This window comes from Enterococcus sp. 9D6_DIV0238 (assembly GCF_002174455.2).
GTDB lineage: Bacteria > Bacillota > Bacilli > Lactobacillales > Enterococcaceae > Enterococcus_L > Enterococcus_L dunnyi.
Genome location: NZ_CP147246.1, coordinates 1,051,200 through 1,166,542, shown reverse-complemented (window position 1 = coordinate 1,166,542; position 115,343 = coordinate 1,051,200). Strand labels below are relative to the sequence as shown.

The window sequence follows — 115,343 nt, the reverse complement described above, 5'->3', positions numbered from 1 at the left end:
CCGGAAATAGTCGTTCCGGCATAACTTAATGGTTTGGTACTAGAAACAACGCCGTCCACACGGCGACAATCAGGAGCAGTAAAGACTTCTTCTGTTGGCATATTTGCCATGAATTTTTCTCCACGGACATTGTCACTGCCTGCGCCTTCCCATAAATGATTTTTAGGAAGTCCAATCACTAAATCTGTGCCAGGGGCTGTATAATGCAGTGCATCAAATTGTTCTTCATTCAATTCGGCTGCTTTTGTTGCTAACTTCACGTCATGTGCGTGCCAAGCTGCTACTGGATCTTCTTCATATACGCGAGTTGTTTTGAATATTTCATTCCAAAGAGCATCGACTTGTTGTTCACTATCTGCTAAATCAGGGAAAACCTTCGCTGCCCATTCTTTACCAGCAGCTGCGACAACACTCCAGCTGACTTTATTTGCTTGTGTTGCTTTTCTTAAATTCATCAAAGCTTTACCTGAGGCTGCTTGGAAAGAAGCGACACGATCAGTATCCACACCGGATAAAGCATCAGGATCAGCAGAAACAACGCTGATTCTGCTAGCACCTTTGTTGACCCAGTCATCGGTTTGGTCGATTTTATATTGTGGGATATTTTCTAAATATTTTTCATCAGCATGCAGTAAAAATTGACGTTGAACCTGATCGTCCGTCCATTGAACGATCACTTCTCCTGCACCTAATTTGTATGCTTCTTCAGTGATCAGTCTAGCTAAGGGTGCTTGATCCACACTGATTTGTAGAACAATGCTTTGTCCTTTTTGAACGTTTACACCTGTTTCAACAATTAAACGAGCATATTTTTTTAGCGTTTCCTCAAAATTCGGTAATGTCATAGTGTAACCTCCTAATTTTCATTCATTTGACTGTGAATATCATAACATGGAGAACGTGCGAACTCAAACGATCGAGCATTGATTTTTGTTTATTTAATTATATAAAAAAGGGCTATAAAGGTAGGTATAATCGAATAAATAAAATAATATAAAATAAAGGACTAGTATTTTGCAGAAAACTTAAATCGTGTTACAATAACTATAGTATTTATATGGAAGCGTTGTAAAGGATAGGTAGAGGGGATTGAAGGATTATGGCAAGAAAAAAAACAATTACTAAAGATCAGATTTTAAATGCTGCATACGAAGTAGTGGCCAACGAAGGCTTTTCAAAATTCACCGCACGTAACATTGCAACCCAAATGAAATGCTCAACACAACCTATTTATTTAGAATTTAAAAATATGGATGATTTAAAAGAAGAACTCTTCGAAAAAATCCATCAATATTTAGCAAACGAAGTATTCCCTGTCGCTCACACAGGAAATACGATTGTCGATCTAGCGTTGAACTATATCCACTTTGCTAAAAATGAAAGTAAATTGTATCGCGCGTTATATTTGGAAGAATATGGCGGCGGGAAGAGAATGCAGGAGTTTTCCTATAATTACTTTTCAACGGCAGTCAAACAAGATCCGGATTACGAAAAACTGAATGATACTGAAATCAATTCTTTGCATATGGGCACATGGATCGTTGCAACAGGGATCGCTGCTTTGATGACATCTGGTATTATCCACCCAAGTGACGAACAAATCGAACGCTTGATGCTAGAAGCTATTGAGCAGATCCTTGAACGAGATACACCGATCGATATTGATAATTAAAAAATAGACTGGAAAAAGCATATACAATGTTTTTCCCAGTCTATTTTCTTGATTATTTAACGGCTTCTGCTAATTTTTTAGCAAAGGCTTCTAAGTTTTGGATGTCTTCTTCTTCTGCAGCTAAATCAACTTTTACGTTGTCTGCGCCTTTAGTTGCACCGATTTTTGTGAATACTGCGTCAAAATCATCTACAGATTTACAAAAATCATCATAGAAAGTATCTCCAGAACCACAAACACCGTATGTTTTTCCAGAAAGATCGATTTCTTGAAGCTCTTCATAGAAGTCAACGATCTCGTCAGGCAACTCGCCGTCTCCATAAGTGTATGTAGCAACAACACAAATATCTGCATCTTCAAAATCTTCAGGGTCCACCTGAGTACATTCGTTGATTTCAACTTCAATATCTAAGTTTTCGAAAGCTTCTGCGACGATATCAGCGATCTCTTCTGTATTTCCAGTCATACTTGCATAAACAATTTTAGCTAAGGTCATTAGAATTTCCTCCTTCAAGTAATACAATCATGATTATAGCAGAAGAAGGAAGGTCGTGTAAATTACAAAATGAGGCATTTCTAAGAAGTAGCTCATTGAATGAATAAACCTTTGATATCAAGTGATTGTTTATGTTTGTTTAGTATAAATATCGTTTGTGCAGGATTTCAAAACGACTTTTCAGTGAAATTTTCACAAATTATGATAAAATACTCTTAGTATAAAGATTATCTAGCTTGGCTAGCCGGTCTCCAGAAATAGGAAGAGACTAAAATATATCGCTGGACAAAAGCGTTACTTGGCTAATTTTTTATCAGAATTGAGCAAGCCTGATACGCTTTTAAATTTTAGGAGGAAGAGATTGAATGATTACACTAAAATCACCAAGAGAAATTGAAATGATGGATGAATCTGGAGAACTATTGGCAGATGTTCACCGTCATCTACGCACATTTATCAAACCAGGGATCACAAGCTGGGATATCGAAGTTTTTGTTCGTGACTTTATTGAAAGTCACGGCGGGATTGCTGCCCAAATCGGCTTTGAAGATTATAAATATGCTACCTGCTGTAGTATCAATGATGAAATTTGCCATGGCTTTCCTCGGAAAAAGCCACTGAAAGATGGAGATTTGATCAAAGTGGATATGTGTATCGACCTTAAAGGGGCTGTTTCTGATTCCTGCTGGGCGTATGTCGTAGGTAATTCGACGCCGGAGCTAGATCATTTAATGGAAGTGACAAGAAAAGCATTGTATTTGGGAATCGAGCAAGCAAAAGTCGGGAACCGCATTGGTGATATCGGTCATGCGATCCAAACATATGTTGAAAGTGAAAACTTATCCGTTGTTAGAGATTTTGTAGGTCACGGTGTTGGACCAACGATTCATGAAAGTCCTGTGATCCCTCATTATGGAGAAGCTGGTAAAGGCTTACGTTTGAAAGAAGGTATGGTCATTACGATCGAGCCAATGGTCAATACTGGAACTTGGCGCATGAAAATGGATCCGAACGGCTGGACAGCTTATACGCTGGATGGCGGTCTTAGCTGTCAATTTGAACATACATTAGCAATTACCAAGGAAGGTCCTAAAATTTTGACTTCTCAAGGTGAAGAATTAACATATTAATGAAAAAGAGTAGAGTAGAGGAGAGTACGCATGAAATTAGTGGACAAAGTAAAAAACAATGAAAACTTAATGCGTTTCATTGAAACGACCCAACGCCGTATGGTTGATTCTGAGATTGGGAATACTTCGGTAGTAGTGGCTTATTATTTACTTTTGTCTCTCTTTCCTCTATTGATAGCGGTAGGAAATATTCTGCCGTATTTACATATTGATCCAAACGATGTGCTTCCTTACATTGCAGAAGCTATACCAGAAACGATTTTCAATGATCTGCAATCTGCGATCAAATCTCTTTTGACTCAAAGATCGGGTAGTTTATTATCTATCTCAGCGTTAACTGCTTTGTGGAGTGCGAGTCAAAGTATCAATGCACTACAAATCGCGATGAATAAGGCTTTTGGTGTAGAGCAGCGGAAAAACTTCATTATTGTCCGTTTGATGTCCCTATTTGTGATCGTTTTATTGTTGACAGCGGTAGTCGGAGTGGTCGGTGTATTAGGTCTTGGAAAAACGATTTTAGATTTTTTACAGCCGATCTTTCATTTTTCAACAGACTTTATTGATACGTTCCAGACGTTGAAATGGCCGATAACAACACTTGTTTTGATGGTCATCATGTGTTTGATTTATCGCGTAGTGCCAAATGCCCGCTTGAATTTTCGGTCGATCATCCCTGGTGCGGTCTTTTCAACGATTGGCTGGATGCTTTTGTCTCAGGTATTTGGATTGTATATTAAATATTTTAGTTCAAAAATTGCCAGTTATCAGATCATCGGAAGCTTTATTATTTTGATGTTGTGGCTGAATTTTGCTGCGACGATCATTATTTTGGGTGGAATCATCAATGCTGTGGTCAAAGAATATACATCTAACGAGCAGATCGAGCATCGTTATGGTGTGATCAATCGATTAATGGATAAAATAAAAGAAAAAATCAAGAAATAGTTTAAATGCATTTGGGTGAGTGACCTTTAAACAGAGAGTCTTCTCTGCCTTGACCGAAACACTTGTTCCAACTTGTAAATGTGAAATGATTCGGTATAATATACGATGTACATTAAGAAAGTAGGTTCCTTCATGTCAATGTTTATTTACGAAATTTTTATCCGTCTTTTTTTGACGTTTATTTTATCCTTGATTGTTACGCCGATCGTTAAGTTATTGGCTTTTAGAATAGGGGCATATGATGCACCCGGGGAAAGAAGAGTAAATACGAAAAATATGCCAACAGCAGGTGGGTTGGGCATTTATTTTGTTTTTTCGTTTTCTTGTCTAGTCTTGTTTCAATCGATCATTCCAACAAATTATATTTGGCCCATCATCTTAGGCGCAGGAATTGTTGTAGCTACAGGGCTGATCGACGATATTTATGAATTATCACCAAAGAAAAAAACAGTGGGTGTTCTTTTAGGTGCTTTGGTGGTTTATTTCTTTGTTAAAGATATTCGTATTGAGATGGTTACCTTACCTTTTTTAGGACAAATTGATTTACGCTGGCTGAGTTTACCATTGACTTTATTTTGGATCTTGGCAATTACGAATGCAATCAACCTGATCGATGGATTAGATGGTCTAGCTTCAGGTGTTTCGATCATAAGCTTGACAACGATTGGGGTTATTGGCTATTTTTTCCTTCATGCGAAAACAGTGTATATTCCAATTGTGATCTTTGTTTTAGTTGCAAGTATTGCAGGGTTTTTCCCATATAATTTTTATCCAGCAAAGATCTTTTTAGGAGATACAGGTGCGCTATTTTTAGGATTTATGATTGCCGTCATGTCTTTGCAGGGATTGAAAAATGCGACATTTATTACAGTGATTACGCCAATGATCATTTTAGGTGTACCGATCACAGACACGGTTTATGCAATTATTCGACGTTTGATGAACAAGCGGCCGATTTCATCTGCAGATAAAATGCACTTGCACCATCGCTTACTTTCTTTAGGATTTACACATAAAGGGGCAGTTATGACTATTTACGGTTTAGCGTTGGTCTTTTCTTTTGTGGCGCTGTTGTTTAGTTATGCTAGTAATTTAGCTTCGATTTTGTTGATCGTGTTCAGTGCGATCGGGTTAGAGCTGTTTATTGAGATGATTGGATTGGTCGGTGAGAATCATCAACCATTGATGTTTATTTTACGTATGTTTGGAAATCGAGAATTTCGCCATCAACAACTTGAAAAGCGGCTAGGCAAACATTCTAAAAAAAAGTAAAAGTGTTTAGAAGAATCTTTGCTGGCATTTTGGGCTATGTTATAATTTAGTCATTAAGTAAAGTAAGAGAGCGGGACAAAACAAATCAAGTTTTGCTCCGCTCTCATAAAATTCAACTAATGTATCAAGAAAATGAGTATCAATGAAAGAATCATCGATTCATTGATGCTATCAAACAAAACGTGAGGATCCACTAGACGTTTACTTTTAACGAGGGGCAAAAATATGAATGATAGAATAACGATCTCCATTGTTACTCACAACAGCCGTCATATTTTTGACGTGCTTGATAATTTAAAGAATGAGCTAGGAATAGAGTCGAAATACGATATACATATATTCGATAATGCATCAGAGCAAAACTACATAGAACGTTTAAAAAGCTACAGTTCGTTTATTTCACTTCATTTATCGGAGGAAAATAGTGGATTTGGTCATGGGCATAATCAGGTATTGAAGCAGGTCGACACTAAGTTTGGCGTGATTTTTAATCCGGATGTTTTGATTACAAAAGCTGTTTTGGATAAGCTGGTTCAGCGACTGGAAACGGAAGAAGAGCTTGCAGCCGTTTGTCCCAAAGTATTGAATACAGATGGGACAACACAATATTTGGTTCGCCAAAAGTTAGACGTTTTTGATTATATGCTTCGTTTTGTTCCATTTCAATTTGTCAAAAAAATGTTCGATAAACGTTTGAGTTATTATGAATGCCGCGATTTGCCTGAAGATAAAACGACCTATATCAAGATGGGTTCAGGCTGTTTGATGCTAGTCGATGTAAATAAGTTTAAAGAAATAGGCGGCTTTGATGAACGATTCTTCATGTATTTTGAAGACAATGATTTGTGTATGAGCTTTGGTAAAGCGGGCTATAAAATTTTATATACCCCTTTTGAAACAGTGATTCATTTATATGAAAAAGGAGCACACAAAAACAAAAAGCTCTTTAAAATCTTTTTACAATCGATGGTTAAATTTTTCAATAAATGGGGTTGGAGGTTTTTCTGATGTCGAATAGCCTGGTCATTGCGATCGTTTTATACCAAACTGAATTTGCACAGACCCCGAGTTATGTCTTGTTAAAAGATGTCCTGCTGACAAAAGAATCAGTCCATTTATTTGTTTATGATAATAGTGCTAAAGCACAAGAAGATGTGTTGTTTCATGAACAGAACGTCCATTACTTCCATGATGAAACCAATCCAGGATTAGCTGTTGCTTACAATGCTGCGAAAGATTATTGTACAGAAATTCAAGCAGACTTGTTATTATTATTGGATCAAGACACAACGATCGAGGCTTCTTATATCGAAACACTTCTTGGGCTAAATATTGCCACAGATATCGGTGCATACGTCCCAATCGTTCAATCACATGGCAGACAAATCTCACCTGTGTTGTCAGAACGATATATCGGTCGAGCCTCTACTTTTCCTGAGGCAGGAATGTATACAGAGAAAATCATGAGTATCAATTCCGGTACAGTTCTTCCTAAGGAAACATTGCAGCTTTTAAATACATTCAACCTAGAATTTCCGCTGGATTTTTTAGATCATTGGTTGTTTTGGCAGCTGCATCGATTGCAGAAAAAGATTTGTGTGCTAGATGAACATGTAGACCACGAGTTGTCTGTATTAGATTATTCAGCTGTAAGTCTTAAACGATATGAATCGATCATTCAGGCGGAATCACTCTTTTACCAAAAATACGATCATGATAAATTTACTGAACATAAAAAGCATTTATTGCTTAGATCCATCAAACAGTTTCTACGGGTAAAAAATCGAGCGATTTGGCGCCGTACATTTTCAGAATATCGTAAATTATCGAAAGGAAAATAAATGATTTCAGTTTGTATTGCTACATATAATGGCGAAAAATATTTGCAGGAACAATTAAATAGTATTTTGGTCCAGCTGTCAGAGGAAGATGAAGTGGTCATTTCTGATGATGGATCGAAAGATGAAACACGCACTATATTAAAAGAATATGCAGAAAGAGATTCGCGGATCAAATTGTTCAAAGGCCCCGGAAAAGGTGTGATCGCTAATTTTGAATTTGCTATTGAGCAAAGCTGTGGAGAGTACATTTTTTTAGCAGATCAGGATGATGTTTGGCTTCCGGAAAAAGTTCAAACAACGATGGCATTTTTCGAGAACCAGCCCAAAATCGATTTGGTCATTAGTGATTTGGTCATTGTTGATGAGCGATTGCATACGATCGAGCCCTCTTATTTTACGTACCGCAAGGTCAGATTGGGCTTTTTTCATAATATAGTGAAAAACAAATATATTGGTGCCGGCATGGCTTTTAGAAGCAGATTGAAAGCGAAGATATTACCGATCCCAGCAGAAGTTCCGATGCATGACATGTGGATCGGTTTGATTGCGGCATATAAGAAAAAAAGTGCTTTGATCACGCAGCCACTGACTTTATATAGAAGACATGATACGAATGCTAGTGAGATCAATACGAAAGCGAGCTTTTATCAACAGCTGAAATGGCGATCAGCTATCAGTTTTGCCTTATTGAAACGCCTTCTGTTCAATATCTAATAAGTCACTATTTTACAGTTTTGTAAAATATCGTTAAAATGAATGACAATTAAAGGTAATAATGCAATAATAACTAGTGATGCGAATGAAAAAGAAATAAAATAAAATAGTAGTAAGGAGTTTTTTCATGAAAGGGATCATCTTAGCTGGAGGAAGTGGGACCAGACTATATCCATTAACGAAAGCCACATCAAAACAACTAATGCCTATCTATGACAAACCAATGATCTATTATCCAATGTCAACATTGATGCTAGCAGGAATCAAAGAAATTTTGATTATTTCAACACCGGATGATACACCGAGATTTGAGAGTCTTTTTGGAGATGGAAAAGATCTAGGGATCCATATCGAGTATGCTGTACAAGAAAGCCCGGATGGACTAGCTCAAGCCTTTATCATCGGAGAAGAATTTATCGGTGATGATAGTGTCTGCTTGGTATTAGGAGATAATATTTATTATGGTGGAGGATTATCCAATATGCTTCAGCGTGCAGCCTCAAAAGAGAGTGGTGCGACTGTCTTTGGTTACCATGTAAATGATCCAGAACGTTTTGGTGTTGTGGAATTTGATGGGGATATGCAGGCTCTTTCAATTGAAGAAAAACCAGAAAAACCTAAATCAAGTTATGCTGTTACTGGGCTGTATTTCTATGATAACGATGTGATCGAAATCGCTAAAAATATCAAGCCTTCTGATCGTGGTGAATTAGAAATCACAGATGTGAATAAGGTGTATTTAGAAAAGAATAAATTATCAGTTGAGGTTATGGGGAGAGGGTATGCTTGGCTAGATACCGGTACTCATGAGTCACTGTTAGAAGCATCTACATTCATCGAAACGATCGAAAAACGTCAAAACTTGAAAGTTGCTTGTTTAGAAGAAATTGCTTATAGAATGGGCTACATTTCAAAAGAAGAATTGATCGAATTGGCACAGCCGTTGAAGAAAAATGGTTATGGACAATATTTATTACGTTTAGCAGAAGCAGAGTAGGGGCGAAAGATAAATGAAAGTTATTGATACTAAATTACAAGACGTAAAGATCATTGAAATGGATGTTTTTGGTGATCATCGTGGATTTTTTACTGAGAGCTACTCAAAGGAAAAATTTTTAGCGCAGGGGTTAGACTTTGATTTCGTTCAGGACAATCATTCTCTTTCAACTGAAGCAGGCGTATTGCGTGGGCTTCATTTCCAAAAAGGAGATGCTGCTCAAACGAAATTGATCCGTGTGGTAACAGGTGCAGTATTGGACGTTATTGTAGATATTCGTAAAGAAAGCCCGACATACGGTCAATGGGAAGGCTATATTTTATCTGAGCATAACCATCGTCAGTTGTTAGTACCAAAGGGCTATGCCCATGGTTTTGTAACGTTGACACCGAATGTCAATTTCCTATACAAATGCGATAATTACTATAATGCAGCAGCAGATGGCGGGATCGCTTTTGATGATCCGGATTTGGCGATCGACTGGCCGATCGATATTCAAAAAGCGATTACGTCTGAAAAAGATAAAAATCACCCGACATTAAAAGAATTTGAAGCTAAAAATCCATTTGTCTATGGTGAAATCTAAAAAAGTTTAGGAGAGATCTTAAAAATGAAAAAGATCATTGTTACTGGTGGAGCAGGCTTTATCGGATCAAACTTTGTTCATTATGTAGTGAACAATCATCCGGAAGTGCATGTCACTGTCTTAGATAAATTAACTTATGCAGGAAACGAAAAGAACTTAGCAGGTTTACCAAAAGATCGTGTTGAACTAGTTGTAGGCGATATCGCTGATGCTGAATTAGTCGATCGATTAGTCAAAGAAACAGATGCAGTCGTTCACTATGCAGCAGAATCGCATAATGATAATTCATTGAACGATCCATTTCCGTTCGTCCAAACGAATATCATTGGAACGTACACATTGATTGAAGCGTGTCGTAAACATGATGTTCGTTATCATCATGTTTCAACTGATGAAGTCTATGGTGATCTGCCGTTACGTGAAGATTTACCGGGACATGGAGAAGGAGCGGGAGAGAAATTTACTGCAGAAACACCTTATAATCCATCAAGCCCATATTCATCAACAAAAGCTGGCTCTGATCTGTTAGTGAAGGCTTGGGGTCGTTCGTTTGGCTTAAAAGCAACGATTTCGAACTGTTCAAATAATTATGGACCGTATCAGCACATCGAAAAATTCATTCCGCGTCAGATCACAAATATTCTAAGCGGGATCACACCGAAATTATACGGAGCAGGAAAAAATGTTCGAGATTGGATTCATACGAATGATCACTCGTCTGCTGTCTGGGCTATCTTGACTAAAGGCCGTATCGGAGAAACTTATTTGATCGGTGCTGATGGTGAAGAGGACAATAAAACAGTGATCGAAATGATCTTAGAATTGATGGGACAGCCTAAAGATGCTTATGAGCATGTGAATGATCGTGCTGGACACGACTTACGCTACGCGATCGATTCAACAAAACTACGTGAAGAATTAGGCTGGTCACCAGAATTTACGAATTTCCGTGACGGTTTAGCAGACACGATTAAGTGGTATACAGAGAATGAAGACTGGTGGAAAGCAGATAAAGATGCTGTAGAAGCCAACTATGCGAAAAGCGGTCAATAAATCGATATCATTTTTATAGATGTCATGCACCTGATTTTAACCAAGTAAGATTAAAATAGTGACTTATTGAGCGTGGGACAAAACTAAGTATTGGTTTTGCTCCACGCTCTAAATACGAAATGACAAAGGCTGTAAAAGAGAGTACTTTTACGCAGATCGTTTTTGAAGGAGGAAATTACGAATGATACTTTTAACTGGTGGAAATGGCCAATTGGGAACAGAATTACGCCATCTATTAGATGAACAGGGACTAGAATATGTATCTACAGATTCTAAAGAAATGGATATCACGGATGCAGAACAAACGATGACGTTCATTACTGATCTAAAACCTGAAGTGATCTATCATTGTGCTGCTTATACAGCAGTAGACAAAGCAGAAGATGAAGGCAAGGAGCTGGATGAAAAGATCAATGTCGATGGGACTCGCAATGTAGCGCTTGCTGCAAAAAAAGTCGGTGCAACCTTGGTATATGTAAGCACAGATTATGTCTTTGACGGTACTAAAAAAGAAGATACCTATAAGACTGACGATCCAACTAATCCTCAAAACGAGTACGGACGTACAAAACTATTAGGAGAACAAATCGTTCAAGAAATTTTGGAAAGCTACTATATTATCCGGACTTCTTGGGTTTTTGGACAGTATGGACATAACTTTGTTTTTACCATGCAGCGTTTAGCCGAAACGAACAAACAATTGACTGTAGTGGATGATCAATTTGGCCGCCCTACGTGGACAAGAACATTAGCAGAATTTATGACATTTGCTATTAAAGAAAAAGTGCCGTATGGTGTGTATCATTTATCAAATGACAACAGCTGCAGCTGGTATGAATTTGCTAAGGAAATTTTAAAAGACAAGGATGTTGACGTTTTACCTGTAGATTCAAGCAAGTTTCCACAAAAAGCGATTCGTCCTAAATATTCTGTGATGGATCTAAATAAAACAAAAAATCTAGGTTTTACTATTCCGACTTGGCAAGAAGCCTTAGCGTCAATGTTAGAACAAGTAAAAAAATAGACTGCACACAGGCGATCAAGTAATAGAAGTGAGTATCTGTTTCTATTACTTCTTCTCTTGTTGTAAAATATAGTGTATTCAATAAAGGTGTAAAAAGAAAGTGTATATTACTGGATGGAGGGTTTATCTTGCGGATTCTTTTGATTATTCCTGCGTATAATGAAGAAGAAACGATTTTGAATACGATCTACTCGGTCGAACGATTCAAAGAAGACCACAAAGATAATTATTCTTATACGATCGATTACGTTGTGATCAATGATGGGTCGACGGACAATACGCAAATGATCTTAAATGAACATCAGATCAATTCCGTTCATTTAGTCATGAATCTTGGAATCGGCGGTGCAGTGCAAACCGGTTACCGTTATGCTGAGGAGAATAAGTATGACATTGCTGTACAATTTGACGGAGATGGACAGCACGACATTCGCAGTTTAGATGCAGTAGTACAGCCGATCATTAAAAAGCAAGCAGACTTTGTGATTGGTTCTCGGTTTTTGCCAAATGAAAAAACGGCTTTTCAAACGACCTTTATGCGTCGTGTAGGAATCAGGATCCTTTCGTTTTTGATTTATCTTTCTTCAGGAAAAAAAATCTACGATGTCACATCAGGGTATCGAGCTGGTAATCAAGAAATCATTGCTTATTTTTCGAAGAAATATCCTACGAGCTATCCTGAACCGGAATCGACGGTTCATTTGTTGAAAAAGAAATTTACGATCAAAGAAGTTGCGGCGGATATGAGAGAACGTTCCGGCGGACAATCTTCGATTCGTGCTTTTACATCAGTCCGTTACATGTTTGAAGTTAGTTTGGCGATTCTTGTATCAAGCTTTATGAGGGAGGGAGATTAATGAGTGGCATTTTACGTGTGGAGATGGTTTTGTTCTCATTGATTTTCTTTATTTATATTATTCGTTCCATCAATAAAAATGTTTTTTTATTAAAAAATGCGATTCGCTGGCTGATCATTTCTGTTGGCTTGGTCGTAGTTGCGGTATTTCCTGAATTACCAGAATGGTTCAGCAGGAAGCTGGGATTTGAAACGACATCGAATTTTTTGTTGATCATGGCGATCTTCGTGTTGCTTTTTATTGAAATCAAGAACTCTGCATTGTTGTCCAAGCAGCAAAATCAAATTAAATTATTGACTCAGGAACTATCGATTTTAAAGGATAAAAAGGAGAAAAAATAATGCTACTATTTTTATTATATGTTGTTTTATCCACTTCAGGTCTGATTTTGGTGAAATTAGGATCGCAAGCAACAGCGATCCACTTTACGAATGCTGTTTTTTCCTTCTCAATGTCGTTAACAACGATCATTGGCTTTTTATGTTACATGTTCAGCTTTGTGCTTTGGATGGTCATTGTGAGTAAATCGGAAGTTTCTTACATCGTCCCATTAGGTGTTGCATGTACGAATATTGCTGTTTTATTAGGTTCAAAGCTAATTTTACACGAGCAAGTGACCTTGGGGACCGTGATCGGTACAGCAGTGATCATTGTGGGGATCGTCATCATTCAATTAGCGAAATAGCTGTGCTCAAAAAAGTACAGGCTGCTTAAATCTTAAGAAAATACTTACATAACTTGAAAAAAGAGTACATATTCTTTAAACTAGTAATGTTATGCAGCTTATTTTTAACGAAGAATATCAAGCAACGGAAATAAGAAAGGAAAAGAGTCAATGATACGAGCGACACTATCGATTTTTAAAAATATCTTTGAGAATAGAAAACTGCTGGTTCAGTTTTCATTTAACGATTTTAAATCAAAATATGCAGGTTCTGCACTGGGGATTGTGTGGGCGTTCATTACACCTCTTGTGACCGTGTTGACATACTGGTTTGTATTTTCACAAATTCGTGCGCGGGGAGCGGACGAATCGTATCCGTTTATCGTTTACTTAGTAACGGGACTAATTCCGTGGTTCTTTTTCTCTGATTCATTATTGTCGGCGACCAATGTGTTTAGAGAGTATAGCTATTTGGTAAAAAAAGTCGTTTTTAATGTACAAATTTTACCAACGTCAAAAATTTTATCTAGTTTGTATACCCATCTATTTTTTATCTTGATCGGTTTCGGAATCACTTCATTGAGTGGTATTTTCCCAACATTGAAAGCTTTGCAGTTAATCTATTATTTGTTCTGTCTGATCATTTTTTTAACAGGCGTGACTTGGTTAACGGCCTCAACACAGCCTTTTTTACCAGATATCATGCAGTTTATCAATGTGGCGATGCAAACGATCATGTGGACCTTGCCGATTCTTTGGTCACCAAGCGGTTGGATTGAAAAGCTTTTAAAAATCAATCCTCTGTACTATGTCGTTCAGGGCTATCGAGATTCCTTTACAAACGGTCCCTGGTTCTGGGAACACTGGCAATACGGCCTGTATTTCTGGGGCTTTACGATCATTCTTTTATTAGCAGGTTCAGTTGTATTTAGACGCCTAAAACCGCATTTTTCAGATGTATTATAATCATTACTGAGACGGAAGATTCGGACAGGTAAGTACAAGGAGAGTAAATCATGGCAGAGTATGCAATCGATATACAAAATATTACAAAAACATATAATATGTACAAAAAGCCGTCAGATCGGTTTAAAGAAGCACTTAATCCGCTTAAAAAGAGCTATCACGACCTTTTTTATGCATTGAAAGATGTAACGATGCAAATCGAAAAAGGAGAAATGATCGGGTTTGTTGGTGAAAATGGTTCAGGTAAATCAACGATTCTGAAAATTATCACAGGCGTGTTGACACCGACTTCTGGAACAATGAAAATCGATGGAAAAATTTCAGCATTGCTAGAATTAGGTTCAGGCTTTAATCCTGAATATTCCGGATATGAAAATATCTTTTTGAACGGGATGGTCCTTGGATTCTCGCGAGAAGAAATGGAAGAACGAGTGGATGACGTGATCCAATTCGCAGATATCGGTGATCATCTGTATCAGCCGGTCAAAACATACTCAAGCGGGATGTTTGTCCGTTTAGCGTTCGCGGTAGCGATCAATGTCGATCCAGATATTTTGATCGTAGATGAGGCGCTTGCTGTTGGTGACTTGGAGTTTCAGCTGAAGTGTATGGAGAAGTTCACTGAAATCAAAAATTCTGGTAAAACGATTTTATTCGTGTCTCATGATGTCAATTCAATTCGCCGTTTTTGTGACCGGACTTTTTGGCTGAAAAATGGTGAGATAGTTGAGTCTGGTGATACGATGGATGTCACGACGAATTACGAAAACTTCTTAAAGAAAAAATCGATCAAAACGGTCGATCGGGAAAAAACGATCCAAAATGAAGAAACGGTTCCAGATATCATCGAGATCGAGAAAGCAACTTTACTGAATAGCGCGTTAGAGCCTTTAGATATCGTTACTCAAGATGAAAAAGTGATATTGAAGATCGAATATACCGTCAAAAACGATACGATCAAGTCACCTGTCTGCGGTGTTGCGATTCGAACTGTAGATAACAATTATGTTTGCGGACTAAATACCTTACTGGATGAAATCAAGATCCCTTGGAAGAAAGGTAAAAATGTTTTTTATTTAGAATATGGCAAAATGTCACTTTTAACGGGAGAATATTATTTTGATATTGCTTTCTTTGAAGAACACGCTACAGTACCTTTGGTTTATAAAACGAAATACCTGAACATGTTTATTAGCGGTCGCTATGCAGGCGAAGGCATTGTCATTTTAGATCATGAATGGAAGGATACTATTAAAGATGAAGTATGATTTTGAGATGGAAGTGGATGAGAGTACCAGTGTTGGTAAAATCGTCGCTCAAATAAAAGAAAATAGTAATGTTTTAGAGTTCGGACCAGGAAATGGCCGAATGACGAAATATTTAATGGAAGAAAAGCATTGTTCAGTTTCGATCGTTGAGCTGGACAAAGAGCTTTTCGACCATGTAAGTGAATTTGCAACTGACGGATTTTACGGCAACATCGACGAAGAGGCTTGGATAAACTATTTTGAAGGACAAACCTTTGACTATATTATCTTCGCGGATGTTCTTGAACATCTGATGGACCCAAAAAGCGCGTTGAAGAAAGTGAAACCTTTCTTGAGCGAGGAAGGTCAAATTCTGATTACCTTCCCTAACTTGGCGCATAATTCTGTCCTGATCGACCTATTCAATAATAAATTAGATTGGCGTGAAACAGGTCTATTGGACGCCACCCACAAGTCTTTCTTTGTTCAAAGCGGCTTTGAAAAAGTCTTTGAAGAGGTAGGCTTATTTATCGTTAAAGAAGACTTTACGATCAATCAAGTCGGTTATAATGAACTTGATTCGACCTATGAAGACTTACCGGTAGAGGCACGAGCGGCTTTTAAAGCTCGTCCATTCGGCGAAGTATATCAGTATTTCTATGCACTTAGTGCAAAAGCGGTAGATAATCCCATTCGAATCATTCCGGAAAACTCAAGCTATAGTAAAAATATCCATTTTTTATATGATTGTGGTGAAGAAGAACAAACAGAGTTTGACATTCAAATAAACAATGTCACAGGTGAAAATAAAACATTCACGATCGATATTCCTAAAAATATTAAACTGTTGAAAATTTTTCCAAGCATGACAGGAGCTGTTGTCGATATTTCAATGACTTCGTCTGATGTGGAAATCAAACCAAGTGCAACGAATGCCGTTTATGTGAAAGAAAATCGCTACTTCTTTTCAGATGATCAAGTACCAGTAATGGAGATCGACGATAAAACGATCGCAGGTAAACCAATGACGCTTAGTTTTGATTACCGATATGAAGGCGAATTTTCTGAGATCGTTCATGAGCTGATCGATTACGCAATTGAAAAAAGAGATGAACAAAATGAATTAAAAAATAAGAAGTCGATGGTGCGTGGAAAACAAATGAGTAAATATAAAAAAGTGTCGATCAGCAAATTTGATTCGTTCGTTTCATTGAACATCGATGATATCGTTCGGCACGTTGAAGAAAAAAAGACGGTCATTCGTGGCTGGGCTTATTCTAGAGAAGATAAACTGCCTGTTACTTTTGAAGTGACGGCTGAATCAGCGATTGAATATGCTGTGACGACAGAATATCGTCGTGATGTGATCGATATGTTTGAATTAAAAGGAGATCAGGATTACGGTTTTGAGATCGAGGTCAAAGATCCGGAAGATCAGCCAACATATATTTTAAATGTTGCTGCCAATAATGGCCGAAAATTACAGTATCGTTTAGAAAAACCGAATATGGTACAACCAGGTGGAAAAGTTCAACGTGCATTACGTTCGATCCAAACAAGAGGATTAGTTGGATCAATGAAATGGTACTTCAAACGTCAAGAACAATTAGAAACACCTGTCGATGCAACGGCTATTTTAGAGGAAATCAAAACATTTACTTATCAGCCAAAAATCTCAGTAGCTGTGCCAGTTTATAATGTAGAAGAAAAATGGTTGGATGCCTGTGTTTCTTCTCTTCAAAACCAATATTATGAAAATTGGGAACTTTGTTTAGCTGATGATGCGTCCCCAAGTGCTTATATCAAACCATTACTAAAAAAATATGCGGATGCAGATGATCGAATCAAAGTGATCTACCGTGAAGAAAATGGCCATATCTCTGAAGCGACCAATTCAGCATTGACGATCGCAACGGGTGAATATATCGGCTTTATGGATAATGATGATGAGCTTGCGCCGCAAGCACTATATGAAGTAGTCAAAGCGCTGAATGAAGATCAAACGATCGATTTCATTTATACTGATGAAGACAAAGTTACTGAAAGCGGCAAACGTTTCAATGCTTTTTACAAATCTAAATGGAACCCTGAATTGATTTTGAATCATAATTATATTACTCATTTTGTGGTAGTCAAACGTTCAGTTTTAGAAAAAACTGGCGGACTAAATACAGAATTTAACGGTGCACAGGATTATGATTTCGTGTTACGTGCAACAGAAAATGCAGAGAATATCGCACATATTCCAGGGATGATGTACCATTGGCGTGCGATCGAATCGTCAACGGCCTTGAATCCTGAAAGTAAAGGATATGCCTATGTTGCTGGTCAAAAAGCCCTGCAAGCGGCGATGGACCGCCGTGGGATCAAAGCCAACGTTGAGATTGCCGAGTTTTATGGCTCATATAAGGTCAATTATACGTATGAAACTGTACCAAAAGTTTCAGTGATCATCACAAATGACACAGCAGATATCAATGATTATCTGAAAAAAATTCTTGAAAAAACAATTTACGAGAATTATGAAATCATCTTACCGGAAGCCTTAAAGTCAAGCGTTCAGTCAACAAGCAATAAACTTGTTTATCATGAAGGGCAAACAAGAGATGCTTTGATCAAAGCAAGCTCAGGTGAATACATTGTTCTTTTAGATGCAGGTCTTGTCCCAACTAAAAGTAACTGGCTGCTTGAAATGATGAATATGGCACAGCAACCGTCTTCAGGTATCGTCATGGGTCGAATCGTCGATTATCGCTATCGAATCGAAAATGTAGGGATGTCGATCGATTTAGAGAAAAAACGTCTACAGTATCCAGAAGAAGGAACGCCAGGTAAGAGCTTAGGTTATTACTACCGAATCGCATTACCTAGAAATATCCAGGCAGCATCAGAAAGATGTATGGTGTTTAGAAAGGCAGATTACCTTGCTGTTTCAGGAATCGATGAAGGATTAGGGAAAGATCTGATGGGAACAGACTTATCCTTGCAATTTGCTAATAAACTAGATAAAACGGTCATTTACTGTTCATATGCTATTTTTAAGGCAGATGAAAAAATCAAGAGTATTGATAAAAAAGGCAACTTCAAAGAGTTAGTGAGCAAATGGTCTGAAGCAGAAATGATGGACAAATATAGAAATCCTAAGCGATTATAGAATCGTATTTCAAGTATAAAGATAACGACAGCTATTATTTATTTTAAGGGCAGCAGCCCAAAAAATAATAGCTGTCAAACCTTTAAATTATAAGGAGAACAAATCATGAGCGATGAGATCAAAGTCATTATTGATAGTATCTATCGAGAGAAACAAACCAATAATTTAACGATCACCGGTTGGGCTTTGGATACGAAAACAAATACCAGTCCGGAAATTTCGGTTATCAATCAAGAGCAGGTCACTTCTTACGATATCAAGCGCGTACTGAGAGAAGATGTAAACCAGATTTATGAAACGGATACGTCTGTTTTAGCTGGATTTGAGATCAAACTAGAAGGCTTATTAAAGAAAGATAAGCTGGAAATTTGTTTTACATCAAATGAAGATAAAACAAAGTATTCTCAATGGATCGATTTAGGAAAGAAACATCCATTGATTCCTGGAACAGAAGACAAGATGGCTCGATTGATGATTAATGTACATAAAGGAATCAGTTATCTAAAAAGAAATGGTCTAAAAGGCACGATCCAGCGTGTGAAGATCGAAAAAATCCGCAGACAGTCCTCGTATCCTAGCTGGTTGGAGCGAAACGAGCAGTTTGATTTTGATCAAATCAAGGAGGAAATCGCAGCTTTTGATTATCAGCCGAAAATTTCGATTGCGATGCCCGTTTACAATGTTGAGGAAAAATGGCTGCGTCGTTGCATTGATTCGATTTTGATTCAAGATTATACGAATTGGGAATTGTGTATGGCAGATGACGCTTCTACTGATCCTAAAGTCAAAGAGCTTTTGACAGAATATCAGGAATCAGATAAACGGATCAAAGTCTTTTTTAGACAAAAAAATGGACATATTTCAGAAGCAACGAATTCTGCTCTTGAGCTTGCAACAGGTGAGTTTGTCGCTCTTTTAGATAACGATGATGAGTTACCTAGAATTGCTTTTTATGAAGTGGTCAAAGCACTGAACGAAAATCCAGAGCTTGATTTGCTCTATAGTGATGAAGACAAGATCGATATGGAAGGCAATCGCTCAGATCCGTCATTTAAACCGGACTGGTCACCGGATCTACTGTTAGGAACAAATTATATTTCTCATTTAGGTGTATACCGCAGAACGATACTCGAAGAAATTGGCGGCTTCAGAAAAGGCTATGAAGGATCTCAGGATTATGATTTAGTCCTTCGTTTTACCGAAAAAACATCAGCTGACCGAATCAAACATATTCCAAAGGTTCTGTACCATTGGCGTATGCTGCCGACATCAACTGCGGTCGATCAGTCCACAAAAGGGTATGCTTTTGAAGCTGGCTTGAAAGCCGTCCAGGATGCCTTGACGCGTCGCGGTATCAAGGGACATGCAAAGCATGGTCGTGCCAATGGCTTGTATGATGTTTATTATGACATTGAAACTCAAGAGCTAGTTTCGATCATTATTCCTACTAAAAATGGGTATAATGACGTCAAACGTTGTGTCACTTCGATCATCGAAAAAACGACCTATAAAAATTATGAGATCATTATTGCAGATAATGGCAGCACAGATGAGAAGATGAAGGAACTTTATGCGTCATTTGAAGAAACGCTTCAAGAACGTTTTCGAATGACGACGATCGACATTCCGTTCAATTTCTCTAAGATCAACAATATTGCTGCTAAAGATGCTAAGGGAAAATATCTATTATTCCTAAATAACGATACAGAAGTGATCAATGCAGACTGGCTGACTTTGATGGTTTCATTTGGACAGTTGGAACGGGTCGGCTGTGTTGGTGCAAAACTGCTATATCCAAACAATACGATCCAGCATGCTGGAGTTATTTTAGGACTTGGTGGAATCGCAGGGCATGGACATTATGGATATCCTCACGGAGATTTAGGTTACTTTGGAAAATTAGCGTTGAATGTTGACTATTTAGCAGTGACGGCAGCTTGCTTATTAATGAAAAAAAGCGATTTTGATGCTGTTTCAGGTTTTGACGAAGATTTTACTGTTGCATTCAATGATGTAGACTTATGTTTAAAAGTCAAAGAGCTTGGCCGTGATAATGTTTGGCTTCATGAAGCGGAACTCTATCATTTTGAATCTCAAACTAGAGGCTATGACGATAAAGGGAAAAAGAAAAAACGATTTGAACAGGAAAAAGCAATGATGGAGCAAAAATGGGCAGGGTTGATCGACAATGATCCGTTTTATAATCCAAACTTGACTAGAGAGATCCCGAATTTTTCTTATCGAAATTAGTGCAATAAAAAGTGAGTTATGACTAGGAAATGGAGTTAGAAAATGGAGATACATCAAGCAAAACATAAGCAAAATAGTACGATCAAACAAGGGATCCAAACTGCACTTGATCAAATCATCAGAGCACGATTCATCATTGCATTGCTCGTATTCATTTTGATGCTGGTTTTCAAAATCCATGGCAGTTCGTTGGCGATGTGGGACCAATATGTTTCAGATTATGCTAAAGATGGTAATAGTGAAAGTGTGATCGTAGGAGAACCAAGGCCCATTCGATCAGATGAATGGATGGTGCAAACCCCTTACAGCTTATCACAAACACAAACAGGATTAAAAAATCACAATGAAGTGATCACAGTAGATGGGCAAGATATGGTCATCGGTTATAATTCACCTGCATTGAATTTAGCTACATTGGCAAAACCGTTTACTTGGGGCTATGTTCTTTTAGGGAAAGAGCGGGGATTGTCTTGGTATTGGGGATTAAAACTGATCGGATTGATGCTGCTGTCTTTTGAAATGGGTTTGATTTTGACTAAGCGTAATAAGTATCTAGCTTTATTGACCAGTGTCTGGCTTCCATTTTCAGCAGCGATTCAATGGTGGTTTGTTTCTCCAGTAGGAGATTTAGTGTTCTTTACTTTTGGATTTTTAGTAGGTATGTATAATTATTTCTATGCTCATGAAAAAAAATGGGTGCGTTTATTGTGTGCTATACTAGCTGCATTATGTGCCTCCGGATTTATTTTAGTCTTGTATCCGGCTCTTCAAGTGCCTTTCGGTTATTTGATCTTATTATTTTTACTTGGCTTTTTCTTCGAATTTCGTAAGAAAGTAAAATTAGATAAATTTGACGCTCTGTTTATCAGTTTAGCTGTAGTGATGACAGGAATCATCGTCGGTGTCTCACTTGTTACATCATGGGATTCGTTGATGCGGGTGATGCATACGATCTATCCGGGGAACCGAGTGAGTCTTGGTGGTGACTTTGCTAAAAAGGATCTATTCAACTTTTTAGTCAATTGGAAAATGTCATTTAAAGATGTCGTTTATGAAAACAACTCTGAATTAAGTAGTTTTTATCACTTCTTCTTTGTTATTTTATTCGTCTCACCTTGGGTATTTTACAAAAAAATCAAAGAAAACTTATACGGCTTTTTGCTATTTGTTTTCTGTTTATTCAATATAGTTTGGATGAGCCTACGTTTTCCAACAATTCTTGCTAAAATCACGATGTATTCTTATGTTCCAGAAGAAAGAGCGAATCTAGCGTTTGGCTTTGCAGCGATTTTATTGAGTATTTGGTTTATTCAATACGCATGGGAACAGAAAAAACTAGCATTTAAATGGCAAGTACCGATCATTGTAATTAATCTAGGTTTGTATTTCTTTTCACTCTATAAGGGAAATCTAGGATTGTATTTAAGCCGGATGGATATTATTTGGACGCTTCTAGTTGCAGGACTATTGATCGTTTTATTATTGAATCAGCGAAAATACCTTTTTTCTTTAGTATTGCTTGCTGCAGTATTAGTTGGAGGGACGACAGTCAATCCAGTCAGCAAAGGGGTTAGTCCTGTTTACGATAAACAAATTGCTCAGAAAGTGATGGCAATCGAAAAAGAAGATCCAGGGCAATTGTGGGCTGGAGAGCGTATGATGCATGCTTTCTTACCTATGCTAGGAGTTCATAATTTTAATGGAACAGCTTTTACACCCAATTTGGATTCATGGAAACCACTTGATCCTAATGGGAAATATGAAAAGGTTTATAATCGTTACTCTCACATTTACGTTGAAATCAGCACAGAAAAACCTCAATTTGAATTACTTCATGCAGATGCATTCAAAGTACGATTGAGCTTGGAAGATTTGATGAAATACAACATTCGTTATCTAGTCACCTACGAAACGATCGATGAATTAGCTACAGAAAAAATCCAAGTGAAACAATTATACGGACCAGATACAAATAATGCGTATATTTATAAAGTGAGTTATTGACCACATACGCTTATTGAAAGGATGTCAAGATGGATAAAATCTTAAATAGAATAAGTAACCTGATTCTATTGGTTACGATTGCTGGTTCTTACTTAATGTGGGTCGTTGGGATCAGCACACCTACAACTGGCTGGATTTATACTAATAGTGTCTATCTATTATCAGCAGCCATTGCATTGGTTCTTTTACTGAGAATAAAATCACTAACGAAAGCAGATTGGATATTGATAATATTAGCTGTAGTGATTTTTGTATTTTATACATTGACGTCTTCTATGAGGCATAGTAATCGGTTTATCAATGCATCGATCCCTTTGATTATTTTACTACTGCTTTGCTTTAAAAAAACGAAGTTCACCAAGATCGATTTAGGTCTGTTGGCTGGTATTTCTGGGACGGCGCTGTTTGTGACGATTTATAGAATGTATGTCGAGTTGCCCAAATTGATCGATCCTGCATTGATTTGGAAAAATGACAATAAGCTAGAAGCGATTTGGATCAATACAAATACGATCGGTATGACGATTTTCTTATCAGTGATGATGTTGACGATCATTATCAAGTCATTTAACATCGGCTATTTTAAATTATTGGTCATTCCAGTATACGCTGCCGGACTTTTAGGTGTTTGGGTATGTCAGTCGAAAGCTTCTCTAGGTGCGTTGATTTTCTTTATTTTAGTCGACAATATCGTTCCTAAGAAACTATTAAAAACTAACTATCTGCTGCTTGCTGGTTTTGCACTATTTTTTGTAGCAGGTCCGTTTATTTTTTATCAGTTTGCTGAGTCGGATGCGATGAATTTATTCACTGGTAGAGAAAATATTTGGGCTGAATTTTTTGAAAAATGGTTTTCCAACACTCAAAATATGCTCATAGGAATGGAACCTTTTACGGCTTCATGGAAATCGCTGGGAACGCATAATAGCTTTATCTATACCTTAAGCAATTATGGCATTATCGGCTATACATTGATTTTTAGCGTGCTGCTTTACTTATTAGCGACTAATGTATTCGCTAAAACCAAACTTTCTGCACTTCAAGTGAGTTTGTTTTTAGCCTTTTTAGCGATTTGTATCCAAGCAACGATGGAGGATACCTTGCTTGCAAACTACTGGTTGCCGATCGTGTACTCCTTTGTTGGACTTGCACTGCAGAAAAGTGAAGAAAAAACAGTAAAGTAACGGAATCGATTCGATAAATCCTCCCTAGAACGTGGGAGAGGTTATTGTTTTTTTTAGCCCCATTGTGGTAACATGAAACGGAAAGTTTTTATCAGTAAAAAATAGGTAAATGTTTATTCAGGAAGGAAGGTAAAAATGACAACTAAAAGTGAATGGAATAATGCAAAGCGAATTGCGATTATTATTATTGACGTGCTTGTCTTTAATTTTTCGGTATTGGTTGGATTTTGGATTAAATTTGGATCTAACATTCCTTCATATAATTTTGTATCCTATGAGAAATCTGCTATCTATATTTCGCTGTTTTTTATCTTTTTAAATATGCTATTAGGTGCGTATGTGTTCTATAATCGAACGATCAATGATATTGTTTTTGTCACCGTGATCGGTCAATTCTTGACGATTTTGTTTATCATGACGATCACATTTGCAGGTCGTTGGTTCACATTTCCGAGATCGGTCCTTGTGTACACATTTATCGTCGGTATTATATTGTTGAGCCTGTGGCGGATTCTGGTTTATTTCTTATATTTAAAAGTCAGCTCGATCAAAAAAGTCGTGATTATAGGAACCGAGGAAAGTGTTGTTTCTGCAGCACAGAACTTTATCAGTCATAAAAATAAAAAGCATCAGGTGACCAAAGTGATCGTTGATCATTATTATGAAAATTTGGTCAAACAGCTTGATGAAATCGATATCGTTTATATTTCTAGCCATATCGATGAGAACGAAAAATTTAAAATCTATAAACTCGTAACAAAAGCGGAAAAGAAGCTATTTTTAAATACCAGCTTTGAAAATCTAATTATGTTAAAACCGAACATGATGAATTTTGAAGATGAAAGTATCATTGAGGTGTCTGATTTTAGAATCAAAGGAGAAGACAACTTCATGAAGCGTCTATTTGATATCATTCTTTCATTTGTGTTGTTAGTTATTGCTTCTCCTTTGATGCTGATTGCAGCGATCTTAGTGAAAGTAACATCTCCTGGTCCTGTGATTTACAAGCAAACAAGAATCACATTGGATCAAAAAGAATTTCCAATTTTAAAATTTAGAACAATGTCTGCAACAGCAGAAGCTAAATCTGGTCCAGTTTTATCAACAAGTAATGATGCTCGTGTAACAGCTGTTGGTAAATACTTACGAGCCTTAAGGATCGACGAGCTGCCTCAATTGATCAATGTGATCAGAGGAGATATGGCGATTGTCGGCCCAAGACCAGAAAGACCTTTTTTCGTGGATCAATTCAATAGTGAGAATCCTCAGTATTACTTACGACACAATGTCAGAGCGGGAATCACTGGATATGCACAGGTGTATGGGAAATATGCATCAGATTATAATAGTAAATTAAATTTTGATCTATTGTATATCAAAAACTATTCATTACTGCTGGATCTGAAAATCTTGTTGCAAACGATCAAGATTTTATTTGATAAAGTTTCTTCTCAAGGTGTAGAAGAGGTTGAACGCAGTACAAAAGATCTGTCATTCTTAAGTGAAAATAAAATTGAGCTATTTAAATGAAGTGAGTGAATAAAATGCAAACTATACCTGTTAGCGTGTTGATGTCTGTCTACAAGAAAGAAAAACCGGAATATTTTACCCAAACGATGGAAAGTACGCTTGCTCAATCCGTTCAGCCGGATGAGATTCTTTTGGTCGAAGATGGACCTCTGACAGATGAATTATATGAGCAGATCCAGCATTACCGTGATCGGTTAGCTGGTCGATTGACTATCATTTCGCTAGAGAAAAATCAAGGTTTGGGCACAGCATTAGCGATTGGTGTGAAGAACTGCCGTAATGACTTGATCGCCCGAATGGATACGGATGATATCATGGCCAATACTCGTTTAGAAATACAATATAATACTTTTTTGAAAAACAGTGAATTAGCTATCATAGGTTCAAACATCATTGAATTTGAAGATACGATCGAAAATGAGCTGGCGAGAAAGAACATGCCTCTAACGAACGAAGAGATTCGCCAGTTTTCCAAAAAAAGAAATCCCTTTAATCATATGACCGTTATGTATAAAAAAGAAGCGGTCATTGCTGTCGGAAATTATCTTCCTTTACAAGGATTTGAAGATTATTACTTGTGGGTCAGATTATTGAAAGCCGGTTATGAAGGTCAGAATTTACCAGAGTTTTTAGTTTACGCACGTACGGGAAATGACATGTATAATCGTCGCGGCGGCCTAAAATACCTGATGCCTGGTCTAAAAGCAAGAAAGAGGATCTATCAAGAAGGACTAGGCAGCTTTACTGATTTCGTTTCAGTATCAGCGATCCATATTGTTATTTGTCTAATGCCTACACAGCTACGGGGGAAATTTTACAAACGAATGCTTAGAAAATAGTATGTCGTTTCTTAATCAGAAAGAACACATCACATAACGATTAGTTATGTGGTGTTTTTTGTTTTCCTTGATACTTGAAGTGCTTTGGCTTGTTTACAGTTGTATTAAGAACACTGGTAAGTTGTTGAAAGTTTTTATCAGATGTGAGAAAATAGACCAGATGTATTCTGAAAACAGGTACTTTGAGGAGTTTAGTATTGAACGATGAATAAGATAGAAGACACAGAGCAAATCAAAAGAATCCAAAGGGTCAATTTAGAAATGGCAAACTACTTTGTCAGCTTCTGCAATGAACACGATTTGTTGTGTTATTTTTGTGGTGGCGGCTGTATCGGAACAGTCAGAAATCAAGGCTTTATACCATGGGATGACGATTTGGATTTTTTTATGCCGCGTAAGGATTATGAGAAATTATCTGACTTATGGCAAGTACATGCGGATGTAGAAAAATATCCATTGATGAAACCATCTAAAACCTTCATTGACCATAATTCCTTTACAACGATCCGAGCAGCGGAAACAACCTTTATCAAACCTTATCAGCAGGATTTGGATATGCCTCACGGTTTGCCGATCGATATTTTTCCACTAGACGGCGCACCAGACGGAGCGGTCAAGAGAAAGATTCAAAAGCTATGGGCATTGATCTATGCGTTGTTTTGCTCACAAGTGATTCCGGAAAAACATGGTGGAGTCATGGCGTTTGGCAGTAAAGTCCTCCTAAAACTGGTTCCTACTAAAAAAGGTCGCTATAGAATCTGGTCATTTGCCAGCAAACAGATGTCAAAATATGATTTTTCTACGTCTGAATATGTGACTGAGCTTTGTGTAGGTCCGCGTTACATGGGGAATTTGTATAAGAGAACAGACTTTGAAAAGGCAGTGTACTTGCCTTTTGAAGATACAACGATGCCGGTACCAATCGGGTATGATCATTATTTGACTCAAGTATTCGGTAATTATATGGAGTTGCCGGATGAAAAAGATCGTATTTCTCATCATGATGCAGTGTACATTGATACAGAGAACACTTATAAAAAATATAAAGGAATCTACTATTGTGTGGATCACTTGAAGGAGGAATAATTGATGATTACAGCTTTGATTATTGCCGGTGGTGTCGGTAAAAGAATGGGACAGGATATTCCAAAACAATTTATTATGGTTGAGGATAAACCGATTATTATTTATACTTTGGAATCTTTCCAAAAGCATCCGATGATCGACCAAATCCTGGTCGTTTGTAAGAAAGGCTGGGAGGATACCCTATCAGCATATGCAAAAGAGTATCATATCGATAAACTGGAGTGGATCATTGAAGGCGGCAACAGCGGTCAGGAATCCATTAGAAATGGTGTAGATTTCTTAAAAGCACACTCTGAAAAAGAGGATACGATTGTGATCCACGACGGGATTCGTCCATTAGTCGATGAGATCGTATTATCTGATGTTATCGTAAAATGTAAAGAATTCGGTAATGCAGTGACTTCACTGCCTTATAACGAACAAATTTTTGTGAAAGAGACAGAAGAAACAACGAAACAATATATTAATAGAGAAACATTGAGAAGAGTGTCTACACCTCAAGCATACCAATTCGATAAGCTTGCTTGGGCTTATGAAAAAGCCTTCAAAGAAGGCATTGGTATCTCAGAATCATCGTATGCTAATACAATGATGGTCGATTTAGGAGAAACTCTTTATTTTGCTGTGGGTTCTGATAAGAATATCAAACTAACGACACAAGATGACCTGCAATTATTCAAAGGCTATCTTCGAATGAAAGAAGAATAGGAGAACACTATGTTTTCAAATAATCTTGATTATCAAAAAGATATCGAAAAAGTTATTCAGGAACAATTGGCATGGAACAAATTAAAAAATAAATCGATTCTGATTATCGGGGCTTCAGGTATGATCGGAACGTTTTTGATCGACTGCTTAATGGCTTTGAATAAGAAACAAGCTCTCAACATCTCAGTTTATGCGATGGGAAGAAATTTAGGAAAGCTGGAGTCAAGGTTTGTCAAATATCTAGGTGATCGCCACTTTCATCTAGTGGCAGGAGATGTTTTAGAACCGTTAGTCTCTGATATTACGTATGATTTCATTATTCATGGTGCAAGTAATACACATCCAAAAGCCTACGTAGAAGATCCGATCAATACGATCATGACGAATATCAAAGGAACAGAACAGGTGCTGAACTATGCAGCGAAGCATTCTGTTGAACGGGTATTGTTTCTTTCCACTGTTGAGATATACGGAGAAAATAGGGGCGACGTAGAGAAATTTGATGAGCAATATTGTGGCTATATAGACAGTAATACGTTAAGGGCTGGTTATCCGGAAGGGAAACGAGCAAGTGAAGCACTGTGCCAAGCATATATTCAGCAGTATGATGTCGATGTAGTGATTCCTAGATTATGTCGCATTTTTGGTCCAACGATGCTGAAAGAAGATTCCAAAGCTTCTTCTCAGTTTATTCGAAACGCTGTGAACGACGAAGATATCGTTTTAAAGAGTGCAGGAACACAGTATTATTCTTATTGTTATGTTGCTGATGCAGCATACGCATTATTGTATTTACTTCTAGAAGGTAAATCTGGCGAAGCGTACAATATTGCCAATAGCCAATTTGACTTAACACTAAAAGAGTTGGCAGAAAAGCTGGCTGCGCTCGTTGGTAGAAAAGTGATCTTTGAAATCCCAGATCAAACAGAAGCTGCGGGTTATTCTAAAGCAACGCAGGCGATTCTAGCTACTGATAAGATAGAACGATTGGGGTGGCAGCCGATTTATTCCTTAGAAGAAGGCTTAGAGCAAGTCATAAGAATTATGAAAACCGAGGAGTGAAAAAGTAGTGCCTGAGATAAGTATTATTGTTCCGGTATATAAAGTAGAGCAATATCTAGATAAGTGTGTAAAATCCATTTTAGCTCAAACATTCCAAGATTTTGAACTGATTTTGGTCGATGACGGTTCGCCGGACAGAAGCGGTGAGATGTGTGATGAATATGCGAAAGCCGATCAACGGATCACTGTTATCCATCAAGAAAATGGCGGCTTAAGCGCAGCAAGAAATACTGGGATCGAAGTAGCTAAAGGTCGTTACCTAGGCTTTGTTGATAGTGATGATTATATCATGGAAGATATGTATGAACTTTTATATAATAATCTAAAAAGAGAAGATGCTGATTTAGCAACAGTTGGTTTTTTGGATGTTTATGCGGGGAAAGAACCTGTGATCAAAGAGAAAAAATATATCGTAACAGATATGGTCGGCGCAGCAAAAATAATGTTTGAAGGAAAGCTAAGTACGATCAGTGCAACAAATAAGCTATATAAAAGAGAAATATTTGATCATGTTCGTTATCCAGTCGGTATGATCACAGAAGATGCAGCAGTTATTTTAGATGTGCTTGAAGAAACTAAAAAAGTAGTCATCGACACTAGTCAAAAATATTGTTACTTTCACCGGGAAAATAGTATTTCCAGTAATCACTTTACACATAAAGACTTGGATATGATCAAAGCATGGGAAGATAATGAAGCACGTGTTGTAGCTAAGTATCCAGAATTAGTCAATGTTGCTCATACTAGGGTTTGCTGGGCTTATTTTACTGTCTTGGATAAAATGATGAATAGTCCTCTAACAAATGAGGATATGGAGACACAAAGACAAATCATCAAATTTTTACGTAGCAATTTTACTTTTGTACTTAAAAATCAATATTTTACTAAATCGAGAAAAATAGCGATGTTCGCTTTAAAAATACATCCATACCTATACAAGCTCTTATCACGTTTTGAGAGTAGAATGGTAAGGAAAATAAACAAGTAGATCTTAATTGAGTTAAGGAGATAGGGTTAATGATAAAAAAAGCTAATGAAGTTCTTGATAAGGTAGAAATACCTTTTATTCTCGTTTGGGAATTTATGTTGATCATACGCATGATCAGTACCTATAGTCTGATTCCATCAAAATTTGACAGTATTATTTTTTCTGTTATTTCATTAGCTGGGGGATTATTATTCATTCGTAACGGGTTTGATTGGATCAAAAGACGTGAGAAGCCAAGTTTCTTATTGCTGATCTTTACCTTGGCGTTGGTCATTACTTCCATCGCAAATGCACCGACAGGTTTAGTTGCTAATTTTAAATTGATTATATGGGAAGTACTTCTTTTCTTTGTGGCTTACGAACTTGGGAAGAAAAACCGTAAAGATTTATTTTCACTAGTAGAAAAAGTTTTAGTGTTTACATGGTTTGTTTTATTAGTTATTTCATTAGGAATGTTTTTTGTACAATTCCAGTATACGATGCCTTTAGATAAATTGTATTATGGGATTCGGATGGGCTTTTTTGAAAATCGCTTGTATGGTGTATTTGTAGATCCGAACTATGCTGCAACCATTTCTGTTGTTTCTTTTTGTTTTTCTATACACCTTTTCAAAAAGGCACAGTCAAAGCTATATAGAGGTTTTTTGATTACTAATCTAATCGTATCTTTCTTTTTCGTTGTCCTTTCAGGTTCAAGAACTGCAATGATCGAAAGTATGGCAGTTGTGGTTGTCTGGGTCTTTTTCTATTTTTATTATAATAAAAAGACGATGGCGCTTTTCAAACGTCTCTTGCTTTCAACAGGTCTTGCATTAGTTGCTGTTGTGGTTCTTTCTTTGACGATGACGGTCACTCAAAAAGTTTCAGTTGTTACTGCTGAAGCTGTCAGCAAGGTGATCGTGATCAAGACAAACGATGGAAAAGATGATATTTCTTTGGATCGACCTGACACAGGAGAGGATTCAGATATTTCTAATAGCCGATTTAAGCTATGGAAAAGCGCGGTTGAAATATTTGAGACTAAGCCATTGATTGGGCCATCTCCAAAAGGTTTACTTCACTATGCTCAGAAAAATTTACCAAATACTTGGATTGCAATAAAAGAGCAAACCCCACATAATTTTCTATTTTTCTTATTGGCGACGACAGGACTTTTAGGGACGATTCCATTTACATTGTTTGTTTTATATAACATGATCAAAGCATTAGTTACTCTTTTCAAGATGAATAGAACTAATTATCTTGAATACTTATTTTATAGCTTGATCGTCTTGACGATTTTGATATCTGCATGCTTGATCCCGGATATTGTATTAGTGAATCGATTAGGTGCATTAGTATTCTTCCTTTATATCGGTAGATTGAACTCAAAAAATGAGCAGGAAACGAGTGAATTAGAGCTATGAAAGAATTGAGTATTAATGAAATACAGGAAATTGGTGTCGAGATGCTTGTGTATATCGATCAGATTTGCCGAAAGAATGACATTGAGTATTCTGTTTATTATGGAAGCTTGATTGGAGCAGAAAGACATCAAGGGTATATTCCTTGGGATGATGACCTAGATATTGTGCTGACGCGTCCAAATTATGACCGTCTGATAAAGATTTTAGCGAAAGACGAAACGTATTTGCTGTTAAGTCTAGAGACACGTACTGAATATCGCTATCCATTTGCAAAATTGATCGACAAAAGAACTTGTATGAAAACAAAACAATTTTATCATAGTGAAGATCCAGAACTAGGTGTTTTTGTAGACATTTTTCCAATAGATGGTTTTCCAGCGGATCAAGCTGAAAGAAAAGCTTTTGGAGAGCGTTGCATGTTGTATCTAGATAATATGTTAGCAACGTTGAATGCTTCTTATGCAATCTCCAAAACGAGATGGAAGGCATATGGGAAAAGAGTTTTATACTATCCAAAGTATCGTAAGTTATTGAAGCAGGGAAATTATGCTCATTGGAGAAGTTTACTTATGGATGAAATACACAAGTATCCTTTTGAGGAAGCAGAGATTTGCGGTTATATCGAATTTATTGATGAAGAATGGGGAATTTTCCCGACGGATTGGTTTAAAGAATACGAAGATATTATCTTTGCTGGTAAAACAGTTCGTGCAATCAAAGACCGCAAAAAGTTTTTGACGCTGCGTTATGGAGACTACATGGAATTGCCGCCTGAATCAGAGCGAGTGACCCATCATCCTTATACTTTTTATTGGAAATAAGCAAAACAAAGGAGTCTGAGATCAATGGACTATAGTCGTATGATGATCATTACGCTGGATGAGAAATCGGTTTTATTTTCAACGGATGCACAAAAATTAGGTATCCACGTAGAGAAATATTTTGAACGACGGACATTTATAATCAAACTGCTCAATTATCTAGATAAAAAGTTGAATTTACAATTGGCGTCTTTCTTTTATGGAAACTGGAAAAAAAAGTTGAAAGAGATCGATTTTATTTTGGTGAATTCACACTTTTTTTCTCGTCCATTGATTAAATATTTGAACCGAAAGTATCCTGAAATACGGATTGTTGTCTGGTATAGTAATCCTGTGATTAGAGATACACCTGTTTCTCTTTATTCGGACTTAAATTGTGAACTATGGTCGTTTGATGAAAAAGACTGTGAAAAATATGGGATGCATCCGAATAATCAATTTATTGATCGGACAAAGCTGACTGTTACAAAAACAGATGACAGCTATCATTCAGATGTTTGTTTTATTGGTGTAGATAAGAACCGATTACCGCTTTTATTAGAACTGGAGCAGTACTTTATCAGCAAGCAATTGAAACCGTTGATTTATGTTGTCGATTCATCTAAAAATTCTCGAACAGATTATGCTTATAAAGAAGCATTGCCGTACAGTGAATTGATCAATTATGAGGGCAATACAGGAGCTATTTTAGATATTGTTCAAAGTGATCAGCAAGGGATTTCCCTTAGACCATTAGAAGCATTGTTTCTTAATAAAAAATTGATCACGAATAATCCAAGTGTACAGAACCTGGACTTTTATCGATGGGAAAATATGTTCATTTTGTCTGAAACAAATCTAGAAGAACTAGCTGCTTTCCTTGAAGTTCCTATGGTTCCACTTCCAGAAAGTGTCACACAAAACTATCAATTCAGTGGTTGGTTTGCTAATTTTTTTAAGAGATAAATTAGAACTTTGGATGTGTAATGTAAAATAAGAACGATAGTTGATTTTATTGATCGTTTGGACTAAATGAGAGAAAATAAGAGGAATGTATTATGAATGAAAAAGCTAAGTCAGTCATAAAAAATCTATATTATACAGTTGCAGCTAACTTTGCTACGTTAGGGATCTCTGTCTTACTAAATTTATTTGTTCCAAAATTATTAGGTGTCAGAGAATATAGCTATTGGCAACTGTATGTTTTCTACTCATCTTATGTTGGTTTTTTCCATTTAGGCTGGATCGATGGGATTTATTTGAAGATTGGCGGGGAAGAATACGAAGATCTGGATAAGAGAAATTTAGGCTCTCAATTTTGGTATTTAGCTATATTTGAGGTTATTCTTTCATCTTTAGTGATCGTGTGGGCCTTTTTCTTTTTACCACCAAGCAATAAATCACTTATTTTGATATTAACTGCGGTCGTCTCTTTGATCACTATTTCGAAAACATTTATTCTCTTTATTTTCCAATCAACAAACCGTATCAAAGAATATGCGCAATTATCTAGAACAGATCGGTATTTGTATGTCATGTTCATCGGAGTTTACCTGCTTATGGGCGGGCGGAACTTTTTCTGGTTGATTACGATGGATATCCTGTCTAGACTGATCATGACGATCTGGGGAATGTATCGTATTAGAGATATGCTCAGCTTGAAAATGATTCGCTTAAGAAAAGTCTTACCTGAAATCATCGATAATATCAACATTGGTAGTAAATTGATGATCAGTAGTATTGCAAGTATGTTGATCATCGGAACGATTCGTTTTTTTGTTGAAAAAAAATGGACGATCGAAACATTTGGGAAATTGTCTTTCACATTGAGTATTTCTAATATGTTTTTGACCTTCGTCAATGCAGTTGGCGTTGTTATGTTTCCATTGCTCAGAAGAACGAACCAAGAAAAATTACCGAACCTCTTTGTTACGCTAAGAAATTTATTTGTTCCGATTACGTACGGGATTTTACTATTCTATGTTCCTGCAAAATATATTTTGGCTGCATGGCTGCCTGAATATGCTGAGAGCTTGAAGTTTATGGGGATCTTGTTCCCGATCATTATTTACGAAGGACGAATGTCATTATTGATCAATACCTACCTAAAAGCTTTGAGAAAAGAAAAGACGATTTTGTTCGTTAACTTAACGACATTATCGTTATCGCTTATTTTGTCAGTCATCATTATTTTTGGCTTCGGCAACCTGACTTGGGCGGTGGGTCTTATTTTGATCAGTTTAGCCTTTAGATGTAACTTTGCAGAGTTGTTTTTGTGCAAATCGATGAACATTCCTATAATCAAATCTCTACTTTTAGAGACATCAATGACTGTTTTGTTTATCTTAAGTAACCTGTTTTTCGGCGGTAGTTTTATCAGTACAGCTGTGTATGGAGTATGTTATTTACTTTATCTATTAGTGAATCATAAAAAGATGCTTCAAAGCTTTAATGAGTTCCGTGGATTATTGAAGGGGACATAAAAATGTTATTTATTCTTTTTCAAATGGCAGAGAGCTGATTTAAAAAATCAGTTCTCTGCTATTTTTTATTGCAAAAAAAGAGTGTAAAATTGTATTTTTAGATTGCATAAAATTACTTAAAGTAATAATTACTTTGATGGACAAAAAGAGTTAACTTTGTTACAATTATTTTATTGAAAGATGAGGGGTGGAAAAGTTGAAAAAGAAACTAGGGTATTTATTTGTCGGTATGATAGCTCCTGTTATTTTTATGCCGTCTATGGTCTTTTCGCAGGAACAGACGGGTTCAATGAATACAGTGGAAGAATCACATGCTGTATCAACTAGTGATACAGAGCGAATTATGGAGTCTACAGATACAAGTACAACTCAAATGAGTAGTGTCGAAGAAAGTGGAAGTACTGAAACTCAGGATTCAGTAGAGGGAAGCAGTCAACTAGAAAAAAGCACAGCACCTCTTACAGTCAGCTATTCGATCTATAATGAAAAATCAGGCTGGCAGCCAGAACAAACAAATGGCACACAAGCCATTTTTTCAGCTGGTCGGATAGAAGCGTTAAAGGTAGCACTTACTGGAGGAGAGCCGGAACAAGGCAGCATCCAATATCGTGCACATGTAGCAGAGGTCGGTTGGCAAAACTTTACTGACGCCAATAGTATCAGCGGTGTTTCCGGAAAAAGAATGGAAGCGATTCAAATTCAACTGACTGGGATGCTTAAAGAAACTTATGATGTTTATTACAGAGTGCAGGCCCAAAATTTTGGTTGGCTGGATTGGTCTGTGAACGGTCAAAATTCTGGAACGACTGGTTTTTCTTATGAGATCAAAGGCATTCAGATTCAACTGGTAGAGAAGGGTCAAGCTGCACCTGGGAAAACAACACGTCCTTTTGTTCAGTATAAAAAACCAAATATAAAATACCAAAGCCATATACAGGACATCGGTTGGCAAGGCGTGAAATCTAATGGACAATTGAGTGGAACTACAGGTCAATCTAAACGGATGGAAGCAATGAAACTCACAGTCGACAATCTTCCTGTGTCAGGCGGTATTGAATATCGCAGTCATGTTCAGGATATTGGCTGGCAGGATTATGTTGCGAACAATGCGGTGACTGGAACAGTGAAACAATCTAAGCGGATGGAAGCATTAAGCATTCGTTTGACTGGTGAGTTAGCTCAGCACTTTGATGTTTACTACCGCGTACATGCTAGAAACTTTGGCTGGCTGGATTGGGCAAGTAATGGTCAAAACTCTGGTACAGCGGGATTTAGTTATCAGTTAGAATCGGTTGAAATCCAATTGGTGAAAAAAGGAACGGTCGCACCTGGTTCAGTGACCCGTTATTTTGTACAATATAAACAGCCGAATATTATTTACCAAAGCCATGTGCAAGACAAAGGCTGGCAAACACCAAGCAAAAATGGGCAAACAAATGGCTCGATGGGTCAAAGCAAACGAGTAGAAGCAATCAAAGTAAAAATTGAAAATGCCCCTGTGTCAGGCGGCGTTGAATATAGAACACATGTACAGGACAAAGGTTGGCAAAATTATGTGTCGAATAACCAATTAAGCGGAACGACAGGGGAATCTAAACGAGTAGAAGCTTATGACATTCGCTTGACTGGTGAGTTAGCAAAACATTTCGATGTGTATTATCGGACACATGCTGAGTATTTTGGCTGGTTAGGCTGGAATAAAAATGGAGGAATTAGTGGGACATCTGGTTACCGTTTTCGAATGGAAGCTTTTGATATCGTTCTAGTCAGAAAGATGTTGAATGGTCCGGCAGTTTCAAACAACTACAAAAAGGCACCAGCCGGTATGGGCAACTATTACATGGATGCCCCTAAACGAATCGAGTTAAAAACGAAACATTACTATACAGACCGTTCGTTAAATAGAGGAAATGATATTTCTGCTGGTACAGTCATCGATGTGAAAAAACGAGTGCTTGATAAAAATGGTTACCCGATTTTAGAGACACCTTATGGCTATGTGACAGCACATAAAAACATTGTTGCTGCGACAAGTAAAAACCAAAAGACATTTATGGATGTTCCTTATTATAATCAAATGGCAATGGGCTATCCAAATGGGTGTGAAGAATTTTCGCTTTATATGGCATTAGCTTATCTGGGAGCGACCCGTGGGCAAAATATTCATCAGGTCACAGAAGCAGTACCGAAAGTTCCTTCTTGGGGCAATCCGCATGAAGGCTTCAACGGACATCCAACAGATAAATACGGCTTCCATACGATATACCCGAGAGCATTTACACCTTATGCAAAAAGATATGCACCAAATTCAAGAGATATCAGTGGCGTTGGTACGGCTCAATTCAAAGAAGAGTTGATGAAAGGGAATCCTTTGGTTGTTTGGGGAACCTACCCATATTTAGCAGCACCAATCATTGATGGAACCTATTATGGTTCTTTAAAAGTTGCCAATTTACACGTTTGGTTGATCACTGGATTTGATGGAAATAGTTTCCATGTTACGGATCCGATCTACGGAACAATGTGGGTCAGTGAAGGAACGGTAGCTCTTTCATACAGTCCAAACAAAATGGCTGTTGCGATTGATAAATAGAATAGAGGGGCATTTATGAAAAATAGAAAAGCTTTCTTTTTAATTTCTGCGCTCATCCTATTAGTAGGCATCATTGTTTTTATACAATTGAATAATCAAAAAGAAGCTGAGACCAAAGCTTCTACAACGAAATCAACTCAAGCGGCTGATGTGTATAGTAAATCAAGCGTGATCGATCATTCCGATGAAACAGATGTTTCATATAGCTATGAACAAATTACGATGAGCATGGAAAAATTGGGGAAATATCGCTCAGAAATTGAACAGGCAGGATTTGACAGTACGCAGTTTACAGATCAGGAAGTACAAACTATGGTAGAGAAAATCAAAAAAAGCGGACAGTCTCTTAAGGACTATCTAAAAGAACTAGATATTGAAACAATTGATGATGATGAGATCGAAGCTGCTCGTGAATCACTTAGAGCTGCAGGAATCGATCCAGATAAAATGCATAATAATGAGATCGTTGAATTGCTCAAACAAGCGAAGAAAGAAAAGAAATCAGTCGTAGAAGTAGCAAAAGAAAAACAATAAGCTTTTTAATGAATGATCTCTTAGAGTAGCTATGCATTTCAAGACTAGTGGATGGATCAGTGATCATCCACTAGTCTTTTTTAATTAAAGTAGACCATACTCAAAAAGAATGATAAACTAAGAACGTTAAGAACATCGTATAATTATATTCTATCTAAAAGCTAGGAGTTACAGATAAATGAACAATATATTGATTACAGGTGGTGCTGGATTCATCGGCTCGACCTTAGCAAATTTTTATTCTAAAAATCATCAGGTGATCGTTGTAGACGATTTATCGATGGGAAATAAAAATAATTTAGATCACTCTGATAATATTCGTTTTATTGAAGGTTCTGTTACAGATTTTTCATTGATGGAGGAGCTGTTGAAAACAAACCAATTCGATTACATTTTTCATTTAGCAGCAGTTGCTAGTGTCGCTGATTCTGTTGAACGACCAGTTGAAACACATCAGGTAAATTTTGACAGTGTATTTCAATTATTAGAATTGATCAGAGCCCATCAAGCTGATTTGAAGCGTTTGGTCTTTACTTCCTCAGCAGCAGTTTATGGAGATGAGCCTACTTTACCTAAAGCAGAAGAATCAGTGATCCGTCCATTGACACCCTATGCAATCGATAAGTTTGCAGCGGAGAAATATGTGGTAGATTATTATCATTTATATCAAATCCCAACAAGCGCAGTCCGTTTCTTTAATGTCTATGGCCCAAAACAGAATCCAGAATCACCTTATTCTGGAGTGATATCGATTATTATGGATCGGTACAAAAAGCTTCTAAATAAAGAAGAGACATCATTTACTATGTTTGGTGACGGATCACAATCGAGAGATTTTGTTTTCATTGAGGATGTTGTTCAGGCGTTAGATTTAGTCGCTACATCAAATGCTTCTTTAGGTGAAGTCTATAATGTTGGTACAGGGACAGCAATCAACCTTAATGATTTAGTTGCAACGTTAGATGAGCTTTTAGCTAGCGAGTTGCCTGTTCAAAATCAACCGGAACGTTCTGGAGATATAAAGTACTCTTTAGCAGACATTTCAAAAATAAAAGCGATTGGTTATGAGCCGAAGCATACGATCAAAGCTGGGCTTGAAAAATATGTTTCTTATGAACTAGCTCAAGAAAAAAGCGATTTATAGGAAGAAATCAAGAATAGTAAGTGAATGAAGACAGGTGGCAAAAATGCTCGTCTGTCTTTTTTTATTGTTTGATACTCATTAGTAGGAATGATACAATGAGTGCGACTGGAGGGATCGTTGTGACCAAGATAATCGCTCACCGAGGGAGCAAAGGAACGCATCCGGAAAATACATTAATCGCATTCAAAGAAGCGGTTCGTGTGGGAGCAGATGGTATAGAGCTCGATGTTCATTTATCAAAGGACAAACAGCTAGTCGTGATTCATGATGAAACGGTTGATCGTACAACGAATGGTTCTGGCCTCGTAGTCGATCTAACTCTTGCGGAGCTAAAACAGCTGGATGCTGGTCTATGGTTTAAGCCGTTTCCAGTTGAACAGAAGATTCCAACGCTAGAAGAAGTCTTACAGTTGCTTGAAGAAGAGAAATTTTACGGTTTATTGAATATCGAAATAAAAACGGATCAAATCCAGTACGAAGGAATCGAATCGCAGCTTGTTCAGCTGATGCAAAGCCGATCGTGGATGTTTGATTATATGTATTCAAGTTTTCATTATCCTAGTCTGGAAAAGGTTTGGACGCTTGAAAAAAATCGATCGATCGCGCTGATATTCAAAGCCTCTGAGCATAAAAAAAATCAAGCAGTGAAATCATCATTTATCGAGGGGATCCATCCAAATATTGAATGGGTACTTGAGCATATAGAAGAGTTGAGCGATTTCCCTAAAGCGATTCGACCCTGGACTGTGAATGATAAAGAAAAAATGAAACGATGTATCGAGTCTCGATTGTCAGGAATCCATACAGATTTTCCAGAAATCGCACTGCAGGTGCGTAAAGAAGTACAAGCTAAAGGATGAAGAAATTGAAAAAAGTATTAGTTATAGCAGGCCCAACAGCAGTTGGTAAAACAGCTCTAAGTATTCAATTGGCAAAACAATTGGATGGTGAAATTATCAGTGGAGATTCAATGCAAGTGTATAAAGGCTTGGATATTGGAACGGCTAAAGCAACAAAGGAAGAGCGGGCTGGAGTACCTCATTACTTGATCGATTGCCGTGAGTGGTCAGAAACATATTCGGTTGCTGATTTTCAAAAAGAAGGACGTCGAATGATCGATGAGATCATCAAAAAAGGCAAGTTACCGATCGTTGTGGGAGGAACAGGATTGTATATCCAAGCGTTGCTGTATGATTTTGAATTAGGTGCTAAAGATGAGTCAACTGAAATTCGAGAAAGCTATGAACGATTCGCTAAAGAAAATGGAAATGAAAAATTATGGGCATTGCTTCAGAAAAAAGACCCTAAAGCAGCTGAGAGCATCCATTACAATAATCAAAAAAAAATCATTCGGGCACTCGAAGTATTTGATAAAACAGGATACAGTATCTTGACACCAAGAGAAACACCTAACCCTTTATATGACTATTTTTTAGTGGGCTTAGAAACGGATCGTACATTGTTATATGAGCGTATCAATCAGCGGGTAGAGCTCATGCTTGATTCTGGTCTTTTAAAAGAAGCAGCCCAACTTTATGAGGAACAACCACAGCAATCGATCCAAGGAATTGGTTACAAAGAATTTTTCCCTTATTTTGAGGGAAAGGAAGACTTAGAAGACGCAGTTGCCCAAGTGAAACAAAACTCAAGAAGATATGCGAAAAGGCAGTTGACATGGTTTAAAAATCGTATGAATGCTAATTGGTGGGATTTAGTTCAGCATCCAGAAACACAGGTGGAGCTGGAACAAGCGATAGTTGACTGGCTAGGCTCTTCGGAAGGATAAGAAATGGAAAAAAATATAGAAAAAGTTATATTAGTTGGTGTAGAAACCGAAGAAAATTATACTCGTTTTGAAGGTTCAATGAAAGAATTGAAAAACTTAACAAAAACAGCAGAAGGTGAAGTTGTCTTTTCTTTGATCCAAAAACGTCCCAAAATCGATCAAAAGACGGTCATTGGAAAAGGAAAAATAGAAGAGTTACTTCAGCTGGTTGATGCTTATGAAGCTGATTTGGTTATTTTCAACCATGAATTAACACCGAGACAGAATCAACTGATCGTTGAAGCGCTTGGGGTAAAAGTGATCGATCGTGTACAACTGATTCTTGATATCTTTGCGATGCGGGCCCGTTCAAAAGAAGGAAAGCTGCAGGTTGAGCTTGCTCAACTAAACTACTTATTGCCAAGATTGATCGGGCAAGGAAAACAGTTATCTCGTTTAGGCGGAGGAATCGGAACGAGAGGACCAGGGGAAACAAAGCTAGAATCAGACCGACGACATATCCGTAACAAGATAACAGCAATCAAGCGTGAGCTGAAAGAAGTGACCGCTCATCGTGAAAGAAGTAGGCAAAAGCGTCAATCTTCAGATTTGTTTCAAATTGGTTTGATCGGCTATACGAATGCCGGCAAGTCGACGATTTTGAACTTATTAACGACAGCTGGTACTTACTCGGAAGATCAGTTGTTTGCAACGCTTGATCCATTAACTAAAAAATGGCAGCTTCCACAAGGAATGATCGTGACGATTACTGATACGGTAGGATTCATTCAAGATTTGCCGACGCAGTTGATCGAAGCGTTTCAATCAACGTTAGAAGAAAGCCGTAGTATGGATCTCTTGCTGCACGTTGTTGACGCGAGTGCGGAAGATCGTCTACAGCATGAACAAACAGTCGTTGAGCTGTTAAATGACCTTGATCTAGAGCAGATCCCAGTTTTAACGGTTTATAATAAGAGCGACCAAATCGATCCGAACGATTTTACGCCGACTTTATTTCCTAATGTACTGATTTCTGCTAAAAGTACACGCGGCAAAGAAGATTTAACTCGCGTTGTCAGAGAAAAAATGATGGAGTTACTGCTTCCCTATGAGTTTGATATACGCTCTGACCAAGGACAACAATTAAGTGAAGTGACTCGTCATACATTGTTGCTATCAGAGAATTTTGATGAAGAAAAAAATGTCTATCATGTCAAGGGCTTTGCTAAAAAAGCTTCCAAGTGGCTAAGGGCTGAAGAAGAGTAAAGAGGAAAAAGTTACATACAAAACGATTTCTGTTTTGTATGTAACTTTTTTTGAACTGGTGTAGTTATTTTGGAAGTGAAATGATATACTGATTAAAAGTTTGGGTTAAGGTGGTATAGTATGTTGGTTGATTTTATCAAGAAAAATAAAAAGAATCTATTTTTTTATGGCGGCTTGTTCCTTTTGGTTTTTTTGTACCTCACAAATTTTAAGATCGATGTAAAAACAGATGACGGATGGTTTATGACGGCTCCTAGAGAATATGATTTGTTCAGCTATCTTCAGTGGCGATATGAAGAATGGTCGGCGCGATTATTCCCAGAAACAACACTGTATTTTATTTTCTTAGTCCCTCTGTTTGTGCATCATTTCATTAGTGCTTGTGCTTGGTTTTTATATAGTTATTCATTAGTTCGACTATTCAGTGAAAAGGTCACTCGAGTGAACTTTTTAGTAGCGTTTTTTTCTTTAGGATTTATGAACGTTTTTGTGATGAAGGATGCATTATTTTGGATCACTGGAGCGACCAATTATCTATGGCCGCTGTCTTTAGGTTTATTTGCATTGATTCCTTATGCAGATAACTTTTTTAGAAGAAAACAAACGACTGTTTGGCCTTATTTGTTACCAGCATTTCTGTTTTCTTTATCAAATGAACAATTGATTGCTTGTGTTATTGGGGTTGTCTTGATTTATCATGTAGCAATTTTTCTACGAAAACAAAAAGAGAATTACCTTCTTTTCCTTCCGACTTCATTTTTCATTGGCGGTGCTATTTTCATGCTTTCTGCCCCTGGAAATGACTTACGCTTGCAGCAAGAAGTGAAAATGTGGATGCCAGATTATCATGATTTGTCTATTTTTACAAAGGTTCTCAGAGGGAGCTCATGGTTGTTTGAGGGCTGGCAAACGAAGTTATTATTGCTATTTATTGTTCTGTTTATTGTTTCTGCGCTCATCGATGCTAAGAGGATGTTAATTAAAGTTACAGGAGTTTATACAGCGTTCTTATTATTGTTAGTTCATACATTTCCTGATCGATTTACGAATTTTCAAGCGATTACCAAAATCGATTTACTTTTAGAAATCAAGCAAGGAAACTTGTTTCATGGTAGTGTACTAGGAGCTGTGGCACCATTTGTACTATGGGGATTGTTTTTCCTGTTGGTCATTGTCTGTTCAATTACTGTATCTGAGCAAAAAATTTTTCTAGGGTTAAGTTATTGCGCCGCAGTCTTTTCCTCAATGATCATGTGGTTTTCGCCTACGATGTATGCATCGGGGGCTAGAGTTTTTATGTGTGCCTCTGTTTTCTTGATTATTAATTTATATTTGCTATATCAACAACTTTTGAAAACGAAAGGTAAAGAAGCTGAATGGAAGATATCGGTTTATGCTTGCTTTTTACCAGCTATCAATCTTCTGTTTGTTCTTTTTTTACCATAGTTTTAATAAAGATCGATTTTACTTTGATGCAAGAAAGGTATCCTCAAGGAGCCTTTTTTTATTTTATGTTAGAAAACCTTACATAAATCATTGACAAGAGAAAAAAGTATTGATATTCTATACCTATCTAAGAGAGGGGGGTGGATATGAGAGAGAAGGAACTGAGAAGATCGATGTCGGTTTTTCCAATTGGTACAGTTATGAAGCTGACCGATTTATCAGCACGTCAAATCCGTTATTATGAAGAGCAAGATTTGATTCATCCGGAAAGAAGCGAAGGAAATCGCCGTATGTATTCACTGAATGATATTGATGTTTTGCTTGAAATCAAAGATTACTTGTCTGACGGTCTAAATATGGCAGGGATCAAACGTGTCTATGAAATGAAGCTGGAAGAACAAATACATGCCCAAGAGTCGAACAGACCGTTGACAGATGAGGATGTTCGGAAGATTTTATATGATGAACTTATTTCTCAAGGGGGACTTACTCAACAAAATCCATTCCAATCCAGAGGACCAAAGTTATAATCGCTGTATTTTACAAAAAAATGAAGGACGTGAAGGAAGACAATGACGAAGAAACAAAACACAGTAGAAGATATCAAACGTATCGCCGATGAAGAAAATGTTCGATTTTTACGATTAATGTTCACAGACATTATGGGAACGATCAAAAATGTGGAAGTTCCAGTGAGTCAATTAGACAAAGTGTTAAGCAACAAAATGATGTTTGATGGCTCTTCTATTGAAGGTTTTGTACGGATCGAAGAAAGTGATATGTATTTATATCCAGACTTATCTACATGGATGATTTTTCCGTGGGAGAGCGATCACGGGAAGGTTGCTCGTTTGATCTGTGATATTTATAATCCGAGTGGAGAACCTTTTGCTGGAGATCCTCGTGGAAACTTAAAACGTGCACTTGAAGATATGAAAGAGCTTGGATTTACGTCTTTCAATTTAGGTCCTGAGCCAGAATTTTTCTTATTTAAATTGGATGAAGATGGAAAGATCACGACAGATCTAAATGACCGCGGAGGTTATTTTGATTTTGCTCCCACCGATTTAGGTGAGAATTGCCGTAGAGACATTGTGCTTGAGCTTGAAAGCTTAGGTTTTGAAGTTGAAGCCTCTCATCATGAAGTAGCGCCAGGTCAACATGAAATCGACTTTAAATATGCAGATGTGATCGAAGCGTGTGACAACATCCAAACATTCAAGTTAGTTGTAAAAACAATTGCTCGTAAGCATGGACTGCATGCGACATTTATGCCTAAACCGCTTTATGGAATCAGTGGTTCGGGAATGCATTGTAATATGTCGTTGTTTAAAGGCGAGGAAAATGTCTTTTATGATGAAAATGGACCAATGCAGCTAAGTCAAACCGCGTATCACTTTCTTGGTGGACTGCTGAAACATGCACGTGCGTACACAGCGGTCTGCAATCCGACTGTGAATTCATATAAACGTTTAGTGCCTGGTTATGAAGCGCCTGTGTACGTGGCTTGGAGTGGTCGAAACCGTTCGCCGCTTGTCCGTGTACCAGAATCGCGCGGTTTATCTACTCGTTTAGAATTACGTTCAGTTGACCCTTCTGCAAATCCTTACTTATCGATGGCAGTTCTTTTACAAGCTGGGTTGAACGGAATCAAAAATGAAATCACGCCACCTGATGCTGTGGATCGTAACATCTATGTGATGAATGAAGAAGAGCGTAATGAAGCGCAAATTCATGATCTACCATCAACGTTGCATAATGCCATCAAAGAATTACGTAAAGATGAAGTGATGATCGATGCTTTAGGTAACCACATTTATGCGAATTTTGTTGAAGCTAAGCGAATGGAATGGGCTGCGTTTCGTCAAACAGTCTCTGAATGGGAAAGAGAACAATATTTAGAGTTGTACTAAAAATTATTGATACTGTTTAACAGTTAAAAGGCTGAAATAAAAGCTAATCATTAGCTTTTATTTCAGCCTTATTTTTGTTTATTTTCGAATGAATTCGATCGAATAAACAATTATTTGTTATTTAATATTAATTTTAAGTTTTTTAAAAATTCTTGTTTTTTGATAATTATATAAAATTTATAGTTCTATCAGAAAAATAAAAGGCTTTTTATGATGGAAAATTTGAATAAAAGTCTATTATTTTGATTAAAATGAAGATATTTTTTTGTTTGAAAAAATCTGTTGTGTCATTTGTGGTTATTTATATTTATATGGGCCCTTTTTTTATTTCGGGTATATCGTTATTTTATGTTGAAACGGTGTTATTTTTGTAGTATAGTAACTTCGAACATTTAATAATTTGGATGTAATGGAAATAATTTCGCGAGATATCGTTAATAAAGGGGGAGTTGTTGATGCTGGAAAATGAAGAGGGACTGACTCTTGCAGAAGTTTTGGTCTCAGTTGTCATCTTGGGAACAACTTTTATGCTATTGGCATCAATGCTCATCAGAAATCAGCAATTGATAGAATTGAACGAAAAAAAGAAAGAAGCTCAGTATGTTCGAGATGAGTTAAAAGAATGGATGGGGTATCGTGGTCAAACGCAGGATCTAGCTGGCTTGAATCCTTATGTTTTTAGTATAAGAGATGAACGTCATTTGACGGATCAACAAAAATCAAGAAGGGCATATTTGATTCTTGATAACTCAGGTATTCAAATGAAAGATGATGGTAGCAAGCAGATTCCCTTATATGGTGAAGAAAAGATCGATTATACAGGGAGAGTAGAAGCAGGAAAAGAGAATATAGAAAGAAAAGTAGACTATCACTATTCAGAAAAGGAAGCAGAGCTGCCTGACCGTTGGAAAAATTCTGATGGATCGATCAAAGAAGAAGCACATTATTTGGGTAAGTACATAGGAAATCAGACAAATCATTTTTTTGTTGTCCTTTGCAAAGTGAACTACAAGGAGGGAACAAAGGATCTTCGTAAAGATGGGATCGAGCTGAATCTAGAGATTTATGATGGAAAGACGGGGGCGTTTATGACAGATACTGTTTTTAATTGGGTAGTCGATTATTGATGGGAGATGATACGTGCATGAAAAAGCTTCTCAAAGATGAAAAAGGGCTGAGCTTAGTAGAAATGATTGCGACATTAGCGATTTTTTCGATTGTGATTCTTTTTTTTGGCATGATCATCAACAGTCTTGGCAAAGCCTTTACGATTCAAGGGCAGCAAGTTGAATTCCAACAAATAGCTAATGATATGATCGTACAAATGAATGGAATCATGAATAAAAAAGGTCTTTACGAAAAAGCTGGTTATCTTGGCAAGTTCACTACAAATGGTACAACAGGAAAGAGCTCTTGGCTAGACCAGCAAGTCATTACTGTATTCGATCCTGAACGAGCGGATTTAAAATCGATCGACTGGATAGATGCTGGGAAAAACAAAATAGGGATCACTGATGTTTTAGATGCTGAAAAAAGTGCAGGCAAAACGTATCAATTGAAAAATAAGGACTACAAAATCAAAGTGTTTCAGAAAAAAAATAAGAACGAATCGCTAAAAACACAATTTGAAACACCAAATTACCGTGATACCTTTACGATTCAAACGAGTGTGACGATTCTTTTTTATAAAGACCAGATCGATTTTAGCGATTATCTTGAAGCGGGTGGAGAGGATATCAATCTTTCAGGAGCACAAGGAATCGAGGAAAAAGAGGCTGCTAAGATTTTATATGTAAGAAAAGCAGAGTTGACCTATCGAGATGAGATGAAAGCGAGAGGAGAGATTCCCGGTGAAGGGCGCTGGTAAACAAATAAAACATGATGAAACAGGATATGCGTTGCTTTATACATTAGGAGCGATCATTTTGGTCAGCCTCGTGATGATGGGGATTTTCATCCATGCAAGGAATAACTTTTTGCAAATCAGTGCAGTCGATCAAATCACAAAAATGAAGGATATCAAAGAATATGCGCTGCAGGAAGCTTCGTTTAAAGTAAACCAGTTGATCCAGACCAAAGTTTCCGAAAACACAGAACTTGGAAAAGGTCGGAATAAACAAGAAGATGCGGCAAATTTAAAAAAAACGATGCTGGAAGTTGCAGATGAATTGGAAAATCAGATAAAACAAGAAAACATTGGTAAAAACCAAGATTTTTCTTATGAAGTGCTAATAGATAAAACACCAACTGTTACCGCGACAGATGAAGTATATAAATTTATCTCAGATGATGATACTGGTGAAAATGGCTGGTTGAAAGCTCAAGCTTCTAGCGATACAAAGGGAATCACGAATACTAAAACTACTTTTTCTTTAAAGGTAAAAGTGAAACAGACAGGGAAAAATGGTCAGGAAAAACGAACGGTGGCAAAGGCGGATTATGTTTATGAGTTTCAGTGGGAGAAAAAGCTTCAAATTGATGAAGAACAGCAACTGGACTCATGGCGGTATGTTTATTATGAAGCTCCGTTGACAAGTGGCGATAAATACCTTTCAGCAGATACTTGGATTCGTAAGATGGATCGGATCTATCGTTACCAAAAACAACCGTTGGATTTTCCCTATGATGATTTTGATCATAGAACAGCTTCGACTTTTGGTCGTTCAAACAATTTTCTAGTGGATTATAAGGATCAGCAGCTGCTAGATTTTTTAAATGCAAAACCGATCTCTAACGAAGTTACTTTCGATGGCTCATTCTTCTTGAATCAAGGAGTGCTCTTACGTGGCAAATCGAATGCTCAACTTAGCACAAACAACTTACTGTATCTAGGAAGTGAAACAGATCCCTCTGCTGGGAAAAATCTGATCAAAGAGCTCAATGTTACCGCTGATACAGGCATTTACATTCATATGCCAGTGGAAAGTAATGATGCAGGTCTATACATAGACAATGATCTCCAGGAAATCAAAACACCTAATCTCTTGATCAACCATACAGGGAAAAATGAAAAAACGAATGGATTCTTTTTAGCAAGAGGAACGATTTTATTAGATAAAAGCACAACAAATAGTAATTTTACCGAATACGCTGGAGACTCTAAAAAGAACAATCCACAAGATAAATACTGGTCAGAATTCATGAACGGAGGGCTAGTGATTGCTGGTTCACAGGTACATTTAACGCCTACTGATAACACGATAAAAATAGATGGTGTGTCTGTAAACTCCGGATCAAATGATACAAGAAAAATCCAAGTGAAAAATGGTCATTTTATGCTGACCAGTGCTGCGATGAAAGACGGAGGGGAATCTGATTTTGCTTACGCTGATCAGGGAGATTACACATCTAAGCCACGTCAGCCTGCGTTATTGGAATTGTCTGGAAGCAAAACAGCGCTAACGGTTGAAAATGGAGTGAGTTTCATTGATGCACCTAAGATGAGACGAAGGTCAGACGGACAAAAAAAAGGCTCCTATTATAACGATAAAAAGTGGTGGAATACGATCCGTTTAAGTGATAAAAGCAAGCTGAATCTTGGAACAGTCGGTGTAGAACCGTTCAATTTAGAAATGGAGGAAGATACGGTAGTGGCTATGGAACTGTTGCCGAATTTAGCCCTTTTTGATCCGACCTTTATTGAAAAGGGATTTAATAAAACAAAGCCTACGATCAAAGGAAAACTAATTTTAAAAACAGCCACAGCGGATGACACCGTTGAGCTAAAAAGCATGTTGGAAGGGCTTGAAGATATTCCACTGAACGTAAAATCAGACGAACAAGATGCAGTCAATGGAGAAGTCACCATTGTTTCACCAACTGTGCCTAAGAATCCCAATGCGGATTGGGTCGCACAGCGTGTTTTTGACTATAGTGAACTAAAATAAATGAACTGATCAAGAGGAGGCTAGGGAAATGGAAGAACGAAGAAAACGTAGAAGAAAAGTTCGAACAGCAGAACAAGTTGATCGTCATTCTGCTACATCAGCAAGCGGTCTTGACAAAGCTGAGCTTTTAGTCCTGGCAGTCCAATATAAAATGCTGACAAAAAAGCAAGCCAATGAAGTCTCAGCACAACTATCTCCCAAAATGACAGTAGAACGTCTTTTGATCGAGGGAGATTATTTGAGCGAAGAGCAGTTGATGTCATTGAAAAGTCGACAAACAGGTATTCGTATCATGGACTTGTTTAATGTGGAACGAGATTCTGCTGTGCTTGATTTAGTATCGAAAAAATTTGCTCAAAAAAATCAGTTATTTCCAGTTAAGAAGAAAAAAGGACGCTTAGTAGTGGCCATGGTCAATCCAATGGATTATGACGTGATCAATGAGCTGCGTTTACTGACGGGCTTATCTATTTTACCCTATTTTTCTTTAAGTGCAGATATCGATCAGATGATCACCGACCATTATCCAGAAGATATGATGCTGGAAGAGTGGCTGCAGGATGCTTCAGATGATTTGCCGGGAGAAGCAGCCCAAGTGAATTCGGTTCTAGAGGATGACTCTCCCATTATAAAGCTGGTCAATTCTTTGCTGCAGACTGCTGTTGATAAAAAGGCCAGTGATATCCATTTTGATCCTCAGAAAAAGAGCTTGAATGTTCGGATTCGCGTAGATGGAGAATTGTTGGATCTAAATCAATTACCGAAGAATGTTCAGTCAGCAGTGACTTCTAGAATAAAGATCATGTCTTCTTTAGATATCACTGAAACGAGGCTGCCTCAAGATGGCCGAGCACGTATTCCAAATGGCAGACGGATGGTCGATTTGCGGGTATCCGTTTTACCAACGATCTATGGTGAAAAAATTGTTATTCGGATCATCGATATGTCTTCGGGGCTAAGAGGACTGGATGAGTTTAATTTCGATCCAGACGTTTTAAAAGGCATCAAGCATTTACTGAAACAACCTCACGGGATTTTCTTAGTGACAGGTCCAACTGGATCGGGGAAATCCTCTACATTATACGCAGCATTGAATGAGCTGAATACGCCAAATGTAAATATTATTACTGTGGAAGATCCAGTGGAGTATCAGCTGGACGGTGTGAATCAAGTTTTAGTCAACAGCGATATCGGATTAGACTTTGCGGCGGGCTTACGTTCGATTTTACGTCAAGATCCAAATGTCGTCATGGTTGGAGAAATTCGGGATGGTGAAACAGCAGAAATCGCCATTCGGGCATCGATGACAGGGCACTTAGTTTTAAGTACATTGCATACGAATGATTCGATCGCTACAGTTAGTCGTCTGATCGATATGGGTGTGGACTCTTTTCTAGTAGCGAATGCATTGACAGGTGTTTTGTCTCAGCGGCTTGTGCGGACGCTCTGCTCAAGCTGTAAAGTAGCTGAACCAGCCAGTTTAGAGGAAATCGAATTTTTAGAGAAGCATCATCTGTACACAGATACACTGTACAGCAGTACAGGATGTAAAAAGTGCAACATGACAGGATTTAAAGGCCGTATGGCTATTCAGGAATTATTTATTGTAACGCCGGATGCTCGATTGGTGATTTCTAGAAATGGAGAAGCTAATGAGTTAGAAAAAGTAGCAAAGAAAAACGGTATGAAAAAGCTTTTAGACGATGGCCTGGATAAAGTCGTTAGAGGGTATACAACAATTGCAGAAGTCTTGAAAGCAACATCTAGTGAATAAATGTGTGGCATAAGGAGGAAATGATGAGTCAGGAAGTGGAAATAGAGTTGCCGCTGCATTCAGCGATGAAAAAAGAAAAAGGCGGACGGGGAATAAATCCTAAGTTGAGACCATTTAAAGAGCAGTTCGATGAGTTGTTACGTGAATCTGTTCGTCAGAAAGTATCTGATATTCATTTAACGGTTGGGCTGCCTCCGATTTTTAGATTGAATGGTGAATTGAATGAAGTAGCTTCCGAAGAAGTTTTAACGAATAAAACAATTTCTATGTATGGACGTGTGATGTGTAATTCAGATCAATGGACCGAATTTAAAGAAAATGGCGAAGTCGATTTAGCTTATGAAGTGAAAAATGCCAGTCGTTTTCGTGTCAATATCTTCAAACAAAAAGGGAATGTTTCGATTGCTTTACGGATCATTGCTACCAAGATCCCAGAATTAAGTTCTTTAGGTGTTCCTTCCGTTTTAAAAAGCATGATCCAAAAAAAACAAGGACTATTCTTAGTGACGGGGCCGACGGGTTCGGGAAAATCAACGACTCTTGCTTCAATGATCGACTATCTGAATCGAACGAAGAAAACCCACATCATCACATTAGAAGATCCGATCGAGTATGTTCACAATCATAATATGAGTGTTATCGATCAACGTGAAGTCGGTGTAGATACAGAGTCATTTTCAAACGGATTGAGAGCCTCCTTACGGCAAGATCCAGATATTATTCTCGTTGGTGAGTTGCGTGATTTTGATACGATCTCGATTGCATTGACAGCTGCTGAAACAGGACACTTGGTTTTAGGCACTCTTCATACGACTAGTGCTGCAGCAACCATTGAACGGATCGTTGACGTATTTTCACCTGAACAGCAGTCACAAATTCGGACACAGCTAGCCGGAGCTTTAGTTGGGATCTTGGCTCAACGACTATTGCCCACACGAGCTAACGATGGTCGGGTAGCGGCAACGGAAATGCTTGTAAATAATAAATCGATCGCTAATTTGATCCGTGGAAATAAAACCCATCAAATCGGTAATATGCTGCAGATCGGTAAAAGTGACGGTATGTATACGATGGAAAGTTGTATCAACCGTTTGGTGTCTGCCGGCAAAGTCGATGTTGATGCTGCTGAAGCGTTACTGGGCGAGGAGGAATAGGCAATGGCGATTTTTTCCTACGAAGCACAATCAATGTCTGGTGGTATCAAAAAAGGACGCTTAAGAGCGGAAAGCTCCTATGAAGCGAGTCAGGTATTAAAGAAAAAAGGTCTGCGCTCTACGATTTTAGTGGAGCAGGAAGAAACCTTTGCGACAAAAGAAATTGAGCTATTTAATCGAGTCAGCGTAAAGTTACTGGCGGAATATTTGCAAAAATTTGCGACGCTGATCGATTGTGGTATTTCGATCACAGCTGCTTGTGAAATGTTAGCTGAGCAAGAACAAAATAAAAACTTGAAAAAGATTTTGCTGCAGATTTGTGAAGACATTCGTGGCGGAGATTCTCTTTCTAATTGTTATAGCAAGCATCCAAATGCCTTTCCTTCTATGCTGATCAGTATTGTACGAGCAGCTGAAATGTCGGGAACTTTAGATGCAACACTCGTTCGGATGAGTACTTATTATGAGAAAAAAGCGAAAGCAAGAGGTGGAGTGATCACGGCGATGATTTATCCAATTATTATGTTGGTCCTTTCCTTATGTGTGGGGATTTTTCTGATCGTAAGTATTGTGCCGATGTTTGTGACTGTTTTTGAAAGCTTGGACGCAGAACTACCGGCAATCACCAAAGTAACGATTGGCTTAAGTAATTTTTTGACAAGTAAAGGCTGGTTGCTACTAGTTATGATCGTATCAGGTTTTGTTGGCTTTAAGCTAGCGATGAGAAACAATGAAATAAAGTTCAAATGGCATAGCTTTCTTTTACGGATGCCGATTTTTGGTGAGCTCGTTCAAAAAAGTAATTTGAATGTGATGTTAAGTACATTATCGACCTTATTAGAAAGTTCCGTTTCTATTTCTAAAGCGTTAGAAATGTCAGCGGATGCGGTGGATAACTTATATATCAAACAGTTGATTTTCAGATGTCAGGCAGAGGTTGAACGAGGCGGCTCGATGAGTGGTGTATTCAGCCAAGATAAAATCATTCCGCCGTTAGTTACGCAAATGACGATTGTCGGAGAATCAACAGGTTCTTTAGAAAGCATGTTGAAAAAGCTGAGTAATATGTTTGAAGAAGAAGTAGAAATGCTGGGAGAACGGATCAAGCTGATCATGGAACCGATCACGATCATCATTATTTGTGTGATCGTTGGATTGATCGTTGCAGCCATCATGTTGCCAATGTTCTCGATGTATGACGCTGTTCAAGGCTAATCAAAGGATTACACATAGATAATACCGGTAATCTATGTTGATCATATAAAAAAACAACCGTACATATGGAATGTACACAGAAAGGGGAAACAAAAATGTTAAAAAATGTAATGAAGGATGAGCGAGGACTTTCGTTAGTAGAGTTACTTGCAGTTGTGGTAATCATGGCGATTATTGCTGGGATTGGTGCAGTAGCGATTTCCAATGTTATTCAAAAAAATAGAGAGGATGCAGGAATTTCAAATGTGCAGTCATTAATGAGTTCAGCTAATTTATATCAAATGTCTGAAACAGGAGACGATGCCATTGGTAAAAAGAGCCCTGCAGTAACAGCGGCTGATCTTGAAACTAAAAACTACATTACTCAGATTGGTTTTTTGAAGACAGGAACTGACGTAACATTCCATACAACTAGCAAAGGTAATATATTGATCACTGTAGCAGCGGATACGCTAACTGCGGGGTCAAAAGGAAGTAAAAAACTTGATCATGTGAACGAAAAAGAAGTTGCTGAGCTGACAAGGGATCAACTTTGGAAAGATGGTCTTACAGGAGCAGAAACAGCAGCACCATAATTCAATAGTAATATATATCAAGCAAAGCCAAAGCTTTGCTTGATATATAAAGGAGAATATTATGAACATTACACCATCCACATACGATTACCTATTCTTTTACATATTCATCTTCATTCTAGGGTCTTGTTTGGGATCTTTTTTTCTACTGATCGGTCAACGGCTTCCGCGAGGAGAAGATATCATCAAAAAACGTTCACACTGTGAGAATTGCGATCATTCGTTGACTTTTTTAGAATTGATCCCCATCTTTTCTTATGTTTTTTTACGAGGGAAATGCCGCCATTGCCATCAGAAAATCGGTGCTGTCTATCTTGGGTTTGAGTTGCTTTCAGGAACCCTATTTTCTCTATCTGCCTTTTTATTGCGGACGACGAATGAGACATTAGTTGCGTGGACCTTACTATCATTATTGCTGATCATTACTGTTACAGATATCACAGCTCAGAAAATACCAAACAAAGTGTTGTTGCCCTTTTTTATTCTTGCCATTATTGAACGAGTATTTCTGCAGCAATTGAATCCTTGGTGGTTTCCGATTGCTGGCTTTGTTGCTGGTTTTGGCTGTTTATATCTGCTTGCTCTTTTAAGTAAAGGCGGGATGGCTGGCGGAGACATTAAATTGTTCGCTGTTCTAGGGATATTCATTGGTCCGATCTATGTCATGATCACTTTGGTTTTAGCGAGTGTATTCGCGTTGATCTACGCAATCGGTGAGATGATCGTTCGAAAAAAATTAAGAAGACATATCCCGTTTGGTCCGTTTATCGCTTTAGGAACGTGGGTTGTCTACTCCTATGCAACGGGACAGCTTCAATATCTCTGGTCAATACTTTTCGGTTAGATTTTTAGAAGTAGGATAAATAGCTTGAAATGGAGGGAAAGATCATTTTAAAAAAAGGGTTAAAAACGATTGTCGGCTTAGATATTAAAAAAAATGTGATCCGTTTTGTAATATTAAAAAGTACAAATCCAGTTGTGATCCATAAAAAAGGAGAGCTGGTTTTAAAAGCTAGTATCTTCAAAAATGGAAAATTTGCGAATAAACACTTGTTATATGAAGGGTTGAAACAGCTATTTAAAGAGCATCATATCAAAAATCCTCATGTGATATTTTCAGCGTTCAATCATGAGCTATTGATTCGTAGTATTCCTGACAATGGGATGCGTAATGAAAAAGAGGTCAAACAATTTTTGTTCCTGGAACTAGGTGAATCAATTTCTGTCCCCTTTGAACAGCCGATCTTTGATCTATTGATATTTGAAAAGCAAAATGCTAGACAAAAAAAGCAAGTGAAAAAGAAGGCTGCTAAAAAGAACACCAAGACGGTAAAACGTGATCGAATGGTCGTTGATGGTGAAATTTATTTTGTTGCAACATCAGAGAAAACATTGACTGAAGTCGGTGACGAGATCCAGCGTGCCGGTGGTATTCCAAGTGCTGTAGATCTAAATTCCGTTGCTTATACTAGAGCAATCAATCGAAATATCAAGTGGACAGATGTTTTACTTTTGATCGAGGTAGATTGTGGTGTGGCAACATTTACTATTTTTGAAAACCATATTCCGATTTATAGTCAATATGAAGAGTACAATAGTGCAAACTGGAAGTATATTGCAAATGACGATGACACTTACCAAGCTGAGTTTAATAAGCAGAAAGAAATCGAGGAACTTGGGGAGTTGGCAGACATCACAAAAAATATTTTGTACTACTACACAAGTACGCTATCCAACGGTAAAAAATTAGACAAAATTTACCTAGTAGGAGAAAATCCGCTTTTATTTAAAAATGTACTTTCTTCTATCGAAAAGAGGGTGGAAATTCCTGTGATCGCAGTCAACACAGAAAAAAGATTTAGCATTCCTTCACCTTATTTATTAGCTGCTGGACTTGCGATGAAAGGAGTTTAAGAAGCGATGAATATTAATCTATTGCCTGATAAATTTTATAAAAATCAAGCAACATTACTGATACTCTTTGTTTTTCTTTTATTGCTCTTAGTTGCTGGAGGTGGGTTGACGACGGTGTATCTCGTTTCTCAACAGCAAGTAAAGACGCTGCAGCAGGCCGCTCAAAGTAAACAGGTAGAAAAAGCGAAGCTGACGGGAATGATCTCTAAGCAAAAGAAGGAACAATCAGAAGAGGTACAGACGTATTTGACAGAACTAAAAGGAGCGCAGGTTCAATTTGCTGAAATGGCCAAACGCTTGGATGAAACTGTTATCAAGTATCAACAAGTGATCGAAAACTATCAAATCATTGTTCCGCTCAATGAAGGTATGGAAGAAGAGGAAGCAGCTCAAGCAAATGTCTTGAAAACAGATGATGGACAAGAAGTGATTCAAATTGATTTATCGATCAAAGGTCAAAAATTAGCGAATATTGGTGCATTGACAGAAGCATTAAATAAAATCGATTGGGTACATCAAGCGATTTTCATTTCTTCGTCTGCTGAGGAAGAGGCATCTCAAGAATATAAATCAGTGATTCAGATTCAAGCCTTGAAGGAAAAGTTACCGGCAATCAAACGTGGAGGAGAGCAGGAATGAAAACAATCATTTTTACTAAAAAGCATATTGTAATCACTATTGTTTTGTTTTTTCTTCTAGCGCTCATGATCATAACTGTTTGGTTTACTGGTATTTCAGCCAAACAAGCTGAAGTAGGTAAGATTCAAAAAGATATTCAGGGGTTGGAAAGTGAAGTTGCCGCACTTAGACAAACTAGTCAAACATTATCCGGCAAGAAAAATCTACTTGATTCAGCTATCGTTAAAGAGCTTCCGCGTTTTTCTAAAGGCATCCAAATTCAAGAATACCTAAGCGGACTCGAACAAAAGGTGGCAAAGAATAAAATTCAGCTGAAACAAATCACCGCAGAAGATACCCTATTGTTTTCTTCATCAAGTGATCCAACGAAAAAGGTTTATTCCAGTAAAATCGTTTTGGATTATAGTGCAGCAGGGAAAAATGAGCTCTTTCAATTTATCCAAGCATTAGAAAATGATCAACGATTCATCAAAGTAACAGACTATAGTTACACATTTGGTTCAGAAGAAGGGGAGCAAAGCACATTTGAATCGACGTTATTGTTTAATTTGTATTATCTGAATGTCGAAGAAGAAAAGGAATGATCTAGAACGTTCAAGGAGGACTCGATCTATGAAAAAAGGAGTAAGAAAAAAGAAACGAATATACGGTATTGGAAGTATCATTTTTCTGATGCTTATTTCTTTTTTAGTGTATCAGGGCTATTGGTTTATTCGAGATTTTGGGAAAAATAAATATCATTTAAAGGTTGAAAAATATATCCAGCCGGAACTAAAAGAGCAAATCGGAGTGCTGCTGGAAGTAGAGATAAAAGAGCCAAAGAAAGAAACGATAGTGCTCAAATCAAAACAGGATCAAGTGATTTCACCAGAATCACTGGAAGGGCTGGATATCGAGGGGCTAAAGATACTCTCAGGAGAAAACGCCGCATCTGATGGTGTAAAGATTGAAATTGAGAAGTCTGATAAAACAAGAACCTTTAAACTGCCGATCCCAATTGCTCAAGATAGCCAAGATACCATTGAAATTTATCGAGAAGGTCGCAAAATAAAATCGACGAAAATCAACTATTCTTTGCCAAAAGAAAAGCAAAAAAAGAGCCGAAATACAGCGTTAGCATCTAGAGATAACCTTTATGCAACAACCGGCGCTGTTGCAAAAACGAATACCAACTATGATATGTTTCACTTGCCGTTAATGACACAGCTTCAAAATTTCAATCCAAGTAAAAAAAAGATCGTCTATAATTATCAAGAGTTGATCGATGCGCTAAAGGACTCTTCGATCGATGATATTGAATTTGGCGCAAATATATCCGGTACTGCTGAACTGCCTAAAATCAATCGGTCATTACGAATCGATGGTAAAAACTTTACGTTTTCTTCTACAGCGACTTCCAATGCTAACAGAACCTTTCGATTGGAACGAACAAAAACACCGCGAACATTTGCTTTCGTGAACATGAAAGTTGACATTCGAAATTCAAGCGGACTGATCCAAAGTGATAACTTACTTTCTAATGATAATGAATGGGTAGTGTTGATTGAAAATGTCTCGAATACTTATCGGGGAGAAATTGGTTCTTTTATCAATATTCCGCGAGCTTCTTTGGTCATGAAAGGTATAGTAAATTGGGTGTCAGGAACAAGAACGGATGATGTGATCAATGCTACAGAGATCTTGATCACAGATGGTGCGAAGGTTGATCTCACAGGTGAACGAACGACGATTCGCCTCTATCCTCAAAATAATAGTATCAACACAACATTTGTCGCTGAAAAAGGGTCAGTTTTAAATATCCACAGCAGAAAGCGTCAGGCGATTTATGCGAATGTAGAAGGTAGTCGTAATCGAGTCTATTTTGAAGCACGAGATCAAGAAACTGTCGTCAATGCAACCTCTAATGGGAATGAAACGGGAGCGATCGGTGCAACGATTTCCTTGTGTGGTGCCTCTAATAATAGCTCTGCTACTACAAAATCACTTACACAAGTAACCGCTGGTGCAAAGATCAATGTTCATAGCTTAGGGCTGACTAACAATAAACAAAGAGCGCAGCCGGCGATGATCAATCAAGTCACAGATAGTAATTTTCATGTAGATGGAGAAGGTTCGGAATTAAATTTGATCTCAGAAGGAGAAGGGAACAACATTGGTGCTGTTCTACGTTTTCGTCTGGTCGGCGGCCAAACGTTTCTAATCAAGAATAAAGGGAAGGTAACGATCGATAAAAGATACGGTGAAGCTTCAGGTGTTCGATTATATGGACAGAATAATCAATTTTTAGTGCAAGCTGGAGGGAATTTGTCGATCAATAATCAAGCAGATAAATCTAGCGGCGGACGTCCGACAAATGGCGGTGATCTAGCAGGGAAACAAGGCGTGCAATTTCCTGTAGATGGAAGTGGAAGAACCTCAGTTTTTGCGATGGAAGGAAAAGGCAGTGAGGTCTATATCAAAGCAGATTTAGGTCCAGCACTATGGACACAATATGGAAATTTACGTTTTTTGATTGGAAAGGAAACGATCTTTAGAGCAGAAGGTACTACGAATAGTCAAACGAGCGGAATCGTTCAATCAGCAGGCACAGCCAGCTTTGAGATCGATCAGCCACGTTTTTATGATTTAAGAAACAATCGGTCAAATGGAGGACAAGTATTTTCCAGCGGCACAAATTCAGGAACTTTTGAAGCAAACAAATCCTATCTTTCAGTGTGGGAAATCAAAAATAATGTTGATTTAGATAAAGACCCAGATGCCTATTGGGCGCCGATCTCCTATAAATTGACCGGCTCACATTTTGAAAGAATCGTGAGTACGGATTATCCTAATGAGTTTAATACATCAACTTATAAAGGAGCGAATCGCTATAGTCGGATGAGCGGGAACGGCTCAGCTCCGACAGTGGATGAACTTAGAGTTCCGACGAATGCAGATAAAACAATCTATGGTCATGTGAGTGTCAAAGTAGGCTATGGGGATGAGATGCGTGATGCTTGGGAAGATGAAGTTTGGGTCACGGTGCAGGTGAAAAGGGACGGAAAGATCCTCTCAGAAGAAGTTTTGTCTACGAAAGGAATCAATAATGATTTGCCAGGTGTCAAGCAATGGGACGAAGACGAAGCTAGAGGCGGTATTTTTGTGTTGGACCGCGATGATTTTTTACGTACAGGAGATACCGTTGAAGTGATCGGTGCCCATCGTGGGAGAAAAAATGAGGTCGGTGAAGCCAGTGAAGAAAAAGAGACGATTTTGGTTAAACCGGTCACAACAGTCGATGTAACTCCACCTCAAAAATTAACAGTTACAAAAGATCCATTAGCAGAAAGTTCGAGCAAAATCACGAACGCAACGAAACAAATCAAAGGCACGATCGAGCTGTATGACGAGCGGGAAGAAAAAATAATGGATGAAATTTATCTTTATCCTAAAATCAATGATCAGTTTGCAAAAGAAAGTATCACAAAAATCACCAGTGAAGGGAAACAAAAAGGTGATTCGATCGTTGACTGGACGATAAATTTACCGGGCTATTTACCAGCTGGAAGCCAAATTGAACTATATGCAAAAGACCGCAGTGACATTGGTGAGCTGCAAGACAAAGACAACCTTTTGACTCATACTAAAGAGCCAAATGATTTGTGGGGGAATGTGATGCCGACAGCACGTGGATATGAAAGCTACAAAGGGTATCATGATGCAGTGAAAACCAGTAAGAAGGACGAGCGCTTTAAGCCGGCGACACTTTTGACTGTGGAAGATATTATTCCGGAAGGTTTGGTTATTTTTCCTGATTCCGTAAAATCAAGCACGAAAGTGAAAGATTCTGTAACCAATCAAGAGATCGATATTACTAGAGTTGGCAGTCGTTTGACTTATACGGGGAAAATTAGAAGTGAAGACAATCTGTCAAATTCTAGAAAGGTTGTTCAGAACGTTTTTGCCCAAATAGTGATACCAGAAGATCTAGCTGAGGAGGAACTAAATTTTACCTTCAAGAAAAAGAAAATCTCAGATTCAGAAGATAAAGCAGTAGAAGTCAGTGCAACGTATGATCCGGTAACTAGAATGCTCACGACGGAGACGGATAAAGTCAATCTATCGATAGAAGACGAAATTCTTTTTTCATTTAGCAGCATCGTGACGAGGATTCCAGAAGGTTCTCCATCCTTTAGCTTATCGGTCAAAGCACAAGGTCGCTCTCCAGAGGAAATTCCTTTTGTGCCGGGAGACTTTATTCCTGAAAATCAGCGTGTATTAGCTGCAGAAGTGGTAATGGTCAGTCCGATGCCGGAAAACACGAAGCCGACAGATCCTGATCCTATTATCGAAGACGGTAATGCCTATGTTCGACTTTCAGTGGTGAACAAACGACTGACAGCCTATTACCGCAATGTCAATAAGATCATCATCAAAATAGATGGGGACAAGTATAAAACATATACCCCACAACTAGCGACTGCAGAAAAATCTATTTTATTGGATATTCCGATCGATCAGCACCGTAGAAATATCACAGCAGAATATTATTACCCTGATCCAAATAATGCAGGGAATGTTGTTAAAAAAATTGCCAGCTGGAATAAAGATAAGTGGAATGATGCAGTAAATGATGCGTTGGATAAGAAAACGGACCAATAAATAAGAGAGAAATAAAAAACAACCTTATCGATCGTTGCCTAAAAGGGAGCTATGATAAGGTTGTTTTATGAATCGGAAACTATAAGACCGTCATTTTGATCAGACGAATGGTATACTAATCAGAAAGAAGGGAGATAGATGAAGGTGAAAAAGGAATTATTAACAACTATCACTGACGATCACATCCCTAAAACTCTTTCACTGACTGACAGAACTGTCTATACTCTTACGCTCAAAATCCAATGTAATAAACAAGTCGATCATGGTTGGGATAGGGATGCACTAAATTGCTATGCAGAATATCTAAAAAAAAGAATAGATGAAAAACCGATAGTATTTGAACACTTACTTGAAGAGAGTGAGAAGCAACTTTTTCTTATTGGGTCTCCTTTATACGAACAATTATTTATTCATAGTAACTTATCTAATAAAGAAAAAGTTCATTTGGTTATAAAACAATTGGGTGGTTTTCTGGATGATAATAATGATTTGGCATTTTCTCTGACAGAGTATGCAGTTGATCCAGATCTAGCGCCAGGCTTTTCTTTTTTAGATATTTTTGCAAAAACTGTTCAAAAAGCGTATCCAAATGGATTGGAAATCAAAGACTCAGATAAAAAGATAGACCGATCAACTATCAAAAAAAATTATCCTGATGAGACCATGCTGCATCAATTTCGCCATCGATTAGACAAACACAACGTGTTATATGTAAAAGAATATCGTCAGAAGCATAATCTACCCACCGATGAAGCAGCAATCAAAATGATTCTAAAGGATGGATGGTTTTACGCAGATCCGCAGTATCACAATCGAGCACTTTTAGATATAGATGTGACAGCAGATGATATTCATAGCGGGCAACGAGTCTTAACAAAAAGAGGATTGCTCAAAAAAATCAGAAAGCGCGGCTTCTATCGAAAAATTTTATCTGCTGATTATCATAGTGAATTTATTATTGATGAAGCAGGAGAGTTGATCAGCCAGTGGACGACGAGAACACAAGAAACAGCTTACCAGCAAATGCCGATCGCCAACGGTGAATCTTTCAATTACGGCGAACGCCCTCGGTATGAACCGACCAAAAGCCATAATCGATTAGATGGTATGCCACCTCATTATTTTGATCCAACTCAGCGGATGCAGATCAAAAAGAATTGGATTTCGCCAAAAGATGACTGGTTTTATCAAGTGATTCGCCGCTTAGCTGAAAAAGGTTGTCGATTTAAGAAAAAAGTAAAGTAATCATTTTAAAGGATATTCCCAAATTTTACTTACGCCAAAAGTAGAGTTTGTGAAGTCCTTTTTCTATTTTTAACTAAAAATAGTCAAACCTTTCCATGTGAAAAGTAAGAAATGTGTAAAAGTTTGTGAAAAAGTTCGACAAACCGTTTCAAAATCATTTCGTTTCCGTTATAATAAACAAGAATATGCGTGCAACTATTCTACTTATATAATAGAAGGATGATGACGATCATAATGCGAAAAATGAAGACGATGGATGGAAATACAGCAGCTGCTTACATATCGTATGCTTTTACAGAACTAGCAGCCATTTACCCGATCACACCTAGTTCAACAATGGCTGAATTAGTTGATCAATGGTCAGCAGAAGGCAAAGAAAATATCTTTGGTCAACCAGTCAAAATTGTTGAAATGCAGTCAGAAGCTGGAGCAGCAGGAGTCGTACACGGCTCATTGAAGACAGGTGCTTTGACAACGACATATACAGCTTCACAAGGCTTATTATTGATGATCCCGAATATGTACAAAATCGCTGGAGAATTACTGCCGTCAGTATTTCATGTTGCCAGTCGAGCTGTAACAACGAATGCATTGAATATTTTTGGCGATCATGGGGATGTGATGGCTGCCCGCCAAACTGGATTTGCCATGTTGTGTGAGAGCAGTGTGCAGGAAGTGATGGATTTATCGGCCGTTGCTCATTTGGCTTCAGTCGAATCAAGCGTACCGTTTATTAATTTTTTCGATGGCTTCAGAACAAGTCATGAAATTCAAAAAATCGAAGTGCTGGAATATGATGAGCTGGCGCCTTTATTAAATCAGGAAAAAGTCAAAGAATTCCGCAGTAGAAGCATGAACCCAAATCATCCTTCTGTCAGCGGAACAAATCAAAATCCAGATATCCATTTCCAACAACGTGAAACGATCAACCGTTACTATGAAGAAATTCCAACGATCGTGAAGCAATATATGGATGAAATCAATACTTTAAGAGGAACAGACTATGATTTAGTCACTTATTATGGTGCAGAAGACGCTGAAGAAGTCATTGTATCGATGGGTTCTGCTGCTCAAGCAATCGAACAGACGATCGATTACTTAGCTAAGCAAGGACGAAAAGTCGGCTTTTTAAATATTCATTTATATCGTCCGTTTCCAGTTGAGAACTTTTTAGAAAAAATGCCCAAAACCGTTAAAGCTATTGCAGTGATGGACCGTACGAAAGAACCAGGTGCTGGCGGAGAACCATTATTATTAGATGTTCAAAGTGCAATGTATGAATCAGAGTTACGTCCAATGATCATCGGGGGACGTTACGGATTAGGGTCAAAAGATGTCTTGCCCAACCAAATCGTCGCGATTTATGACGAGCTTAAAAAAGAAAAGAAAGCAGCAAAATCACGCTTTACGATCGGAATCGTTGATGATGTAACATATACTTCTTTGGATTGTGGTGAAGCACTTGATTTAACGAACCCGAAAACATACCAAGCAAAATTCTGGGGCTTTGGTTCAGACGGTACTGTTGGAGCTAATAAATCTGCAATCAAGATCATCGGTGATCATACTGATAAATATGCACAAGGCTTCTTTTACTACGATTCTAAAAAATCCGGCGGGCTGACCGTCTCTCATTTACGTTTTGGTGAAACGCCGATCCGTTCGACTTACTTGATCGAACATGCTGATTTTGTGGCTTGTCATACAGCGGCTTATTTGCATACGTACGATCTTGTCAAAGGATTGAAAAAAGGCGGTACGTTTTTACTAAATACCGTTTGGAATGATGAACAATTAGAACGCTTTTTACCCAACAAGCTAAAAAAATATCTCGCTGAAAATGGAATCAACTTCTATACAATCAATGCGGTTAAATTAGCGAGTGAAGTAGGTTTAGGCGGTCGCATCAATACAGCGATGGAGACAGCTTTTTTCAAGCTTGCTGACATTATGCCGTTTGACGAAGTGCTGCCGATTTTAAAAGAAGAAGCCCACAAAAGTTATGCTAGAAAATCAATGGCTGTCGTTGAAAAAAATGTGCAGGCGATCGAACGTACAGTAGAACTATTGCATAAAGTTGAAGTACCGGAGGCATGGAAAACAGTAGAAGTGAAACCGAAAGTCCGTAAAGCGAATGTGACGGATTATGTTCATGAAATTGTTGAGCCGATCAATCGTCAAGAAGGAAATGAGCTACCAGTTGGAGCATTTATCAAAAATGATATGACTGATGGCCGGATGCCGCTTGGAACAACGGCTGTTGAAAAACGCGGTATTGCGGTTGAAGTTCCAGAATGGATCAGTGATCGTTGCACAATGTGTAATGAATGTGCATTTGTGTGTCCTCATGCAGCGATTCGTCCATTTTTGGCAGATGATGAAGAGATGGACGAAGCGCCAGAAGGATATATCGTAAGAGAAATGCGCGGTAAAGACGGCTTGAAGTACCGAATCCAAGTTTCAGTAGAGGACTGTACTGGTTGTGGTTTGTGTGTAGATGCTTGCCCTGCTAAAGGAAAAGCTTTGGTTATGAAACCATACGAAGAGCAAAAAGAACAAGCGATGAACTGGGCGTTTTCGATGACCTTGAAACAAAAAGAAAATCCTGCTAAACCAAATACAGTGTTAGGGACTCAATTCAATAAACCATTATTAGAATTTTCAGGTGCTTGTTCAGGCTGTGGTGAAACGCCATACGTAAAATTATTAACACAAATGTTTGGCGACCGGATGATGATCGCAAATGCAACAGGCTGTTCTTCCATTTGGGGCGGTGCAGCTCCTGTGTCACCTTATACGACAAATGATGAAGGACAAGGACCTGCTTGGTCTAACTCTTTATTGGAAGATAATGCGGAATTTGGCTATGGAATGCTATTGGCGAATCAAACACGCCGTGAACATTTAGCCTTGAAGATGACAGAAGCGATGCCTTTTGCTTCTCCTGAATTAAAACTGTTGATGGAAGACTGGATCGAACATATGCATACTGGTGAAGGAACTCAGCAGCGTGCAGCGAAACTTAAAGCAGCATTACTGGATGAAAAAACGAATCAGCCTGCTTTAGAAGCAGTGTATGCGGATCATGATCTATTTGTGAAAAATAGTCAGTGGATGATTGGCGGCGACGGCTGGGCCTATGACATTGGTTACGGCGGGATCGATCATGTATTAGCTAGTGGAGCAGATGTAAATATGTTGGTTTTAGATAATGAGGTATATTCCAATACTGGTGGACAAACCTCAAAAGCCACACCGGCATCTGCGATTGCTAAGTTTTCAGCCAGCGGGAAATACGTTTCTAAAAAAGATTTAGGGATGATGGCGATGACCTACGGCAATGTCTATGTGGCGCAAATCGCATCAGGAGCAAACCAAATGCAGACGATCAAAGCGTTTGAAGAAGCTGAACGCTTCCCTGGACCTTCGATCATCATTGCCTACACACCTTGTATCACTCATGGCTTAGCGGGCGGTATGAGCAAGACTTTACAAGAAGCGAAAGAAGCAGTCAACTCTGGCTATTGGTCACTTTATCGTTATAATCCTGAACTTAGAGAAGCTGGAAAAAATCCAATGACGCTAGATTATAAAAAGCCGAATTTTGCTGAAATGAAAGAATTTATGCGTAAACAAGTTCGTTTCTCTTCTTTAGAATCCACTCAGCCGGAATTTGCTGGTAAGCTATTCGATAAGACAGTAGATGATGCGAAGAATCGGTTTTATAATTATGCGCGAATGGCTGGGCAAGAAGAAAAAATCAGGGCAAAACTAGAAAAGACAGATATAGACGTAGTTGCAGAAAAGGCTCCGCGGGTCAAAAAAGAACGTGTTGTTGATCCGGAAGCGGAAGCTAGACGTGCTGCTAGACGAGCAGAACGGGCAGCAAAACGAACTAAATCAGAAGAATAATCAATGGAGCGAGTGCGGAGCAAAACTAAAAATCAGTTTTGTTTCGCACTCTAAACATAATCGACTTTTTCAACCTCATTGCTGCTATTGGTCAAAAGAAGGAGTGAATAGATGAAACCCTTTCAAGTGATGAACGCGGTGTTTGCTTTCTTTCTTGAAGTGTTGTCAGTTTTTATTTTGGGATACTGGGGATTTACATTTCAAGCAGGAAAAATGGTGCAAGTTTTGTTAGGACTAGCAGCTCCTATTTTGGTTTGTTTGATTTGGAGCAGGTGGTGTGCACCGGGTTCTGACAAACGTTTAGAAGGCGCAGCACTATTTTTGCTGAAAAGTTCTATTTTTATTTTAGTTACGTTTTCTTTAGCTAATGTGACTAATCTTTTAGCTGCCAGTATTTTTGCAGGTTTATCAACAAGTCATTTAGTTGTCAGTGCCTATGTAAAAAAATCTGAGCTAACGAAGGACGTAGTTATTTATTAACGTGTTATTTTACATTTCATTTCATAATTTTTTTCTATCTTTTATTCTCCATTCTGTAACCGAATAAAAGAGTGTGGTATACTAATAAAGAAATCTTCAGAGAGAAGTGAGGTTTATGATGTCTTTTCAACTTAGTCGATTAGTCGATTTAAATTATTGGCAGCAATTGATATCATCTGATTTCTTATCCCGTGATTATATTATCAATATTATTGATATCTTAGTTGTATGGTATCTTGTCTATAAGCTGATTATGCTCGTTCGAGGAACCAAAGCTGTTCAGCTGCTTAAAGGAGTCGCTGTCTTTATAGTCATTCGGATACTAAGTGAGATCATTGGACTACATACATTATCATGGTTGATGAATCAAGTAATCATGTATGGTGTGATTGCTGCTGTCGTTATTTTTCAACCAGAAGTCCGGCGTGGGCTGGAGCATTTAGGTCGAAGTTCTTTTTTTAGAGCAACAAAATCTGAGCAGCAAGAAGACGAGAAGATGATCTTGGCTTTTGACAAAGCGATCCAGTATATGTCAAAACGGAAAATCGGTGCGCTGATCACCGTCGAGCGAAATACAGGATTAGACGAATATATCGAAACAGGGATCGATCTAGATGCAGATATCTCAGGAGAATTGCTGATCAACATTTTTATTCCTAATACACCGTTACATGATGGTGCGGTGATTGTAAAGCAGGGCAAAATTGCTGTTGCAAGTGCCTACTTGCCGTTGTCAGAAAGTAATTTGATCCCTAAAGAATTTGGGACACGTCACAGAGCAGCAGTCGGAATCAGCGAAGTCAGCGATGCGGTAACGATCATCGTGTCAGAAGAAACAGGCGATGTTAGCTTGACGTTGAACAATGATCTGATTCCGCGTTTGACTCAGGAAGAATATCTTAAAATTCTTCGAGCAGAATTAGTACCAGAAGAAGGAAACAAAGATAAAAAGAATCTTTTGCAGCACTTTATCGATGGTGTAACGAAAGGGGCGAAAAAGAAATGAAACGACCCTCTCAAAGCAATTGGTTTTCTGCATTACTTGCATTATTATTTGCATTACTACTATTTTTCAATGCAAATGCGTCAAACAATTCCTCTGTTTTAGTCAATACGAATCAAGTATATGATGAAATGCTCTACAATATTCCCGTTCAGCTGGAATACGATCAAGACAAGTACTTTGTTTCGGGGTATGAAGAAACAGTCAATGTTCATTTAAGCAGTGCCAATAGAATCCAGTTAAACCGTGAATCAAATGAAGATACTCGGAATTTTCAAGTAGTTGCCGATTTGACCAAGACCTCACTCGGAACTTCTGAGATCCAGTTGAGAGTCAAAGGATTGAGCACAGCCGTCACTGCGGAGATCGAGCCTAAAACAATCACTGTGACTGTGGAGAAGAAAGTGACTCAATCATTTGATGTACAGGTACAGTTGCCTGAGTCCATCGAAGCAGAAGGGTATACTGTAGAAAAAACGACGATCAGTCCTAAAAAAGTCGATATTACGACAGGTGAAGAAACGGCAAAAGCAATCGAACGAGTGGTTGCTCCATTATCGAATGTGAAGCAATCTGTTGATACGATCAAACAAACGGTGAATGTTCAGGCTCTCGACAATAAAGGACAAGTATTGAGTATTGAAAATCCAGCGCCGCAGGTCAGAGTAGTGGTTGAATTGTCCTTGCCTTCAAAAGAGGTAGGCTTGTCAGTGGCTCCAACAGGATCACCGCCGTCAGGAGTAGCGAATTATACGTTTAGTCTTTCAAAGTTGAAAGCGGAGATCAGAGGATCTAATTCTGTTTTAGATTCGATCGATGCAATTGAAGTTCCTGTAGATATCAGCAATATAAGATCTTCTACTAAGAAGAAAGTCAAGATACCTACAAGTTCAGAGTATATTGTTTCACCGGAGGAAGTAGAAGTAACGATCAATCCGATTTTTACAGACAGCAGTGTCAGCTATTCGGAAACGAATGGCAGTCAAGGGTCAGCGGGAGGATATCAAAGTCAGCAAGTACCTGACTCTACGCCTTCAAGCGGATCTGTCAGTTCGTCTAGTTCTTCATCATCATCCAGTGAGCCAGTCACAGAAACGACAACGAATGATGCACCAAAAGAAAATGATACTACTGAATCAACATGATAAAAGGATTTGTTTGGGCTTGTATCAAAAGAATAAACAGACCTTTATAGAGTAGAAGGAGAGTTAAGATGGGTAAATATTTTGGAACAGATGGTGTTCGAGGAATTGCAAATAAAGAATTGACACCAGAATTAGCGTTTAAATTGGGCCGCTTTGGCGGATATGTACTTAGTCAGCATGAAGATTCTACACGTCGTCCAAGAGTATTGGTTGGTCGCGATACACGTATTTCCGGACAATTATTGGAACAAGCGTTGATTGCTGGATTGTTGTCAGTAGGAATTGAAGTATTCCAATTAGGCGTCATCTCAACACCAGGTGTTGCTTATCTAACAAGACTGCAAAAAGCATCTGCTGGAGTCATGATTTCTGCTTCTCATAATCCTGCTGAGGATAATGGAATCAAATTCTTTGGTTCAGATGGCTTTAAGTTAGTCGATGATCAAGAGTTGGAAATCGAAGCATTACTTGACGCACAAGAAGATACATTGCCTCGACCTTCTGCAGAAGGTCTGGGTTCGTTAGATGAATTTCCAGAAGGCTTATTGAAATATTCACAATTTCTAGTTCAAACGATTCCGGGCGATTTATCAGGAATCACTGTTTGTATCGATGCTGCCAATGGAGCGACTGCAACTTCAGTTAACCGTTTATTTGCAGATTTAGAAACAGAGTTCTTTACTATGGGGACTAGTCCAAATGGCTTGAATATCAATGATGGTGTTGGCTCAACACATCCCGAAAAATTAGCAGAAATGGTTGTTGAAAAAAATGCGGATGTAGGTTTAGCATTTGATGGTGATGGTGACCGCATTATTGCAGTGGATGAGCTTGGGAATATCATTGATGGAGATAAAATCATGTTTATCTGTGCAAAATATTTGGCAGAAAAAAATCGTTTGAAAAAAGATACGATCGTAACCACTGTGATGAGTAATTTAGGCTTCCGTAAAGCTGTTGAGGCTGCCGGAATGAAAGATGTCATCACACAAGTTGGTGACCGCTATGTTGTAGAAGAAATGCGTAAAAACGACTATAATTTTGGCGGCGAACAATCAGGACATATGATCTTCTTAGATTACAATACAACAGGAGATGGAATGCTTTCTGGTATTCAACTATTGAACGTCATGAAACAAACAGGGAAAAAATTATCTGAACTAGCTGCAGAAGTGACTGTTTATCCACAAAAATTAGTAAATATCCGTGTGACAGATAAACATGGCGCAATGGATGTACCTGCAATCAAAGCAATCGTTGAACAGATGGAACAAGAAATGAATGGTGACGGACGTATTTTAGTTCGACCTTCAGGAACTGAACCACTACTACGTGTGATGGCTGAAGCACCAACACAAGAAAAAGTAGATTATTATGTGGATCAGATCGCTGACGTCGTGAAAGCTGAAATCGGTGTAGAATAGTTAGATAGAAACAATAAAAAAAAAGAGACAAAGTGATAACAACTCAAGTTATTATTTTGTCTTTTTTTATGATTTAAAAGCGAATGATTATTTATATTTCAGGAAGATCGTTCGATAATTTCGTTGACAGATTTGGGATAAAAAGGTAGTATTATTTGAGAATTGATAGACTAGTTAGGTCTATTTTTTCAATGCAACAGTTATTTGTGATTTTAGACATGAAAGGGGTAATGAGATGGGAAAATATTTAGTTTTACAAACAGATTTTGGTCTTGGTGATGGTGCAGTTAGTGCGATGTACGGCGTGGCACATATGGTCAGCGATGAAATCACCATTGAAGATTTGACCCACGAGATTCCCCCATATGATATTTGGGCAGCTTCTTATCGGTTGTATCAAACTGTCAAATACTGGCCGAAAGGAACTGTTTTTGTTTCGGTGGTCGATCCAGGTGTCGGCAGCGCCCGCAGAAGTATCGTTGCGAAAACAAGTTCAGGACATTACATCATCACACCGGATAATGGCTCGTTAACACACATTTTACACTATCAAGGAATCGAAGAAATTCGTGCAATCGATGAAGTAACTAGTCGCTTACCGCACTCAGAAGAAAGTCACACATTTCATGGTAGAGATATCTATGCGTATAACGGTGCGCGTCTTGCTAGTAATGAGATCTCTTTTGAAGAATTAGGCAGTGTTGTTGATACAGCTTCGATCACCACGTTGCCATTGATCGAAGCAACACAAAATGAGCATATATTAGAAGGTAGTATCGATGTACTGGACATTCGTTTTGGGTCACTATGGACGAATATTCCATTAGCATTTCTAAAGGAAGCAGCAATCAGTCATGGAGATCAGCTGCAAGTGACGATCTATCATAAAAAGAAAAAAGTGTATCAAAATATTATGAAATTTGCAAAATCATTTGCAGATGTCAATATCGGGGAACCGTTGGTGTATGTCAACTCATTGGTCAATATCGGAGTAGCTGTTAACCAAGATTCATTTTCGAAGTTATATCATATTGGAACTGGGACAGACTGGACGATCCAATTGAGAAAAGCACCAAAGATTATTTTTGAATAGGAGTGAACAAAATGAAAAAAGATTTTTCAGTAAAAACGATCGTAGCAATTGGTATCGGTTCGGCTGTTTTTGTTATTTTGGGACGTTTTGTAGTGATTCCAACAGGTTTTCCAAATACGAACCTTGAGACTGCCTATCCGTTTTTAGCATTGATTTCAGCTATTTTTGGACCAGTAGCAGGTGGGCTGATCGGATTGATCGGACACACATTGAAGGATTTCACAACTTACGGCAGTGCTTGGTGGAGCTGGATCGTTTGCTCAGGGATCATTGGTGTTATCTATGGTTTTGCAGGAAGAAAGATCGATCTACAGCATGGCGAATTCACGAAAAGAGACATTATTCATTTTAATATATATCAAGTAGTTGGAAATGCTGTAGTTTGGGGATTAATCGCTCCGACATTAGATGTTTTGATCTACAGTGAGCCTGCTAGTAAAGTTTATACACAAGGTGTTATTGCAGTAGTCCTAAATATCATTGCTGTTGGAATTATCGGTACATTGTTGATGGCAGCTTATGCTGCAACCCGAACAAAAAAAGGGAGTTTAACAAAAGATTAGTTATGTAGTAAAATAGAAATGAAGGACAAGAAAAAACGGCTATTTTAGCTAATCGTCTTTTCTTGTCTTTTTTACATAGAAAAAAGGAGCGGCATCCATGAAAAAACCACTGATCACGTTTGATAACTTCAGCTTCCAGTATCATAGCCAAGCTGAACCTACATTACATACTATCGATTTAACAATTTATGAGGGAGAAAAAGTCTTGATCTTAGGGCACAGCGGTAGCGGAAAATCGACATTTGCTCAGTGTATCAACGGCTTGATTCCATACAGCTATGAAGGAGAAATTACTGGAAGTGTGAAGATCAATGAGAAAGAATTGACTCAAACCAGTTTATTTGACTTATCATTTGATGTCGGAACTGTCCTTCAAGATACAGATGGTCAATTTATCGGTTTGACTGTGGGCGAAGATGTGGCTTTTGCACTAGAAAATGATGCAGTCTCGCAAGAAACGATGAAACAAGAAGTCAAGAAATGGACAGAAGTGGTTGAAATCAGTGATTTTTTACATCATCGACCACAGGATTTATCCGGCGGACAAAAGCAGCGGGTATCGATGGCAGGGGTTTTGATCAATGAAGCGCCGATCTTATTATTTGATGAGCCTTTGGCAAATCTTGATCCCAAAGCCGGAAAAGAGACGATTGCATTGATCGATGATCTTCATAAAAAAGTCAAGACCACGGTCGTTATCATTGAGCATCGATTAGAAGATGTCCTATATCGTTCAGTAGATCGTGTGATCGTTTTTGATGATGGACGGATCGTCGCTGATTTGCCGGCAGATGAACTCCTGAAAACGAATATCCTTATAGAAAAAGGAATTCGTGAGCCGCTGTATGTAACAGCAATGAAATATGCTGGTGTAGATCTGACCACTGTCGAACATTTATCAGATAATGAGAAGGTTCAAGCTCCTCAATTAAAAGAACAAATGGAAAATTGGATGAAAGAGCAATCACAGGAATCTGAACAAAAGAAAACAGAACCGCTGTTGACGTTAGAAAATATAACGTATCAATATCAAAAAAATGGCCGTTTAGTGCTAGACGATGTTTCGGTGACGATCAATAAAGGGGAAATGTTTAGTATCGTTGGGAAAAATGGTGCTGGGAAATCCACATTGAGTAAAGCTATTTGCGGTTTTATTACACCTCAAACTGGAAAGATGCATTGGCAGAATGAAGACTTTACGCAATTTTCGATCAAAGAACGGGCGGATAAAATTGGTTTTGTCATGCAAAATCCAAATCAGATGATTTCTAAAAAGATGGTTTTTGAAGAAGTTGCATTAGGCTTAGTATTAAAAGGGCTGCCAGAAGCTGAAATCAATCAGCAGGTTGAAAAAGTTTTAAAAATCTGTGGACTATATTCATTTCGAAAATGGCCGATATCAGCACTTAGCTTTGGTCAGAAAAAACGAGTGACGATCGCATCGATTTTAGTTTTAGAACCAGAAATGATCATTTTAGATGAACCAACAGCAGGGCAAGATTTTAAGCATTATACAGAAATGATGAGCTTCTTGAAAAAGCTGAATCACATGGGCATGACTATCGCAATGATTACGCATGATATGCATCTGATGTTAGAATATACCGAACGTACATTGGTGTTGTCTGATGGGAAGATACTTGCAGATACGACCCCTATCAACGTATTGACAAATGTTCAATTAGTAGAGCAGGCCTCGTTGAAAGAGACGAGTTTGTTTACCTTTGCTAAGCATCTAAAGTTAGCTGATCCATTTTTATTTACCAAAAATTTTATGACATATGATCAGGAGGTCCGTTTTACATGAATGAACATCAAATGCTAGGGTATATTCCTGATGATACAGTGGTTCATAAAATAAACGGTACGGCAAAATTGATTTTCTTGATTTTGTTGTCCGTAGCGTGCATGACAACCTATGATACGCGTTTTTTACTTGGGATGACGGTATTTTCACTCATTTTATTCAAATTTTCGCATATCAAATGGCATCAAATTTCCTTTGTCGTTAAGTTTATTTTCGTTTTTTCATTACTCAATATTATTGCGGTGTATCTATTTTCTCCAGAATATGGTGTTGAGCTTTATGGCTCTAAAACATTGATTTGGCAAGGATTTGGACGCTTTACGATCACGCAGGAGCAATTATTTTATGAGTTCAATTTAGTCTTAAAATATTTTTGTACGATTCCGCTTGTTCTGATTTTTCTTTTGACGACAAATCCGAGTGAATTTGCCTCTAGTTTAAATCGAATCGGAGTTAGTTATAAAATCAGTTACGCAGTTGCCTTAGCGATTCGCTACATTCCAGATATCCAGGAAGATTTTATCAATATTTCATTAGCGCAGCAGGCGCGTGGTTTTGAGATGTCTAAAAAAGGCAAATTGAGCCAACGGTTGAAAGGGACAGCACAAATCGTTTTCCCTTTGATCTTATCCAGTTTAGATCGAATTGAAACCATTAGTACAGCGATGGAATTACGCCGCTTTGGTGAAAAGAAAAAAAGAACTTGGTATGCGCAACAACCGTTTCATTTCGCTGATATTGTTGTAATCGGGTTGGCGCTGATCCTGACAGCTTTAAGTTTTGCTTTATTTAAGGTTAATGGGGGAAGATTTTATAACCCTTTTTAATAAAATTGCTAATGGGAGAAAGGACGTATTTTTTTGTCTAATAAGTTCAAAATGAAAGATTGGTTGTTCATTTATTTTTTTGTTGGGAGCTTTGTTTTTTTAAGTAGTGTTTGTTTAAGCCGTCCAGTGTGGGCACAGGAGAGTAGTTTAGAATTTGTTCAAGAAGAGAGTTTAGATGCTACAGACAGTGCTATTTTTGGCGAGGATGCATTGAGTGCGGATACTCCAGTAGATCAATCTGAAAAATTGAACAAGTGTTTAGAAGTGGCGACTGCAAAGAATCGCTGGCTGTACTTGCCTGAAGGTGAGTATATCATCAATAAAACGATTCCTTTGTACAGCAATGTCAGAATTAGTGGTGACCCTGCTGGTACAACAATCCTCAAAAATGAAACGAATACAGAAGTTGGATTTGAATGTCCGAAAAATCAGTACCCGAATCGACAAAATATAGCTATTACAAATTTATTTTTAGATGATATTTCTATTTATACTCAATTAGTAGACCAACTACGTATCGAAAATAATGTTTTTTATCATCCTTCAAGCAAATTTATGGTCAGTGTCAACAAAACTAATGGTGCTAAAATCAACAACAATATTTTTTTGAGAGATCAAAACCATATTGGAGCCGCAAGAGATTGGGGTCGAACAATCTATATAGGCGGTTATGCGACAGCTAGTCGCTATCAATGGACGGAAAATGTCGAGATCAATAATAATCTATTTGGAGTAAAGTTGAATGAGCTGGATGCAGTAAAAGAATTCAGTCCAAAATCGACGAATCAAACGATTCAACGATTACAAAGTGCCATTCTTAAAAAAGAAGTTGTTTTGGCTAACGAACAATATTTTATCGTTACCGGAATCAATTCATTTAATAATTTGAAGAAGACGGCGATCGAGAATAATTTATTTTACTCGTGCCATGATGACTATGGCTTAGATGTCATAGGACAAGACCACGCCATTTATTTAAGAGGAGCACAAGATATTTACTTTGCAAATAACCATTTGAGAGGCTGGCATAATGGTCCCGCTGGAGGAATCAAATTTAAGTCTGGTCGAAACATTACGATCGTCAATAATTATTTAAGAAATACAGGAATGATTTTTTACGCAACAGCAGAATATGGGTTAGGAGAAACTATTTCTGATGGAAAGATCTCTGAGCTTTCTCATATTTTTGTAGCAAATAATATTTTTGACTGGAAAAAATGGGACGGTTATTACTCATATGGTGTAGAGTATCATAGTGAAAATGTAGCAGATCCGCTTATGCATGATTTGGTTTTCATCGATAATGCTTATATTCATTTTAATAATATCCCAGCTAATCGTCGAATCGGCTTCACAAAAGTTATGGGTGATGGTTTTCCAGCGGAAAGTACCTATATCCGAAACACACGAGATGACACTGAGGATCAAGTGTTAGGTGTCCAATACTGGACACCAGAAGATTATGAAAAGATGCCATCGGATTGGCGGGAAATGACGACAGCTGAGGCCTATGATTATTATTTAAGAAAACAATCTGTTCCGATACCGATCCAAGATATTTTGACCGTTGGGACCAGTGAATAAATCATAATTTTGTATATGATTGGTATACATAGATTCCTTTTTCGTAAAGGTTTTTATGTATACCAATTTTCTTTTTATAATTAAAAGTTGACAGGGACATTAGTTTAGATATATTATTAATGCAGTTTCTATTGGAATATATTTAAGGAGGATAGTTAGACCAATATAGGAATAGCGCCAGGCCTGTTGTTTCAGGTGACGAGGAGAGAGCTTATCGAAACATTCGGCGGATAGCTCTAGGGGCTGCACTCTACAAGCTGGAAATAAAAAATAATTGCAAAATTATAACAAAGATTCAGCTAAGCAGAATAGAAACATATAATGATCGATCAAAAATAGTCTAATCATCACAGAAAATGAGACAAACAGGAACTCATTGATGTCCTATCGACTGTTTTTTGATCATGACCTAAGACAAATGAGAAAGTAGGAAATAGACATTATGTGTGGAATTGTGGGAATTGTCGGAAAAGAAAATGCAACGGATATTTTAGTTCAAGGACTAGAGAAGTTAGAATATAGAGGATATGATTCAGCTGGGATTTTTGTCACAGGAGTAAATGAGCAGGATCACCTAGTGAAATCACTTGGTCGAATCGCTGATCTTCGTGCTCGAATCGGCCAGGAAGTTCAAGGCACCGTTGGAATCGGTCATACGCGCTGGGCGACTCATGGTAAGCCAAGTGAGCGGAATGCTCATCCTCATACAGCTGGGGATCATCAATTTATTTTGGTGCATAATGGTGTGATCGAAAATTTTGAAGAAATCAAACAGGAATTTCTTCAAGGAGAACAACTAGCTGGTGAAACAGACACAGAAATCGTTGTCCATTTAATCGCTCATTTTTCGAAAGAAGCGCCAAATACAAAAGAAGCGTTTAAAAAAGCATTGGCTGTTATTAAAGGCTCTTATGCTTTTGCGTTGATCAACAAAAATGATCCAGAGACGATTTATGTCGCAAAGAATAAAAGCCCGCTATTGATCGGTTTAGGAGAAGAATTCAATGTAATCTGCAGTGATGCTATGGCGATGCTTAGTCAAACCAATCGCTTTGTAGAAATCGCTGATGGCGAGTTAGTCACGGTCAAAGCAGATAAAATCGAGATCGAAGATGAAACAGGAACGATCGTTTGTCGTGATTCTTATGAAGCTCAACTGGATTTAAGTGATATTGAAAAAGGAACCTATCCTTATTACATGCTAAAAGAAATCGATGATCAACCGGCTGTTATGCGCAGGATCATTCTGGAGTATACTGATCAAGTTGGCAGAACAACGATCGATCAAACGATCATTGAAAAAATCACAGAAAGCGACCGTGTCTATGTCGTTGCTTGCGGGACTAGTTATCATGCTGGTTGGGTCGGGAAAACGATCATTGAAAAGGTTGCGGGCATCCCAGTAGAAGTTCATTTGTCGAGCGAATTTAGTTATAATATGCCATTGCTTTCAGACAATCCGTTCTTTATCTTTTTAAGTCAAAGTGGGGAAACAGCTGATAGTCGGCAAGTATTGGTTCAAATCAATGATTTAGGTTTTCCATCCTTAACACTCACAAATGTTCCAGGGTCTACGCTGTCTAGGGAGGCTATGTATACCTTACTGCTGCATGCAGGTCCTGAGATCGCTGTTGCATCTACTAAAGCTTATACAGCTCAAATCGCAGTTTTAGCGGTACTAGCTAAAGCGATCGGCGATAAGAAAGCAAGTCCTGTTTCAAAAGCTTTTGATGTTGCGCATGAGCTAAGTGTGATTGCGTCCGTGATGGAAACGATCATCGATGATAAAATTACGATCAGCCAGTTAGTAGAAGACTATTTAGCTGTTACAAGAAATGCTTTTTATATTGGTCGCGGTACGGACTATTATGTTTCAATGGAAGCGGCACTAAAATTAAAAGAAATTTCTTATATTCAGGCAGAAGGCTTTGCTGCGGGTGAATTAAAGCATGGGACGATCGCATTGATCGAAGAAGGAACGCCAGTTTTTGGTGTGATTACAGACGAGAAAACAGCTGCTCATACAAGAGGGAATTTGAAAGAAGTCGAAAGCCGCGGAGCACACAATTTTGTGATTTCTTTAGCTTCGTTAGCTAAGGAGACAGATCAAGTGATTTTACCGGATGTCCATCCATTACTGACTTCTTTAGTCAGCATTGTTCCGACACAATTGATTGCCTATTTTGCTACGTTACAAAGAGGATATGATGTTGATAAACCGCGTAATTTAGCAAAGAGCGTAACTGTGGAATAAAAGGGCTGAGACAAAAACGTTTAGCTCTGAAAAATAAGAAGAAACCAACTTTTGACCATCGCTTATTAAGAAGTAGAGGTTGAGACAGAAGTGTTTAATCACGAGAAATAAGAAAGAATTCACGAAAATTGTTTTCCAAATTTTTGTGAATTCTTTCTTATTTTCTAAGGAATTGCTTCTGTTCTCACTGTTTATCCGAATTACAGGTGTCAGGGATTTGACTCGCAGAGTTTTGCCTCAACGACTTTATTTTAATGGAATCTTTAAATAAAATGTTGTTCCTGCTTCTGTTGTGCTGTGAACACTTAGTTTAAATTGATGACGGTCCGCGATTTCTTTGGCGATAGCTAAACCTAACCCAGTTCCATCAAACTGCTGCTTCGATTGCGAACGATGAAAACGGGTGAAAATCTGTTCCTGTTCTTTTTGAGAAATCACTGGGTCAAAATTATGGATACTAAGCATCAATGAATCTTTTTTGCGTTCGGTGTCGACGGTGATCGTTGTTTGAGCAGGTGCAAACTTAAGAGCGTTTTCTATTAAAATGATCAAGAGCTGGCGAATACGGCCATAGTCTCCTTGAATGATCACGGGTCGATCTAAGATTGTTTTAAGTGTCAAGGTTTGTTCTTTCTCAGCCGCTTTCATTCGTAGGCTGCGTAAGCTGTCTGATAATACATCATTGATCGGTACAGCTTCCATCGTGATCGAGAATTCAGGATTTTCTAAACGGGACAACTCGAGTAAATCGTTGATCAATCGCTCTAAGACAATAGCTTCGTTCAATAATTGCTGATGATACTCGTTTACTTTTTCTGGCTGTGTGACAAGACCATCGGCTAATGATTCAAGTGAGCCGCGAATAACGGTTACAGGTGTGCGTAATTCATGTGAAACAGTAGATAAAAAATCTTTTTGAGCCTGCTCCCTGTTTTCCCGCTGATTTTTAGCAGTTAAGAGGCGTTCTCGTAAGATGTTCAATTTTTCTCCAAGCTGACCGATTTCATCTTTTTCTGAGATTATCAATGGCTTTTGATATGTTTCGATCACTAACTCATCTGTAAAAGCACTCATTTTGTTGATCGGTGCGATGAATTTTTTTGAAAGGATGACAGAAAGCAAGAGACCGATGATCCATGCGATCAAGATACTGGCCAAAAGCAGCATATAGCCTTTTCTTTCTTCTTTATGCACGCTTGATACAGCGGAGTGGAGTAGGACAACGGCCAGCACATTCCCGTTTGTATCTTTGATTGGTTCGCCCACTGTTACAGTTGGTTCTCCAATAAAATTACTAAAAGCATTACTAGTTGCTGTTTTTCCTGCATAGACCTGCTGAATGACTTTTTGTGCATCTTCAGGTAGCGCACTGTATTCTTTTTGATGCATCCCATGCCCCACTGTGATCGTTTGGGCATGTTCATCTACGATCCAAAGATCATCCATGGCCAATTGATCCATGAATTTGATAAAAGAAGCGTAATGCATATCCATTTTCATGGAAGAACCAGATCCCATCATCCCGTGCATAGATGAATTATTGTCATTCTCTACAGAGACTTGCTCAGAAAAATAGTCACTTAAATTGTCTGCGATCACCGCAGCACGGCGAGTCATTTCTTCTGTATGGATCGTAATGGTCTGCTTTGAGAACAAGAAACGAAAGGCAAAACCGATCACAAGAGAAAACAGTAGTAGTGTCAACGAGAAATATAGAATAAGCTTTTTTGTTAGTTTATTTTTCATTTTTTCCCTCGAATTTATAGCCTTGGCCCCAAACTGTTGCAATTTCCCACTGTGGATGGGGCACTTCATCCAGTTTTGCTCTCAAACGTTTGATATGTGTATCGACTGTTCTAGCGTCACCATAATAATCGATGCCCCAAAGGCTATCTAATAAGTTATCCCGTGAGAAAACTTTTTCCCGGTGAGATAAAAGCAGCCAGAGCAGTTCTAATTCTCTTTTGGTCAATAGAATTTCCTTTTGCTCAATAGTGACTTTCTTTTCCTCTAGATAAAGAGCGAGGTTATCATAGGTCAAATAGGCCATCGATTGTTGGTTTTCTTCTGTTCGTTCGATACGTCGTAAAATTGCTCGTATCCTAGCCATGACTTCACTTGGAGAAAATGGTTTGACGATGTAATCATCCGCACCGATATCCAACCCCATGATACGGTGATAGTCCTCTCCTTTGGCAGTGATCATGATGATCGGGACATTAGACGTTTCACGGATTTTTTTACAGACCTCAAATCCATCGAGAACTGGAAGCATCACGTCCAGTAAAATCAGCTCGATCGTATGTTTATAAAAGGCATTTAGTGCTTCTTGTCCATTAGAAACTATCACCGGCGTGAACCCCTCTTTTAAAACATATTCTTTTAACACTTCAGTGATTTGCTGATGATCATCTACGATCAAAATTTTTTTCATAATGTTTCCTCCTGCTTCTTCTTTCTATTATAGTCAATAATCAAGGAATTAGGGGAATTTTTTTCGACACATATTCGACACAATTACTAGTTAGACTGAATAAAAATAGGAGGGATCAAACAATGAAAAAAAGCAGTCTATTATTATTGGGCATGGTGATTTTGGGGACGTTTAATTTTGCAACGACAGTTGAAGCGATTGGACGTTTTGATGAGGACGCTATGTATTCAAATGAGATGAGAGAAAGACATATGTGGGATCAAGAAAATAAAGAGCAAGGAAAGCAGCGAAATACTGAAGGCTCCCATTGGGAAAGGAGTGAGCGAAGAAATCAAATGAGGCAAAAAGCGCATCGATATTCAACTCACCCTTGCTGGTCAGCTGAATAAAAAAAAGATTCCCCCAACGAGATCGATGGAGGGAACACAAATCAAATTACACACAACCATAAAATAGCATACTTTCTCATAATTCTCAAGAATTTAGCATTTCGTATAAAAAAATGAGAGGAAAAGCTCGGCGATTGTGTCTTTTATTATTTAAATTAGATTTTTTTGGAAAAACATATAAAAAAGTGCTTAGTATGAATTTGAGCCCCCAAAATTAGATTTCTCAGATCTAATTTTAGGGGCTCACTTCAATGATCGAGCAGCTAATTATAATACTCGAACAGCAAAATCTGGTGAATAAGAAGCAACGGTTGCGATCTGAACCACATCACCGGGAACCGGTGCATGAATATAGGAACCGTCTCCTGTTGAAATACCAACATGATAAGTTCCGCCGTGACTACCCCAAAAAACTAAGTCTCCTGCTTGGGCTTCAGAAACAGCGATCGTAGTACCTGCTGTTTCTTGGTCAACAGTTGTTCGGCCTAAAGCGTGACCGATTGAAGCAAAGGCAACTTGGACTAGACCAGAACAATCAAATGCATCAGGGCCAGCAGCACCATAAACATATGGTTTACCTAAATGTGTTTTAGCTGCTGCTATGACTGCTGATCGTGTATCGGTTTGCTTACTTTGTTCGGCTTGTTGTTGTTTTGCCTGCTCGATTTTTTTAGAGAGCTGTTTTTCCTGATCAGCTAGATCTGATTGTTCTTCAGTAAGCTCTCTGATCTCTGTTTGCAATTCTTTTTGTTGCTGGTTTAATTCAGCTAGACGTTCTTTTTTTTCATCTAATGGATCATTAGTCTCTTCTTTGGGAGCTGTCACAGAAGCAAAATCCAATGTCAAAGCATCAGTAGTTTTTGCTGTTGCAGATTCAGTAACTGATCCAATTGTTTGGATATCTTGCAATTGTTTAATAGCTGTTTGTGTTTTTTGGATTTTCATTCCTATGTACGATAATTGATCCGCCGCTTCAGTTTTTTGTTCTACAGATTTTAGCTTTACTGCTTTTAATTGTGTCAATTTTTGTGAGGATTCACTAATAAGCTTTTCAGCGGCAGCTTTGTTTTGGTCAGGGGTTTCTGCCTGTGCTTGATCACTAAGAAATAAGCTAGTAGATAGTGCTATGCCTGCAATGAATAATTTGGTCAAGGTAGTGGTTTTTTTCAAAAAAATTCTCCTTTAGCATGATGTTTTCGTATGTAGTTGATGACTCGCCTAATCAAAGGCCACTAGTATTTAAACACACTCTAGAAAAATAGTCTGTAAAAGGGAGGTTAAATGTTTGTTGCTTTTTTTACAAAAAATGCACTTTTATTGCACTTTTTTTCTTTTATGTAATGTAACCGCTCTAAGATGTCAAAAACAAATCTGCTTAAATCATTTGATGGTAGACTGTCACAAAAACAATCAAAGATGGCTGCTTGGTAGTCCGTTTTAGTGGTTCGTTTTTCCTTACTATCTTTTTTCTTTAAATTGATTTAAAATAGTTTAGAAAGAAAAAAGGGTCAAAGCAGGATGAAATGGAGGGATGAGGATGAAAAAAGAAACAGTATTTGATGTTACACATCAGTCGATCCTAGAAACGGCAAAAGAGCTTTTTTTAACGAACGGATACAAAAATACATCCACTCGTGATATTGCTAAAGCTGCGAATATCACACAACCTGCTCTTTACTACCACTTCTCAACCAAGGAGCTTCTGTTTGTTGAGATCAACAAGCAGATCGGCAGCCAGCTAAAAACAGCGATCGAACAAATCATTCAAAAGAATGATTCACTTGAAAATCAATTGATCGATTGCACTAACGCATTGTTGAATGTATACCATCGAGATATTTTTTCTTTTATCCATCAAAGCGCTGCAGAGATGGAGCCGGAGAACAAACAGCAATTGTTTCATATTTTGAATGAGTATTATTTAGAACCACTTCAAAAAGTTTTTGAAACAAGTAAAGAAACGTTGAATAGTCATGTTTCTGCTCAAAAGGCAGCCCAATTTTATCTGATGAGCTTATCGTTATTATTTTCAACAGTCCATCAACTGAGAACAGAGAATGAACGCTCAGAGCAAATCACTGAATTGATGCAGATGGTCTTGCATGGAGTTGTTGCGTAAGGAATAGTATTTTTTTATCATGTGATAAAAAAGTTGTGCTATTCCTTTTTTTATGATAATATTTTTATCAACCGATAAAAAATTGGTTTGTTTTTTTAATTAATTTTTTATCAAGTGATAAAAAAAGAGGTGGATCGGATGTTTTTAGGATTAGAAGAAATGAAGTATTTCAAATTACGTTACACATTGGTTGTCGGAGTCATTGTGCTGGTAGCCTATGTCGCTTTTATGCTATCCGGATTAGCGAATGGATTGGCTCAAGGCGTTAGAAAAGGTGTAGATAATTGGGGAGCTACAAGTATCATTTTATCGGACGATGCAAATAAAAGTTTAAATGCATCCAGTTTAGTAATCGCTGATCTTGACCAGGTAGATGCAAAAATCAAAGAGCCTTTAGGGCAATATGCTGGAGCGTTGAATAAGACAGGGCAAAATAAAGAAGCAGACAAAATCAATATTTCTCTTTTTGGCGTGACTGAGAAAAGTGCGATCAAGCCAGAATTGACTGAAGGCCGCTATTTTGATAAGACTGGGGAAATCATTGTTCCACAAAATTTAGTAGATAAGGGTATCCACTTAGGCGATACCGTAAAAATAGGAAAACTGGACAAACCATTAAAAGTTGTAGGAATAACAAAACAAAATACCTTTAGTATTGTTCCATTGATCTATACATCGATCGATCAATGGCAAGAAATCAAATTTGGCAGAATCATCGAGGGAGATCAGACACCGATCAATGGCATTGTCGTAAAATCAACGCCTACGAGTAAAATCGAGTTACACGCAAGTGATGATCATTTGGCAAAATATAAAATGGAAGATTTTATTGAAAAATTGCCTGGTTATAGTGAACAGAATTTGACTTTGAACGCAATGATCTATTTTCTGTTTGTCATTACTGCAGCCATTATTGGTATTTTTATTTATGTGATGACTCTTCAAAAAACGAGTTTGTTCGGTGTGATGAAAGCACAAGGGATTTCTAATGGTTATATTATTCAATCGATCATTGCTCAAACGTTTATTTTGGGTGTGATCGGCGTAGCAATTGGTGTGATCTTGACGCTATTGACCAATTTGATATTACCTGCAGCAATGCCATTTGAATTAGATACGATGAACTTGCTCATATACAGTGTAGTATTAGTAATTGTCGCTGTGTTTGGCGGCGTCTTTTCGATTCGAACCGTTACGAAAGTTGATCCGATGAAGGCGATAGGAGGATAAAAAAATGGCTGATATTTTAGTGATGAATGATATTAGAAAAACCTTTGGAAAAGGTCATGCTGCAGTAGAAGCATTAAAAGGAGTCAATCTGAATGTTGAGGCAGGGGAATTTGTTAGCATTATTGGACCTTCAGGTTCTGGTAAAAGCACCTTTTTAACGATTGCCGGCGGATTGCAAACACCAAGTACCGGAACCATTCAAATCAATGGCAAAGATTTTACCCATTTAAATGAAAAGAAACGTTCTAGATTGCGCTTTGAAGAGATCGGTTTTATTTTACAAGCATCCAATTTGATTCCATTTTTGACTGTGGAAAAGCAATTTACGCTGGTAGATAAAATTGAAAAGAAAAAGCCTGAAAAAGCTCGTGTCGAAGAGTTATTGGCCTCACTGGACATTGCAGATCTGATGAAAAAATTTCCTAGAGATTTATCCGGCGGGGAACGGCAACGTGTTGCGATCGCCAGAGCACTGTTCAATGAGCCTAGTTTGATTTTAGCTGATGAACCAACTGCAAGTTTGGATACAGAACATGCGTATGAAGTTGTTAAACTTCTAGCGAAAGAAGCACATGAGAAAAAGAAAGCCACGATCATGGTGACTCATGATCCAAGGATGATCGAATGGAGCGACAATGTTTACCGAATTGAAGATGGTGAACTGACAAAAGAATAAGGATTGTTTAAAAGAAGGAAGTAAACGAAATGTTTATTTTCCTTCTTTTTAATTTTAAGTATAATAAAACTTGTTTTTAGGTTATGATGGGGGAGAGAAGTAAAACAGGAGTTGTTTGGAAAAATAGTCAATCAAAAGTTGAAAGCGAGGTAAAATAATGGATAATAGAGTTGAAGTAATGACATTTTCACAGTTGAAAAAACTGGTGGAAGAGCTAGAATCAAATAAAACGGTCACTGATGATACGAAGGTATTTATCGATACGGGCTGGGATAGTGTACAAGAGGTTGAGCCGAATGCACTTCATGTGGAAGAGGTCGTAGAATTCAAAGTTCAGGATGAATTGACAAAGGAATTTTATGTGGGCTATTCTTTGCTTGAAAAAGCTGAACGAATGAATGCTGAAGGAACGGCAGAAACAGCGATCATCATCCGAAATCTATATTAAAATCACCGTTTTTTTCATGTATAAATGTCTTAGAGTACGATATTTGGTTTTAAATGTACATGGTATTTATTTTTTGATATTATTTAGGCATAAAGAAATAGCTACATGAAGAATGAGCACTAGGAAGGTGGTGTTATTTTTGTCGAATAAAATTCCATTTCCAAAAAATTATGAACGATATATTGAGATGGGGCAAGAAGCACTCCAACTCGGAAATAAAGAAGCAGCACTCTCTTATTTTGAAAAAGCATATGCAATTAAACAGGATTTCCCTTTGAATCTGGTTTTGGCAAATACGTATTTGGACACAGAGAACTATGAGAAAGCCTTGTATGTGGTTTCGGAAATGCGTGAGTCCTATTTTGAATATCTGGACTATCTAGAGATCTATATTCATGTGCTGACGAAGAATCAGCTATTCCTTCAAGCGCATAGTATCATCAATGAGCGGATTTTGATGGAACAAAGCGGTGAGATGAGAAAACTTATTTCTCTGAAAAAGAAGGTTAAGCATGTTGAGTTGAAGTATCAGCAATTTGAATCCGTAAAGATCTCGGAAGTAAAAAAAGAACTAAATCAGTTGAATTTATATGATTATTATGAGCAGTTGTCTGTAATCAAAAAATCACTGAATTTACCTCAGGATGATTTTATTAGGCTTGGGAAAAACTTATTACTTGATGGACGGGTACATATTTTAGTTCGGTCATGGATTTTAGAGGAACTTGTCAAACTGCATGTCAAAGAAGAAGTAAAATTTTTGTGGAGAGATGATCAAACTTATACAGTTATTCCTGCAACGGTAGGAACGCCACTGGATTGTGCAGCATATCAGAGAATCTTGCTCTTTTTAGAAAAAGAATTGATCAATGTTGCTCCAATTTTACTAGTAGATATCACTGAAGAAATTCGTTTGCACTTTACATTATTATACCCGCTGGCAGATCAAATCATCAAAAATCCCAGATTGTGGGCGATAAGCTATATCATCTCTTACAATCAATCGATGGGTCAAAAATATCACATAGAAGAAAAAGAAGAAATCAAAAAGATTCAAAAAATACAACATGAAATTCGTTTAGATCTAGAAACGATGGTTCAGTGATAAAATATCGAGGTCGGACACTTCTGCTTCCACCTTTTATTCATTTTTTAAAGGACTGGGTCGTAACTCGTAGAGTTATGTCCCAGCCCTTTTTTGGTAAAAAGCACCTATTTTTTTGAAGTTAATTTTAAGTAGATCAGTAATAAAAATGAAAGAAGAAAGTGGAAAAAAATTCCACCTTGAATAAAGGTAATCACTAAATACACTGATTCTGTATCAAAAATGGTGCTTTGAGTAAAATAACGCTGAATAATAAATTCTGTGAACACTAAAAAAAGAGAAAGAACGAATAACCGTGTGTGAAGCCTCCCCAATATAACCCCTACCCTAACAAATATATTTTGAAGATTTATCATAACATAAAAATAAACGGACGTTTTATCAAATTTTGGCTATATTCATCAGAAATATGAGAAAAAAATGGGAAAAATAGTGTAGAATTATTTATAGGGGATAAAAAAAACATCATCTTCATGATGATGCTTAGGTACAGTCATATTCTAAAAGATGAAAAGAAGAGACGCCATCTAAGAATAAACTGTGCTATAATGCTATTTGTAGCAGAAAATCTTGGTTGAGCAGACGCGCCCTGAGGGAATCGAACCCCCGTCTCAAGAACCGGAATCTTACGTGATATCCACTACACTAAGGGCGCAAGCACGAGTATTAGTTTAGCTGATATTTTAATAAATTACAAGGGGGATGACGAAATTAATGAAATTTGAACAGCATTTGTCCCAACAGCAAAAGCAAGTCCAAAAACTTGCTATGACCCAACAATTGCAGCAGTCGATCCAAATCCTACAGTATAACTCAGAAGAACTCAACGCTTATATAGAAACCAAGTCTCTGGAAAATCCATTGATCGATTTACAAGCGAATACTAGCCATAGTGATTTTACGAACTCTGGCAGTCGAACTTATACAAATGAAGAGTATAATTACTTAAATCAAATTCCTGACGATCAAACCTCTCTTTTTGAATTCCTGATCGATCAGATTCATTTGAATTATCGAGATACTTATTTGAGAACGTTAGTATTGTTTTTAGTGGAATTTATTGACTTAAATGGTTATTTGACCATTGATTTAGAGGAAGCAGCACGACAAACGGGAGCTACTGCTATTGAGATGTTGGATGCCTTGACCTTGATTCAGCAATTAGACCCAGCAGGCGTTGGTGCACGAAATTTGCAAGAATGTTTGATGCTGCAAATTGAACGGGATGATGCAGCGCCATCTTTAGCATACATTGTGATCGAAGAGGAGTTCGATCAACTAGCTAATCGTAAATGGCCGTCGATCGCTAAAAAATTTAAGGTCGATTTGTCTGATATTCAGAAAATTTTCGATTATATCCAAACCTTGACACCATCACCCGGTAGTATTTTTGAATCAACCTCTGGAATTTATATTCGACCTGACTTGACGATTAGAACCAAGGACAGACAGATAACGGTACTTTCTAATAAAAAGGGAGCACCTAAACTGCAGTTTCAACAGGCATATTTTGAACGCATGCAGGCAGTCGAAGATAAAGAAGTCCAGGCATACATTCAAGAAAAGAAAAATGAATTTGAATGGCTTGAAAAAACAATTATTCAACGGGGAGATACGATTTTAAGAGTAGGAAAAGAAATTGTCGAACGTCAGCAGGCTTTCTTTTTCAATGAAGATCGCCCGTTGGTGCCAATGACGCTCAGAGAAATCGCAGAGACTCTTGATATTCATGAATCAACGGTCAGCCGTGCAGTAAATGGAAAATATCTGGAAACCTCTTTTGGTGTTTTTGAATTACGTTCCTTTTTTTCTCATGGTCTGGCCAATGAAAGCACTGGAGAAGAGACGTCAACGAGCAGTGTAAAAAGGCAATTACAGCGTCTTGTAGATAATGAAAATAAAGCAAAACCACTGTCAGATCAAAAGATCGTCGACTTGTTAAAAGAGCAGGACATTGACATATCGCGAAGAACAGTGACTAAATACCGCGAAGCACTGGGTATTCCTGCCTCCTCTAAGAGAAAAAGGTATGATAAATAGAAGAGGCTTAGACAAAAGCATTTAACTGTGAAAAATAAGTCCTTCAATCCTTAGTATCTTTGATACTGAGAGATTTGCTAGCTGATTAGATCGGAACAAAATGAAGTAGGTACTGTGCAATACTGTTTATCTGCGACGTGTTTTTGACGAGAAAGCATCAGCACATTCGTCGTTGTGTTTTACAGCAATAAGAAGGAGCTGCTTTTGTATCGCCATTTATTAAAAATTAAAGGGACTGGAACATAACTCTGCGAGTTACGATCCAGTCCCTTTTTAAAACGAATAAACGGTGGAAGTAGAGGTAAAGCCCTCTTATTTCTCAGAGGTGAATCCTTACGTTCCATCCTCTTTTTTATTTAGGAATCATGGTTTCCAAATCAAATGCTCTGAAGGGAGCCCTTCTTCAATTCCCAGCCAAACAGAGTCAAAATGATGTTTTTGGAGCAGGTGTTTTGATGCACCATTATTTGGATCGATAATAGCATAAACCGTAGCTTTAGAAAGTCTGTCTGAATGCGTGATTTTGGTAAGTAAATCGGTAATGATCTGGTGCGCATAGCCCATTCCCCAATACTCAGGCAGAAGCATATAGCCGATTTCGATTTTCTTTTCTTTATCCCAAGATAATTTAGCAAAACCGATATAAGTGGATCGATCATAGACTTTATAATAGCCAGTGTGATCACTGTGCGCAGCGTTGTAATCAAGGATTTTTTGAAAATTTTCTGCGGCTTCATTATCTGTCTCGGCTTTTTCTGTGATATATCGCATCACACGAATATCTTGACAAAGCTGTTTGTATAATTGTAGATCACTTGTTTCATAAAAACTGAGTGTGAGGTCCTTTTCCATAGATTACAGCCTCCCATAATATAGAAATAAAAAAAGTAGTCACTCTAAAAAAAGAGTACTACTTATTAAAAAAGCCACCTGCCGGGCTTGAACCGGCGACCCCCACCTTACCATGGTGGTGCTCTACCAGCTGAGCTAAGGCGGCAATATTACTGGAATACAGATAACAGATTACCGTAGATTAGAATGTTTGTCAATACGTTTATCCTTGGTAGATAAATGTATAAATTTGTTGAAATGTAAAATAATAAAAAATGAATGGCTATTTTAAATTATTTATTGACACTAGTTCGTTCGTATTGATAAACTAAAATAAGGAGGGGAAAATAAATATGTTTATTGTTTGGGGTAGTAGAGGATTCGAAAAAGATTTAGGGGACACTGTCATTCAATGTGACTGTGGTCATTGTAACAACGAGGTAATTATGCAGGGAAAACAAATAGGACGAAAATTTACATTGTTTTGGATTCCACTTTTTACAACATCATCAAGTCATTACCTGTTATGTCCCATATGTGGATACGGTAAAGAAATGGCTCCAGATGTTTTGAAACAATACTTAATTAGTTCCACTGAAACAATTGCTGAGTAAATAAAAAAAGTATTTGACAGCTCAGATTTTTTCAAGTAGAATACGATGTAACAAAAAGAAAATAGACAGTCCGTTGAAGAGAAGAGTAAATTTGGGCGCATTTCATAGAGAGTCTCGGTTGGTGAAAAGAGATAGATGCAGAAGGATTGAAGATGGCCTCTGAGGATAAGTTGTTGATAAGTAAGCAGCTTCGGGCAGCACCCGTTATCCTAGCAGCAAGTTGATTGACTTGATTAAAGAAAAGTAATGAAGATTACTTTAAAACAAAGGTGGTACCGCGATTATTCGCCCTTTACTAGCACAGGCTGGTAAAGGGCTTTTTTTGTTCTTTGGCGGAGAAGGCAGAATCAGTAAGAAAATTTTATAGACAACGCAATGAGATGGAAAGTACAGCTGAAATTTTATCTAACAGAGAGCTTGGGTAGCTGAAAACAAGCGATAAATGAAATCTGGAAAATGGCCATTGAGCAGCGCTTCGAGTGAATAGTTCATAAGACAGCGACGGGAGCACCCGTTATAGTGCTAAAGTATACTCAAAAATTTTGACGTACTTGATGAGGGTATCTATGTGAATGGATACTAAATAGAGGTGGTAACACGCAAAAGCGTCCTCAAATGTATAATTTTATGCATTTGAGGACGCTTTTTCTATTTTTAGCTAAAAAGTAAAAGGAGGAACGTTAAATGAAAAAAAGGATGTTGATGACACTATTGATTCTAATAGGTGTAACCACTGTTTCCGCTTGTAGTAGCAATCGTAGCTCTACTGAAACGAAAGATAAAATCATTAGAGTGGGTACCTCACCTGGTCCATATAGTGAATTATTTTTAGAAGCTGTGAAACCAATATTAGAAAAACAAGGGTATCAAATAAAGCAAAATGAGTTTACAGAATTGATTCAGGCAGACATCGCGTTGGCGGAAGGGACGATCGATTTGAATGTAGATCAGCATACCGCTTATCTCAATAACTTCAATGAAAACAAGGATGCTCATCTGATCAGCATCACACCGATTCCAACAGTAGCAGCAGGTCTATTTCCAGGTCGAAAAAGTCAGTTAGAGGATGTTCAGAAGAAAGATAAGGTTGGAATCCCAGATGATCCATCTAACACAGCTCGAGCGTTCAATCTTTTGCAAAAGGCAGGTTGGATCGAATTGAAAGAAGGTATAGATTCCGTCAAAGCAACAAAAAATGACATTGTAAGCAATCCGAAAGAACTAGAATTTGTAGAAATGACTTCTGCACAAATTCCGAGAAGTTTAGAAGATCTAGATTTTGCGGTTATTCCAGGAAGTATCGTCTACAGTGCAAAACTTGATCCAAAAGAAAGCCTGCTTTCAGAAGATGTGTTAAAAGAATATGAACTAGTCGCAACGATCGATGAAAAAAATAAAGAGAGCGATTGGGCAAAAGCAGTTGTTGATGCCTATCACTCCAAAGAATTTAAAACCTATTTAAATGAACATAACCAAGAAAATTATTGGTTTGTTCCAAAAGAATTGCAGGAGGATTAAAGATGATCGAATTAAAACATATTGATGTAACGTTTTATCAAAAGAAAAAAGCGATAGAGGCAGTAAAAGATGTCACATTAACTATTGAAAAAGAGGATGTTTTTGGAATCGTAGGTTATTCAGGCGCAGGAAAAAGTACATTGGTCCGAGTAATCAATCTATTGCAGCGGCCAACGGCTGGGGAAGTGATCATCAATGAAAAAAATATACTTTCCTTTTCACCGAAGGAATTACGAGCACAACGCAAGAAAATTGGGATGATCTTCCAACATTTTAACTTAATGAAGGAACGAACGATTTTTGGGAACATTGATTTTTCATTGAAATATTCTGGTCTAAATAAAACGCAGCGAAAAGAAAAAATTGAAAAATTACTGGATCTGGTTGGGTTGGCAGACAAGAAAGACGCCTACCCGAGTCAACTCTCTGGTGGTCAAAAACAGCGGGTAGCGATTGCCAGAGCATTAGCCAATGATCCTGAGATTTTACTTTGTGATGAAGCAACTAGTGCGCTCGATCCTAAGACCACGATTCAAATTCTTGATCTATTAAAAAAATTGAATAAAGAACTAGGATTGACAATCGTTTTGATCACACATGAAATGCAAGTTGTTAAAGAAATTTGTAATAAAGTTGCTGTGATGGAGGCTGGGCAAGTCATTGAACAAAACGACATTGTTTCAGTATTCAGCCAGCCAAAAGAAGCCTTGACGAAGGATTTCATTCGGACAGCAACTCATATCGATCAAGCATTAGAGACGATCGTTCAGCATCCTAGCTTGACAAATTTAGGTGGAAATGAAGTATTGGTAGAATTTTCGTATGTGGGAGAGCAAACAAGTGAGCCGTTGATTGCACAACTGTACAGTCAATATCATGTGGTCACAAATATTCTTTACGGCAATGTCGAGATTTTACAAAATGTTCCGATCGGCAATTTGATCGTGATTCTTTCGGGAGAAGAAACACAGCGGGAGAAGGCTCTGAACTTCTTACAGGAGCAAGAAGTAAAAGTCAAAATTTTAAAAGAAGCAGGTTCAACAAATAACGTCATACCATTACCAGCGGTATCGCAATAATGAAGGAGCGGAAGTTATGCAGAATTTTTTCCAACAGTATTTTCCAAATGTTATCGAACTAAAGCAAGAATTTATTAGCAGTACAATAGAAACATTATATATGGTTTTTTGGACGGCAATAATTGCAGGAGTTTTAGGGACTCTACTTGGGGTCATTTTAGTAGCAACTGGTCCAAAAGGTATATTAAAAAGTCCAGTTCTTTACAGTATTTTAGAAAAATTTATCAATGTATGTAGATCCATCCCTTTTATCATTATGCTGGCACTGATCCAGCCGATCACTCGTTTTTTAACAGGAACAACGATTGGTACAACGGCTGCTTTAGTGCCGCTGGTGATAGGAGTGATTCCATTTTTTGCCAGACAAATCGAAAATGCTTTGCTTGAGGTCGACCCTGGGGTTATCGAAGCGGCTGAATCAATGGGGACAAGTCCTTTAGGGATCATTTTTAGAGTGTATCTCATTGAAGGCTTGCCAAGTATTATTCGTGTTTCTTCTGTAACGATTATCAATTTGATCGGTTTGACTGCGATGGCAGGTGCAATCGGAGCTGGAGGCTTGGGCAATCTAGCTATTACTAGAGGATACAATCGATTTCAAACGGATGTGACGATCGTAGCAACATTGATTATTTTGGTCTTAGTATTTGCCAGTCAATTTATCAGTAATACGTTGATTCGAAAAACATCTCATTGATCATTTATTTAATAAAACCGCAAATAAAAAACTACTTGAAAAGAGGAAATAGCATGAAAAAATTTGTAAAAATCATTGGTTTAGCATTAACAGTTGGGGTTGTCCTAGCAGGATGTTCTTCCGGCACTGCCAAAAGTGAAAAAACTGAAGTCGTAAAATTAGGCGTGGTAGGCGCCAACAATGAAGTCTTAGAATCAGTTAAAGAGCGGCTGAAAAAAGATGGGATCGACCTTCAATTGATCGAGTTTTCTGATTATACACAACCTAATGCAGCCTTAGCTGAAAAAGAAATCGACCTGAACTCATTCCAACACCAAATTTTTCTGGATAACTATAACGAAGAACATAAAACAAATTTAGTGTCGATCGGCAATACGGTCAGCGCACCATTGGGAATCTATTCATCAAAAATCAAAGACGTGAAAGAATTGAAAGATGGGGCAGAAATCGCTATTCCAAATGATGCAACGAATGGCGGACGTGCCTTACTGCTTTTACAAAGCGCTGGCTTGATCAAAGTAGATCCGGCGAAAAAACAAACACCTACGGTCAATGACATCACTGAAAACAAATTGAATTTAAAAATCACTGAACTAGATGCCTCTCAGACGGCTAGAGCACTTCAAGACATCGATGCTTCTGTCATCAATAGTGGAATGGCTGTCGATGCTGGTTTTGTACCAGCAAAAGATGCAATTTTCCTAGAACCAGTAGATGAAACATCAAAACCATATGTAAATATCATCGTTGCCCGTAAGGAAGATGAAGACAACGAAACATACAATAAAGTAGTGGACACTTATCAACAAGAAGAAACTAAAAAAGTGATCGAAGAAACATCAAAAGGCTCAAGCATCCCAGCTTGGGAAACATTCGGAAGAAAATAAGAGGAGGAAATCACTATGACAGTCACAACAAAACAAACGATCCAAGAAGAAATAAAGCAAAATGCAGAGGAAGTCATTGCCTTAAGACGCCATTTCCATCAATATCCTGAAGCAAGTTTAAAAGAATATGAAACGATCAAACGAATCAAAGAAGAGCTGACCAAGTTAGGAATTCCTTTTGAAGCAGTGGGTGAAACAGGTGCATTAGGAACAATCGAAGGAAAAAAAGGCCAAGGGAAGACGATTATCCTACGTGCAGATATCGATGCTTTGGAATTGGAAGACGCCACTGGAAAACCTTATCAGTCTAAGAATCCTGGCTTAAATCATGCCTGCGGTCACGACGGCCATGCAGCAGCATTATTAGGCGCCGCAAAAATTTTAAAGAATCGTGAAGAAGACTTTGCCGGAACAATCAAGCTTGCGTTTCAGCCAGCAGAAGAAATCGGAGCAGGTGCTTGTCAGTTTGTAGAAGGAGGATTTGTTGAGAATGTCGATCAGGTTTTTGGTATCCATTTAGATTCGAGTGTTCCTGTCGGTAAATTAGTCGCAACGAAAGGAGCAACAAATGCTTCTTGTGATATTTTTAAAATCGAAGTAGAGGGCTTGAGCAGCCATGTCGCACAACCAAACGTTGGTCGTGATGCTGTTTTATCTGCAGCAAGCATCGTCGTAGAATTACAAAAAATCGCAGCTAGAGAAGTTAGCCCTTTAGATCCAGTCGTTATCGGAATCGGTGTATTGGATGCTGGTACAAGATATAACATTGTTGCAAATCACGCAACGATCGAAGGAACGGTGAGAGCCTTTAGTCATGAAACGCGTGCATTTGTCTTGAAACGTGTGGAAGAAATCGCAAATCAAATCGCAGAAGCACATCGCACGAAAATTTCTTCTTTTCAGATTCATGACGCGGCAGGTCCATTGATCAATGATGATACAGCAACGGAGTTGGCTCAAAAGGTAGCTGCTGGAATCGTGGGCATCGAAAATGTCGTGACAGATCATACAAAGAGCTTGGGTGCAGATGATTTTGCGGACTTCTTGCTCAAAGCTCCCGGTGTTTATGGACGTGTAGGTACACGCAATTTAGAAAATACGGATACTCAATATGGGCACCATCATGAAAAATTTGATATCGATGAAGCGGGCTTAGCTTTAGCGACTGAATTTCATGTGAGCTATGCTTTATCATACTTAGATGCCGCTGAATAAAATGAAAAACGGCTGGGCAGAAGCATTTATTTCTACGAGGATTGCTTCTGCTCCAGTTATTTATTCGGTTAGGTGTCAAGCTCGTTTTTTACTAAAAAGGATAAACAAATGATTATTTTGCTTTTTAAAATGAATATGCTAAAATATGTTCTGTAAAGAAAGGTGATCAAGAATGTTTGTTCTTTCAGATAAATTTGTCAAAAGAAGCAGCTCCCAACAAATGAATGTGATGAAGCATTGTTGCGGAGCTTAATAGAAGAAATCTTCATCGTTAGAATACTAGCAAATTTAGACTAAGTCTTAGTCTTATTTCGTGTTGTATTTTAAACGATGACCATGACTTTTAATAAAAGTGAATGAGAGGCTAAGACAAAAGCGTTAAGCTCCGAGAAATAAGAAGGAATTTATGAAAATTGTTCTTCAAATTTTTGAAAATTTCGGCTTATTTCCGAAGGAGCTACTTTTTTCTTGCCGTTTATTCGGACTTAGAGAGTGGCGCAAAACGGATGTTTCGTTTGGCTCACTCTCTTTGTTGATTGTAAACAAGGGATGAGATAAGGGAGACTTATTTTTGATCGCTTGTTTTTTGTTTGCCTAAGATCTTACGTACGGAGCATTGGTGTTCAATAGCAGAAACTGAACGAATGGACGTGTCACGTGATTTACAAAATAAAATGGAAAAGGAATGAACTACATGAGTTTATTAACGATCGAACATCTGACCCAGCGTTTCGGGGAAAAAATACTTTATGAAGATGCCTCTTTACGTGTGAATAAAGGAGACCATCTGGGACTTACTGGTCAAAATGGTGTAGGAAAATCAACGCTGATAAAAATTTTAACAGGAGAAATACTTGCAGACGATGGCGCAATTACTTGGCAAAACAATATCAAAATCGGTTACTTGGATCAGTATATGGAGGTGACCGGTGAAAGTACGATCAGTGAATTTTTACATCAAGCGTACCAACCGCTATATGAGATCGAGTCTAAAATCAATGAACTGTATTCGATCTATGGTGAGACTGGCGAAGATAAATTATTAGAGCGGGCAGGCACGCTCCAAACACATCTGGATGAAAGTGATTTTTATCAAATAGATCCAATCATCAATGATTTGGCGAACGGATTAGGAATCGAAGCGATCGGGTTGGATCGTTCGATGAAGGAGCTGAGCGGCGGACAGCGTTCCAAAGTGATTTTGGCGAAGCTGTTACTGGAAGAGCCTGATGTACTACTTTTAGATGAACCGACGAACTATTTGGATGATACTCATATTCAGTGGCTGATCAGCTATTTAACTAATTTTGACGGTACGTTTATTCTGGTGTCGCATGATTATCATTTTTTGAATGCTGTAACAAACTGTATTTGTGATATTGAATTCGGCAAGCTGACAAAATATACCGGAAATGTCGAAAAATCCTTTGCCCAAAAAGAGCTGAATAAAGAAAGCTACTTGAAACAATATCACGCCCAGCAGGCAAAAATAGAAAAAGCAGAAGCGTATATTCGTAAATACAAAGCAGGAAATCGTGCAACCCTGGCAAAAAGCCGCCAAAAGCAATTAGATCGTCTAGAAAGACTGACACCACCTGGAAGTCTAATGACACCACATATCGTTTTCCCTTATCAGCCGATCGTTGCTAGTTTAGCGTTGATCACAGATCAATTAGTGATTGGGTATGAAAAGCCATTGCTAGCACCAATCGATTTATCTGTTCATAGCGGTGAAAAGGTTGCGATTAAAGGATTCAATGGAATCGGAAAATCAACGCTGATCAAGACACTGACAGGAAAAATCAAATCACTGAGCGGCGAATTTCAATACCCAGCCAATACCAAAATAGCCTATTTTTCTCAAGACTTAACATGGAAAAATGATTATTTGACTCCATTAGCTTATTTAAGCGATCGTTTTCCTAAAAAGACGGTCAAAGAAATTCGGACATTTTTAGCTAAATGCGGATTGCCAGATAAATTGGTAAATCAAAAGCTGCGCTTATTGAGCGGAGGGGAGCAAACAAAAGTAAAATTATGTGAATTGACGATGGAAACGAGCAATCTGATTTTTCTGGATGAGCCAACGAATCACATCGATGTAGCTGCAAAGGAAAGTCTGCGTGAAGCAATTCAAGACTATCAAGGAACGATCATCATCGTTTCACATGAAGAAGAATTTTATGCTGATATCGCTGATCGAATCATCAATATTGAGGAGATGATCAGATAAAAAATAGCCGTACCTTCGTTCATCAAAGGTGCGGCTACTTTCTATCGTTTATTGTGTCAAGCCTTCATGGATCTTATCCAGGTTCCATTTCATCATTGTGTAGTAACTATCTCCATCTTCTCCCTTTTTGGCAAGAGAATCTGTGAAAATGGTACTGTAGATTGGTAATTTAGTCTCTTTTGATACGCGTTCCATACTACGTTTATCAACACTTGTTTCGACGAAAAGTACGGGCACCTTGGTTTGCCGGATTTGATCGATGATCTGCTTCATTTGATCAGGTGTGCCTTGGCTTTCGGTGTTGATCTCCCAAATATAGGCAGCCGTCAACCCATAGGCTTTAGAAAAATATTTAAACGCCCCTTCACTAGTTACCAATAGTTTTTGATCTTTTGGTATATCAGCGAATTTCTCTTTTGCTTCTTGATCCAAAGTCTCAAGATTTTTGATATAGTCGTCTGCCTTTTTATTGTAACTTGCTTCATTTTCTGGGTCCTTATCGATCAACGTATTTCGAATCGTTTCTACATATGAAATACCGTTTTGGATGTCTAACCAAGCATGAGGATCTTGCTCATTTTCTTGGCCAGCACTTGTTAAATACATGGGAGTGACATTCTGACTGACAGAGAAATAATCTTCATTTTCTTTTTTATGAGCTGTTTCCATCAATTTACTGAACCAGCCGTTTCCGCCAGTTTCTAAGTTTAATCCATTGAAAAATAGAATATCAGCTTCTGATGCTTTAGCAATGTCCTCAGGTAGCGGTTCGTATTCATGTGGATCAGTTCCAACGGGGACAATGCTGTGGATATTCACTAAATCGCCGCCAACATTTTCTGCCATATCAGCAAGAATCGAGTTAGTTGCTACGATATTTAGTTTCTTTTCATCTAATGACGTCTCTGATTTCGATTGACAGGCAGCTAATAAAAATAAACTTGCACATGCAGCGATAGTTATGCCTATTTTTTTCATAATGAGAGGTCCTCCTTCGGTTTGTTTGCAAAAAATAATCCCTTTTTTGGTGAAAATAGAAAAGCTAAAATAAAGAATCCGGCAGCAGTTAAAACGATGGTTGCTCCTGATGCTAGGTTATAAGAATAACTAAAGAACAAGCCGATAATTGAACTTAAAATGCCGAACAAAGAAGCAAGCCCGATCATTGTCGGTAAATGATTTGTCAAAAGATAGGCTGTAGCTGCGGGTGTGATCAGCATTGCGATCACTAAAATCGTTCCAACAGTTTGTAATGAAGAAACGGCCACTAATGTTAATAGAAACATCAACGCATAGTGGAAAAATTGAACATTCAATCCATATGCTTGCGCCATTGTAGGATCAAATGATGTAATTTGCAGCTCTTTATAAAACACGCCCACAAATAACAATACGAGAATACCTACGACTGCAGTGATCAAAATATCTGAATCACGAACAGCCAACACATTTCCAAAAAGAATATGGTAAAGGTCAGTGGAGCTTTTTGCAAAAGAAATCATGATGATCCCTAGTGCGAAAAAGGAGCTGAAGACTACACCGATCGCAGTATCATTTTTCAATTGGCTTTTTTGTGTGATAAAGCCAATCAATAATGCTGCTAAAATACCAAAGATAGATGCACCGAAAATATAATTTGCACCAAACATATAAGAAGCTGCGACACCAGGTAACACCGCATGAGAAATGGCATCTCCCATCAATGACATGCCTCTTAAAACGATAAATGAACCGATGATTCCTGAGATAAGCCCGACAATGATCGAGGTTATCAGTGCGTTTTGTAAAAACTGGTAACGGATCAAACCGTCAATAAAATTTGTGATCATGCATCAGCCACTCCTTTGATGATAATATCGCCCATAGATTCGCCATAAGCGAGTTGAATATTTCTGTTGGTAAAAGTCGTTGCTACAGGTCCGAAAGCAATCAATTCTTTCTTTAAAATGACCACTTCATCGAAATAATGAGCAACTTTATGCAGATCATGATGGACAATAATGATCGTCTTGCCAACGTCTTTCAATGCTTTGAGGATATCCATAATGACCTTTTCACTAGTCATATCGATCCCGACGAAAGGTTCATCTAAAACGATGATATCTGCATCTTGAGCCAGTACCCGGGCAATAAAGACACGTTGCAGCTGACCGCCGGACAACTCGCCGATTTGTCGTTTGGCAAAAGCTTCCAGTTGAACAGTTCTTAAAGCAGCTAAGGTTTTTTCTTTTTCCAGCTTACCAGGACGGTGGAATAAGCCTAATTTAGGGTAGGTTCCTAAAAGGACAACTTCTAGAACATTGATCGGGAATGATAAATCTAATGCACTGCGTTGCTCTACATAAGCGATTCGCTTTTTTTGAGTGTCGATCGGTGTGTCACCGATCAAAACGTTTCGGGACTCCGTTTTGATCAGACCGAGCAATCCTTTCAAAAAAGTCGATTTACCAGCGCCATTTGGCCCAATGATACCGGTAATACTTCCAGAAGAGAGCTGTAATGAAATATCTTGTAATGCTTTTTGACCTTGATAGCTGACAGTCAAATGCTGGACTGTAATGTTATTGTTAGTTATAGACATAAAAAAACCTCCTTTTTAGGTTTGCCTTAAAATTAGTATAAGACAAAGCTAAAATGAAATCAAGTTTTTTTTAGGCGAACCTAAAAAACGAGACAAAAGCGTTTAGCTCTGAGAAATAGAAGGAGCTGCTTTTGTCTCGCCATATATTTAGAATGAAAGGGTCTGGGACAAAACTCTGTGAGCCCAATCCCAGACACCTGGAATCCGGATAAACGGTGAGAACAGAAGCAATCCCACTACGTTGCACTCCGATCTCATCAAAAGCTAAGGGCTAAAGCCCTTAGCTTTGAAGGTCGGAAATAAGAAAGAATTCACAAAAATTTGATAAACAATTTTCGTGAATTCTTTCTTATTTCTCGGGATTAGACACTTCTGTCTCAACCTCTCTTTAAATGTGTCACAGTTTCTCAAAGGAAGTAAAATAATTAAGCTTTGTAAGGGCCAAGTAAATTGAACATCGCATTAGCTAAATCTGAATTTGTTTTATCTTTTGGGTGCTGATTCGATAGAAGGATCACCGAGTCTTGTTGATCTTTAGAAAATAATGCATTAGATTCAAAGCCAGCCTCTGAGCCGTGTCCTTTGATATAAGTAGGAAAATTATAGAGACCGCCCATATACTTTGTTTCAGTTTCGGGTGTCCACACTTTATCGCTGAGTGTTTGGTCGATCAAATGACCTTCGAATAAGTTTGCATAAAAGCGATAAAGATCACCGACAGTCATTGCTACATTACCTGTACCAACTTCTTGATCAAAGGTTAGCTGATTGTCCGTGATTTCATTTCCCAAATCGTTGCCGTCGATTTTTTCATACGCATAAGTACGATTGAAAGAATTTAGGAAATCATCATAAAAAGAAGTGTGGGTCAGTTGTATTTTTTGAACGAAGGCTTGCTCAAACAATTCACGATAGGTTTGATTGGTCACACGCTCTAAAACACCTGCTAAGATTCGATAATTGACGCCGTCATATTTATATTTGTCGTAATCCCCCATTCGTGCATGGTTGATCGAAAAACGCAGAAAGTCATCTTCAGACATCATCTCTGTAGGGTATTCATTTTGGTACAAACCAGAACGCATAGCTAATAGCTGTCGAATCGTTATTTTATGACTTCCAGGCACAGTAGGATAAAATTGATCTAAGGTTTGCTCTAAGGATAAATGACCAGATTGGACTTGCTGTAAAATCAACACACAAGTCATTGCTTTTTGGATAGAACCAATTTGAAAGGTTGACTGATAGGTATTCGGAGTATTTTCAGATACATTTGCATAACCAAATCCTTTTTGCAAAATGATCTGACCCTTATGGACAACAAGAGCCGTACCAACAAAACTTTTATCGATCAATTGTTGATTTAATCTATCAGCAAGCTCTGAAGTCGGTTCGACCGTCTGATCGAAGTTTTCTTTTCTTTTTGCATCTGTGGTTAGAGAAGCAGAGGATCGTGTAGACGGAAGTGTTGTTTCGCTTGTAGCATCTTTGGAAACAGAATGAGATTGATGCTGAAAAAATAGCAAATATATTTCCAAGCCTACAACTACAAAAAGTAGTAAAATAACGAGCATAGGCAGCCATGAGTTTGATCCTTTGTGATGTTTTGAATGCCGCATAAGCGAATCACCTCCAATATAGTTCTTATTTTACTGATGAGGAAAAGAAACGCAATTTGATTCTGTGTGAATCAACGAACAATTTTGTAAGTATACTGTAATAAAAAAAGAGACAATATAAAAACACTTATTTTCTAGTAAGAAAGAAAAAGATTCATGATTTTTTATCGAATCAATGGTAGAATGGAAAATGAAGCTTTGAGTAAAAATACAGAGTAAAAATATCGAAAGTGCGGAGGAAATCATGACCCAAAAATACAAGGATAAAACATTACGGATCTTTAGTTTGAATGCCAATCGTCCTTTAGCTGAGAAAATAGCTGAGGTTGTCGGGACTGAATTAGGAAAGAGTACGGTTCGTCAATTTAGTGATGGAGAGATTCAAATCAATATTGAAGAGAGTATTCGTGGGGATCATGTTTTTCTGATTCAATCAACTAATTTACCGGTAAACGATCATTTGATGGAGTTATTGATCATGATCGATGCATTAAAACGTGCTAGTGCGAAAACAATCAATGTTGTTTTACCCTATTATGGCTATGCTAGACAGGACCGCACAGCAAAACCAAGAGAACCGATCACTGCAAAATTAGTAGCGAATTTGTTAGAAGAAGCAGGAGCAACACGAGTGCTGACGCTTGATTTACATACAGTTCAAGTGCAGGGATTCTTTGATATTCCTGTAGATAATCTTTTCACGATGCCGTTATTTGCACATAACTATCGAAAACAAGGGAAGACCGGTGAAGATATTGTCGTAGTTTCTCCTAAAAACAGCGGCGTTCAGCGAGCAAGAAGCTTATCTGAATATCTTGATGCAACATTAGCGATCATCGATCAGGATGAAGTTGATGGCGTGCGTTCAGGTTATGTCATCGGTGAAGTCAAAGGAAAAACCTGTATTCTCGTTGATGATATCTTAAATACAGGAGAAACGTTGACAACGGCAGCTGAGATATTGAAGGAAAACGGAGCAAAATGCATTTATGCCTGTGCTTCTCACGGATTACTTTCAAAAGGTGCAAAACAGACATTAGACAACTCACCGATCGAACAGATCTGTGTGACAGATTCTGTCTTTATCTCAGAGGATCGTCGTCCTGAAGGTCTAAATATTGTATCTTGTGCGGAATTGATGGGAGAAGCTGTGAAGCGTATCCATGAAAATACACCGATGAGTCCGCTGTTTCGTTTAGAAGAAAAATAATCATTATCTGTTTTTACGAAAGAAGTTCAGCTGTGTGTTTATACTGAGCTTCTTTTTATTGAATAAGAAAGGGAGTTGTTTGATTGAAAGAACAAAGAAAAGGCGTTCTACTGGGATTTATTGCTTATATATTTTGGGGCGTTATTCCGATTTATTGGAAGCTGATGCCGATGGTCGATCCGCTTGATATCTTATGCTATCGAATTGTCTGGTCGTTTTTATTTATGCTGATCTATATTTTTGTGACAAAAAAATGGACACTATTTTTAGCTGAAGTCAAAAGTGTTTTAAAAGAGAAGAAGAAATTATTTGCTATTATTTGTGCGGCTATTTTGATTTCATTAAACTGGTTTACATTTATTTATACGGTGAGTCAAGGACATGTCACACAGGCTAGCTTGGGGTATTATATGAACCCTTTAGTCAACGTGCTGCTGGCAACCTTGATTTTAAAAGAAAAACTCAGCCGTTCGGGCTTGATCGCTTGTGGATTGGCTTTGACTGGAGTTGTGTTATTAACGATCCAAACAGGTCAACTGCCGCTGGCTCCGTTGATCATGGCGGTAACATTCAGTTTTTATGGGCTGATCAAAAAGGGAGTTTCTGTTAGTTCGTACACAGGCTTGACGATCGAGACCTTCGTTATTTTGCCGCTTGCGTTGATCTATCTGATTTTTTTCTCTAAGCAAGGCTTCATGAATTATGAACTATCAACAAATCTGCTATTGGTCGGTGCAGGTGTGGTCACAGCGATCCCGCTACTTCTTTTTGCGGAAGCTGCAAAAAAGATTTCCTATATCATACTTGGCTTCATCCAATATGTAGGACCGACCTTGATGCTTTTATCAGCATTGTTCATATACCACGAGCCGTATTCGTTAGAGCAATTTATGGCTTTTGGCTTTATTTGGCTGGGCATTGCAGTATTCACTTATGGAAATATTTATACGTACCGCAAAGAAAAACGATTTGTAAAATAAACGATATGACAGTAAATTTTGAGGAATGGGAACACTTATGTTAAACTAATGCCAATAAAAAGTGGTTCAGAAAGGAAGAGTTCAATGACTTCGATCTATTTAGACCATGCGGCAACAACTCCGATGCATCCTAGTGTCATTGAAGTAGTGGCAGCTGAAATGGCAAACACATTCGGCAATCCATCCAGTATCCATACATTCGGCCGTCAAGCACACCGCAAGATTGAAAATGTACGTCAAGTGGTTGCAGAAAGCCTTCACGTCAAACCGCATGAAATTATTTTTAACAGTGGCGGCACTGAAGGTGATAATACAGCAATCATTGAAACAGCTTTATCTAAAAAAGAGCAGGGAATGCATCTGATCACAACAGCAATTGAACATCCAGCAGTATTAGAAACAATGAAATATCTAGAAACGCTAGGATTTGAAGTGACATATCTTCCTGTCGATGAAACGGGGCAATTATCTGTAGAAAAGCTCAAGCAAGAATTGCGAGAAGACACAACGCTTGTTTCTGTGATGTACGGCAACAATGAAATCGGCAATCTCTTACCAATCAAAGAAATAGGTCTTCTATTGAAAGAGCATCCAGCTGTTTTTCATACAGATGCGGTTCAAGCATATGGATCAGAACAAATAGCTCCTCATGAGCTTGGAATCGATCTACTTAGTATTTCAGCACATAAAATCAATGGACCTAAAGGGGTAGGATTTCTGTATAAAAATGATGCTCTTTCTCTTCCTTCTTTTTTACATGGTGGAGAACAAGAAGAAAAACGTAGAGCAGGGACAGAAAATGTTGCGGGGATCGTTGGTTTGGGTAAAGCTGTAGAGCTTTTGACTGATGACGAGAAAAAACGGCGTCATGAAGCGTACGTTGACTATCAAAAATTGATTTTAACAAAACTAGATCAGGCAGCAGTAGCTTATCAAATCAATGGTGCACCTGAAAATAAATTAGCGCACATTTTGAATGTACGTTTTCCTGAAGTGTCAAGTGACTTATTATTGATGCATTTAGACCTTCAAGGAGTAGCGATTTCTACTGGATCGGCCTGTACTGCAGGGACGGTCGAACCTTCTCATGTATTGGAAGCAATGTATGGGAAAGGCCATCCGGCTATCAAAGAATCAGTAAGGATCAGTTTTGGTTTAGGTACGAATAGAGAACAAATCGAAGAATTTACAGATATTTTGATTCAAACGATCCAAAGACTTAAAGCGAGCTGAAAGAAAAGCTGATTAGTGGTAGAAAAAAATGACTATAACAATTATAATAGAAGAAACAATGAATAAATGAGGTGGAAAAATGGCATTTGCTGATAAAGCAACAGTAGAAGGCTGTGAAGTCTATTACAAAGTTAATGAACAAGCAAAAAAATATACATTAAAAGATAATGGATTTGTTGAAACAAATTCTGGTAATTTTCAATTGGTTCGTCCATTGGATGCAACACCCCAAAGTAAAGAAGGTTTCAAATTAAAAATTACGATCGCTAGCGACTTAAAAACATTGAAAATGTCTGTTACAACAGCTAACGGCTTAAAATCAATGAACATTTTCAAAGGTGATGCTCATGCGATGAGTCAGGAGAAATTCTATTTCTTGATGGATGGCATGATCAGCCGTGGAGTATTTGAAAAAGCGTAGATTATAGCAGAGGATGAGTCAAAAGTCGCTTAGGTTTTGTTGGTGGTTGCGAAATTACTGGAGAATCTGACTATTGGTCACCGTGTATTAAAAAACAGAGTTTTGGACAAAACTAGAAAACAGTTTTGTTCAGGGCTCTGTTTTTTGGCTATCCGATGATTTCTTAATTAAATGAGAAGAATCGCTCAATACCTTTACATCTTTCAAAATCCTAGTATAATAAGTATCACTGAAAAGTTACGACCTTCAAATCGTGGATGATTTCAGAATCTAAATTGAAATGATGGTGATCAAATGACAGATAACAGCAAAACTCGTGTTGTTGTAGGCATGAGCGGCGGTGTAGATTCATCTGTTACAGCGTTGCTTTTAAAAGAGCAGGGCTATGATGTCGTGGGCATCTTTATGAAAAATTGGGATGACACAGACGAAAATGGTGTATGTACAGCAACAGAAGACTACAAAGATGTAGCAAAAGTTGCCGATCAAATTGGTATTCCTTATTATTCAGTCAACTTTGAAAAGGAATATTGGGATCGAGTGTTTGAATACTTTTTAGCGGAATATCGCTGCGGCCGCACACCGAATCCGGATGTGATGTGCAATAAAGAAATCAAATTCAAAGCATTTTTGGATTATGCAATGCAATTAGGAGCAGATTATGTGGCAACAGGTCACTATGCTCAAGTCGAACGTAAAGAAGACGGCACGGTACGTATGCTTCGTGGTGTCGATAATAATAAAGATCAAACCTATTTCTTAAGTCAACTGTCTCAAGCACAACTCTCTAAAACAATGTTTCCATTAGGCGGCATGGAAAAATCAGAAGTCCGTGCGATCGCTGAAAGAGCTGATCTTGCTACAGCCAAGAAAAAAGATTCAACTGGTGTATGCTTTATCGGAGAAAAAAACTTCAAACAATTTTTAAGTAACTATCTGCCAGCTAAAAAAGGAAACATGGTTACATTAGATGGTGAGATTAAAGGCCAACACGATGGTTTGATGTATTATACGATCGGTCAACGCCAAGGACTAGGAATCGGTGGGGGTAAAGGCTCACAAGAACCATGGTTTGTGATCGGTAAAGATCTTGAAACGAATACATTGTATGTTGGTCAAGGCTTCCATCATGAACGCTTGTACGCGACTCATTTAGATGCAAGTGAAATTCATTTTACCGTTGATACGGATATGCCGAAAGAATTTGAATGTACAGCGAAATTCCGTTATCGTCAACAAGATGTACCAGTCAAAGTTGTTTTAACTGGTGATGGGACCACAGCGAAAGTCATTTTTTCAGAGCCAGTTCGTGCAATCACACCTGGACAAGCCGTTGTCTTTTATGATGGTATGGAATGTCTTGGCGGCGGTCTGATCGACCAAGCCTATCAAGAAGAAAAAGTTCTACAATATATATAGTAGATTGAGACAAAAGTCGTTAAGGTTTGAGCAATTGAAGCAAAAGAAAAATAATACGTTTTTTGTAATGATTGCCTTTTGAAAAATTGTCGAAGAACCAGATTTTTGACCACTTTTATCAAGTTTTAGACAGAAACTGGGTCGTAACTCGTAGAGTTACGACCCAGTTCTTTTTAAAACGAATAAACGGTGGAAGCAGAAATAATTTCCGCTTATTTCTTGGAGTTTGTCCCATCCTGACTGCTGCTATTACGAAAATAGGCTCTAGATTCCGAGGATACGATCAAATAAACAATTGAACCGAATTCTGCTACACGAAAAGCTAACATAACCATTTTTGGGAAAATCCGCACCATGATCGGCGGATAAAAATAAATCAAAAAGATAAAAGGAATAAATAAGCAAGCCAAGATATACCCTTTTTTTCCGCCAGTCAAAAGACCAGCGATCACGATGATATAAACGATGAACACTAAAATTTGATACCAAACATCTGCTCCAAAGGTTCCATCCCCTTCAACAACAGCTTTCAACGCCATGATCAGACTAATAATGATCAAAATATTATTGTAAAGAAGTAGATAGAGGCCAATTGAATTCCAAAATACAGGTTTTTTCATGATAAACGATCCTTTCCATAGTATTCCTATTTTAGCAAAAGCCTTTTCCGTCTGCAATTAGATAAAAAGGAAAAATTTGACGTTATTCTCCTTTGACTTATGGTAAAATGAAAAATGAGCGTTTAAACAAAAAACATTTCACAAGCACTTAAGTTGAAAGATTTCTTTTAAGTGACTAGAATAGCACTTGTAGAAAGAATTGGAGTGATTAACGGATGTACCAAGTAATTACCATGTACGGTGATAATGAACCGTGGTGGTTTTTTGAAGACTGGCAGGAAGATATTGAAGAAGAGAAAAGCTTTGACTGTCTTGAAGACGCAGAACGTTACTACATAAAAAAATGGCAAGAACTTTCATCAACTCATGAATACATAAATACTAAAGTAAATTATTTGGCGGCGTTTTGGAATGACGGTGATGAGCGTTGGTGTGAAGAGTGTGATGAAGATTTACAGCAGTACAGAGGATTAGCTTTGTTAAAAGATCATCAGGCTGTTACGTTTGAAAGCGGCGATGATTTTCATGAACGTCATAATGATTGTGCAAAACCAAAGTGCTGTAAAACAAGTTTAGTCTAAAAATGAAGCTGAGATAAAAAGCGTTTAGTTCTGGGAAATAAGTCGCTTTCTCTCGTCTTTTATTCAGAAGTAGAGCCCAAAGCAAAACTAGTTTTTAGTTTTGTTTTGGGCTCTTTTTTTGATCAATCGCAGACCCATTTGCCATCTTCCATATTACAAGAAGCACCAGCGGACTGGTCAGTGTCTACGAACTCAATGATAGGACTTTCTTTTTCTTTGATCGTTTGGATCGCCTGAATGATCTGCTCAAGCGGCTGAGCACCATTTATCAGATACTTTCCATTAACGATCAATGCCGGAACACCTGATAATTGATACTGATCGGCTAATTGAAAATCAGCGTCAACTAAAGCGAGTGTGGCAGGATCATCAAATGCTTTTTGCCATTGTTCAAAATCTAAAGAGCTTGCTTGAACGAGAGCAGAAATGACTGCCAGATCTTCAATATTTTGATTTTCAACAAATAGCGCATGTTGTAACGCATCGAAAAGTTCCCAGTAGCCTTCCTGACCTGCAATCACACCCGCAGCTTTAGCAGCGATCAACCCGTTTTTTGAAGTTGGGAAAAGAAAGTCTTTTTGCTCCATTCCTTTAATATTAAAGCGGTGCAGCTCGTCATTTTGATTAGCATGGGCCCAATGTGAGAGGATTTCCTGCTTCGCTTGCTCTCTAGAACCAAACATTTGAGCAAGATGTTCAGGCTCCCAAGCGAGGGCAAAGGAACGGTGGATGATTTTTATATCGGGAACGGTCTTTTGAGCTTGTCTCATTCGATAAGACATGGGAAAACAAAAACTGCAAATAACGTCGTGAAAAAATTCAATTGTGATCATAGTTTCTCCTTTTTTATACTTACTAATAGTAAGTATAAAGCTTTATTCGTAACATTTCAATAAAAAGATTTCCGAAGATCGCAATGGTGGAAAAGAATATGTTAAAATGAAGGCATTGAAATTTAAAATTAAACGGACATCTATATAAAAAGTCAAAGAAAAGTGAGTGAAAAAAATGGCGAATAAACAACTGATCATTGCTGAAAAACCTAGTGTTGCCAAAGATTTGAGTAAAGTTCTAGGAGCAAATCAAAAAAATAAAAGCTATTATGAAGGACCGACTGTCATCGTGACTTGGGCGTTAGGTCATTTATTAGGATTAAAAATGCCGGAAGATATCAATAAAGAATGGCAAAGCTGGCAAATGGAAACTTTGCCGATGGTGCCAAAAAAACTAGGGATCAAGCCTTTGCCTAAAACAGGTCATCAGTTAAAAGCGATCAAACAATTAGCGAATCGCAAAGATGTATCCGAAGCCGTGATCGCAACGGATGCTGGTCGTGAAGGAGAACTTGTTGCACGCTGGATCTTGGAGTATGTTCATTTCAATAAACCAGTCAAAAGACTATGGATCTCTTCTCAAACAGACAAAGCGATCAAAGATGGTTTTAAGAAATTGCGGCCTGCTAAAGAGTATGACAATTTGTATTACTCTGCACTAGCTCGTGCCAAAGCAGACTGGTTAGTCGGTTTAAATGTGACAAGAGCATTGACTGTTAAATATCAGGACAGTTTGTCAGCAGGACGAGTTCAAACCCCAACATTATCATTAGTACGACAACAAGAAAAGAAAATCGAAAGCTTCCGTCCACAAACTTATTTTTCTGTAGACCTACATGTGCAAAAAGAAAAAGCAAAATTAGTACAAAGTAATCCTTACAGTTTCAAAGAGCGAAATGACGTAGAAGCATTTGTTAAAAAGCTTAGTGAAACCAAAGGGAAAGTAACGGATATTCAAGAAAAAAGTAAGACAGAACAAGCGCCATTACCTTATGATTTAACGGAAATCCAACGAGAAGCGAACCAACGTTATCAATTTTCAGCAAAAAAGACATTGTCCCTTGTTCAAAGCCTATATGAATTTCATAAAATCGTCACTTATCCAAGAACAGACAGTAAATACTTGACCACAGATATGAAAGCGACGATGAAAGAACGACTGCAGGCAGTCAGCGATTTTGCACCAGAAGTGAAAACATATATCAAAAATGGCGCTCAGGTCAAATTGACGAAAGTCTTTCAAAATGAGAAAGTTACAGATCACCACGCTTTGATCCCGACAGAGCAACGGCCGCGTTATGAGAAGTTGAGTGGCGATGAACAAAAAATCTACAACATGATCGTTACACGCTTTCTAGGAATGTTCGCAGAACCGCACCGAACAAAACAAACAAAAATAACCGTGAGTTTTGGCAAAGAACAATTTATTTTCCGTCAAAACAAAGTAGAAGAAGCAGGCTGGAAGCAAGAGAAAGAAGAAAATGTACCATCTGTTGATTGGAAGCTGGATATGGTGATTCCGCCGAATTTTACGATCAATAAAGAATTAACGAGTCCGCCAAAACCGTTGACAGAAGGAACCTTACTAGGATTGATGGAAAAGCATAGCTTGGGAACACCAGCGACTCGTGCTGAAATCATTGAAAAGCTGATCAAATCTGAATTGATGGAGCGTACAACAAGCGGCTTGATGGTTTCTTCAAAAGGAAAACAATTACTTGAGCTAGTCAATCCATCGTTGGTAACGCCTGAGCTAACAGAAAAATGGGAAAAAGAACTTGAAGCGATCGCTAAAGGTAAGCAAAGCAGTACCGCTTTCTTGAAAGAAATCGAGCACGATACGAAAAAGCTTGTCAGTGAAATCAAACAAAGTGAAAGCAAATATCAGGACTTTTCGATCACACAAAAGAAATGTCCAGACTGTGGTTCAAATTTACGCGAGAAAAACACCAAAGATGGAAAAATTTATGTGTGTACCAATCAAGAGTGTAACTACCGCAGAAGAAAAGATCCTAAGGTATCGAATCATCGTTGCTCTCAATGTCATCGTAAAATGGAGATCATTGAAGGGAAAAATGGTGCCTATTTCAAATGCAAGTACTGCTCGATCACTGAAAAAATGCAAGACAAAAAAGAACGCAGTAAAAAATTGAGCAAACATGAAGAACGAAAACTAATGAAAAAATATGCTCAAAAAGAAGAACCAGAAGAAAGTGCATTAGCTCAAGCGCTAAAAGCTGCGATGCAAAATAATGATTGACCAATAAAAATAGACCTAGAGAAAAGTTCTAAGAACGATCTCTAGGCCTATTTTTTTTTAAAGCTTATTTATACAAACTTTGTTGATGAAAAGCAAAATACTGGATAAACAATGCTTTCACTTTGCTGGTAGCAGTTTTTGCAAAAGGTAAAATCACAGTAAAGCTAAGCGCTGCAAGGATTGCTCCTAAAACGATGCGCCAAAGCGTGAATTCCTGTAACTGCAGGAAATGTGCACCAATGACTAAAAACGGTGAAGCGATAAAAGAGTAGACGACGACCCACAAAGAGAAAATAAGTGCAATCAACGCAATACCAAATCCAACTAAAATCAAATCTAAAAATAATAACCCAACAAGTGCAGCCCCATTTATTTTCATTATATACCTCCTGAATTTCATTTGATATCTTAAGTATGACAGAAAGAGCAAGGAAAAGCCCCCGACCTGAGACTGATTTTTTATTAATAGGAAATAATGCTAAAATAGGGAATAGAAATGAATAGAAGGATTACGGAGGATAGGTATGAACCAGAAAATATTCATTGTTGAAGATGATCCAGTGATCACAAAAGTGCTGGAAGAGCATTTGACTCAATGGGGCTTTAGTTGTTGCAGTGTAGTGGATTTTCAGCATGTCGATCAAGAGATTCAAGCGTTTGAAGCAGATCTTGTTTTGCTTGATATTTCATTGCCGTTTTATAATGGTTTTTATTGGTGTCAGGAAATTCGTAAAGATTCAGAGGTCCCAATTGTTTTTCTTTCATCTGCTAATGATAATATGAATATGGTCATGGCAATGAATCTTGGTGGAGATGATTTTATTCCTAAGCCATTTGATCTTTCTGTTTTAGTGGCGAAAATCCAGGCTTTACTCCGTCGTAGCTATCAGTTTGGTCAACATCAACAGGAGTATCACTATACAGAATATGAACTAAATCCGCAGGAAAATGTTGTCAAACGGCGCAATGAGTCCGTTTTACTCACACCAAACGAAAGTAAAATATTATTATTGTTATTTCAGCATATCGGTAAAATCGTTCCTCGTGAAGACATCATGGAAAAGCTCTGGGAGGGCGATGAGTTTGTCGATAGCAATACATTAGCTGTCAATATGACTCGCTTAAGAAAGAAATTATCAGCTATTGGCTTGGATAAAGCGATCCAAACGGTAAAAAACAAAGGCTATTTATTGGAGGATACCAATGAGTAAATTTTTCGACGAGCTTCAGTTGTTTCGATCTTTTCTAAAAGAGCGTATTTTACTTTATGGCGGGTATCTACTCTTATGTCTGATTTTTTTATGCACGTTTTATCTTTGGGAAATTCCTTTAGAACCATTTTTTGATGGAGCGGCGTTTACCTTTGTTTGTTTAGTTCTTGTTTCCATCGGCCGTTTTTTTCGTTATCGTCGTGTGCATAGAGAATTATTACGTATGAAAAAAAATCCAAACTTCCATTCCAGTCAACTTTCTTTATTGCCTAAAGGCAGTAGGTCCTTACTTGAAGCCGATTATCGTGACCTTTTTTTGACCGCTGTTGCACAAAAGGAAAAAGTGGAAGTAACTAGTGAAGAATTAAACAACCAATTGATCGATTATTATAGTATGTGGAGCCATCAAATCAAAACACCGCTTGCTGCATTGGATCTTCTTGTTCAGGCTCAACCTGAGCCTTCTTCAACAATGAAGGCTGAACTGTTTAAGATCGAAGAATATTTGAATATGATGTTGCAGTATTTAAGAATGAATCATGTAAATAATGATTTAGTTATAAAAACACTTGATCTAGATCACTTGATCCATTTGACTGTAAAGAAATATGCCAGCTTTTTTATTCAAAAAAACTTAACGATCACGATAGCTTCAAACCTAAAAAAAGTGATCAGTGATGAAAAGTGGTTTACCTTTATCCTTGAGCAAATTTTGTTCAACGCGATCAAGTATACTCCAAATCAAGGAGAAATCAGAATTTATTTTGAAGGCGAGTCTTTAGTGATTGAAGACACTGGTATTGGCATCTTAGCAGAAGATCTACCCCGTGTTTTTGAACAAGGATATACAGGATTTAATGGACGGGAACATCAAAAAGCGACAGGGCTAGGACTTTATATGAGTGAACAGATCGCTCAAAAAATTGGATTAGTCTTAACGATCGAATCTGAGATCGGTAATGGAACGAAAGTTTTTATCCGTTTTCCACAGGAGCAGTTTCAAGTTGAATAATAAAACCAAACTTACCATATCGTAAGTTTGGTTTTTTATCTGTAAGTAGTATCTTTTTTTGCCCTGCATTATGATAGATATAAGTAATGAACAGGAGGAAATGGCGAATGAAGTTATTGGATGTCAAAAATATAAAAAAGACCTACCAGACAAGGTTTGGCGGTAATCAGGTGGAAGCGTTGAAGCAGATCAACTTTTCTGTTGAGAAAGGAGAATACGTAGCGATCATGGGCGAATCTGGCTCTGGGAAAAGTACACTTTTGAATCTCTTAGCCACCTTAGACAAACCGACCTCTGGAGAAATATTATTGAATGGAAGTAGTCTTTCAGCTATTAAAGAGAAGGATTCAGCAGCCTTTCGTAGAGATCACCTAGGTTTTGTCTTTCAAGATTTCAATTTGCTGGATACTTTTACAGCACGGGACAATATCTTTTTACCTTTAGTTTTGGCAAAGGTCTCGGTTGCCGAGATGGAAAAGCGGATAGCGCCTTTAGCAGCTAAGCTAGGCCTGGTTGGTTTACTGGATAAACATCCTTATGAACTGTCAGGCGGGCAAAAACAGCGAGTTGCAGCGGCTAGAGCGATCATTACCAGTCCAGATATTATTTTAGCGGATGAACCGACCGGCGCACTAGATTCGAAAACTTCCGCTCAATTATTAGCGATGTTTCAGCAGCTGAATGATGATGGGCAAACCATTTTGATGGTTACTCATAGTTCTGTCGCAGCAAGTCATGCCAATCGAATTTTGTTTATTAAAGATGGTCAAGTGTTCAACCAGCTGCACCGTGGGCATCAAACGAATGATCAATTTTTAACGATGATCTCGGAAACGATGACGGCATTATTAACGAAGGAGGTCTGAGGATGTTCTATGTTGATCTAGCGTTGACCAATTTGAAAAAAAATCGAAAAATCTATCTCCCTTTTTTACTGTCAATGGTTTTTTTAGTTGTAATTAATGTGATTTTACAGGTTTTAGTAAAAAACAAAGGGATGAATACTTTACCATCAGCTGAATCAGCGAAACAGCTTTTTGGCTTTGGGCAGTATGTGATTTTGATTTTTACGATCATTTTTTCTCTATACACG

Annotated in this window: 101 protein-coding genes, 2 tRNA genes and 2 other annotated features (2 of these 105 cut by a window edge); of the genes, 88 read left to right on the top strand and 15 right to left on the bottom strand. The window is 37.9% G+C overall.

The features are described 5' to 3' along the window. Window positions 1-845, bottom strand: the 5' portion of a protein-coding gene (locus A5889_RS05480) for an aminopeptidase (RefSeq protein WP_087641078.1). It extends 394 nt beyond the left edge of the window; only the first 845 of its 1,239 coding nucleotides appear in the window; it begins with the start codon at window positions 843-845; the stop codon falls past the left edge of the window. Between the two features lie 254 nt (window positions 846-1,099). Between A5889_RS05480 and A5889_RS05475 the strand changes: the two genes are divergently transcribed. Continuing rightward, window positions 1,100-1,672 (top strand): TetR/AcrR family transcriptional regulator, encoded by a 573-nt coding sequence (locus tag A5889_RS05475; protein ID WP_087641079.1) that lies wholly within the window; start codon window positions 1,100-1,102, stop codon window positions 1,670-1,672. Window positions 1,673-1,724: 52 nt separating this feature from the next. On the opposite strand, the gene A5889_RS05470 is transcribed toward A5889_RS05475, so the two are convergent. Continuing rightward, window positions 1,725-2,168, bottom strand: a complete 444-nt coding sequence (locus A5889_RS05470; protein ID WP_087641080.1) for a flavodoxin — start codon at window positions 2,166-2,168, stop codon at window positions 1,725-1,727. A gap of 365 nt (window positions 2,169-2,533) precedes the next feature. Between A5889_RS05470 and map the strand changes: the two genes are divergently transcribed. The 62 genes from map (at window position 2,534) to glmS (ending at window position 78,755) form a co-directional block, all read left to right on the top strand. Continuing rightward, window positions 2,534-3,298 carry a type I methionyl aminopeptidase gene (map, locus tag A5889_RS05465; RefSeq protein WP_087641081.1) on the top strand — a complete coding sequence of 255 codons (765 nt, stop codon included), beginning with the start codon at window positions 2,534-2,536 and terminating at the stop codon, window positions 3,296-3,298. Between the two features lie 30 nt (window positions 3,299-3,328). Next, window positions 3,329-4,243, top strand: a complete 915-nt coding sequence (locus A5889_RS05460; protein ID WP_087641082.1) for a YihY/virulence factor BrkB family protein — start codon at window positions 3,329-3,331, stop codon at window positions 4,241-4,243. 132 nt (window positions 4,244-4,375) lie between these two features. Continuing rightward, window positions 4,376-5,515, top strand: coding sequence for a glycosyltransferase family 4 protein (locus tag A5889_RS05455; protein ID WP_087641083.1), 1,140 nt, complete (start codon window positions 4,376-4,378; stop codon window positions 5,513-5,515). Window positions 5,516-5,740: 225 nt separating this feature from the next. After that, the gene (locus A5889_RS05450; RefSeq protein ID WP_087641084.1) at window positions 5,741-6,523 is read left to right on the top strand and encodes a glycosyltransferase family 2 protein; all 783 of its coding nucleotides are present in this window, start codon (window positions 5,741-5,743) and stop codon (window positions 6,521-6,523) included. Then, on the top strand, window positions 6,523-7,356 hold the full coding sequence (locus tag A5889_RS05445) for a glycosyltransferase (protein ID WP_087641085.1): 834 nt from the start codon (window positions 6,523-6,525) through the stop codon (window positions 7,354-7,356). Before A5889_RS05450 ends, A5889_RS05445 begins: the two co-directional genes overlap by 1 nt. After that, the gene (locus tag A5889_RS05440; protein WP_087641086.1) at window positions 7,357-8,070 is read left to right on the top strand and encodes a glycosyltransferase family 2 protein; all 714 of its coding nucleotides are present in this window, start codon (window positions 7,357-7,359) and stop codon (window positions 8,068-8,070) included. It abuts the gene before it with no gap. Window positions 8,071-8,197: 127 nt separating this feature from the next. Further along, complete coding sequence (rfbA, locus tag A5889_RS05435; protein ID WP_087641087.1) at window positions 8,198-9,067, top strand: glucose-1-phosphate thymidylyltransferase RfbA; 870 nt, start codon at window positions 8,198-8,200, stop codon at window positions 9,065-9,067. A gap of 13 nt (window positions 9,068-9,080) precedes the next feature. After that, window positions 9,081-9,653, top strand: a complete 573-nt coding sequence (gene rfbC / locus A5889_RS05430) for a dTDP-4-dehydrorhamnose 3,5-epimerase (RefSeq protein ID WP_087641088.1) — start codon at window positions 9,081-9,083, stop codon at window positions 9,651-9,653. A gap of 24 nt (window positions 9,654-9,677) precedes the next feature. Then, window positions 9,678-10,706, top strand: a complete 1,029-nt coding sequence (gene rfbB / locus A5889_RS05425) for a dTDP-glucose 4,6-dehydratase (protein ID WP_087641089.1) — start codon at window positions 9,678-9,680, stop codon at window positions 10,704-10,706. Window positions 10,707-10,887: 181 nt separating this feature from the next. After that, the gene (gene rfbD, locus A5889_RS05420; RefSeq protein ID WP_087641090.1) at window positions 10,888-11,730 is read left to right on the top strand and encodes a dTDP-4-dehydrorhamnose reductase; all 843 of its coding nucleotides are present in this window, start codon (window positions 10,888-10,890) and stop codon (window positions 11,728-11,730) included. A gap of 128 nt (window positions 11,731-11,858) precedes the next feature. Then, window positions 11,859-12,587 carry a glycosyltransferase family 2 protein gene (locus tag A5889_RS05415; protein WP_087641091.1) on the top strand — a complete coding sequence of 243 codons (729 nt, stop codon included), beginning with the start codon at window positions 11,859-11,861 and terminating at the stop codon, window positions 12,585-12,587. After that, window positions 12,587-12,928: a DUF2304 domain-containing protein gene (locus A5889_RS05410; RefSeq protein ID WP_087641092.1), complete on the top strand. Its 342-nt coding sequence runs from the start codon at window positions 12,587-12,589 to the stop codon at window positions 12,926-12,928. The genes A5889_RS05415 and A5889_RS05410 overlap by 1 nt, the downstream gene beginning before the upstream one ends. Beyond that, window positions 12,928-13,272: a hypothetical protein gene (locus tag A5889_RS05405; protein ID WP_087641093.1), complete on the top strand. Its 345-nt coding sequence runs from the start codon at window positions 12,928-12,930 to the stop codon at window positions 13,270-13,272. The genes A5889_RS05410 and A5889_RS05405 overlap by 1 nt, the downstream gene beginning before the upstream one ends. Window positions 13,273-13,422: 150 nt before the next feature. Next, window positions 13,423-14,217 carry an ABC transporter permease gene (locus A5889_RS05400; RefSeq protein WP_087641094.1) on the top strand — a complete coding sequence of 265 codons (795 nt, stop codon included), beginning with the start codon at window positions 13,423-13,425 and terminating at the stop codon, window positions 14,215-14,217. Window positions 14,218-14,267: 50 nt separating this feature from the next. Further along, window positions 14,268-15,485: an ABC transporter ATP-binding protein gene (locus A5889_RS05395; protein WP_087641095.1), complete on the top strand. Its 1,218-nt coding sequence runs from the start codon at window positions 14,268-14,270 to the stop codon at window positions 15,483-15,485. Further along, the gene (locus A5889_RS05390) at window positions 15,475-18,618 is read left to right on the top strand and encodes a glycosyltransferase (protein ID WP_087641096.1); all 3,144 of its coding nucleotides are present in this window, start codon (window positions 15,475-15,477) and stop codon (window positions 18,616-18,618) included. Before A5889_RS05395 ends, A5889_RS05390 begins: the two co-directional genes overlap by 11 nt. Window positions 18,619-18,723: 105 nt before the next feature. Next, entirely contained in the window at window positions 18,724-20,868 is a 2,145-nt protein-coding gene (locus A5889_RS05385; protein WP_087641097.1) for a glycosyltransferase family 2 protein, read from the top strand. Window positions 20,869-20,910: 42 nt separating this feature from the next. After that, window positions 20,911-22,872 carry a DUF7657 domain-containing protein gene (locus A5889_RS05380; RefSeq protein ID WP_176372837.1) on the top strand — a complete coding sequence of 654 codons (1,962 nt, stop codon included), beginning with the start codon at window positions 20,911-20,913 and terminating at the stop codon, window positions 22,870-22,872. Between the two features lie 29 nt (window positions 22,873-22,901). Further along, a complete protein-coding gene (locus A5889_RS05375; RefSeq protein WP_087641098.1) occupies window positions 22,902-24,056 on the top strand; it encodes an EpaQ family protein in 1,155 nt (384 codons plus the stop codon). A 135-nt stretch (window positions 24,057-24,191) separates the two neighbouring features. Beyond that, window positions 24,192-25,586: a sugar transferase gene (locus tag A5889_RS05370; protein WP_087641099.1), complete on the top strand. Its 1,395-nt coding sequence runs from the start codon at window positions 24,192-24,194 to the stop codon at window positions 25,584-25,586. Between the two features lie 14 nt (window positions 25,587-25,600). Then, window positions 25,601-26,425, top strand: a complete 825-nt coding sequence (locus A5889_RS05365) for a glycosyltransferase (RefSeq protein WP_087641100.1) — start codon at window positions 25,601-25,603, stop codon at window positions 26,423-26,425. A gap of 204 nt (window positions 26,426-26,629) precedes the next feature. Next, the gene (locus tag A5889_RS05360; protein ID WP_087641101.1) at window positions 26,630-27,511 is read left to right on the top strand and encodes a LicD family protein; all 882 of its coding nucleotides are present in this window, start codon (window positions 26,630-26,632) and stop codon (window positions 27,509-27,511) included. Window positions 27,512-27,514: 3 nt separating this feature from the next. After that, entirely contained in the window at window positions 27,515-28,219 is a 705-nt protein-coding gene (locus A5889_RS05355; protein ID WP_087641102.1) for an IspD/TarI family cytidylyltransferase, read from the top strand. Between the two features lie 9 nt (window positions 28,220-28,228). Further along, entirely contained in the window at window positions 28,229-29,281 is a 1,053-nt protein-coding gene (locus A5889_RS05350; RefSeq protein ID WP_087641103.1) for an NAD-dependent epimerase/dehydratase family protein, read from the top strand. Between the two features lie 7 nt (window positions 29,282-29,288). Beyond that, the gene (locus A5889_RS05345; protein ID WP_087641104.1) at window positions 29,289-30,269 is read left to right on the top strand and encodes a glycosyltransferase family 2 protein; all 981 of its coding nucleotides are present in this window, start codon (window positions 29,289-29,291) and stop codon (window positions 30,267-30,269) included. A 29-nt stretch (window positions 30,270-30,298) separates the two neighbouring features. Continuing rightward, window positions 30,299-31,675 carry an O-antigen ligase family protein gene (locus tag A5889_RS05340; RefSeq protein WP_087641105.1) on the top strand — a complete coding sequence of 459 codons (1,377 nt, stop codon included), beginning with the start codon at window positions 30,299-30,301 and terminating at the stop codon, window positions 31,673-31,675. Then, the gene (locus tag A5889_RS05335; protein ID WP_087641106.1) at window positions 31,672-32,496 is read left to right on the top strand and encodes a LicD family protein; all 825 of its coding nucleotides are present in this window, start codon (window positions 31,672-31,674) and stop codon (window positions 32,494-32,496) included. The genes A5889_RS05340 and A5889_RS05335 overlap by 4 nt, the downstream gene beginning before the upstream one ends. Before the next feature lie 24 nt (window positions 32,497-32,520). Further along, window positions 32,521-33,441 carry a lipopolysaccharide biosynthesis protein gene (locus tag A5889_RS05330; RefSeq protein WP_087641107.1) on the top strand — a complete coding sequence of 307 codons (921 nt, stop codon included), beginning with the start codon at window positions 32,521-32,523 and terminating at the stop codon, window positions 33,439-33,441. A gap of 92 nt (window positions 33,442-33,533) precedes the next feature. Further along, complete coding sequence (locus A5889_RS05325) at window positions 33,534-34,958, top strand: lipopolysaccharide biosynthesis protein (protein ID WP_087641108.1); 1,425 nt, start codon at window positions 33,534-33,536, stop codon at window positions 34,956-34,958. 196 nt (window positions 34,959-35,154) lie between these two features. Next, the gene (locus A5889_RS05320) at window positions 35,155-37,551 is read left to right on the top strand and encodes a C39 family peptidase (RefSeq protein ID WP_087641109.1); all 2,397 of its coding nucleotides are present in this window, start codon (window positions 35,155-35,157) and stop codon (window positions 37,549-37,551) included. Window positions 37,552-37,566: 15 nt separating this feature from the next. Beyond that, the gene (locus A5889_RS05315) at window positions 37,567-38,085 is read left to right on the top strand and encodes a hypothetical protein (RefSeq protein WP_087641110.1); all 519 of its coding nucleotides are present in this window, start codon (window positions 37,567-37,569) and stop codon (window positions 38,083-38,085) included. Between the two features lie 178 nt (window positions 38,086-38,263). Next, on the top strand, window positions 38,264-39,229 hold the full coding sequence (locus A5889_RS05310) for an NAD-dependent epimerase/dehydratase family protein (RefSeq protein WP_087641111.1): 966 nt from the start codon (window positions 38,264-38,266) through the stop codon (window positions 39,227-39,229). A 119-nt stretch (window positions 39,230-39,348) separates the two neighbouring features. Then, window positions 39,349-40,089, top strand: a complete 741-nt coding sequence (locus tag A5889_RS05305; RefSeq protein ID WP_087641550.1) for a glycerophosphodiester phosphodiesterase — start codon at window positions 39,349-39,351, stop codon at window positions 40,087-40,089. Window positions 40,090-40,094: 5 nt separating this feature from the next. After that, complete coding sequence (gene miaA / locus A5889_RS05300; protein WP_176372838.1) at window positions 40,095-41,015, top strand: tRNA (adenosine(37)-N6)-dimethylallyltransferase MiaA; 921 nt, start codon at window positions 40,095-40,097, stop codon at window positions 41,013-41,015. Window positions 41,016-41,018: 3 nt separating this feature from the next. After that, complete coding sequence (hflX, locus tag A5889_RS05295) at window positions 41,019-42,260, top strand: GTPase HflX (protein ID WP_087641113.1); 1,242 nt, start codon at window positions 41,019-41,021, stop codon at window positions 42,258-42,260. A gap of 120 nt (window positions 42,261-42,380) precedes the next feature. Next, complete coding sequence (locus A5889_RS05290; RefSeq protein ID WP_087641114.1) at window positions 42,381-43,706, top strand: DUF6056 family protein; 1,326 nt, start codon at window positions 42,381-42,383, stop codon at window positions 43,704-43,706. A gap of 146 nt (window positions 43,707-43,852) precedes the next feature. Continuing rightward, window positions 43,853-44,236, top strand: a complete 384-nt coding sequence (locus A5889_RS05285; protein WP_087641115.1) for a MerR family transcriptional regulator — start codon at window positions 43,853-43,855, stop codon at window positions 44,234-44,236. A gap of 42 nt (window positions 44,237-44,278) precedes the next feature. After that, a complete protein-coding gene (gene glnA, locus A5889_RS05280) occupies window positions 44,279-45,619 on the top strand; it encodes a type I glutamate--ammonia ligase (RefSeq protein WP_087641116.1) in 1,341 nt (446 codons plus the stop codon). Window positions 45,620-46,074: 455 nt separating this feature from the next. Next, complete coding sequence (locus tag A5889_RS05275; RefSeq protein ID WP_087641117.1) at window positions 46,075-46,746, top strand: type II secretion system protein; 672 nt, start codon at window positions 46,075-46,077, stop codon at window positions 46,744-46,746. 17 nt (window positions 46,747-46,763) lie between these two features. Further along, window positions 46,764-47,486 carry a PilW family protein gene (locus A5889_RS05270; RefSeq protein WP_176372839.1) on the top strand — a complete coding sequence of 241 codons (723 nt, stop codon included), beginning with the start codon at window positions 46,764-46,766 and terminating at the stop codon, window positions 47,484-47,486. Beyond that, complete coding sequence (locus A5889_RS05265) at window positions 47,470-49,506, top strand: hypothetical protein (protein WP_087641119.1); 2,037 nt, start codon at window positions 47,470-47,472, stop codon at window positions 49,504-49,506. The genes A5889_RS05270 and A5889_RS05265 overlap by 17 nt, the downstream gene beginning before the upstream one ends. Before the next feature lie 28 nt (window positions 49,507-49,534). After that, window positions 49,535-51,280: a GspE/PulE family protein gene (locus tag A5889_RS05260; RefSeq protein ID WP_242585538.1), complete on the top strand. Its 1,746-nt coding sequence runs from the start codon at window positions 49,535-49,537 to the stop codon at window positions 51,278-51,280. Window positions 51,281-51,303: 23 nt separating this feature from the next. After that, window positions 51,304-52,434 (top strand): type IV pilus twitching motility protein PilT, encoded by a 1,131-nt coding sequence (locus tag A5889_RS05255; protein WP_207114622.1) that lies wholly within the window; start codon window positions 51,304-51,306, stop codon window positions 52,432-52,434. A 3-nt stretch (window positions 52,435-52,437) separates the two neighbouring features. Then, window positions 52,438-53,649: a type II secretion system F family protein gene (locus A5889_RS05250; protein ID WP_087641120.1), complete on the top strand. Its 1,212-nt coding sequence runs from the start codon at window positions 52,438-52,440 to the stop codon at window positions 53,647-53,649. Between the two features lie 95 nt (window positions 53,650-53,744). After that, window positions 53,745-54,224, top strand: a complete 480-nt coding sequence (locus A5889_RS05245; RefSeq protein WP_225534197.1) for a prepilin-type N-terminal cleavage/methylation domain-containing protein — start codon at window positions 53,745-53,747, stop codon at window positions 54,222-54,224. A gap of 61 nt (window positions 54,225-54,285) precedes the next feature. After that, on the top strand, window positions 54,286-55,068 hold the full coding sequence (locus A5889_RS05240; protein ID WP_087641122.1) for a prepilin peptidase: 783 nt from the start codon (window positions 54,286-54,288) through the stop codon (window positions 55,066-55,068). Between the two features lie 29 nt (window positions 55,069-55,097). After that, complete coding sequence (gene pilM / locus A5889_RS05235) at window positions 55,098-56,138, top strand: type IV pilus biogenesis protein PilM (RefSeq protein ID WP_087641123.1); 1,041 nt, start codon at window positions 55,098-55,100, stop codon at window positions 56,136-56,138. 6 nt (window positions 56,139-56,144) lie between these two features. Beyond that, entirely contained in the window at window positions 56,145-56,777 is a 633-nt protein-coding gene (locus A5889_RS05230; RefSeq protein ID WP_087641124.1) for a hypothetical protein, read from the top strand. Further along, entirely contained in the window at window positions 56,774-57,361 is a 588-nt protein-coding gene (locus A5889_RS05225) for a hypothetical protein (protein WP_087641125.1), read from the top strand. The genes A5889_RS05230 and A5889_RS05225 overlap by 4 nt, the downstream gene beginning before the upstream one ends. A 28-nt stretch (window positions 57,362-57,389) precedes the next feature. Then, window positions 57,390-61,418 carry a pectate lyase-like adhesive domain-containing protein gene (locus tag A5889_RS05220; RefSeq protein ID WP_087641126.1) on the top strand — a complete coding sequence of 1,343 codons (4,029 nt, stop codon included), beginning with the start codon at window positions 57,390-57,392 and terminating at the stop codon, window positions 61,416-61,418. A 138-nt stretch (window positions 61,419-61,556) separates the two neighbouring features. Further along, window positions 61,557-62,663 (top strand): DUF3114 domain-containing protein, encoded by a 1,107-nt coding sequence (locus A5889_RS05215; RefSeq protein ID WP_087641127.1) that lies wholly within the window; start codon window positions 61,557-61,559, stop codon window positions 62,661-62,663. 234 nt (window positions 62,664-62,897) lie between these two features. Next, entirely contained in the window at window positions 62,898-66,575 is a 3,678-nt protein-coding gene (nifJ, locus tag A5889_RS05210; RefSeq protein ID WP_087641128.1) for a pyruvate:ferredoxin (flavodoxin) oxidoreductase, read from the top strand. 111 nt (window positions 66,576-66,686) lie between these two features. Further along, entirely contained in the window at window positions 66,687-67,055 is a 369-nt protein-coding gene (locus A5889_RS05205; RefSeq protein ID WP_087641129.1) for a YrdB family protein, read from the top strand. Between the two features lie 118 nt (window positions 67,056-67,173). Further along, window positions 67,174-68,061, top strand: coding sequence for a diadenylate cyclase CdaA (gene cdaA / locus A5889_RS05200; RefSeq protein WP_087641130.1), 888 nt, complete (start codon window positions 67,174-67,176; stop codon window positions 68,059-68,061). Then, entirely contained in the window at window positions 68,058-69,203 is a 1,146-nt protein-coding gene (locus A5889_RS05195; RefSeq protein WP_087641131.1) for a CdaR family protein, read from the top strand. The genes cdaA and A5889_RS05195 overlap by 4 nt, the downstream gene beginning before the upstream one ends. 68 nt (window positions 69,204-69,271) lie before the next feature. Next, window positions 69,272-70,627, top strand: coding sequence for a phosphoglucosamine mutase (glmM, locus tag A5889_RS05190; protein ID WP_087641132.1), 1,356 nt, complete (start codon window positions 69,272-69,274; stop codon window positions 70,625-70,627). Window positions 70,628-70,862: 235 nt separating this feature from the next. Continuing rightward, window positions 70,863-71,720: an SAM hydrolase/SAM-dependent halogenase family protein gene (locus tag A5889_RS05185; RefSeq protein ID WP_087641133.1), complete on the top strand. Its 858-nt coding sequence runs from the start codon at window positions 70,863-70,865 to the stop codon at window positions 71,718-71,720. A gap of 11 nt (window positions 71,721-71,731) precedes the next feature. After that, window positions 71,732-72,283 carry an ECF-type riboflavin transporter substrate-binding protein gene (locus tag A5889_RS05180; protein WP_087641134.1) on the top strand — a complete coding sequence of 184 codons (552 nt, stop codon included), beginning with the start codon at window positions 71,732-71,734 and terminating at the stop codon, window positions 72,281-72,283. A gap of 97 nt (window positions 72,284-72,380) precedes the next feature. Beyond that, on the top strand, window positions 72,381-74,090 hold the full coding sequence (locus A5889_RS05175) for an ABC transporter ATP-binding protein (RefSeq protein WP_087641135.1): 1,710 nt from the start codon (window positions 72,381-72,383) through the stop codon (window positions 74,088-74,090). Further along, window positions 74,087-74,917 (top strand): energy-coupling factor transporter transmembrane component T family protein, encoded by an 831-nt coding sequence (locus A5889_RS05170; RefSeq protein ID WP_087641136.1) that lies wholly within the window; start codon window positions 74,087-74,089, stop codon window positions 74,915-74,917. The genes A5889_RS05175 and A5889_RS05170 overlap by 4 nt, the downstream gene beginning before the upstream one ends. A gap of 33 nt (window positions 74,918-74,950) precedes the next feature. Continuing rightward, window positions 74,951-76,501: a glycosyl hydrolase family 28-related protein gene (locus A5889_RS05165; protein WP_140405336.1), complete on the top strand. Its 1,551-nt coding sequence runs from the start codon at window positions 74,951-74,953 to the stop codon at window positions 76,499-76,501. Window positions 76,502-76,943: 442 nt separating this feature from the next. Next, window positions 76,944-78,755, top strand: coding sequence for a glutamine--fructose-6-phosphate transaminase (isomerizing) (gene glmS / locus A5889_RS05160; RefSeq protein ID WP_087641138.1), 1,812 nt, complete (start codon window positions 76,944-76,946; stop codon window positions 78,753-78,755). 246 nt (window positions 78,756-79,001) lie between these two features. Here the strand turns inward: glmS and A5889_RS05155 are convergent, their stop codons facing one another. Both A5889_RS05155 and A5889_RS05150 read right to left on the bottom strand, forming a co-directional pair. Further along, the gene (locus A5889_RS05155; RefSeq protein WP_087641140.1) at window positions 79,002-80,501 is read right to left on the bottom strand and encodes a sensor histidine kinase; all 1,500 of its coding nucleotides are present in this window, start codon (window positions 80,499-80,501) and stop codon (window positions 79,002-79,004) included. Continuing rightward, window positions 80,491-81,189 (bottom strand): response regulator transcription factor, encoded by a 699-nt coding sequence (locus A5889_RS05150; protein ID WP_087641141.1) that lies wholly within the window; start codon window positions 81,187-81,189, stop codon window positions 80,491-80,493. The genes A5889_RS05155 and A5889_RS05150 overlap by 11 nt, the downstream gene beginning before the upstream one ends. 122 nt (window positions 81,190-81,311) lie before the next feature. Between A5889_RS05150 and A5889_RS05145 the strand changes: the two genes are divergently transcribed. After that, entirely contained in the window at window positions 81,312-81,578 is a 267-nt protein-coding gene (locus A5889_RS05145) for a hypothetical protein (protein WP_087641142.1), read from the top strand. A 267-nt stretch (window positions 81,579-81,845) separates the two neighbouring features. Here A5889_RS05145 and A5889_RS05140 read toward each other — a convergent pair whose 3' ends face one another. After that, on the bottom strand, window positions 81,846-82,748 hold the full coding sequence (locus A5889_RS05140; protein ID WP_087641143.1) for a C40 family peptidase: 903 nt from the start codon (window positions 82,746-82,748) through the stop codon (window positions 81,846-81,848). 367 nt (window positions 82,749-83,115) lie between these two features. Here A5889_RS05140 and A5889_RS05135 point away from each other — a divergent pair, with 367 nt between their 5' ends. From A5889_RS05135 to A5889_RS05115, 5 genes are all read left to right on the top strand, one after another. Further along, complete coding sequence (locus A5889_RS05135; RefSeq protein ID WP_087641144.1) at window positions 83,116-83,697, top strand: TetR/AcrR family transcriptional regulator; 582 nt, start codon at window positions 83,116-83,118, stop codon at window positions 83,695-83,697. A 138-nt stretch (window positions 83,698-83,835) separates the two neighbouring features. Continuing rightward, window positions 83,836-84,927, top strand: coding sequence for an ABC transporter permease (locus tag A5889_RS05130; RefSeq protein ID WP_087641145.1), 1,092 nt, complete (start codon window positions 83,836-83,838; stop codon window positions 84,925-84,927). 4 nt (window positions 84,928-84,931) lie between these two features. After that, complete coding sequence (locus A5889_RS05125; protein WP_087641146.1) at window positions 84,932-85,603, top strand: ABC transporter ATP-binding protein; 672 nt, start codon at window positions 84,932-84,934, stop codon at window positions 85,601-85,603. Between the two features lie 157 nt (window positions 85,604-85,760). Beyond that, window positions 85,761-86,051, top strand: coding sequence for a hypothetical protein (locus A5889_RS05120; protein WP_087641147.1), 291 nt, complete (start codon window positions 85,761-85,763; stop codon window positions 86,049-86,051). Window positions 86,052-86,181: 130 nt separating this feature from the next. Then, on the top strand, window positions 86,182-87,156 hold the full coding sequence (locus tag A5889_RS05115) for a tetratricopeptide repeat protein (protein ID WP_254909565.1): 975 nt from the start codon (window positions 86,182-86,184) through the stop codon (window positions 87,154-87,156). 583 nt (window positions 87,157-87,739) lie between these two features. Here A5889_RS05115 and A5889_RS05110 read toward each other — a convergent pair. Next, window positions 87,740-87,811, bottom strand: a tRNA-Arg gene (locus A5889_RS05110). A gap of 59 nt (window positions 87,812-87,870) precedes the next feature. Here A5889_RS05110 and rpoN point away from each other — a divergent pair. After that, complete coding sequence (gene rpoN, locus A5889_RS05105; protein ID WP_087641149.1) at window positions 87,871-89,196, top strand: RNA polymerase factor sigma-54; 1,326 nt, start codon at window positions 87,871-87,873, stop codon at window positions 89,194-89,196. 363 nt (window positions 89,197-89,559) lie between these two features. Here the strand turns inward: rpoN and A5889_RS05100 are convergent, their stop codons facing one another. Both A5889_RS05100 and A5889_RS05095 read right to left on the bottom strand, forming a co-directional pair. Continuing rightward, complete coding sequence (locus tag A5889_RS05100; RefSeq protein ID WP_087641150.1) at window positions 89,560-90,048, bottom strand: GNAT family N-acetyltransferase; 489 nt, start codon at window positions 90,046-90,048, stop codon at window positions 89,560-89,562. A gap of 72 nt (window positions 90,049-90,120) precedes the next feature. Then, window positions 90,121-90,193 (bottom strand) — tRNA-Thr (locus A5889_RS05095). A gap of 187 nt (window positions 90,194-90,380) precedes the next feature. Between A5889_RS05095 and A5889_RS05090 the strand changes: the two genes are divergently transcribed. The 7 genes from A5889_RS05090 (at window position 90,381) to A5889_RS05060 (ending at window position 98,270) form a co-directional block, all read left to right on the top strand. After that, window positions 90,381-90,641: a zinc-ribbon domain-containing protein gene (locus A5889_RS05090; protein WP_087641151.1), complete on the top strand. Its 261-nt coding sequence runs from the start codon at window positions 90,381-90,383 to the stop codon at window positions 90,639-90,641. 64 nt (window positions 90,642-90,705) lie between these two features. Then, window positions 90,706-90,937, top strand: a binding site (T-box leader). A 70-nt stretch (window positions 90,938-91,007) separates the two neighbouring features. Beyond that, window positions 91,008-91,257, top strand: a binding site (T-box leader). A 68-nt stretch (window positions 91,258-91,325) separates the two neighbouring features. Further along, complete coding sequence (locus A5889_RS05085) at window positions 91,326-92,159, top strand: MetQ/NlpA family ABC transporter substrate-binding protein (protein WP_087641152.1); 834 nt, start codon at window positions 91,326-91,328, stop codon at window positions 92,157-92,159. 2 nt (window positions 92,160-92,161) lie between these two features. Then, window positions 92,162-93,238: a methionine ABC transporter ATP-binding protein gene (locus A5889_RS05080; protein WP_087641153.1), complete on the top strand. Its 1,077-nt coding sequence runs from the start codon at window positions 92,162-92,164 to the stop codon at window positions 93,236-93,238. Between the two features lie 16 nt (window positions 93,239-93,254). Next, window positions 93,255-93,935, top strand: a complete 681-nt coding sequence (locus A5889_RS05075; RefSeq protein WP_087641154.1) for a methionine ABC transporter permease — start codon at window positions 93,255-93,257, stop codon at window positions 93,933-93,935. Window positions 93,936-93,988: 53 nt separating this feature from the next. Continuing rightward, window positions 93,989-94,822 (top strand): MetQ/NlpA family ABC transporter substrate-binding protein, encoded by an 834-nt coding sequence (locus tag A5889_RS05070; protein ID WP_087641155.1) that lies wholly within the window; start codon window positions 93,989-93,991, stop codon window positions 94,820-94,822. A gap of 15 nt (window positions 94,823-94,837) precedes the next feature. Further along, a complete protein-coding gene (locus A5889_RS05065) occupies window positions 94,838-96,037 on the top strand; it encodes an amidohydrolase (RefSeq protein ID WP_087641156.1) in 1,200 nt (399 codons plus the stop codon). A gap of 694 nt (window positions 96,038-96,731) precedes the next feature. Next, window positions 96,732-98,270 carry an ABC-F family ATP-binding cassette domain-containing protein gene (locus A5889_RS05060; protein WP_087641157.1) on the top strand — a complete coding sequence of 513 codons (1,539 nt, stop codon included), beginning with the start codon at window positions 96,732-96,734 and terminating at the stop codon, window positions 98,268-98,270. A 48-nt stretch (window positions 98,271-98,318) separates the two neighbouring features. On the opposite strand, the gene A5889_RS05055 is transcribed toward A5889_RS05060, so the two are convergent. From A5889_RS05055 to A5889_RS05040, 4 genes are all read right to left on the bottom strand, one after another. After that, on the bottom strand, window positions 98,319-99,248 hold the full coding sequence (locus tag A5889_RS05055) for a metal ABC transporter substrate-binding protein (protein ID WP_087641158.1): 930 nt from the start codon (window positions 99,246-99,248) through the stop codon (window positions 98,319-98,321). Continuing rightward, complete coding sequence (locus tag A5889_RS05050; protein WP_087641159.1) at window positions 99,245-100,099, bottom strand: metal ABC transporter permease; 855 nt, start codon at window positions 100,097-100,099, stop codon at window positions 99,245-99,247. Before A5889_RS05050 ends, A5889_RS05055 begins: the two co-directional genes overlap by 4 nt. Next, window positions 100,096-100,851: a metal ABC transporter ATP-binding protein gene (locus tag A5889_RS05045; protein ID WP_087641160.1), complete on the bottom strand. Its 756-nt coding sequence runs from the start codon at window positions 100,849-100,851 to the stop codon at window positions 100,096-100,098. The genes A5889_RS05050 and A5889_RS05045 overlap by 4 nt, the downstream gene beginning before the upstream one ends. A gap of 425 nt (window positions 100,852-101,276) precedes the next feature. Beyond that, window positions 101,277-102,470 carry a serine hydrolase domain-containing protein gene (locus A5889_RS05040; protein ID WP_087641161.1) on the bottom strand — a complete coding sequence of 398 codons (1,194 nt, stop codon included), beginning with the start codon at window positions 102,468-102,470 and terminating at the stop codon, window positions 101,277-101,279. Between the two features lie 244 nt (window positions 102,471-102,714). Between A5889_RS05040 and A5889_RS05035 the strand changes: the two genes are divergently transcribed. The 5 genes from A5889_RS05035 (at window position 102,715) to mnmA (ending at window position 107,733) form a co-directional block, all read left to right on the top strand. Then, window positions 102,715-103,680, top strand: a complete 966-nt coding sequence (locus A5889_RS05035; RefSeq protein WP_087641162.1) for a ribose-phosphate diphosphokinase — start codon at window positions 102,715-102,717, stop codon at window positions 103,678-103,680. An 83-nt stretch (window positions 103,681-103,763) separates the two neighbouring features. Continuing rightward, entirely contained in the window at window positions 103,764-104,660 is an 897-nt protein-coding gene (rarD, locus tag A5889_RS05030; RefSeq protein WP_087641163.1) for an EamA family transporter RarD, read from the top strand. A gap of 84 nt (window positions 104,661-104,744) precedes the next feature. Next, entirely contained in the window at window positions 104,745-105,893 is a 1,149-nt protein-coding gene (locus tag A5889_RS05025; RefSeq protein WP_087641164.1) for a cysteine desulfurase family protein, read from the top strand. A 79-nt stretch (window positions 105,894-105,972) separates the two neighbouring features. Continuing rightward, window positions 105,973-106,314 (top strand): DUF1831 domain-containing protein, encoded by a 342-nt coding sequence (locus A5889_RS05020; RefSeq protein ID WP_087641165.1) that lies wholly within the window; start codon window positions 105,973-105,975, stop codon window positions 106,312-106,314. A 294-nt stretch (window positions 106,315-106,608) separates the two neighbouring features. Then, on the top strand, window positions 106,609-107,733 hold the full coding sequence (gene mnmA / locus A5889_RS05015) for a tRNA 2-thiouridine(34) synthase MnmA (protein WP_087641166.1): 1,125 nt from the start codon (window positions 106,609-106,611) through the stop codon (window positions 107,731-107,733). Between the two features lie 212 nt (window positions 107,734-107,945). On the opposite strand, the gene A5889_RS05010 is transcribed toward mnmA, so the two are convergent. Then, entirely contained in the window at window positions 107,946-108,353 is a 408-nt protein-coding gene (locus A5889_RS05010) for a hypothetical protein (protein ID WP_087641167.1), read from the bottom strand. A gap of 215 nt (window positions 108,354-108,568) precedes the next feature. Here A5889_RS05010 and A5889_RS05005 point away from each other — a divergent pair, with 215 nt between their 5' ends. Then, the gene (locus tag A5889_RS05005; RefSeq protein WP_087641168.1) at window positions 108,569-108,934 is read left to right on the top strand and encodes a DUF1033 family protein; all 366 of its coding nucleotides are present in this window, start codon (window positions 108,569-108,571) and stop codon (window positions 108,932-108,934) included. A 122-nt stretch (window positions 108,935-109,056) separates the two neighbouring features. Here A5889_RS05005 and A5889_RS05000 read toward each other — a convergent pair whose 3' ends face one another. Then, window positions 109,057-109,764 carry a DsbA family oxidoreductase gene (locus tag A5889_RS05000; protein WP_422389714.1) on the bottom strand — a complete coding sequence of 236 codons (708 nt, stop codon included), beginning with the start codon at window positions 109,762-109,764 and terminating at the stop codon, window positions 109,057-109,059. Window positions 109,765-109,942: 178 nt separating this feature from the next. Here A5889_RS05000 and A5889_RS04995 point away from each other — a divergent pair, with 178 nt between their 5' ends. After that, window positions 109,943-112,027, top strand: a complete 2,085-nt coding sequence (locus A5889_RS04995; protein WP_087641170.1) for a DNA topoisomerase III — start codon at window positions 109,943-109,945, stop codon at window positions 112,025-112,027. A gap of 64 nt (window positions 112,028-112,091) precedes the next feature. Here A5889_RS04995 and A5889_RS04990 read toward each other — a convergent pair whose 3' ends face one another. Beyond that, window positions 112,092-112,406 (bottom strand): hypothetical protein, encoded by a 315-nt coding sequence (locus tag A5889_RS04990; protein WP_087641171.1) that lies wholly within the window; start codon window positions 112,404-112,406, stop codon window positions 112,092-112,094. A gap of 145 nt (window positions 112,407-112,551) precedes the next feature. Between A5889_RS04990 and A5889_RS04985 the strand changes: the two genes are divergently transcribed. The 4 genes from A5889_RS04985 to A5889_RS04970 all read left to right on the top strand — a co-directional run. Further along, window positions 112,552-113,238, top strand: a complete 687-nt coding sequence (locus A5889_RS04985; protein ID WP_087641172.1) for a response regulator transcription factor — start codon at window positions 112,552-112,554, stop codon at window positions 113,236-113,238. Further along, on the top strand, window positions 113,231-114,250 hold the full coding sequence (locus A5889_RS04980) for a sensor histidine kinase (protein WP_087641173.1): 1,020 nt from the start codon (window positions 113,231-113,233) through the stop codon (window positions 114,248-114,250). The genes A5889_RS04985 and A5889_RS04980 overlap by 8 nt, the downstream gene beginning before the upstream one ends. Window positions 114,251-114,357: 107 nt before the next feature. Beyond that, complete coding sequence (locus A5889_RS04975; protein ID WP_087641174.1) at window positions 114,358-115,116, top strand: ABC transporter ATP-binding protein; 759 nt, start codon at window positions 114,358-114,360, stop codon at window positions 115,114-115,116. Between the two features lie 2 nt (window positions 115,117-115,118). After that, on the top strand, window positions 115,119-115,343 hold the 5' portion of the coding sequence (locus A5889_RS04970) for an ABC transporter permease (RefSeq protein WP_087641175.1). 1,770 nt of this gene lie beyond the right edge of the window; 225 of the gene's 1,995 nt are visible here — the first part of the coding sequence; the start codon lies at window positions 115,119-115,121; the stop codon falls past the right edge of the window.

Coding starts and splice junctions, on each gene's coding strand:
- A5889_RS05475 (WP_087641079.1), top strand. CDS start 1,100: ATGGCAAGAAAAAAAACAATTACTAAAGATCAGATTTTAAATGCTGCA.
- A5889_RS05470 (WP_087641080.1), bottom strand. CDS start 2,168: ATGACCTTAGCTAAAATTGTTTATGCAAGTATGACTGGAAATACAGAA.
- map (WP_087641081.1), top strand. CDS start 2,534: ATGATTACACTAAAATCACCAAGAGAAATTGAAATGATGGATGAATCT.
- A5889_RS05460 (WP_087641082.1), top strand. CDS start 3,329: ATGAAATTAGTGGACAAAGTAAAAAACAATGAAAACTTAATGCGTTTC.
- A5889_RS05455 (WP_087641083.1), top strand. CDS start 4,376: ATGTCAATGTTTATTTACGAAATTTTTATCCGTCTTTTTTTGACGTTT.
- A5889_RS05450 (WP_087641084.1), top strand. CDS start 5,741: ATGAATGATAGAATAACGATCTCCATTGTTACTCACAACAGCCGTCAT.
- A5889_RS05445 (WP_087641085.1), top strand. CDS start 6,523: ATGTCGAATAGCCTGGTCATTGCGATCGTTTTATACCAAACTGAATTT.
- A5889_RS05440 (WP_087641086.1), top strand. CDS start 7,357: ATGATTTCAGTTTGTATTGCTACATATAATGGCGAAAAATATTTGCAG.
- rfbA (WP_087641087.1), top strand. CDS start 8,198: ATGAAAGGGATCATCTTAGCTGGAGGAAGTGGGACCAGACTATATCCA.
- rfbC (WP_087641088.1), top strand. CDS start 9,081: ATGAAAGTTATTGATACTAAATTACAAGACGTAAAGATCATTGAAATG.
- rfbB (WP_087641089.1), top strand. CDS start 9,678: ATGAAAAAGATCATTGTTACTGGTGGAGCAGGCTTTATCGGATCAAAC.
- rfbD (WP_087641090.1), top strand. CDS start 10,888: ATGATACTTTTAACTGGTGGAAATGGCCAATTGGGAACAGAATTACGC.
- A5889_RS05410 (WP_087641092.1), top strand. CDS start 12,587: ATGAGTGGCATTTTACGTGTGGAGATGGTTTTGTTCTCATTGATTTTC.
- A5889_RS05405 (WP_087641093.1), top strand. CDS start 12,928: ATGCTACTATTTTTATTATATGTTGTTTTATCCACTTCAGGTCTGATT.
- A5889_RS05400 (WP_087641094.1), top strand. CDS start 13,423: ATGATACGAGCGACACTATCGATTTTTAAAAATATCTTTGAGAATAGA.
- A5889_RS05395 (WP_087641095.1), top strand. CDS start 14,268: ATGGCAGAGTATGCAATCGATATACAAAATATTACAAAAACATATAAT.
- A5889_RS05390 (WP_087641096.1), top strand. CDS start 15,475: ATGAAGTATGATTTTGAGATGGAAGTGGATGAGAGTACCAGTGTTGGT.
- A5889_RS05385 (WP_087641097.1), top strand. CDS start 18,724: ATGAGCGATGAGATCAAAGTCATTATTGATAGTATCTATCGAGAGAAA.
- A5889_RS05380 (WP_176372837.1), top strand. CDS start 20,911: ATGGAGATACATCAAGCAAAACATAAGCAAAATAGTACGATCAAACAA.
- A5889_RS05375 (WP_087641098.1), top strand. CDS start 22,902: ATGGATAAAATCTTAAATAGAATAAGTAACCTGATTCTATTGGTTACG.
- A5889_RS05370 (WP_087641099.1), top strand. CDS start 24,192: ATGACAACTAAAAGTGAATGGAATAATGCAAAGCGAATTGCGATTATT.
- A5889_RS05365 (WP_087641100.1), top strand. CDS start 25,601: ATGCAAACTATACCTGTTAGCGTGTTGATGTCTGTCTACAAGAAAGAA.
- A5889_RS05360 (WP_087641101.1), top strand. CDS start 26,630: ATGAATAAGATAGAAGACACAGAGCAAATCAAAAGAATCCAAAGGGTC.
- A5889_RS05355 (WP_087641102.1), top strand. CDS start 27,515: ATGATTACAGCTTTGATTATTGCCGGTGGTGTCGGTAAAAGAATGGGA.
- A5889_RS05350 (WP_087641103.1), top strand. CDS start 28,229: ATGTTTTCAAATAATCTTGATTATCAAAAAGATATCGAAAAAGTTATT.
- A5889_RS05340 (WP_087641105.1), top strand. CDS start 30,299: ATGATAAAAAAAGCTAATGAAGTTCTTGATAAGGTAGAAATACCTTTT.
- A5889_RS05335 (WP_087641106.1), top strand. CDS start 31,672: ATGAAAGAATTGAGTATTAATGAAATACAGGAAATTGGTGTCGAGATG.
- A5889_RS05330 (WP_087641107.1), top strand. CDS start 32,521: ATGGACTATAGTCGTATGATGATCATTACGCTGGATGAGAAATCGGTT.
- A5889_RS05325 (WP_087641108.1), top strand. CDS start 33,534: ATGAATGAAAAAGCTAAGTCAGTCATAAAAAATCTATATTATACAGTT.
- A5889_RS05315 (WP_087641110.1), top strand. CDS start 37,567: ATGAAAAATAGAAAAGCTTTCTTTTTAATTTCTGCGCTCATCCTATTA.
- A5889_RS05310 (WP_087641111.1), top strand. CDS start 38,264: ATGAACAATATATTGATTACAGGTGGTGCTGGATTCATCGGCTCGACC.
- hflX (WP_087641113.1), top strand. CDS start 41,019: ATGGAAAAAAATATAGAAAAAGTTATATTAGTTGGTGTAGAAACCGAA.
- A5889_RS05290 (WP_087641114.1), top strand. CDS start 42,381: ATGTTGGTTGATTTTATCAAGAAAAATAAAAAGAATCTATTTTTTTAT.
- A5889_RS05285 (WP_087641115.1), top strand. CDS start 43,853: ATGAGAGAGAAGGAACTGAGAAGATCGATGTCGGTTTTTCCAATTGGT.
- glnA (WP_087641116.1), top strand. CDS start 44,279: ATGACGAAGAAACAAAACACAGTAGAAGATATCAAACGTATCGCCGAT.
- A5889_RS05275 (WP_087641117.1), top strand. CDS start 46,075: ATGCTGGAAAATGAAGAGGGACTGACTCTTGCAGAAGTTTTGGTCTCA.
- A5889_RS05270 (WP_176372839.1), top strand. CDS start 46,764: ATGAAAAAGCTTCTCAAAGATGAAAAAGGGCTGAGCTTAGTAGAAATG.
- A5889_RS05260 (WP_242585538.1), top strand. CDS start 49,535: ATGGAAGAACGAAGAAAACGTAGAAGAAAAGTTCGAACAGCAGAACAA.
- A5889_RS05255 (WP_207114622.1), top strand. CDS start 51,304: ATGAGTCAGGAAGTGGAAATAGAGTTGCCGCTGCATTCAGCGATGAAA.
- A5889_RS05250 (WP_087641120.1), top strand. CDS start 52,438: ATGGCGATTTTTTCCTACGAAGCACAATCAATGTCTGGTGGTATCAAA.
- A5889_RS05245 (WP_225534197.1), top strand. CDS start 53,745: ATGTTAAAAAATGTAATGAAGGATGAGCGAGGACTTTCGTTAGTAGAG.
- A5889_RS05240 (WP_087641122.1), top strand. CDS start 54,286: ATGAACATTACACCATCCACATACGATTACCTATTCTTTTACATATTC.
- pilM (WP_087641123.1), top strand. CDS start 55,098: ATGGAGGGAAAGATCATTTTAAAAAAAGGGTTAAAAACGATTGTCGGC.
- A5889_RS05230 (WP_087641124.1), top strand. CDS start 56,145: ATGAATATTAATCTATTGCCTGATAAATTTTATAAAAATCAAGCAACA.
- A5889_RS05225 (WP_087641125.1), top strand. CDS start 56,774: ATGAAAACAATCATTTTTACTAAAAAGCATATTGTAATCACTATTGTT.
- A5889_RS05220 (WP_087641126.1), top strand. CDS start 57,390: ATGAAAAAAGGAGTAAGAAAAAAGAAACGAATATACGGTATTGGAAGT.
- A5889_RS05215 (WP_087641127.1), top strand. CDS start 61,557: ATGAAGGTGAAAAAGGAATTATTAACAACTATCACTGACGATCACATC.
- nifJ (WP_087641128.1), top strand. CDS start 62,898: ATGCGAAAAATGAAGACGATGGATGGAAATACAGCAGCTGCTTACATA.
- A5889_RS05205 (WP_087641129.1), top strand. CDS start 66,687: ATGAAACCCTTTCAAGTGATGAACGCGGTGTTTGCTTTCTTTCTTGAA.
- cdaA (WP_087641130.1), top strand. CDS start 67,174: ATGTCTTTTCAACTTAGTCGATTAGTCGATTTAAATTATTGGCAGCAA.
- A5889_RS05195 (WP_087641131.1), top strand. CDS start 68,058: ATGAAACGACCCTCTCAAAGCAATTGGTTTTCTGCATTACTTGCATTA.
- glmM (WP_087641132.1), top strand. CDS start 69,272: ATGGGTAAATATTTTGGAACAGATGGTGTTCGAGGAATTGCAAATAAA.
- A5889_RS05185 (WP_087641133.1), top strand. CDS start 70,863: ATGGGAAAATATTTAGTTTTACAAACAGATTTTGGTCTTGGTGATGGT.
- A5889_RS05180 (WP_087641134.1), top strand. CDS start 71,732: ATGAAAAAAGATTTTTCAGTAAAAACGATCGTAGCAATTGGTATCGGT.
- A5889_RS05175 (WP_087641135.1), top strand. CDS start 72,381: ATGAAAAAACCACTGATCACGTTTGATAACTTCAGCTTCCAGTATCAT.
- A5889_RS05170 (WP_087641136.1), top strand. CDS start 74,087: ATGAATGAACATCAAATGCTAGGGTATATTCCTGATGATACAGTGGTT.
- glmS (WP_087641138.1), top strand. CDS start 76,944: ATGTGTGGAATTGTGGGAATTGTCGGAAAAGAAAATGCAACGGATATT.
- A5889_RS05155 (WP_087641140.1), bottom strand. CDS start 80,501: ATGAAAAATAAACTAACAAAAAAGCTTATTCTATATTTCTCGTTGACA.
- A5889_RS05150 (WP_087641141.1), bottom strand. CDS start 81,189: ATGAAAAAAATTTTGATCGTAGATGATCATCAGCAAATCACTGAAGTG.
- A5889_RS05145 (WP_087641142.1), top strand. CDS start 81,312: ATGAAAAAAAGCAGTCTATTATTATTGGGCATGGTGATTTTGGGGACG.
- A5889_RS05135 (WP_087641144.1), top strand. CDS start 83,116: ATGAAAAAAGAAACAGTATTTGATGTTACACATCAGTCGATCCTAGAA.
- A5889_RS05130 (WP_087641145.1), top strand. CDS start 83,836: ATGTTTTTAGGATTAGAAGAAATGAAGTATTTCAAATTACGTTACACA.
- A5889_RS05125 (WP_087641146.1), top strand. CDS start 84,932: ATGGCTGATATTTTAGTGATGAATGATATTAGAAAAACCTTTGGAAAA.
- A5889_RS05120 (WP_087641147.1), top strand. CDS start 85,761: ATGGATAATAGAGTTGAAGTAATGACATTTTCACAGTTGAAAAAACTG.
- rpoN (WP_087641149.1), top strand. CDS start 87,871: ATGAAATTTGAACAGCATTTGTCCCAACAGCAAAAGCAAGTCCAAAAA.
- A5889_RS05100 (WP_087641150.1), bottom strand. CDS start 90,048: ATGGAAAAGGACCTCACACTCAGTTTTTATGAAACAAGTGATCTACAA.
- A5889_RS05090 (WP_087641151.1), top strand. CDS start 90,381: ATGTTTATTGTTTGGGGTAGTAGAGGATTCGAAAAAGATTTAGGGGAC.
- A5889_RS05085 (WP_087641152.1), top strand. CDS start 91,326: ATGAAAAAAAGGATGTTGATGACACTATTGATTCTAATAGGTGTAACC.
- A5889_RS05080 (WP_087641153.1), top strand. CDS start 92,162: ATGATCGAATTAAAACATATTGATGTAACGTTTTATCAAAAGAAAAAA.
- A5889_RS05075 (WP_087641154.1), top strand. CDS start 93,255: ATGCAGAATTTTTTCCAACAGTATTTTCCAAATGTTATCGAACTAAAG.
- A5889_RS05070 (WP_087641155.1), top strand. CDS start 93,989: ATGAAAAAATTTGTAAAAATCATTGGTTTAGCATTAACAGTTGGGGTT.
- A5889_RS05065 (WP_087641156.1), top strand. CDS start 94,838: ATGACAGTCACAACAAAACAAACGATCCAAGAAGAAATAAAGCAAAAT.
- A5889_RS05060 (WP_087641157.1), top strand. CDS start 96,732: ATGAGTTTATTAACGATCGAACATCTGACCCAGCGTTTCGGGGAAAAA.
- A5889_RS05055 (WP_087641158.1), bottom strand. CDS start 99,248: ATGAAAAAAATAGGCATAACTATCGCTGCATGTGCAAGTTTATTTTTA.
- A5889_RS05050 (WP_087641159.1), bottom strand. CDS start 100,099: ATGATCACAAATTTTATTGACGGTTTGATCCGTTACCAGTTTTTACAA.
- A5889_RS05045 (WP_087641160.1), bottom strand. CDS start 100,851: ATGTCTATAACTAACAATAACATTACAGTCCAGCATTTGACTGTCAGC.
- A5889_RS05040 (WP_087641161.1), bottom strand. CDS start 102,470: ATGCGGCATTCAAAACATCACAAAGGATCAAACTCATGGCTGCCTATG.
- A5889_RS05035 (WP_087641162.1), top strand. CDS start 102,715: ATGACCCAAAAATACAAGGATAAAACATTACGGATCTTTAGTTTGAAT.
- A5889_RS05025 (WP_087641164.1), top strand. CDS start 104,745: ATGACTTCGATCTATTTAGACCATGCGGCAACAACTCCGATGCATCCT.
- A5889_RS05020 (WP_087641165.1), top strand. CDS start 105,973: ATGGCATTTGCTGATAAAGCAACAGTAGAAGGCTGTGAAGTCTATTAC.
- mnmA (WP_087641166.1), top strand. CDS start 106,609: ATGACAGATAACAGCAAAACTCGTGTTGTTGTAGGCATGAGCGGCGGT.
- A5889_RS05010 (WP_087641167.1), bottom strand. CDS start 108,353: ATGAAAAAACCTGTATTTTGGAATTCAATTGGCCTCTATCTACTTCTT.
- A5889_RS05005 (WP_087641168.1), top strand. CDS start 108,569: ATGTACCAAGTAATTACCATGTACGGTGATAATGAACCGTGGTGGTTT.
- A5889_RS04995 (WP_087641170.1), top strand. CDS start 109,943: ATGGCGAATAAACAACTGATCATTGCTGAAAAACCTAGTGTTGCCAAA.
- A5889_RS04990 (WP_087641171.1), bottom strand. CDS start 112,406: ATGAAAATAAATGGGGCTGCACTTGTTGGGTTATTATTTTTAGATTTG.
- A5889_RS04985 (WP_087641172.1), top strand. CDS start 112,552: ATGAACCAGAAAATATTCATTGTTGAAGATGATCCAGTGATCACAAAA.
- A5889_RS04980 (WP_087641173.1), top strand. CDS start 113,231: ATGAGTAAATTTTTCGACGAGCTTCAGTTGTTTCGATCTTTTCTAAAA.
- A5889_RS04975 (WP_087641174.1), top strand. CDS start 114,358: ATGAAGTTATTGGATGTCAAAAATATAAAAAAGACCTACCAGACAAGG.